The sequence below is a fragment of the Halomonas sp. C22 genome (genome assembly GCF_007655045.1).
Taxonomy (GTDB): domain Bacteria; phylum Pseudomonadota; class Gammaproteobacteria; order Pseudomonadales; family Halomonadaceae; genus Vreelandella; species Vreelandella hamiltonii.
In genome coordinates this window covers 340,883-454,470 of record NZ_VBVC01000002.1, presented here as the reverse complement: position 1 = coordinate 454,470, position 113,588 = coordinate 340,883, and the positions used below count along the sequence as shown (strand labels likewise).

The window sequence follows — 113,588 nt, the reverse complement described above, 5'->3', positions numbered from 1 at the left end:
CCAGGACGAACACCTGCGGGAAACCACGCTGGAGAAGCTTGCGGGCCTGCCGACGCCTTTTCGTGATGGGGGCAGCGTCACGGCGGGCAACGCTTCGGGCGTCAACGACGGAGCGGCGGCCATGCTGGTGGCCAGCGAAGCCGCGGTAAAACGCCATGGCCTGACCCCGATGGCCAAAATCATCGGCATGGCCACCGCCGGTGTCGAACCACGCATCATGGGTTACGGGCCGGTGCCCGCCGTGCAGAAGTTGCTCGAGCGCACGGGGATCGCCATGGACGATATCGATGTGTTCGAATTCAACGAGGCCTTTGCTGCCCAGGCCTTGGCCTGTATGCGCGACCTGGGGCTTGCCGACGATGACCCACGCGTCAACCCGAACGGCGGTGCCATCGCTTTGGGGCACCCGCTGGGGATGTCGGGTGCGCGGCTACTGCTGACGGCGGCCCACGAACTGCAAAACAGTGGCAAGCGCTATGCGCTGTGCACCATGTGTGTCGGCGTGGGGCAGGGCATTGCGACGCTGATCGAACGCGTTTAACGGAGGCAAGCATGGCTTTTCATACCCTCAATGGCCGCAGCGTCGCCTATCGCCTGATGGGGTCAGAAGTGAACCCGCTGATCGTGCTGGCGCACCCGCTGGGCATGAGCCAGGCCGTATGGGATGACGTGATCCCCGCGCTGCTGCCCCGCTACCGCGTGCTGACCTGGGATCTGCCTGGCCACGGTGCCAGCCAGGCGGTGAGCGGCCGCCAGGTGACACCGGCGGCGCTGGCCGACGAGGTGCTGGCCCTGACTGCGCTGGCGGGTGCTCAGCGTTTTCACTTCGTGGGCACCTCGATTGGGGGTGTGGTGGGCCAGCAGTTGATCGCCGCGCATGCCGAGCGATTATTGACGGCCACCCTGACCAATACTGGCGCAGTGATTGGTCATCCTGATTTATGGAATACGCGGGCCGAGCGCGTTCGTCAGGAAGGCCTGGCGGCGATGTCTCAAGAGATCGTGCCGCGCTGGTTCGCCCCGGCAGCGTTCGAGGCAAGCCCCGCACTTAAAGCAGGCTGGTGTACCCAGATGGGGCGTGGCGACGACGAGTCCTATGCCCAGCTTTGCGAGATGCTGGGGCGTGATACCTTCACCGGCAAGCTCTCGGGGCAAAAGGTCAAGGTACAGCTATTGGGCGGCAGTGAAGACATGGCCACCCCGCCTGCGACACTAAAAGCGCTGGCCACGGAACTCGAGGGTGCGCCTTTGGAGATTCTGGACGGCGTTGGCCACGTGCCCTCGGTAGAGGCCCCAGTGCTGTTCGCGCAAAAGCTTCTTGCTCTGCTGGCTACGGACCTGGGCGATGTGGCGAACCAGGGCGTGGCATACGCCACGGGGCTGGAAACCCGCAAACAGGTATTGGGAGAAGAGCATGTAGCGCGCTCTACCGCCAACGCCAATAGCCTCGATACGCCTTTCCAGCAAATGATTACCCGCTTTGCCTGGGGAGAGCTGTGGAGCAACGATGACTTGACCCGCCGCGAGCGCAGCATGATTACCACCGGCATTCTCGCTGCCCTCGGCCGTGAAGAGCTGTCGCTGCACTTGAAGACTGCCAAACGCATTGGGCTGACAGAAGCCGAGCTGCGCCAGGTGTTGATGCACGTGGCGATTTACGGTGGCGTGCCGGCAGCCAATCACGCTTTTGCCCTCGCTAAAGAGCTGGGCTGGGGCGAGTAGCCTAGTGACGATGAGAAACATCGATTCAAACAAGAGGTAAAGGCGATGACCCACGACAATAAACGCTTTGTGGCCCGCGACCGCAGCTGGCATCCACCCGCTTACGCGCCGGGTTACAAGACTTCCGTTGCCCGCTCCCCCCAGCAAGCGCTGGTGAGCATGCAGCAGCCTACCGTCTCCGAGCTGACCGGCCCCGATTTTAGTCACTTGCGTATGGGGCCCCACGATAACGACCTGCTGATGAACTTTAGCCACGGTCAGGGGCTGCCCCAGGGCGAACGGATCATGTTGTTTGGTCGCGTCGTCGATCAGTTTGGCAAGCCCGTGCCCCACACGTTGGTCGAAATGTGGCAGGCCAATGCCGGTGGTCGTTATCGCCATAAAAACGATAAGTATCTGGCACCGCTGGATCCTCATTTTGGAGGGGTAGGGCGCTGCTTGACCGATGAACAGGGTATTTATCGGTTCCGCACCATCAAACCCGGCCCCTACCCTTGGCCGAATGATATGAATAGCTGGCGGCCTGCGCATATCCATGTGTCGGTCACGGGGCCTGCGATCTCCACCCGGTTGATTACCCAGATGTACTTTGAGGGTGACCCACTGATTCCGCTGTGTCCCATCGTCCACACATTGAAAGATCCTGACGCCGTGGAAACCATGATTGGGCGGCTCGACATGGCCCACAGCAAACCCATGGACTGTCTCGCCTACCGCTTTGATATTGTGGTACGCGGCGAGCTGCAAACCTTCTTTGAAAATCAATAAGGTCAGGGGACGAAGGATGAAGCAACCTGTGATTCAACCCAATAGTCAGCCGACCAGTGCACTCATGCTGCGCGAAACCGCCTCGCAAACCGCTGGCCCCTACGTGCATATCGGCCTTGCCCTCGCGGCTGCCGGTAACCCGACGCGGGACGAAGAGATCTGGAACGAGATGGCCAGGCCTGACGCCCAGGGTGAACATATCGAGGTGGTGGGCACCGTCATTGACGGTAACGGCGATCTGGTGCGCGATGCGTTTTTAGAAGCGTGGCAGGCCGATGCGAACGGCGATTACCAGGCCGACTATGACCTGAGCAAGCCGTTCAACAGCTTTGGCCGCACGGCCACCACCTTTGATCGTGGCAGCGAGTGGTCGTTGACCACCATCAAACCCGGCGCGGTAAAGCACCCCAGCGGCCAGCGCATGGCGCCGCATATCAACCTGGCGATCTTTGCGCGGGGGGTGAATATCCACCTGCAGACCCGGCTCTATTTCGATGACGAAGGGGCCGCGAACGACCAGTGTCCGGTGCTATCGCGCATTGAATCACCGGCGCGCCGCCAAACGCTGATCGCCAAGCGCGAAGAGGTGGACGGCAAGGTGCGTTACCGGCTGGATATCCGCCTGCAGGGTGAGGGGGAGACAGTGTTTTTTGATTTTTAAATCACCTCGTTGACTGGTCTTTTAACGAAAAAGCGCTGCGGGTTGTTACGCAGCGCTTTTTTTGATGTTGATAACAACTCGGAAATATTTGAAAAGTCCAATTTTGTTTGCTCAAAGTGCTTTTTATATCCGTTTCTTTAAGGAGTATTCAGGGCGCCGGTTTTGTTCATGAAATGGCACCGTTGTGCCGCATTTGACATAGACGAATGTCGATTGGCTTCACGTGGGATAGTGGACTAATGTGTGGGTTGTGGCGAACTTGAATTCGCTATGCGAACCACAAATAGTCCAATAATAAGCCGGAGCCCCCATGAACAAACATTTTTCCAAATGCCTCCTTGTGGCTGCTATTACAGGCCTTGTTGCAAGCTCTGTTCAGGCCAGCACGTTACGTATGGCCCACTTCTGGCCCGGTGCTTCGGGAGTGAATGAAGATGTTCTGCAAGCATGGGCGGATACGATTGCCGAAGAGTCCAACGGCGAACTCACTATCCAGATGTTTCCTGCTGGCACTTTGGCCAAGCCCGATTCCATTTATGAAGCGGCAGCCAATGGTATCGCAGATATTGGGGCCACTGCCCAGGGGTACACTGCAGGGCGCTTTCCTCTCTCCCAAATTGTCGAGCTGCCAGGGATAGCCTCGACGGCTACTCAGGGGGCTTGCGTCTTGCAGACGCTTTACGATGAGGGGCATCTGGATGCCGAGTACGAAGATACGCGTCCCCTCTTCATGTTTACCACCGGCCCAGGCGGTATCCACACTATTGATACCGACGTGCAGACGCCCGCTGACCTGCAAGGGCTGCGCATTCGGCGTCCCACCGCCGTGGCGGGAGAAATGCTCGAAAACATGGGGGCGAGCCCGGTGGGGATGCCTGCCCCAGATATTTATACTTCCATGCAGCGCGGGGTCATTGATGGCCTGAGCTTCCCTTGGGAAGGTCTAAAAGGATTCCGCGTGAATGAGCTGGTCAGTTATCACACCGAAGTACCGTTTTATACGCTGATTTTTGTCGCCACCATGAACCAGAGGACCTATGACAGTCTCTCTGCAGAGCAGCAAGCCGTCATCGACAACAACTCAGGCATGAAGTGGGCCGAAAAGGCCGGTGAAGTGTTTGATCGCCTTGACGTAGAAGGTAAGCAGGAAGCCGTCGACGCTGGTCACACGATCCGCGAAATCGAGAATCCCCTTGAGCACCCGGATTGGCAAGCGCCGCTGCAAACGGGCATTGAAAGCTATTTGACTCAACTGGAAGAACGCGGTTTGAGCCAAGCCCGTGAGGTGTATGAAGCTGCTCTGGCGGCCAGCGAATCTTGTGGTGCCCAACAGGGATAAGGTCTCATGACGTCTACTCTTCACTTGCAGCACGTTCTCGACAGGGCCAGCCATTGGCTGGCCCTTGTTTGCCGCTTGGTTGCCGGTATCGCGCTGATTGGTTTGCTGGCAGTCACGATTGCCGACGTAAGTACTCGCTATCTTGCTCGTGTGACCGAAGGCGCGATTTCGTTGCGGGTCTCCGGAAGCGTCGAGTTAGTCAGCTATTTAATGCTGTTTGCGCTATTAGCGGCGATGGCCGCCAATGTCGAGAAAAGCCAGGTAGTGGTAGAAGCTTTTTCACACCGCTTGCCTCAAACCATCAAGAACCGCCTGCAAGGCCTCTATTTTCTTGGTTTCATGGCGCTCGGGTTGATCCTGTTCGTAGGTCTGCTGGACTCGGCTTCGGCGGCGGCCCGTCATGGCACCACCACGCAAGACCTGCGACTGCCCATGGGCCCCATTTATCAAATGGCTGCTGCGCTAAGTCTGTTGTTAGGGGTGCGCAGCTTCCTTCATGCTCTGCTAGGCATCGTTTATGGCCGGGGTGAGGAGGCGACTCATGGGGAGTGAAGCGATCGGTGCGATTGGCCTTGGTTGTTTGCTGGTCCTGATGATCTTGCGCGTGCCGGTCGCGTTGACCATGTTAGTGGTTGGCGTGGTCGGGTTTGCCAGCATCATTAGCTGGGATGCCGCGATTGCGCAGCTTAAAACGGTGCCGGTCGAAGTGCTCTCCAACTACAGTTTCAGCGCTGTACCGATGTTCATTCTGATGGGGGTTCTGGCTGCTCACTCCGGCATGGCCGGTAAGCTATTTGATTCGACGCGAACCATTTGCGGCGGTTGGAAGGGCGGATTGGCGATTTCGGCGATTGGTTCGTGCGGGATTTTTTCGGCGATTTCCGGGTCATCGCTGGCGACCGCCAGCACCATGACTCGGGTCGCGTTGCCAGAAATGGAGCGTTACGGCTATCACCGTGGTTTGGCGACAGGCGCGCTCGCTGCGGGCGGCACGCTGGGGATCATGATTCCGCCCAGTATTGCACTGCTGATCTACGCCATTCTGACCGAGCAGTCGGTGGGCGATATGTTTATGGCAGGCTTGATGGGCCTGGTCATGTACGCGTTGACGGTCTCGGTCGTAATGCGCTTGCGTCCCTCTCTAGCGGTCGCAGGGGAGCCCACGCCCTGGAAAGAGAAGCTGGTGTCTCTCACTGGCCTGGTACCCTTTTTTGGCGTTTTCCTGGTCATGATTCTAGGGATCTATTTTGGTGCCTTTACGCCCACCGAAGGGGCCAGTGTGGGGGCATTCGCGACCTTGATCTATGCGCTCGTAAAAGGCATGCGCAGCGCTCAGCTGTGGCGCAGCGTGCAGGAGACGCTGGCGCTATCTGCTGTCGTGTTCTTCATGCTGGTAGGGGCTGAAACGCTGGGTTACTTCATTTCGGTGTCGCGTATTTCATTTTCCATTACGGACATGCTTTACGGGCTGGATCTTTCCCCGCTCGTGGTAGTGCTCATCATTCTGGCGCTCTACTTCGTGTTGGGCATGTTTATGGATTCTATCGCCATGCTGGTGATCACGGTTCCGGTGGTGTACCCGATCATTCAGGCCATGGGCATCGACCCGGTTTGGTTCGGTATTCTGACCGTACTGACCGTGGAGCTGGGGCTGATGACCCCGCCCGTGGGAATGAACGTCTTTGTGATCAAAGCCATGGCTCCACATGTGCGCTTAGGAGAAATCTTCAAAGGCGTCGCGCCGTTTGTGGTCTCAGACTTGATACGTCTGGCGCTGTTAATCGCTTTCCCCATCTTGAGCACGGTATTTCTGCTGTAGGACTTTGCTGACAAGGAGCCAATACCATGATGACCATCCAGCTACTGCTCGCAGGCGAAGCAACGGCCGCAGAGCACGAAGCCACGTTTACCCGAACGAACCCTTTGAGTGGTGAGGTTGTCACCACGGCGGCGGCAGCAAGTGCAGGCGATGCGCAGAGGGCTGCTGACGTGGCGAGCCAGGCGTTTGATGCATGGTCGCAAACAGGCCCTGGCGAGCGTCGTGCCAAACTGCTGAAAGCAGCCGAGCTCATGGAGGCCCGTCAAGGTGACTTCATCGATCGCATGGTAGAAGAGACCGGTGCTACCGTGGGTTGGGCTGGGTTCAACGTCAAAGTGGCCGCCGATGTATTGCGCGAAGCAGCAGCGCTAACGACCCAGATTCAGGGCGATATCATCCCCTCTAACGTGCCGGACAGCATGGCCATGGGCGTGCGCACGCCCTGTGGTGTGGTGGTGGGCATCGCACCCTGGAATGCCCCGATCATCCTGGGTACACGCGCCCTCGCCACCCCCTTGGCCTGCGGCAATAGCGTGATCTTGAAAGCCTCGGAGCAGTGCCCCGCGACCCATCATCTTATCGGCGAAGTGCTTCAAGAAGCGGGGTTTGGCGACGGTATCGTCAATGTGATTACCAACGCGCCGGATAACGCGGCGGAGGTCGTGAGTGCGCTGATTGCCCACCCCGCCGTGCGGCGGATCAATTTCACTGGTTCGACCAGTGTGGGCAAAATCATCGCCGAGCAAGCGTCCAGATACTTGAAGCCAGTACTGCTGGAATTGGGCGGAAAGGCTCCGTTGCTGGTACTGGAGGATGCGGATATCGAGGCTGCCGTGGATGCCGCGATCTTTGGTGCGTTCTTCAATCAAGGCCAGATTTGCATGTCCACCGAGCGTGTGGTGGTCGATCACCGCATCGCGGATGCGTTTGTGGACAAGTTTGCCGCTCGTGCGCAGGCCTTGAAAGCAGGCAATCCGCGTGATGAACGCAATGCTCTGGGCACATTGATCAACGCGCAGTCCGGTGAGAAATTGAATGGCCTGCTGGATGATGCCGTGTCAAAAGGTGCTCGTGTCGCGGCAGGTGGTAAGGCCGAGGGCGTCGTGATGCAGGCTACCGTGGTCGATGGTGTCACCCGCGACATGCGGTTATATAGCGAAGAATCGTTTGGCCCTGTCGTGGCGGTGATGCGTGTCAGCGGCGACGAAGAGGCCATTCGCATCGCCAATGACAGTGAGTACGGCCTTTCATCGGCGGTATTCAGCCGAGACAGTGCCCGTGCCATGAAAGTGGCCAGCCGCTTGCAAACGGGTATCTGCCATATCAATGCCTCCACGGTACACGATGAGCCGCAGATGCCGTTTGGTGGCACGAAGTCCAGTGGTTACGGCCGTTTTGGCGGCAAGGCGGGTATCGAAGAGTTCACCGAGCTGCGCTGGATGACGATGCAGCTGGGGCCGCGTCACTACCCTATTTAGGCGTCTCGTCACTCGCTGTTTGGCGCAGCCGAAACTCGCGCGGTGACAGTGCCGTATTTCGCTTAAAAAAGCGCGTGAAGTAAGCCGGTTCAGAGAAGCCCAGGCTGTCAGACACTTGGCCAATCGTCATGTTGGTATAGGTGAGCTGGCGCTTGGCTTCTAACAGTATGCGTTCGTGAAGCAGCTGCAGCGCGCTGCGGCCAGCGATCTGTCGGCACAACATGTTCAGGTGCGCATTACTCACCCCGATCCGCTCTGCCAAATGCTCGATATTGGGTTGGCTGCGGTAGTGCGACTCGATCAGCGCCTGATAACGCTCCAGATGCTGCTGCCCTTTATCGCTTTGCCGAAGAGCGGGGCGCTTCGTCGTATTGGCAGGGGGGCATAGGCGTGAAAGCTCGACCGTCAACGCTTGAATGAGGGCTTCTAGCAGCCTGTGGCGGGAGGGTGCGGGGTGCTGGTACTCCTCGTCGATCTGATTGACCAGCGTGGTAATGCGTTGCGCCTGGTGTGAGGACGACAAAGGGTAGAAATCTGCTTTTCTGAGCGCGCTATGCTCACCCATGAGTGCGTGTAAATGGTCTGCCAAGGGTTTGGCCAGCGTGATGATGTGCCCCTGAACAGTGGGCGAAAAGTGAAAGCCGTGGATGGACATGGCGGGCACGATAATCACCGTGCCGCTTTGTAATGAGTGACTCGTGCCTTCCAGTTCCAGCGTAACGGACCCCTCGCGCACCCATAGAATATGAACAAGATCCACGTGTCGGTGAGGGCGTATGTGCCAGTCATGTAGCTGGCTACGCTCCGCGATGGACTCGCAGTGCAGCAGGTCCGGCGTGGGCCAGTGCTGTGTCTCACCATAAAGCTTGAAGACTGGTACCGGTGGAGTAGAAGAGGCCGTCATCCTGAATCCCTTGCTCGTTTCGTAAAGCGATATTTACTACTAAGGTTGGGTAATAATATTGTAAAAGTCCAATAATTGATATTTAAGATGCCTTATATTAGCTTTTGTTTCATTGAAAAATACAAGTCATAGGTATCAGGATAACGATAACGAAGAGGCATCCCCATGAAGACGCAAGTGGCCATCATTGGCGCAGGACCTTCTGGCTTACTGCTTGGGCAGCTATTACACCGTCAAGGCATTGACAACGTCATTGTGGAGCGCCGTAGCGGTGAGTACGTGCTGAGCCGTATCCGCGCCGGCGTGCTGGAACAAGGCATGGTAGACCTGTTGGAGGAAGCCGGGGTAGACCAGCGAATGAAGGCAGAGGGATACCCACACGACGGCTTCGAGCTGGCTTTCGATGGCCGCCGTGTGCGCATTGCGCTTGATGAATTGACAGGTGGCAAGAAGGTCATGGTTTACGGCCAGACGGAAGTGACCCGTGATCTGATGGAAGCCCGGGAAAAAGCTGGCGCAAGAACCATCTACGAAGCGGAAAACGTCCAACCCCATGACCTGGAAAGCGACCAGCCGTACATCACCTTTGAGAAAAATGGGGAAACGGTCCGGCTCGATTGTGACTACATTGCAGGTTGTGACGGTTACCATGGCGTCTCGCGGCAGTCGATACCTCAGGACCGCCTCAAAACGTTTGAAAAGGTATACCCATTTGGCTGGTTGGGCGTGTTGTCTGATACCCCCCCGGTATCTGAAGAGCTGATCTACGCTCGGCACCCGCGTGGCTTCAGCCTGTGCAGCATGCGCTCCGCCACTCGCAGCCGCTACTACCTGCAGGTCTCCTCGGACGAACAAGTGGAGAACTGGTCTGACGAGCGATTCTGGGAAGAGCTAAAACGTCGCTTACCCCAAGAGGTCGCTGACCAACTGGTAACGGGGCCATCCATCGAAAAGAGCATTGCGCCACTGCGCAGCTTCGTTGTCGAGCCCATGCAGTATGGGCGGCTCTTCCTCGTTGGTGATGCGGCGCATATTGTGCCCCCCACCGGGGCGAAAGGTCTCAATCTGGCCGCCAGCGATGTCCATACACTTTATCGGTTAATGATGAAGGTGTATCAGGAAGGCAGAACGGACTTGCTCGAACGTTATTCGCAGACGTGTTTGAAGCGTATCTGGAAAGCAGAACGCTTTTCGTGGTGGATGACTTCGATGCTGCACAATTTTTCGGATGAAGAAGACTTCAACAGCCGCATGCAGCTCGCTGAGTTGGAGTACGTGACAAGCTCTGACGCGGGCCTTGTTACCATTGCGGAAAATTACGTTGGACTACCCTATGAGTCGTTAGAGTAACGCAACGCCGTATATCCTCCTTGCCCAGGCGCTTGCCTGGGCTTTTTTAAGAGCAGCCACCATCACTGAAGTCTCTTGCCACTCCACATCCCGGTGAACTGCCCACGGCTTACCTAGGCTGCAAGACCGATCATGGTGGCGAGATTATTACGGCCTCGGCTCAGGCAAAGGTAGAGCCTTGAGCGTCTTTGCAGGTTCATGATCTCCCCAACCTTTAGCGCATGAAGATGCGGTTTCCTTGATATCGAATCCATTGAGCTGGTGCTGAGAGGTGTGCATGATGGATTGTGCTACGGCGCGATCAATGCACCAGTTCTTGCTGAATTTTATATTCAAGGATTACACATGCTTAGCCAGCGTGCGCTGTTATATCTAAATGAGGTGGTACGCCGTGGCTCACTGCGGAGGGCAGCCGCGCATATCAATGTGGATGCCTCTGCACTCAGCCGACAGTTGAAAGCCTTGGAGGAGGAGTTGGGTGTGCAGCTATGCGAGCGTCACGGTGGCGGCATGCGGGCTACCGAGGCAGGGCGGCTGCTCATTCAACACTATCATGCTCAGCGGTTGTCGGAAGAGGCCGTGCTATCTCAAGTGATGGCCATTCAGGAAATGGCTCGAGGTGAGGTGCGCATTGCCGTCGGTGAAGGGTTTATTGCTGACCTGATTGCGGCGCCCCTGGGGGCGTTCATGTCGCGTTTTTCGGGTATCAAGGTGGAAATTCGCATGGCGGGCGTCAATGAAGCCATGACCCTGGTGAAGGAGATGGAGGTCGACCTGGCGTTACTCTATGCGCCCCCCGTAGACCCGCAGATACATTGCCATGTGGAAACGCGGCAACCGCTGGACCTGATCGTGCCACCAGAGCACCCCCTTGGGCGCCTGTCACGGGCTGCCCACTTGAGCGATATCGAGCCTTGGCCGTTGGCCCTGATGGATAACCCGTTTGGTATGCGTCAGATGGTCAACATGGTAGCCCATCAGGAGCGCCGTTATCTGGATGCTCGCCTGCACACCAACTCAGTGTCGGTTCTCAAGAACTTCGTGCGTTCAGGCATCGGGGTGACCTTCATGCCTGAATTGACGGTTGCCGATGAAATAGCCAGAGGCGAGATCACTGCACTGCCCATGGCCTATCCGATCATGAGCGGTGCGCGGGCACAGATCGTGAGTCTGGAAGGCCGCCAGCTGACCGTCGCCGCGACTACCTGTGTCGAGCACCTGCGTCGGGGCATGCGTTTTTTCTCTGCCGATGCCCCTCGCTTGTGTTAACGGATGTGACGTCGCCAGCGGTTTTCGATGGTATCGAGCTCTGCCGGACCGTAACGGGCGTGCGGGTGACCTCCATAATGAGCCCATAGCTGGTCACCCAGATCGAAGTGCCACCATTCGCTGGGCAAATTGGTGAAGCCTTGTTGGCGCATGGCATGGTAAAGCAGCCGACGGTTGTCGCGTACGTGCCTTTGCTCTGTGGATGACGTGTCGAGGTGCTCGTAGTGGTCGGTATGTGACGCGGGCACTGCTTCGTCGAACAGCGTTCCCATGTCCAACGGGATGCCATCGTCATCGCAGAGCGTGACATCCACCGCGCCTCCGGTGAGGTGGGGGCTAGGCGCAGCAGGGTCACGACTGGGCAAGGAAACGAATTCACGTGTTCGGGTCAGTAGCTCTGCCTCTTCTGCCTGAGGGTGCTGATGCCGAATCGCTTCATGCAGCGTATCGAACAGGTATTGCTGAACACGCCAGGGTCGCCATCCATCGAGCACCAGTAGCTTGATGCCCTCAGGGAGAGAGCGCGCCACGGCTAGCAAGGCTCGATATACCCCTTCACGTACGAAGCACTCAGGAATGGCGCCGGGAATGCCCAAACGGGCGTAGGCGGGAAATACCACGATAGGGGAAGGTGCCAGGCTCATGGGAAGCAGCCGTTCGTGACACTCCTGAATAGCAATACGGCTGACGGTGCTCCAGTCGGGTGAGGGCTGACCGGGAATGGCCGTCAAGGCCGTCGAAGCAGTGGCTGAAGCAGTGGGCATCTCGGTTATCCAAGTAGTCTAGGCAGAAGTAACGTCAACGATGGGAAAAAAATCAGTAGCAGCAATACGGCAATGGCAGTGAGCACGAAGGGCCAGATGGTTTTAAACAGCGAGACGATTTCCAGTCGGCTCACAGCGGCTGCCACAAAGACGCAGGCACCCATGGGTGGGGTGATGAGCGCAATCGTGATGTTCAGCGTGATGATGACCCCAAGGTGCACCGGATCGATACCGGCCATCATGGCGACGGGGGCAAAAATGGGTGTCAGCAACATGAGTGCAGACACTTCTTCCATGAACATGCCCGTCATGAAGGTGATGGCGCTGAGCAGCAGCAAGATGATGACTGGGCTCTCCGCATAGGGGGCGAGCAGCATGACGAACTGCTGAGGCACCTGGGCGTAGGACAATAACCAACTGATCGTGGCCGAGGCGGCCATGATCAGGAAAATAGCCGAGGTCAAACGGGCGGTATCCTTGATGGCTTGCCAGCACTGAGTGATGTTCAGCCCGCCTAGCACGACACCGCACAGCGCCACGTAGAGCGCAGTGAGTGCTCCAGACTCCGTTGGAGTGACGACCCCCAGGACGATACCCGCCACAATGATCACCGGTGCGATGAGCGCTGGCAATGCGACGAGCGTGGCCAGACCAATCGCTTTGACGCTGGGCAGTTTGCCGCTTTTCGGCAGGCCCACTTTCCAGGCGTACCAGGCGTTCATGCCCATGAAGGCGGCGCCGAGCAGCAGGCCTGGAATAATGCCCGCCAGGAATAGATCACCGACAGAAGTATTCGTCAGTGACGCATACAGGATCATGAAAATACTCGGAGGGATGATCGGCCCAATGAGCGAACTACCGGCGGTGAGGCCTGCGGCAAAGGCGCGCGAATAGCCCTCTTTTTCCATGGCGGGCACCAACAGTGAACCGAGTGCCGAGGTATCCGCGACCGCGGAGCCATTGACGCCTGCAAAAAAGACGCTGGACACCACGTTGACATGCCCCATGCCTCCGCGTAGGTGGCCGACCAGCAAACGAGCCAGGCCCATCAACCGCTCGGTCAGGCCGCTGGCATTCATCAGGTTGCCGGCCAGGATGAAAAGGGGAATGGCCATGAGAGAAAAGGCATTGATACCGCCAAAGAATTGCTGCGGCATCATGCGTGGGATCATGGTCGGATCAACGAATAAAAAGCCTACCAACGCCGTCGTGAGCAGCGCGATGAACAGCGGTAGCCCGAGCAGCACGTGTACCAGAAAGACGCCCAACATGGCCAGAATCATGACGGTTCCCCTGCATCGGTTTGCTCTTGGGGAGTGGGCTCCAGAAGGCCTGGCAGCGGCGCGGGCCCATACCAAAAGACGTGCCAGGCCAACAGCGAAAACCCAATCGGCATGGACATGAGCGGCAGGGTGCGGCTTACGCCTAACCCTGACGTCGTAAACATGCTGACCGACTGCGCATAGCGATAGCTTACCCAGGCAGCCCCCACGGCCACGCCCAGGGTCAACAGCCATTGATAGAGGTTGAGCAAACGTGCCAGTGGTGCAGGCAGCAGGCGCTCCATCAATGCGACACGCATATGGCTGCCTTCGACCCACACGGCCCCGGCAGCGATGAGTACCGTACCAATGATGAGAAAGCGGGAAAGTTCGTCAGTCCAGATGGGGGCTCCACCGACGAAGTAGCGCATGATAACGCCATAGATGATGACCCCCAGGTTGGTGAGCAGCAGCAGGGCAGCCACCGTCAGGGAAAGCGGGCGGGTCACCGCCAGCATGCGAGTTCGAAGCGCGTGCATGAGAGTCTTGTCCGCAAGGTGAAGTCAGCGAGGACGGTTTGGCTATTGTCCCCGCTGAGTGGATGAGCGCAGTACGAGAGGTTAGTCGAGCAGCTCTTCATGCCCGGCATCTTCCAGAGCCAGTGCTATCCAGTGCTGGTCAATGCCGCGTTCGCTGAGCCATTCGAGGTAAGCGGGCTGACCAATTTCCCGAAAGGCCAGCAGCTCTTCCTCCGAGGGGCGAATGACTTCCATGCCTTGCTCTTCCAGGTAGGCAATGCGTTCTTCGACCTGGGCCTCATTATGCTCGCGAGCCTGCTGGTTGGCTTCCGCGACGGCTTCCAGGAAAGCGTTGCGCGTCTCTTCCTCCCAGCCCTCGATCATCTGACCGTTACCCACCAGAAACTGATTGGAGTACTGGATGTTGGCCAGCGTGAGGTAGGTTTGTACCTCATGCAGGCTGCCCAGAATGATGTACATGGGGGGATTCATTTGGCCATCGGCGACGCCCGTACGCAGCGCCATATACACTTCAGTCCACGGGATGGGGGTGCCGGATGCGCCAAAGGCTTCGTACAGGGCGACCTGGCTGGGGTCCATGGCTCTAAAGCGCAGACCTGCGAAGTCATCAGGGTGAGAGATAGGCGTCTTGTTGTTGGTAAAAGCTAAAAAGCCGCCCTCTTCAACGACCGCCAACATGTCGATGCCTGAACGCTCCTTGACGACTTTCTCGACTTCCTGCCAATAGCTGCCTTCATCGAAGAAGTCGCGTGCAGCATCGAAGTCATCGAATAGAAACGGGATGGCACTGACAAAAATTTCATCGGCAATCGGCGACACGCCTGCAAAGGACGCGATATTCAGCATGGGCGAGCTCATGGTCTGCTCCATGCGCTCCTGCTCTTCACCCAACATGCTATTGGGGTAAAGGCGAAGCTGGATCTCGCCATTGGTTTTCTCTTCGACCAGTGATTGCAGGTTGGTGGCAAACACATGCACCGCATTTTTATCGGGGTCCGGTGCGCCGTTGTAACCCAGGTTGATGGTGGTTTGCGCCATGGCCTGTGTGGCCATCATGGCGCTACCCACCAGGCAGGCAGTGGCTAGTGTTTTGATCGACTTGCGAGATGCATCAAACATCATGTTCGTCTCCTGTGTTCCCGTGCGAGATGACGACGGGAAAGTTGTTGTGACGCTGTTTTTTTAATAAGTCATGAGCCGAGTAAACTGCTGTGAGTTGTCAGTTAAACGAATAGGCTGGCAGTCACGGGCCTCTCAAGCAGCGTAGAGGTTGTCGTGTTGACTATGCAATCCTGAAAGTGTTGTTTTAATTGCAACGAAAGAGTGCCCTTTCCACGCCTGGAGACGATTCTGGTGACGCCTATGACCCTTCTCGATAAACGGGCCTTCTACCTGCTGGAAGTCAGTAGCTGTGGGGGGATTCGCGCGGCGGCCGAGCATCTTCAGCTGAACCCTTCCGTGGTGAGTCGGCAGGTGCGCTCGCTGGAGCAGGCGCTGGGCATGGCGCTGCTGGAGCGCCAGGGGCGTCATGTGATGCTTACCGAGGCTGGCCAGTTGGTCGTGGAAGGCTTTCTGGCCCAGCGGCGCTTGAATGCCGAGCTGACCGATACGCTGGCGCGGCTGCGCAATTTGCAGGCGGGCAAGGTCGTGGTGTCGGTGGGGGATGGGTTCGTGGACAGTTTCATCAATCACGTGATGCGGCGCGTTGCCGAGCACTACCCTGAGGTGCTGATCGAGATCAAGACCGGCATCTACTACCCGCGTGAACCCCATGACATGGTGGCGAACGATGAAGTGGACATCGCTATTACCTATGGCCCTATTTCGGACCCTCGGCTGGTGGTGCACTCGTTCGAGCGGGGGCCGCTGTGTGCGCTGGTGGCGCCGTTTCACCCTTTGGCCAGGCAGTCCAGCGTGAGCGTGGCAGAGCTGTTGCAGCAGAAGTTGATCTTCCTGCCGGAGGTGTCCGGGTCGCAGCAGTTCGTGAATGCCCTGTTTGCAGCAGCGGGGCAGCCAGCCACACCCGCGTATCGCTGCAATTTGCACTCGGTGGCCCGGCGCATGGCCAGTGCAGGGGTGGGGGTCGCGTTCATGACGGCGGCAGCGGCGCGCAGCGAGATCGAGGCGGGGTTGCTGCAGGCGGTGCCCATCGATCACCCCATGGCCGCCCGTAGCCAGGGCAATCTGGTACGTCGCGTCGGCAGAAGGCTGTCGCCCGCTGCCGACTATTTGTGGAAGCTGATGAAAGCGATGCAGTAAGGCTAGTTCGCCATCATGTAGACCCCTGGGCCGATGGGCCATCCCATCATCAACCAGAACATCAGAAACGCCGACCAGGCCAGTAAAAAGCCCATGGCCAAGGGCAGCATGGTGGCGATCAAGGTGCCTAGCCCCATGTCCGGTTTGTAACGCTGCATGTACACCAGTGCCACCGAAAAGTAGGGGCTCATGGGCGAGATGATGTTGGTGCTGGAGTCACCGATGCGGAACATCGCCAGCACGAAGGCCGGGTCGAAGTCGATCATCATCAGCATGGGCACAAACACCGGTGCCATCAACGCCCACTGGGCCGAGCCGCTGGTCATGAAGATGTTGAGGGTGGCGCTCATGACGATGAACGCGCCCACCAGCGGCAGCCCGGTGAAGCCCGTGTTCTGGAGAATGTTGGAGCCCTCGATGGCGATATACTGCCCCAGTGCCGACCAGCCGAAATAGGCGATGAACTGGGAAATGGCAAAGAACAGCACCAGGGTGGGGGCCAGGTCGCTGGCAGATTCGGCCATGCGCTGCGGGACGTCGCGACTGCTGGTGATCTTGCCCGTGGTGATGCCATACACCAGGCCAATCGTCACGAAGTAGAGAAACATCAGCGGAACGAGAGAGCTCAAAAACGGCGAGGGAATCAAACCGCCGTCATCGTTGCGCAGCGGTGAGGCCTCCGGCAGCACGGCCAGTAACACCAGCACGATGTACGCCAGCGTTGCCAGCCCCACGCGCTTGAGGCCTCGGCGTTCCGAAGCGGTCAGCTCAGGGGTTACCACGTCGGTCTTGAAGTCCTTGCTCATGGGCAGCGTGCGCTGCAGACGGGGCTCCACGACCTTGTCGATCAGCAAGGTGCCGACCATCGCCAGCACGAAGACCGAACAGGCAACGAAGTAGTAGTTGTCGACGGGCGAGACATACGCCTCTGGGTCGACCAGCCGCGCTGCTTCCGTGGTGATGCCCGCGAACAGCGCATCCCCGACGGTGATGAACAGGCTGGCATCGAAGCCAGCCCCGGCGGCGGCATAGGCCGCCGCGGCTCCGGCCACCGGGTGGCGGCCAACGGAGTAATAGACCATGGCCGCCAGGGGAATCAAAATCAGGTAGTTGGCATCTGATGCAATGCTGCCGCAAATGCCTGCCATGAAGACGCAAAACGTCAGCAGCGACGGGGGAGCCTTGGCCACGCTGACCTGCATGAGCGTCGACATCAAGCCCACCTTGTCGGCCAGGCCGATACCGAACATCACCACCAGAATCAGCCCCAGCGGCGGAAAGTTCACGAAGTTGCTGACCACGCTGGTCAGCATGAACTCGACCCCCTCGGCCGATAGCAGGCTGCGCACGACGACCTCGTCGCCGGTTTGGGGGTTGATGGCCGAGACGCCCAGTGCCGACAGCAGGGCCGAGACAACGACCACCAGGGCGGCGAGCACAGTAAACAGAATAAAGGGGTGCGGCAGCTTGTTGCCCACCCGTTCAATGGAAGTCAGAACACCTTGCATGAGTGAATCCTTGTTGAGACGTTGTTATTGCAATCGTGTTGGAGGTGTCGCTCAACGGCGCTGGAGCAGTGAACGGGCCAGCGCCACGAACATCCCGGCGGCCACCGGCAAGATGGCATCGTTGAAGTCGTAATGTTCGTTGTGGAGGTACGCGCTGTCGCCATTGCCCACGAAGAAGAAGCAGCCAGGCACCTCTTGCAGGTAGAAGGCAAAATCTTCGGCGCCCATGGTGGGCATGTAATCCAGCTGTTGGATGTCTGGGCTGACCCCCTGCTCGGTAGCGATGGCCAGCACCTGCCGTGACCATTCGGCGTCGTTGACCAGCGGCGGAATCTGGTGCTGATGCTCCATCGAGAAGTGGGCGCCGTGGGCGGCACACACCCCGGCCACCACTTGTTCCAGTTTGCCCACCAGGGCGTTGCGTGAGCTTTCACGGTCGCTGCGAATATTGACCAGCAGCTCTGCCGTGCCCGGAATGACATTGGCGGCATCGCCCGCATGAAAGGCGGCCACGGTGATCACGCCAGCTTCCAACGGTGATTTGTGGCGGCCCACCAGCCCTTGCAACTGCTGCACCAGCGACGCCCCCACATAAATGGGGTCGACTGCCAGATGCGGCATGGCAGCGTGGCCCGATACGCCCGACAAGGTGATCTTGAAGGTATCGTTACCGCCCATGGCCGGGCCGGGTTTGACGAACAGCTGCCTTGCGGGAAAGCCTGGGCGGTTGTGGTAGCCAAAAATGGCCTCTACCTGCGGGTGCTGGAGTACACCGGCCTTGACCATTTTATCCGCACCGTTGCCGCCCTCTTCACCCGGCTGAAACAGCAGCTTGATGTAGCCGCAAAGCTGGTCGCGCTGAGCGATGATGGCTTCTGCGGCCAGCAGCAGCGTGGCGGTGTGCCCGTCGTGGCCGCAGGCATGCATCAGCCCGTCGCGCTGGGAGCGGTGCTCGAACGCGTTGGCTTCCCTGATGGGCAGGGCATCCATATCGGCCCGAAAGGCGATCACGGGGCCGGGGCGGCCGGTGTCCAGCTCGGCCATGACGCCGGTGGTCGCCAAACCTTCGGTCACGTGATACCCCAGGTCGCGCAAGCGCTGGGCCACGAGGCGGGCGGTCTGCATTTCCTCGAACTTCAGCTCTGGGTGTTGGTGCAGCTGGTGCCGGATGGCAACTGCTGCTTCGATCTGTGCGTCATTGAAAAAGGGGGGGTAAGGCATTTCCTGTCCTCTGGTGCCGTTGTCTGTGTCGTTATGGGCTTCTATAACGCTAAGCGACTTGACGGGCAGGAACGAGTGCCTGGCAGGGTGAGTTTGTTGCCTTGAAAGCAACACTCGATGATAGCGAGCGGCTGGATGTCTGACTGTCAGTCAGCCGCTCATGTCATGAGGCTGCGGGAGTGGGTCGTTCAGAACGAGTAGTGGAACGAGGCTGTGACGCTGCGCTCGGCACCGAAATAGCAGAAATTCAGGTCGTAGCAGGAGGCCACGTACTCTTTATCCAGCAGGTTGGTGGCATTGAGCCGCGCTGACATGTTGTCGAGGCCCACGCGACTCAGGTCATAGCCCAAGGTGGCATCGACCAGGGTGTAGTTGGGCACTTTTTCGGTGTTGGCATCATCGGCCTGGATATCTGCGTGGTAGCGAAAGCCAAGACCTGTGTCCACACCCGCCAAGGCACCTGACTGGAAGGTATAGTTGCCCCACACGGCCAACTGGTGGCGGGGAACCTGATTACTGCGGTTGCCTTCATTGGCATCGTCGGTCTTGGCTAACGTGACATCGGTGTGGCTGTAAGCAGCCTGCACGGAGAGGGCGTCGGTGAACCGATGGTGCGCCTCTAGCTCGACGCCACGGGACTCGATTCTGCCGGTGGCGCGATGGAAGGTTTCATTGGGCAGTTTGGTGGCCACATTCTCTTGGGTGATATCAAAGAGGGCAATGCTGTACTGGTCGCGAGTGCCAGGAGGTTGATACTTCACCCCCAGCTCCACCTGCTCGCCTTCGGACGGGGCCAGCAGGTCGCCGTTCTGGTCGGTAGTGCTGTTGGGGCTGAACGATGTGGTATAGCTAAGATAAGGCGCGACCCCGCTGTCGAAGCGATACAGCAGCCCGGCGCGGCCACTCGACTGGGTATCATTCAGTGAACTGGTGTCACCGCTGTCCTGGTCGGTATTGGTGATGTCGACCCAGTCGTGGCGCAAGCCCAGGTTGGCGTGCCAGTGGCCGTAGGACATCTGATCTTGTAGATAAACGCCGGTTTGCTCCAGCGCACGGTGCTGGCGCACCTCTGGGTACATGGCGCTGGGGCCTGCGCCGTAGGTTGGGTTGAACGCATCGATGGTCGGGAAGGCGCCTGAGGTCCAGGTCACGTCGTTGTCGCGTTGCTGATAGTCCAGGCCGAACAAGAGCGTATGGTTCAAAGCTCCGGTGGACAGCCTGGCTTCCAGCTGGTTGTCGACGGTGAGGGCATCAAGCGACTCGTCGCCGCCAGAGTAGTAGCGCGCGAGTTCGGTGGCCGAGGCCCAGCCAAAGGCATATACCTGATCCAGCTCGACATCGGTTTCGGTGTAGCGCAGCCGTTGGCGGGCGCTGAGTGCATCGCTGAAACGGTGCTCGAATTCGTAACCGACCATGGTTTGATCGCGGCGGAATTTTTCAAAGGTATCCTCGCCTTCGAAGAAGGCATTGGAGATACGTCGTCCGTTGCGGTCTACCACCGTGCCTTCGTAAGGAAGCCCAGAGTGATAGCCTCCTTCAGGGTCTCGCTGCAAGTAGGCATGGAGGTTCAGGCTGGTATCGTCGCTGATATCCCAGCTCAACTGCGGAGCAATGGCATAACGCTGCTCTTCGACAGGGCCAAACTGCGTGTCGGAAGCCCCCGCCAACCCCGTCAGGCGGAAAGCGACACGCCGTTCGGCATCCAGTGGGCCAGTCACGTCAAATGCGGCGCTACGCTGAGCGTTATTGCCCACGCGCAGTCGTAGCTCGCCGCCTGGTTCGAATTCGGGTCGACGACTGGTCTGGGCCACCAATCCCCCAGGCGAGGCGCGTCCGTAAAGCACGGAGGCAGGTCCCTTGACGACTTCGATGGCCTCTAGAAACCAAGGGTCGATGGAGAGTGAGCTATAGGAGCCTCCATCACTCATCACCTTCAACCCATCCAGGAACGTGTTGTTGATACTGCCGTCGGCGAAACCACGCAGCACCAGGTAGTCGTAGCGGTTGGAAGCACCGATCTGGTTGGTGAAGACGCCAGAAGTGTAGTCGGCTGCTCGCTGAACGGTTTCTGCGCCACGGGCCTCCCAATCGTCACGCTCGACCCGCGAAACCGCTTGTGGCGTCTCGATGAAAGGTGTGTCTGTCTTCGTGGCAGCGCTGGCGGTCACGGTGAGGGTTTCCAGCGATGTATCGGCCTGAAGCTGCATGGAAAGTGTGACGGAGGCCATGGCGACGGCTAGGGAAAGGCGATTTAACGGGGGCATGGATAATTCTCGACGTGAATTATTTTGGTAATGAGAATTATTCCATTTAAGCGTCCTGTTGGGTTATGCAAGCTGAGCAATTCGTTATGCATAGCCAGCAGGCGGCGCTCAAGGTGAGGGTTTCGTCAGAGCGCTTGGTGAAACGCCAAAAGCGCGCCGAAACGCGGTCGTAAAGTTGCTGGTATGACGATAACCGCTCAAGTGTGCTGCCTGCTGGATGGTGTGCCCATCGAGCAACAGTTTGCGGGCTCGGTTCAGGCGCAATCGGCGCAGGTAGTCGGTGGGTGAACAGCCATAAGCCAGCTTGAAGTGACGCACTAATGTACTGGGGCTCATGGCCGCCCTGGCGGCTAATACCTCTAGCCGATGCTCGCGCTCGGGGGATTCCTCCAGCAGGCGCCGAACAGCCGCTAAGCGGCCAGGAGAAGCCGTGGCCTGAAGCGGCGCTTGGTGGGGGCGGGAGAGCCCCTGAGCCATTAGCTGTAGGGCCAGCCCTTGGAAGAATAGGCGTCGGGCACGGCCCGTCAAGGGCGACTGAACGCCATGCTCCAACGACAGGTGCAGGGCAGGCGGCAGAGACCAGGTGATGGACTGGGTGGGCAGCGGCTCGCCGCACCACTGCTGCAAAGCAGTGGCATCAAGGGAGAGCGAGAGGGTGCGAAGCCTTTGCCCTTCTGGCTGGTAGGCGTCGAGAAAATGTTGGTCGCTCAGGCAGACAGTATGGGCTTGTCCTGCGGTCAGCCAGTGCCGTTCATTGTCGGTTCCCAGGCGTACACGCCCTTCGATCACGACGATGACCAGACATGCCGCCGTGCCCAGAGAGTGCGAGGCATAGGGGTGCACGACCTCGATGTCAGAGAGCACCAGCTTGACGCCAGGAAACAGCAGGCTTTCCTCGACTCGCCCTTGGGCGACAGGCAGCTGGCTGGCTCGCTCCAGTGGGTATGCCAACGCAGGAAAGCGGTATTCGATACAGTAGCGCTGGCCGTAATCGAGAAAATCTGCAACGGTGATCCGATCAATGGCAGCCCGGGTCATCTCGCTGTCTCCTGTCGGGGGCGATGCTTACCTTGGTCGAGAGGGCCAATGACGACAGTCTGGTCGGCACGTGTCATGGTGGGCAACGGATGAGGGCCACGCCCACGAAGCGATGGGAACGCATCGCTCGTAATGGTTCACCGATATTAATATTAATGCCAATCATTAACAATAACGACTGTTTTGCTTGTGCGGTGGGCCGAGGATATTTTCTCGTGGCAGGTGGTGGCTCGTGAGAAACAATCGTTCACGATTTCGGAGTGTCCATCGCCATTTCGTTATGTAACGATGGCACAGACGAGAGTATGAACGATGGCGGGCATGACCGGCAGGAAGGTGGATCAGGCCCTGGAGTGACCTTTGGTATGGCACGGTGTGCCACCAAGTGAGGACCTATGCTGACCAAAGAGCGGGTGATGTTTCGTAATAACGTCAAGATCCTGGGAAGCGGCGACACCACGCTGATCCTGGCCCATGGGTTTGGCTGCGATCAGAACATGTGGCAGTACCTGGTACCCAGGTTGAAAGATACCTATACCCTGGTGCTGTTCGACTACGTCGGGTCGGGGGATTCGCTGAAATCCGACTTCAACGAGGTTCGCTACAGTACGCTGGATGGCTATGCCCGAGATGTCATCGAAGTGTGTGAAGCGCTGGAATTGACCAACACCGTCTTTATTGGCCACTCCGTCAGCAGCAATATCGGTTTGCTGGCCGCCGCGCAGGCGCCTGAACGCATTACCCGGCAAGTGATGGTGTGCCCTTCACCGTGCTTTTTGAACATGCCCCCCGACTATTTCGGTGGGTTCGAAAAGGCCGACCTGGATGCGCTGATCGACTTGATGGAGAGCAGCCATACCGGCTGGGCCGAGTATTTGGCGCCTATCGTGGTGGGGGAAGAGGGCACTGAAGACCTCGTCGGCGAGCTGTCGGAGAGTTTCTGCTCCACCGATCCGACCGTGGCCAAGACCTTTGCCGTGGCAACGTTCTTTTCCGATTATCGTTACCTGTTGCCCATCTCGGAACACCCGACGCTGATCCTGCAAAGCGAAGATGACAAGCTGGCCAGCGTGGCCGTGGGCGAGTTCGTGCATCAGCTGATGCCCAACAGCCAGCTTTGCGTCATGCCGACCAAAGGGCATTGTATTCACATGACCCACCCGGACGCCGTCGCCGAGCAGGTCATTCGCTGGCTGAACAAAGCTGCCTGAGCGATGGCCCAGGCGGCTTTGCCATCACTTGACGGGCTTGGAAGCCGCCAGCGTGTAGAGGAATTCCAGCCCTAACGTGGCGGCGGCCAGCGAGGTAATGTCGCCGTGATCATAGGCCGGATTGACTTCCACCAGGTCCATGCCCACCAGCTCCATGCCGACCATGCCGCGAACCACCTTGAGCATCAGGTCCGTGGAGAGACCACCGCACACGGGGGTGCCGGTGCCGGGCGCAAAGGCCGGGTCGAGGCCGTCGATATCCAGCGTCACGTAGGCGGGGTGATGACCTACCCGCGCGCGAATGCGCTCCAGCACTGCCGCCGGGCCGTGGTCGTTCACCCAGTCGGCGTCCAGCACCTCGTAAGGGTGGTTGTGGCGGTCATAGCTGGTACGAATACCAATCTGCAGTGAATGCTCCGGGACGACCAGGCCTTCCTTCAGTGCATGATGGAAGATGGTGCCGTGATCATAGCGTGTGCCTTGCTCGTAAGTATCGGTGTGAGCATCGAAATGAATCAGCGCCAGCGGGCCGTGTTCACGGGCATGGGCACGCAGCAGCGGCAGGCTGATGTAGTGGTCGCCGCCCAGCGTCAGCATCTTTTTACCCGCTTTCAGCCAGCGCATGGCGTGGCTTTCCAGGTTGTCGATCAGGCTTTCTGGTTCGCCATAGGCGTAGTCCAGGTTGCCGGCATCGCACACCCGCAGGCGCTCTTCCAACGCAAAATCCCACGGCCAGCGCTTGCCTTCCCAAATCAGGTTGGCCGTGCTTTGGCGAATCGCATTAGGCCCCATGCGCGTGCCCGAGCGGCCGGAGCAGGCCAGATCAAACGGCACACCGCTGACCACGACCTCGGCGTCGGTAGCGCTTGGGTCGGTGGCTTTGGGTACCCCCATGAAGGTGGAGATGACGTCACCAAACAGGCTCGGCATGATCTGCGATGGGTTCACCTAATGTGTTCTCCTATCAGCGTGCAGCGGGGGAAACGTGGTTCGCGAGGCGAGAAAGCGCGACGATAAGGAATTTTTGGCGATGAATGAAATGAATGTTTAGAATGAAATCATTCATCTTATGGATAGTGAGCCCTCATGCGTTCGTTACGCCATTTTGACCTGAATTTGCTGCTCGTCTTCGAGATGCTGATGCGCGAGCGCCATGTCACCCGTGCGGCGGAAAAGCTCCATTTGAGCCAGCCTGCCCTGAGTCATGCGCTCAAGCGCCTGCGTGAAGCGTTGGATGACCCGCTGCTGGTGCGTTCCGGGCAAGGGCTGCAGCCGACCCCCCGTGCCTTGGCACTGTTGCCGGTCGTGCAGCAATCCCTGGCCGCCCTGCAGGCGGGGCTGGCGCCCCCCGCGACCTTTGCAGCCGCCACCAGTACGCGGCGCTTCACCCTGGCCACCACGGATTATTTCGAGGAGGTCATGTACCCGGCGTTTTTGAGCCAGCTGCTGCGCAGTGCGCCCGGTCTCAGTTTTTCGATAGAGCTGATTACCCCCGACGTGCTGAACGAGGCGCTGGAGCAGCGCCAGGTGGATATGGTGGTGGGGCTGGATCGCCAATCGTCGCTGCCCAGTGGCGTGGTGCAAACCCCCTGGCTGCATGAGGAGCTGGTGTGCCTGGTGGCGCAGCACAACCCCCACGTGGGGGATGCGCTGGCGCTGGAGGCGTTTGCTCAGCTGGCGCACGTCGAGTTGGCCGACATCAGCGGCTTGCTGCCCAGCCCCATCGAGAACTGCCTGGCTCAGCACGGGTTGACGCGCCGTGTCATCTCCAAGAACTTGAACTACATTGCCGCTGCCCGCGTGGTCGCCCTCACCGATGCCATCATGACCCTGCCACGCCAGATGGCCGAGCGCTTCGTGGCCATGCTGCCGGTACGCATGGTGACGCCGCCCGCCGCGCTGCCCGCCCTCACCATGACGCTGATCCAGCATCAGCTTTACCTCAATGCCCCAGCCAACGTGTGGCTCACCGATCAACTGATGGCCTTTGCCAGCAGCGGCACCCGCTAGCAGTGCCCCAGGATGTCGTCGCTCTACAACCGGGTTGAATCGAAGGTTGAATGGCCACTGGCGGGCCTGGCGTTAGATCCTAAACTGCTAACGAGCAACGCCATGACGTTGCCATGACACGACGGCGTACCCGCTTCTGAGGTTGGCAATACACGGGGAGAGGCGTGCGCAGGGCGGGCTAACCAGGGAGAACGCGTGTGAAAATAGGCGCACCAAAAGAGAGTGCTAAAGGCGAGGCGCGGGTCGCGCTGACGCCGGACAGCGCACAGCAGCTCCACAAGCTGGGCCATGAGTGCCTGGTAGAAGCGGGTGCGGGGGCCGGGGCTGGGTTCAGTGATGAGGCGTACCGGGCGGCGGGCGTCACCGTGGTCGAACATGCCGAGGCGCTATGGCAAGAAGCCGACGTGGTCGTCAAGGTACGGGAGCCCTCCGAGCAAGAAGCGCAGCGGCTGCGCGAAGGCCAAACGCTGATCGCGTTCTTCTGGCCAGCCCAACACGCAGCGCTGCTGGAAACCTGCAAAGCCCAAGGCGCCACCGTGATCGCCATGGACATGGTGCCGCGTATTTCTCGGGCCCAGAAGATGGATGCGCTCTCTTCCATGGCCAACATTGCGGGCTATCGGGCGGTGATCGAGGCGGGCAACAATTTTGGCCGCTTCTTTACTGGCCAGGTGACCGCTGCGGGCAAGGTGCCCCCTGCCAAGGTGCTGGTGATCGGGGCGGGCGTGGCGGGGTTGGCGGCAATCGGTACCGCTACCAGCCTGGGCGCCGTGGTGCGTGCCTTCGATGTGCGCCCGGAAGTTTCCGAGCAGATCGAGTCCATGGGCGCCGAGTTTCTGTTCCTCGATTTCGAAGACGCCCAGGACGGCGCGGAAAGCGGTGGCTATGCTTCGCCCTCCAGCCCCGAGTTTCGGGAAAAGCAGCTGGCATGTTTCCGCGCGCAGGCGCCCGAGGTGGACATCGTCATCACCACGGCGCTGATTCCCGGAAAACCCGCGCCCAAACTGTGGTTGGACGACATGGTGGCGGCCATGAAACCCGGCTCGGTGATCGTCGATCTGGCCGCCGAAAAGGGCGGCAACTGCGACCTCACCCAGCCCGATGCGCGCGTAGTGAGCGATAACGGCGTAGTGGTGATTGGCTATACCGACTTCCCCTCACGCATGGCCACCCAGGCGTCGCTGCTGTATGCCACCAACATTCGCCATATGCTCAGTGACTTGACGCCGGAGAAGGATGGCGTGCTCCACCACAATATGGATGACGACGTGATTCGTGGGGCCACGGTGACCCATCAGGGGGAAATCACCTTTCCGCCACCCCCGCCCAAGGTCAAAGCCATTGGCGCGGCCAAGCCGAAGAAGAAAGAGAAGCAGCCCTCGCCGGAAGAGAAGAAGGCCACCGAACAGGCGGCCTTCAAAGCACAGACCAAACGCCAGGTCGGCCTGTTGGCGGCAGGCGGTGCCATGATGCTGCTGCTGGGGCAAGTCGCGCCAGCGTCGTTCATGCAGCATTTCATCGTCTTCGTGCTGGCCTGCTTCATTGGCTTCCAGGTGATCTGGAACGTGAGCCACTCGCTGCATACGCCTCTCATGGCGGTGACCAATGCCATTTCCGGGATCATCATCCTGGGGGCCATCCTGCAGATGGGGTCGGGGAGCGGGGTGGTGAGCGTACTGGCGGCGATTTCGGTACTGATCGCGTCTATCAATATCGTGGGTGGCTTCCAGGTGACACGCCGGATGCTGGCCATGTTCCAGAAATCCTGAGCGGCGGAGAAACGATATGCTAGGACAAGGGTTCGTATCTGCCGCGGCCATTGCGGCCAGCGTGCTGTTCATTCTTTCGTTGGGTGGGCTGAGCAACCAGGAAAAGGCCAAACGTGCCGTATGGTACGGCATCGTCGGGATGGCAGTGGCGGTGCTGTTCACCGCCTTCGGCCCCGGTATTGGCGGCTATGGGTGGCTGATCCCGATGATGGTGATCGGCGCCGGGATAGGGATTTACGTGGCGGGCAAGGTCGAGATGACCGAAATGCCTCAGCTGGTCGCGGCGCTGCACAGCTTTGTCGGGTTGGCGGCGGTGTTCGTGGCCTGGAGTGCCGACCTGGAGCGTCGCCGGGTGATGGCCGCGCGGGCTGCCGATGGCGTGATGCAGGAGTTTTCTGCGTTTGCTGCGCTGGTGGCCACCAAGGCACCGGACGAGCTGACCTTTCTACAGATCGAGGTCGTGTTCGCCATCTTCATCGGCGCGGTGACCTTTACCGGCTCCGTGGTGGCCTTTGGCAAACTGGCTGGCAAGGTGGATGGCAAACCTCGCCAACTGCCCGGTGGGCATAGGCTCAATGCCGGGGCGGCGGCGCTGTCGCTCTTGCTGGCGATCCTGTACCTCAATGGCGCGGGCTTCTGGACACTGCTCCTGCTGGCGGCACTGGCGTTCTTCATTGGCTACCATCTGATCATGGGCATCGGCGGGGCGGACATGCCCGTGGTGGTGTCGATGCTCAACAGCTACTCCGGCTGGGCGGCGGCGGCAGTGGGCTTCACCCTCTCCAATGACCTGTTGATCGTGACCGGGGCCCTGGTGGGCTCCTCCGGGGCCATTCTCTCCTACATCATGTGCAAGGCGATGAACCGCAACTTCATCAGCGTGATTCTGGGGGGCTTTGGGGGCACTCAGGGGCCTGCCGCCGAGATCGAAGGCGAGCAGGTGGCCATCGATGCCAGCGGCGTTGCCTCGGCCTTGAACGACGCCGACAGTGTCATCATCGTGCCCGGGTACGGTATGGCCGTGGCGCAGGCGCAGGCGGCGGTCAGCGACCTGGTACGCAAGCTGCGCGCTGCGGGTAAAACCGTGCGTTTTGCGATTCATCCGGTGGCTGGGCGTTTGCCGGGCCACATGAACGTGCTGCTGGCGGAAGCCAAGGTGCCCTACGATATCGTGCTGGAAATGGACGAAATCAACGACGACTTCGCCACCACCGACGTGGTCATCGTCATCGGCTCCAACGACATCGTGAACCCCGCCGCCGAAGAGGACCCCAATAGCCCCATCGCGGGCATGCCGGTACTCAAGGTGTGGGAAGCCAAGCAGGTGTTCGTCAGCAAGCGTGGCCAAGGCACCGGCTACTCGGGCATCGAGAACCCGCTGTTCTTCAAGGAGAACACGCGAATGTTCTACGGCGATGCACGGGATAGCGTGAATGCCCTGCTACCGCTGGTCGAAGGATGAGTGACGCTGGAAGATGAACTCGGGGAGCCCATGGGCTCCCCGATTTGTTGGCAGGTTGGTCAGCCGTCGGTCTCTTCGTCGGTGAGCTGCCGCCAGGCGCGACGGCCCAGGTGGTCGGCGTTGAAGCCGATGGTGATGGAACCATCGCCATTGGGAGATGCGCTGGGATCGTCGGGGTTACCCACGAACAGGCGCTCTACCTGGCCATCGTTGACTCCGACCAGCCGCTCGCCGGTACCTGCCTGAAGGCCTGTGATGGCATCGCCGTTGATGGTGGCGTCGCTGTCTGGCTGACCATCGCCTTTGAAGTCGAAGGTGGTCATGCCACCACTGCCGCCGGTATCGGCCAGCAAGGACATGAAGAAGCCTTCCCGGCCGCCGCCGCAGGGGTCGGATTCATCGGGGAGCAGCGTCGAGAAGCGAACACGGCGCGGCAGGCTGCTCGAAATCGAGGGTGCAGCAATCACGCGCTCGCCGGGAGGCAGTTCGATGCGCCAGCCGCGCTGGTTACTGGAAGGCGCAAGGTTGGTGCTCGCCCGCAGGTTGAAGCCATCTCGCGACGCATTGCCGCTAATGCGCTGGGTCAACAGGTCCGATGTGCCATAGGTCGTCGTGCGGCCGACACGGTCCTGAATGCCCAGAAACTGCTGCGTGGCATTGTTGCCAATGTCGCCCGAGCGGAAATAGCTGCCGGTGCCGAACATGACCATCAGCGTATCGGGGGAGCCGCTGCTCAGCGTCACCGCTGGGGCAGAGGTAATGGGCTGGCTGGCGCTGCCCTGGTAAAGCCGATTGACGCTGCTGCCTGCCGTAAGCGGGAAGCGCCACATATTGCCTGCCAGGTCGCCGGCGTAAGCAAAGCGTGCACCGTTGTAGCTGGGCCAGGCCGTGACGGTGGGCGTTGCCAAACCGTTGGGGGCCGCTTCGCTACCGGTGTTGGTTTTGAGATGCGCAATGAGGCGCCCGGTCGTGAGGTTGACCACAAACAGCGAGGCCTGATAGCCAACGCTGTTGTAGCCATTGCCGAAGATGGCCGCCCAGGTGCCGTCGGTGAGCTGGGTGATGGTGGGCTGGCTGACCCCTGTACCCAGTTCCGGATGGCGGAACTCCCAGAGCACGCTGTTGGCTCCCATGTTGGCGGGGTTGCTCACATCCAGTGCAAACACCGTACGGCCACCTGCACCCATGGTGCCGACGGCAACGGCTGAAGGCCCACCGGAAATGTTGACGTCGCGAACGGCTGGGGTGCCGTCGACGAAGTAGCGGTGGTTATAGTCGGTACGCGTCAGGGAGCGGATGGGCGGCGCTTCCCCTTGTGTCAACTCTGACGGCAGATACGCGAATAGCTCCTGTCCCGTGTTGGCATGAAAACCATGCAGCATGCCGTCGTTGGCGGCCACCATCAGCAGCGGCGGGCGGCTGCCAGCCCCTTGCAGAAGCACCGGATTGGCGTTGATGATATCGCCCAGCAACGACTGCCGAGTGCGTAACCCCTGCACGTTTTCGCCCTGCAGCCAGCGCACCTCGGCGCTGGTCAGGCCGCTGGTCTCTGCGCTGAGCAGGGCGCCTGCGCGGCTGCCGTTTTCCAGCCGTCGAGTCGTCAGCAAACGGCGGTTGCCTGCCTGCTGGGCAAGCTGCGTTTCGGCATTCCAGCGGCTGCTCCTGCTGCCATCTGCTTGAACGGCAAAAGCCGCCAGGCGGCCTGACCAGTCCTCGCTTCTAAACCCCGCCGTATAGAGCAGATTGCCGTCTTCCACGCCGAATTCGTCGCTGTTGACTGCCGCCGAGGTATTGGATTGAGACGCGGCGATGATGCTGCCCAGCACCTGCTGCATCACCTGATTCAACGAGGCTTCGTCGTTGGCAAAGTAGGCACGCTCGGTGCCTCCGGCGCGGGCCAGGTCGCCCAGCGGGTCGTCCGAGACATTGGGGAGGTTGGCGATGTCCGGCGGCAGGTTGAAGCCGACTACATAGGTGCGCACAGGGTTCGAGAGCTGTGCCCCCGTGTCGTCATAAAGCCGTTTGATGGCCGCTTCTGCGCTGGCCAATGCGCCACTGACGTTGTTGCCCAGCGAGTTGCCAAAGCGGTCCACTGAAGGTAAGCCATCGGTCAGCCAGATATTGGCATTGATCAAGCACTGCTGGGCGTCGGGATTATTGAGGTTGGGAATCGAGATGCCTGCACGGCGCCCCTGGTTGGTGCCAAACGCACTGCCGCTGCCACTGTTGTTCAAGAAGTAATCACGCGCGGTGTACATGGTGCCTTCGATAGGCGTCAGGCCGGTTGCCAGCAGTGGCCAACTGGGGTCGGTCATGGGGTTGCCGCTACCGTTCCACTCGTGGCGCTGGGTGCCCAGCTTGGTCTCGATCGCCTCCCAATGGACTGCGTTTACCGTGCCGTCGTTATTGAGCCCACCAATGGGCACGTGCAGGTAGCCTAGCCCTGGGGACGAGGTCGTCCGCCACTCCCACTGGTTGAGCTGCATGGAGGCCGTGTGTGCCCCCCAGTTGGGGATGCCCCGCTGACGCAGGCTGTCGACCAGCGGCAGGGTGAAATTCGAGTTCACCGGGTTGCTGTAGGAAACGCCGTCACCAATGGAGGGCGAGTTCGAACCGCCCGTGGTCAAGCCACGGTAGCGCTCGGACAATTGATCGGACGTGGCCGTCGGGTTGGAGATGCGCCGCCAGTACTCGGTCACATCATTGCGCGGTAGGCCGGTCGAGAAATTTTCCTCGAACATGTAGCCAGGCACGCCCACGTTGAAGAACGCATAGATATTGGTGCCAGGCAGTCTGGCCCGATAGCGCTTGGTCGTGGCATTCCATGCCCCGTCAAAGTTCGGGTCGTACCAGCTGGGGTTGGCATTGCTGGAGTAACGTGCCGCCAGGCCGCGCTCGGTGAGTCGCCATACGACGGTGCTGCCACTAAAGGCTGCGTCGCGCGTACGCGAGGCGGGGTTTTGCTGGTAGGCCATCAGCCCCAGGTTCAAGTCGCCACGGTAACGCTCGATCAGGTCGCGGCCTACGCGCTTCATGATGCTCGACTTGCTCAGCGGCGAGCGTGCGCCAGCGGGGCACGCGGAAGCATTGAACGTATTGGGTTGGCAGGCCGCCAGGTTTTCACGATCGCCAGGCTGGTTGCCCACGGCGACCCGGCCATCCAAGCCCTCCTGGCCACTTTCCGAGTTGTCCAGGATCAGCAGAACGTTGGGGGGAACGCGGCTCACCACGTTCAAAGGTGCCGGAGAAACACCGACCCGGTCATTGGGAATATCGAAATTTTCATCGATAGGGTCGTCGCCACCGCCACCAATGGGAGGCTCTGGTTCCGGTGGTGGGGTTGGCTCAGGTTCAGGTTCAGGCTCAGGCGTTGGTTCGGGCTCGGTGGGGGGCGTCGGCGTTGGGTCGGTGGGCGGAGGAAAGGTACCCGCACCAAAGGCAGGCTGCCCCAGTGCGCCGAAGGTAAGCGCCGTGGTGAGCATGAATACAGCAAAGGATCTTTGGGTCATGGAACTGCCACCTCCACCTGCTGCTGACGAACGAACAAGGATTCCAGCCAGACACTCGTGTCTTCACCACGACCAAACCCCTGTGCCTCGACGCGGTATAGAATTTCGATGATTTCACCACTCTCATTGCTGGAGCGTGAGCCGATGGGTGCGAGCATGCGTACGCGGTAGCGTGGGTTGCGGTTGAGTTCAGCCATGTTCATTGCATGGGTCGTCCATGCTGCCGAAGGATCGTTGCCGTTTTGCAAGCGTGTCTCGGCTTCTCGCAAGGCAGCCTCGGCTGCCTGAAAGGCAATGCTGTGGTCGCGTTGGCTGGAGGCCATGCGGTCCTGTGTCATGGCCCCTTGCATGGACGAAAGGCTCAGTATCGTCACGATGGCCAGGAAAATCAGGCTGAGCACCAGCGCCATGCCTTGCTGTGGGTGGCCTCGCGTCGACATGTCAGCGGTTCCTCAAGGCGATGGTGGTGGTGAACGCCTGATACAGTCGCCCTTCACCGCCGATAAAGGCGTTGGCGCCTCGGAAGTTGCCTACGGCCAGGGTGGTGTCGGCATTGCGCAGGTTGGGCCGGTCGCTTTGCACGATCAGGGTAATGCGTACCGCCCGTACGGCGGGCCATTGGGCATCGTCGATGTCATCCGCTGCGAGATAGTCATCGTCCACCAGAAACGCTGTCCGCATGGCCACCACATGGCTGGCCAAGATTTCATTGCGTGGCGTGGCTTGACTGATATCCAGCCGCATCAGCGCTGGAGTGTCATTGTTGTCCGGGTCAAGGCCCAGGTAGTAGATGGCACTGCCCAGCGCGCTCAGCGATACGTCTTGCCCTGACTGATAGCCGAGCCCGCTGGCAGCACCCCAAAGGCTGGTATTGGCCGCTACGTTACTCTGCCAACCCGAGGTGCTGGCTTTTCGCAGTACGCTAGTATCATTAGCATTATTGGAGGTGTTATAGAAAATATCGCAGTTCAACAGGCCCTGCAGCAGCACCAGCCGTTGATTGAACACGGCACCTGTTTGCGCGTTCAAGGTGATCTGTTGATTGCTGTCGACGCTGGCGATCTCCAAGGAGTCATCGGCAAAGCCAGTGCGGGCAATCAGGCCGCCTCGAAACGCCAGCACGTCCTGGTTGGCCAGCGGGCTATTCAAGCTGTCGGCAAAATCGGCGTTGGAGATATCCCGCCATGCCTGTAGCGGCAGGGGCGCGCTGCTGGCATCGGCAATGTTGCGTACGTGCACGGTGGTTTGCGGCAAGGCGCAGCCGCCGCTGTAGTCGGTTTGGCGCAATTCGCGTGACAGCGTATCCAGGGCAAATCGGCCTGTGTCCTGCATATCGGCCAGGGCCGTCTGGAAGCGAAAGCTCTGCTGCGACGAAATGAACAGCTGCGTCGCCCCCGCCATGACCAGAAGGCCAATGACCATGGCCACCAGCAGCTCGACCAGCGTAAAACCCGCCTGGGTTTGAGGGGGAGTGACATGGCTCACGCTAGAGCTCCGATACCAGTTGGATTTGCCGAACGTCGTCGGGGGCGGAGGTATCGTCCCAGCGCACCGTGACACTGACGCGACGATTGGCCACCTCGATGCCGCCTTCGCCACCGGGCAGTGCTGCGGCCAGGTCCTCTACCCACTGTGTCTGGTCACGGCCGGGAAGGCCGCTCCCTCCGGGGGCGCTGCCTAATCCCAGCGTGTAGGAGGGGGCTTGTTCGCGATTGGCACGCACTCTGTCCAGCATGTCTTGTGCCATGTTGGTGGCCTGGGTTTCGAAATAAGCGGCGCGGTTATGCACCAGGGATTGGGTTTGTAGCCCCAGTACACCCAACAGGCCGATCGACAGCACCAGCAGGGCAATCAACGATTCCAGCAGTGAAATACCGCTTTGGGCCTTGGGCATCAGGTCATACTCGACGTTGAGTTAGTCACAGACTTGCCGCTGGGTCAGCACCCGGGAGATTCCGCTAGGCTCCACACGCACGCAGCGGCCGATATCACCCAGCGTTAGCGAGACATTCTGAGAGGTAAAGTCGGCACCCACCAACCGCCCCAGGCTGTTGAACCTGAAATTCGCTGGCGCATCTTCGATCGTCAGGTCCGCCGCAGAGGGCTCCCAGCGGCGCAGGCTTTCACCGTTGGCGATCACTTCCCAACCCGTGCTCCACCCTCCGGCGGTAGGCTGCAGGCGAACTGTCTGATTACGTCGTACGGCCTCGCTGCGCGCAAAGCTCAGCGCTATCTTGTAATCGTTGGTCGTCGTGATGACCCGATTCTCCTGGATGATTCTGGCGAAGCTGGGAACCGCGATGGTGGCCAGCGTGGCAAACAGGGCAAGCGCGACCAGCAATTCCAGCAAGGTAAAGCCGGTGGAGAGACGTTTTGTCGTCAGCATGCAGTGCTACTCTGATAGTCGAAAGGCCGAGTACCACCTGACCAGATTCATCATATCGTTGTTTGATTTTACGTCATGAAAGTATAGCGTTAATAGGGGGACGGGCACGAACCCTGAACGTGGGTATCGGTCATCCTCGTCAACGCTCGTATAAGGGGTATCGACGTAAAGGCCAAAATATTCAATAGTCGAGAGCTATTGAATTGGTCAGAAAATGCAAATTGTGGCTATCGGTAAGGTGCTATAAAACTGTGACACATCAATAATGCATCCGAGGCGCCAGCAATCATCGCCTTCAGCGCAGATGCACTGTACTTGTTCCCTTGGTCATTCCAAGGCATAGAGCAATAAGGGAGAGAGCTATGAGCGGTAAATGTCCTGTCATGCATGGCGGCAACACATCGACTGGTACTTCCAACAAGGACTGGTGGCCGGAAGGGTTGAACCTGGATATCTTGCATCAGCAAGATCATAAATCAGACCCGATGGGCGCAGACTTCAACTACCGTGAAGAAGTGCGCAAGCTCGACTTCGACGCATTGAAAAAAGACGTTCATGCGCTGATGACCGATAGCCAGGAGTGGTGGCCAGCCGACTGGGGCCACTATGGTGGCTTGATGATTCGTATGGCGTGGCACTCCGCAGGCACCTACCGTATCGCCGATGGCCGTGGGGGCGGTGGCACTGGCAGCCAGCGCTTTGCGCCGCTCAACTCCTGGCCGGACAACGTCAGCCTGGACAAGGCGCGTCGTCTGCTGTGGCCGATCAAGAAAAAGTACGGCAACAAGATCAGCTGGGCCGACCTGATGATCCTGGCAGGTACCGTGGCCTATGAGTCCATGGGTCTGCCCTCCTACGGCTTCTCGTTTGGCCGTGCGGACATCTGGGAGCCGGAAAAAGACATCTATTGGGGCGACGAGAAAGAGTGGCTGGCGCCCTCCGACGAGCGCTACGGCGATGTCGACAAGCCCGAGACCATGGAAAACCCGCTGGCGGCCGTTCAGATGGGGCTTATCTATGTGAACCCGGAAGGCGTGAATGGCCAGCCCGACCCGCTGAAAACCGCCCGGCAAGTGCGCGAAACCTTTGCTCGCATGGCGATGAACGACGAAGAAACGGCCGCGCTGACGGCGGGTGGCCATACGGTGGGCAAGGCCCACGGTAATGGCGATGCCGGTGCGCTGAGTGCCGAGCCCGAAGCGTCCGACGTCGAAAATCAGGGCTTTGGCTGGAACAACCCGCACATGGACGGTAAAGCCAGCAAGGCGGTCACGTCGGGCATCGAAGGGGCGTGGACCACTCACCCGACGAAATTCGACATGGGTTACTTCGACCTGCTGTTCGGCTACGAGTGGGAGCTGAGAAAGAGCCCCGCCGGTGCCCATCAGTGGGAGCCGATCGATATCAAAGAAGAAGACAAGCCGGTCGACGCCACCGACCCCTCCATTCGCCATAACCCGATCATGACCGATGCGGACATGGCGATGAAGATGGACCCGACGTATCGCGCCATCTGTGAAAAATTCATGGCGGACCCGGAGTACTTCAAGCAGACCTTCGCAAAGGCCTGGTTCAAGCTGACCCACCGCGACCTGGGCCCGAAAGCGCGCTACATCGGCCCGGAAGTACCGGCGGAAGACCTGATCTGGCAAGACCCGGTGCCCGCAGGCAACACCGACTACTGTGAAGAAGTCGTCAAGCAGAAGATTGCGGCCAGCGGTTTGTCCATCGGCGAGATGGTCGCGACGGCTTGGGACAGTGCCCGTACCTACCGTGGTTCCGACATGCGCGGTGGCGCCAACGGCGCGCGTATTCGTCTGGCACCGCAAAAGGATTGGCAGGGTAACGAGCCCGAGCGTTTGGCCAAAGTGCTCAGCGTTTACGAGCAGATTTCAGCCGACACCGGTGCCAGCGTGGCGGATATCATCGTGCTGGCGGGTAGCGTCGGTATCGAGCAAGCTGCCAAGGCGGCGGGCTACGATATCCGTGTGCCCTTCCTGAAAGGCCGTGGCGACACCACTGACGAGCTGACCGATGCGGACTCCTTCGCACCGCTGGAGCCGCTGGCCGATGGCTTCCGCAACTGGCAGAAGAAAGAGTACATCGTGAAGCCGGAAGAGATGTTGCTCGACCGTGCGCAGCTGATGGGCCTGACAGGCCCGGAAATGACCGTGCTGCTGGGTGGCATGCGTGTGCTGGGCACCAACTACGGTGGCACCAAGCACGGCGTCTTCACGGACCGTGAAGGCCAGTTGACCAACGACTTCTTCGTCAACCTGACCGACATGGCCAACACCTGGAAGCCGGTGGGCAGCAACGCCTACGAAATTCGCGACCGCAAGACCGGTGCCGTGAAATGGACCGCCTCGCGGGTGGATCTGGTGTTTGGCTCCAACTCGCTGCTGCGCTCCTACGCCGAAGTGTATGCCCAGGACGATAACGCCGAGAAATTCGTCAAGGATTTCGTGGCCGCCTGGACGAAGGTGATGAATGCGGATCGCTTTGACGTCGCGTAATCACTATTAGTGCCAGCAAAAACCCCGCATCTCAAGATGCGGGGTTTTTGCTATCTGCAGCCCTCGAGTCTTTACGTGCCAAAGTCCTTTCTGAGGTGCTCTGAACATGCTACGGCCAACAGGCATATCAAGAAATCCTCTGCAGCGGATAATTGCGAAAAATCCTTTATAGGGGATAAAATGCGGTTTATCCGCTAAAGGGGATAGATCCAAGGAATCGTCCTGAGACATCGTCCTGAGACATAGCCATGAAAATTACCTCACCCGATATGCTGGCCAAGGCCTTGAAAGAAGCCCGCTCCCATAATGGCATGAGCCAGAAAGATGCCGCCGAACAGGTCGGCATCAAACAAGCCACCGTCTCCGCTTTCGAGAATCATCCGGAAAAAAGCCGCGTTGAAACGCTCTTCAAACTGATGGCTGCCCTCGGACTAGAGTTACATGTGGCAAAGAGAGAGAGTAAGCAAAGTGAACAGGTGTGGGATGAGGAGTGGTAACCAGTGGCTAACCTGACGGTAGCACTCAACGGTATCGAGGTAGGCCGACTCAGCCTCGGCCGTTCCGGCGCCATGGCTTTCCGCTATCTGCCTGAATGGCTAGACCGCCCCGGCGCACGCGCTATTTCATTATCCATGCCGTTATCTTCGGCAAGCTATCGTGGCGCGGTGGTTTACAACTTCTTCGATAACCTGCTGCCCGACTCCGAGGCGATTCGCGCCAGAATGCAGGCAAAATTTCAGCTGGCGACCGGACACCCCTTTGACCTTCTCGCCGCCGTAGGTCGTGATTGTATCGGCGCTATTCAGCTGTATCCCGAGACAGACACCATACCCAATGTTCGACAGATCACAGCAGAGCCGCTGGATGAGACGGATATCGCGACCTTGCTCAGCGGCTACCAAGAGTTACCGCTTGGCATGCATCGTGATGGAGACTTCAGAATCTCGCTCGCCGGGGCGCAGGAAAAAATGGCTCTGCTTTGGCACAGGGAATGCTGGCATCGGCCATCATTTGCCACGCCCACCAGCCACATCTTCAAGCTGCCCATTGGGTTTCTCAGTCACAGCAATATCGACCTTCGCGATAGCAACGAGAACGAATGGCTATGCCTGAAGATTCTCGAGGCCTTTGGAGTGCCGGTTGCTAACGCCGAGCTGGCGCGCTTCGAACAGCATACCGTGCTGGTGGTAGCGCGATTCGACCGACGCTGGTCGAGCGACGGCAGCTGGTTGATGCGTCTCCCGCAGGAAGACTTTTGCCAGGCACTGGGCATTGCACCGGCACTGAAGTATGAGAACGACGGTGGGCCAGGTATCCGGGCAGGCATGGAATTGCTGATGGGTTCCCAGCAAGCCACGAGCGACCGGGAGAACTTCTTCAAGGCTCAGATCATGTTCTGGCTGTTGGCCGCCATCGATGGGCATGCCAAGAATTTCAGTGTGTTCATCGAGCCACAAACTGCTTACCGAATGACGCCGCTCTATGACGTTATTTCCGCCTATCCCCTCATGGCAAAAGGAAGCCTGCCCGAAGCAAAGGCCAAGATGGCGATGTCGCTGAAAGGCAAGAACCGCCACTATCACTGGTCACGTTTCTTGCCACGCCACTTTCTCAGTACGGCCCAGCAGGTGGGGTTTTCTCGGCGGCGGACGCTGGAAATCATACAGAGCATACTCGCACAGGCTGACGCAGCCATGAGCCGGGTAGCGGCGCTGCTGCCGGATGATTTTCCTGACACCGTGAGTGCCCCCATCATGGAAGGACTGGGTCGACAGCTCAAGAGACTCGAAAAAGATATAGACCAATGACACCTGCTCCCTGTTCAGGTGCTATTCAGGCTTCGTCAAACCTTCACCCAACTGTCACGAGCATGACATGTTGCGCGCCGATGCTGCTGAGCAAGCCATATTGGCTGTTTCTCATATAAGCAAGCAAATGGGTACGCCAGCAGTGGGCCGCTCATCAGGGAGATGCATCATGACGAAGAAAACCGTGGCAGGCAGTGTCGATAGCGTAATGGCTCAAGGGGATGAGCCGCTCAGCAACCGTTCCAGCAATGCCTATTTTGGCGACATTCTGGAGCGGCGCTTGAGCCGCCGAGGCGTCCTCAAAGGGGGGCTGGCAACGGTGATCGCGGGCCTGATGGCGACCAAACTGCCGTTGACGCAAGCGCTGGCCGCTAATGCGGGCGCGGGTTCACCCACCATGGGATTCAACCCGGTAGGTATCAGCGCTGCCGATAACGTCGTGGTGCCTGAGGGCTATCGTGTGCAAAGCTTCATCCCCTGGGGGACGCCCATCACGGGTGACATGCCTGCGTTCAGCCTGGCGGCTTCCGGGGAAGAGCAGGCGCATCAGGTGGGCAGCCATCACGACGGCATGCACTTCTTTGCGCTGAACGGCAGCTCCACCGACGGTCTGCTGGTGCTCAACCATGAATACGTGGAACCACGCTTTTTGCATGCGGCGGCCAGTGGCCTGGCGCTGGACCGGGATGCCTTTCCTCAGCATGAAGATGGCAGCCGCGATGCCGATCAGGTGATCAAGGAGATGAATGCCCACGGCGTGAGTGTCGTGCGCGTTCGTGCCAATGAGCAAGGCGAGTGGGAAGTGGTGCAGGATGCCCTGAATCGCCGCATTACCGCCCAAACGCCCATGCAGCTCTCGGGCCCGGTGGCGGGCACGGAACACCTCGTTACCCAGTACAGCCCGGAAGGCCTGATGACGCGTGGCACCTTGAACAACTGTGCCCACGGGGTCACGCCCTGGAACACCTACCTGGCAGCCGAAGAGAACTGGGCGGGCTATTTTGCCAACACGGATACCGACATCGATCGTCGCCAGGCGCGCTACGGGATCGAAACCCGCGACACCGGTCGTTATCAGTGGCACCGTGCCGATCAGCAGAGCGATCAGTTCAGCCGCTTCGATGCCAGTAGCCGGGGAGCCAGCCCGGCAGACGACTTCCGTAACGAACCCCATGCGTTTGGCTGGATGGTCGAAATCGACCCGATGAACCCCGATTCCGTGCCGGTCAAGCGTACCCACCTGGGGCGCTTTGCCCATGAAGGCGTCATCTTTGCCCCTGCGGTGGAAGGGCAGCCCGTGGTGGCGTACTCCGGGGACGACTCCCGTTTCGAGTACATCTACAAGTTCGTTTCACGGCGCCCCTTCGACGCCGCGACGGCGGACGGCAGCCTGTTGGATGAAGGCACGCTTTATGTGGCCAAGTTCAACGATGATGGCAGCGGCGAGTGGTTGGCGCTGGCCCCCGGCCAGAACGGCCTGACGCCCGAGAATGGCTTTGCGGACCTGGCGGATATCCTGGTCAATACGCGCAGTGCCGCCGACCATGTGGGAGCCACCAAGATGGATCGCCCGGAGTGGGGCGCCGTCGACCCGCAAACCGGCGACGTCTACTTCACGCTGACCAACAATACGCGCCGCGCAGAGGGCGACGAGCACCCCGCCAACCCGCGCGCCAACAACAGCTTTGGCCATATCATCCGCTGGCAGGAAGAGGGCACTCACGCAGGCGAGCGCTTTGCCTGGGACCTGTTCGTGCTGGCAGGCGACCAGGACGATAGCCGCGACCTGGCGGGCAATGCACTGGTAGAAGACAACATATTTGCCAGCCCCGACGGCCTGTGGATCGATGCCGACCGCCGAGTATGGATACAGACCGACATCAGCGAATCCGAAATGAACACCGGTATCTACGAAGTCTTCGGTAACAACCAGATGCTGGTCGCCAACCCGGAAACCGGCGAGATCAAGCGCTTCCTGACCGGGCCTATGGGCCAGGAAATCACCGGCGTGGTGACCACTCCAGACCAGCGCACCATGTTCGTCAACGTCCAGCACCCCGGCGCCACCACCACCGAAGAAGCCTTTGCCGAAGGCCGCTTCACCAGCCACTGGCCGGAGGGCGGCAGCGCCATCCCGCGTTCCGCCACGCTGGTCATTACCCGCGAAGATGGCGGCATTATCGGCGCGTGAGTGCGGTTTTCAACGCCCTCACGACCAGGCATCCAGCAGGCGGCGATACGCCGCCTGCGCCTGGGTTGCGCTGATGGGCTGCAAACGCACTTCTGTACCCGGCAGGCACTGTGCCAGCCGGGCGCAGGCCATGGGCGTGAGGGCGCCCAAACGCGGGTAGCCCCCAATGGTTTGGCGGTCGTTCATCAGAATGATCGGCTGGCCATCGGGGGGGATCTGCACGGCCCCTAAAGGAATCCCTTCAGAGACGATGCCGCCCAGGCGGCTGTTCAGCGCTTTGCCGGTGAGCCGAATGCCCATGCGGTCGGCGCGCTGGTCGACCGTCCAGGGCTGGTTGAAGGCATCGAACAGGCTGCGCCCGGCAAAGTGGGCGGCCTGGGAGCCCAGGACCATATCGAGTCGTACCGTTTGCGGCGTGCTGGAAATCGCAGCCGTTGGCAGCTCAGCGTGGGCGGGCAGCGTGCGCACCGACGCCGAAATGCCTTTCCAGGTCAGCGTATCGCCCGCCTTGAGCGGCTGGCCATCTTCATGCAGCCCGCCTATCTGCTCTCGGGCGGTGCATGCTCGGCTGCCCAGCACAGCGGGTGCATCGAGCCCGCCAGGGAAGGCGAGGTACGCGCGCAGGCCTTGTTTTGGCTGACGAAAAACCAGCGTCTGGCCCGCCTGCATCAGGAAGCTGGCGTTGGGGGCAAGGGGCTGGCCGTCCAGTGTGGTGGCCAGGTCGGCCCCGGTCAGGGCGAGGCGTACGTCGCGGTTGGCCACCAGGGTCAGGTTGCCTCCCATGACGATTTCCAGGGCAGCGCTATGCAGGGGATTGCCCAACAGCCAGTTGGCCCAGCGGAAGGCGATCCAGTCGGCGGCACCGCCCTGGGTAACGCCCAAGTGGCCAACGCCGAAGCGGCCTGCATCCTGAATCATCGCCAGCGGCCCGGCTTGCTTGACGGTCAACATGGGCTGGCTCATGGGCGCTCCTCCAGCGGGGTGGTGTCGCCGCCAGCCGCTTCGAACTCGGCTCTTGAGATCGCTTTGAAGCGCACTTTATCGCCGGGGCGCAGCAGCGGTTCGCCGCGTTTGGCGTGTTCGAACAGCGGCACGGCGGTTCTACCCAGAATGTTCCAGCCGCCCGGGGAAAGCAGCGGGTAGATGGCCGTTTGTCGGTCGGCAATGCCGACGCTGCCCGCCGCGACGCGGCGGCGAGGCGTTTTCAATCGTGGCGTGGCAATGGCCTCGTCCACCAGACCCATGAAGCCGTAGCCAGGGGCAAAGCCCAGCGCAAACACGCAGTAATCGTGGCTGCAGTGGCGCTCGATCAAGGCATCGACGCTGAGCCCGGCGCGCGTTGCCACCATGGGCAATTCGGGGCCAACGCTTTCGTCGTACCACACGGGAATCTCGTGCAGCTGCCCCTGCTGAGTATCGGCAGGCGTGAGATCGTGCAGCGCGCTACGTACCAGCGTCGTGGCCTGGGTAAAGGTGAGCTTCTGGCAATCGTAGTGCACCAGCAGAGTGGTGTACGAGGGAATCAGGTCGATCAGCGCATGAGCAAAAGCGCGGCGTAGCGCCTCGTCGGCGGCCATGATCCAGGCCATATTGCGTTCATCGATGGCGTCGAACAGGCGCACCGTCAAGGCATCCATGGCGGCGGTTTCCAGGCGTAGTTTCACGCGGACTCCAGCGCCGTGAAGGCCTCGCGAATGGCGCGCACGGCAGCCACGGATTCGGGATTGTCGCCATGCACGCAGAGCGTGTCGCAGGGTAACTGCAAGGCGCTGCCATTTCGGGCGGTGAGGGCTTCTCCCTTGGCCAAGGCAACCGCCTGGGCGACGATGGTGGTCTGGTCGTGGTGCACGGCCCCTGCCAGGCGACGAGAGGCTAGATGGCCGTTGGCCTCATACGCGCGGTCAGCGAAGGTCTCGAACCACAGCGTGACGCCCATTTTTTCCGCTAGCTGACGGTGCGGCTCTGGGTCAGCGGTGGCCATCACCATCAGCGGCAGGCGGGCATCGAAGGCTTTCACGGCGCGCATGGCGCCTTCCAGCAGCGCCAGGTTGGCGGCCATGTCGTTGTACATGGCCCCGTGGGGTTTGACGTAGCTCAGCGCGGTGCCTTCTGCCTGGCAAATGCCCGCCAGCGCGCCGATCTGGTAGAGCATCATGTCTTCCACTTCATCCGGCGTGCAGGCCATGGAGCGGCGGCCAAACCCCATGAGATCCGGGTAGCCCGGGTGCGCACCGATCTTCACGTCGTGCTGGACCGCCAGGGCCACCGTCTTGCGCATCACATGGGGGTCGGAAGCGTGGTAGCCGCAGGCAATGTTGGCGCAGTCGACGTAGGGCATGACGTCTGCGTCCAAGCCAATCGACCAGTTGCCGAAACTTTCGCCCATGTCGCAGTTGAGAAGGGGAATGGCCATAGCACCTCCAGCAGATGGATTATGTTTTTGATTGTGCAAATCAATATATGGAGGCGCGATATCAAGTGCCAATCGTTTTTAGCGATACTTAATATCGGCCCTTCCTATCATGCTGTTATTTAGTGGAAAAATGGTTGACGCTAGGGCGCGATACGATTATCAACTAAATAAAGCACCTCAAAAAAACATAAAAGAAACGCTCAGGCAGGATTCGGCAACACGTCATCGCGACGCAGAACAATGGCCGCCCACGAGTGATTTCCCAGGAGTGCATCATGCGGTCGTCGCCAGCCCCGCGACAGCGCATCCGGGATTGCTCGGATATGCTGAACATACATTCTCCGTACAGCCCCCTGTGCTTGCCTTGCGGCGTGGCATTCTGTGGCTGTCTCGATATGGCTGGTTAGGCATCATGCTCGATTTCAAGGAACTGGACGCCTTCGTCTGGGCGGTCAAGCTGGGGTCCTTTCGCAAGGCGGCCTTGCGCTTGCACATCACTCAGCCGTCGGTTTCCGAACGTATCTCGCGGTTGGAAAACAGCGTTGGCGATATCCTGCTGGAGCGCTCGGCGCGCCCCATTCAGCCCACCATGCGCGGCCGCGAGTTCTACCTGCATGCAGAGCGCTTGCTGGCCCAGCGCGAAGAAGCCCTCAAACTCTTCGACAACGACGAAACGTTTTCGGCGCCGCTGAGGCTGGGCACCATCGAAACCATTGCCCACAGCTGGTTCCCTACGTTCATGCAGCAGCTCACGGCGCGTTACCCTGCGCTGATCATCGAGCTGACCGTGGATTACTCCCCGGCGCTCAACGAGCGGCTGCTTTCCAACGAACTCGATGTGCTGCTGGCCATGAACGGCTACCTGCCCACCGAACAAATCGAGTACGACACCCTCAGCCCCTATGAAATGGGCATGTTCGTGTCGCCCCGTCATGCGCGGATGCTGGGCGAGCACCCCGATGCCTGGGCAGGTAGCCTGCCGTTCATCTCGTTTGGCAAGCTGGCGCGCCCTTATGAAGAGCTGCTGCGCTACTTGAGCGACCAGGGCGTTCGTCAGCCGCGTATCCATAGTGTCAGTACGCTGATGACCATCGTGCGGCTCACCGTGGAAGGGCTGGGCATCGGTGCCCTGCCGGTGGCCACGGTGCTGGAGGAGTGGCGGCGGGGCGAGCTGTACCGGCTGGCGCTGCCCGCGCCGCTGCCTGCCATGCACTACGACGTCATCTGGCGCACGGCCAACCACTCCCGGTTTTGCCGCAGCGTGGGCCGTCTGGCCCAGGAGTGCGCACGGGGCTATGCCCATGACAAGCAGAGCGACATTCGTCATACCGCTTCTACCGGCCGCTGGGTGACCCCTGGCGTGCTTCCTTCCCACCCCGTTGCATCATCCCTATCAATATGAACAAAAGGATCATTCCCATGCGTACACGTTTTGCGACTCCGCTGTTGCTGGCCACTGCCTGTAGTCTTGCCGCCGCTGCCACGGCGCAAGCTGCCCAGTGGACCATGGCCACGCCCTACGGCGATGCCAGTTTCCATACTCAAAACACCAAGCAGTTCGCCGAAGACGTGGCCGAGGCCACGGGCGGTGAGCTGACCATCACGGTACACAGCGGCGGCTCGCTGGTATCGCATGGTGAGATCAAGCCTTCAGTGCGCCGTGGCACCATCGATGCCGGTGAGGTGTTCCTGTCGGTACTCTCCAACGATGACCCGATTTTCGAGGTCGACACCCTGCCAGGCGTCGCCGGTAGTTACGACGATGCCTACGCCCTGTGGGAAGCGACCAAACCGATGATCACGGAGCTGTTCGCTTACGAGGGATTGATTCCGCTCTACGCCGTGGCATGGCCCGCTCAAGGAATCTACACCGCCAAACCGCTGACGGACCCGGCACAGTTCGAAGGGCTGCGCGTGCGTGCCCCCAATATCAACACCCAGCGCTTCGTCAACAACCTGGGCGGCAGCCCCACCGAAACCGAAGAGTCGGACATCCCCACGGCGTTCAGCACCGGCCGTGTGGATGCCATGATTACCTCCAGTTCGACCGGTAACTCCATGGCCGCCTGGGACTATGTCTCGGACTATACCGATGCCAACCTGTGGCTACCGAAGAACATCGTGTTCATCAGCCAGCGCAGCTTTGATCGTCTGGACGAGGCCACCCAGGAGGCGCTGATGGAAGCGGCAGCCCGTGCCGAAGAGCGTGGCTGGCAGATGAGCCGCGATAACAACGAGGCCAGCCTGGCGGCGCTCGAAGCCAACGGAATTAGCGTTTCCGAGCCCAATGAGGCCGTGGCTGCGGCGTTGCAGGCAGCAGGCGATGCGCTGTTTGCCGACTGGTTGGCCCGTGCCGATGATGAAGCCGAACAAGCGCTGGAAACCTATCAAGCCCAGCGCGGCGAATAATCTGGCTCCACGTGGGGCGGTGTGACCGCCCCTTCTTCTCTGCGCACTGTGCGAGACTGCGAACATGACGTTTAAATTCGACAAACTCTACCGCCTGGGTGCCTGGGGAGCCGCCGCGTGCATGGTGGCGATTTGTGCGCTGATCGCCCTGCAGGTCACCTTCCGGCTGGTGGATGCACTGCTGGTGCTGGTGGGCCTGGGGCGGCTGGGCATCAGCATTACCGGGGTCTCGGAAATGGCCTCTTACCTGCTGGTCGGCGCCACGTTTCTGGGGCTGGCCTACACCTTCGTTCACCACGCACACATTCGTGTCACCCTGCTGATTTCGCGACTGCCGTCCGCCATTCGCGTCTGGTTTGAAGTCTTCGGTCTCATCGTCGCGCTGGCCATCAGCCTGCTGCTGGGGTACGGGCTGATCGAACTGGCCAGGGAAAGCCTGCAATACAACGATGTCTCGTCGGGGTTCATGGCCATTCCGCTGTGGATTCCGCAAACCGTGTTAGCCACGGGGGTGGGATTACTGTGTCTGGCGCTGTTGGAAGCGCTGATCACGGCGCTGCACATTGCCGCCCGCGACCCGTCCAGCTTCCGCGAAGCGACGGCCACCGATGACAGCGAGATGCCCTAGCTCGGCTACTCTGGAGAATTCCTGTGCTACTACTTAGCTTGGTGACGATGTTTACCCTGGTGCTGCTGTTGGGCAGTGGGGTGTGGATCGCGTTTGCGCTGATCGGAACGGCGTGGATCGCGTTGGAGTTTTTTAGCCCGTTTTCACCGGGGCCGATTCTGGCCTCCGATTTCTGGGGCGCCAGCTATGGCTGGGATTTGACGGCGCTGCCCATGTTCATCTGGATGGGCGAGATTCTGTTTCGCTCGGGGCTGGCCGACAACATGTTTCGTGGCCTGTCGCCCTGGTTGAACCGCCTGCCGGGCCGTCTGCTGCATACCAATATCATCGGCAGCGGCATGTTCGCGGCGGTGTGCGGTTCGTCGGCAGCCACCTGTGCCACGGTCGGTAAAATGACGCTGCCGGAGCTGGAACGTCGAGGCTACGACAGCAATATGGCCATTGGTACGTTGGCCAGTGCGTCCACCCTGGGCCTGCTCATTCCTCCCTCCATCGTGCTGATCGTGTATGGCGTGGTGACCGAGCAGTCGATCTCACGGCTGTTCATGGCCGGTATCGGGCCGGGCCTGATGATTCTGGCCCTGTTCATGGCATATCTGGTGCTCTGGGCGCTGCTCAAGGGCAACCGGGAACAGTTGACCGGTGCCGACGAGTCGAGCATGAGCCTGGCGGAAAAGCTGCGCAACACCTGGGCGCTCATGCCGATACTGCTGCTGATCGGCGGTATCATCGTGTCCATTTACGGTGGTTTGGCGTCGCCGACGGAAGCCGCCGCCGTGGGGGTCGTGCTGTCGATGGTGATTGCTTACTTCAATGGCCACTTCAACCGAGCCATTTTCACCAGCTCACTGTTTGCGGCGGTGCGAACGGCATGCATGATCGCCTTCATCATTGCCGGGGCCTCGTTCCTGACCTCGGCCATGGGCTTTACTCAGGTGCCCATGCAGCTGGCCCGTGCGATTGGGGAAATGGGGCTGTCGCCCACCATGCTGCTGATTGCGCTGACGGTACTGCTGCTGCTGATGGGCTGTTTCCTGGACGGCATTTCTCTGATTCTGCTGGTGACGGCGATCATCATGCCCGTCATCAGTGCGGCAGGCTTCGACCTGATCTGGTTCGGTATCTATCTGGTGATCGTGGTGGAGATGTCGCAAATCACGCCGCCCGTCGGGTTCAACCTGTTCGTGATCCAGGGGCTTACCGGCAAGGATATCCTGACCATCACCAAGGCAACGCTACCGTTCTTTCTGCTGATGCTGTTGGCAATCGCCTTGATGCATATCTTCCCTGAGATTGCGCTGTACCTGCCCCAGGCGATGAACCGCTAACGCGATAAAATCGCTCGCCCGTAAACGGCGATACCGCCCCGACCAGCGCGCTTGATGGCGTACATGCTCTGGTCGGCGGCGTCGATCATCTCTCTTTCATTGGCAAACTCGCCATCGTCGAGACACGCAATACCGATCGAGACGGAGATATAAAGCAGCTCCTGGCCAACCTCGGCCATGGGCTGCTCCTGCAGGCGTTGGGCAATCCGTTCGGCAAAATGCTGAGCCGTTTCGGCCGTTTCGTCGGGCAGGATGACCAGAAACTCCTCACCGCCATAGCGGCCCGCCAGGTCACCCGCCCGAGTCAGGGCCGACAGTGTACTGCCGAACTGGGCAAGCACCTGGTCGCCGGCCTGGTGGCCGTAGCGGTCATTCAGCACCTTGAAGTGATCCAGGTCGATGAACACGACCGAGAGCGTGCGCTGCCGGGAGCGGCAGCGTTCGAAGCATTCATGCAACTGCTCTTCCAGCCAGGCGCGATTGGCAAGCTGGGTCAGCGGGTCGATGCGGCTACGCTGTTCGAGCTGCGTGTAGTCCTTCAGGAGCGATTCACTGCTCCTCTGCTGCGCTTCCAACTGAGTGCTGAGCATCAGCGTGTGTTCGAACAAGCGCTGATGGGCACGTTCGATCAACGAGTAACTATCCACGGTCACGGCTAGCGGAATGTTGAGCGAGTGCGACAGCGGTGGCAACGTTTGCTGCAGATGGGTCAGCAGCGTATCAAGGGCCAATGGCTGAGGGAATGCCATCTGGCGCATCAGCAGCGCCAGCGCCTGGGCCGGGTCGGGGGAGAGCCAGGCATCGGCCACCAGCCCCGACAAACGGATGCACAGGTCAGCCAGGTTGTCGGTCTCCAGTGTGCCATGGCTTTCATACACGCTGCGGGCCAGCGTCTCGTGTGCGCCCCATTTCGCTAACAGCCATGCGCCGACCAGGGTGTGATCACAGCCAAACAGGCGCTGCTCGGCTTGCGTGACCTGCTGGTGCGACACGCCTTCATTGCCATAAAGGTGTTCCGCATCGACCGGGAAGGCTTTCTGCAGGGCAAGTATGCCAATATCCTGCAACAGCGCGGCCGTGAACACGCACCCGGCCTGTTCGGGGCAGTGTTGCTGGGCGAAGTAGCTGGCCGTGACGGCCGCCGTGAAGGCTCGCTGCCAATAAAGGCCCTGACTGGGCGTACCATTGTGCTGCTCAAACAGCTTGAAACTGAGCACCGTGGCCAGGGTGGCATCGGTGCCTAGCCGTTGTGTCGCTTCGAAACAGGTCAAGGGGGGCTGGCTGGCGCGCAGGTAGTGCACGCTGTTGGCCACGCTCAGCACTCTGGCCGTCAGGGCGGGGTCGTGTTCGATGGTCGTGGCGTAATCCGTCAGGGTGGCGTCGGCCATACTGGCCACCTCCAGCACACGCATGGCGACCATGGGCAGTGAAGGAAGGCCCTGACACTGCAGCAGCGCGCCTCCCAAGGCAGGGGGCATCTGATCGGCAAGCTGGCGGTAAAACGTTTCGCTGATGGCGGCTGAGCCCGTCATGTGATTTCCTCGTACGCCGAACAGCGGTGTGGGCGACTTATCGTATAGGGAAAGCTATTGTTTACCATAGTGTACGCCGCACCGATATGACGGTGGTACAGTCTCTATCCCTAAGACCCTGGTTTATGCTGTAAATGTCACTGTGTTTTTTTACCTGAATTCAGGTTAAAAAGAGTCAAAGCCGAGCTGCTTACAAATGACACAAGCGAGTGCCGTGATGCACACCAGACAAGAAGCAGCAGAGATGTTTCGCCAACTGGCAGAGGGGCTTGGGCATAGCCACCGGCCCTCCTTTTTCGATGCGCTGGTGGAGCAGTTGGCGCGACTGGTGGCGGTAGAGCATGCCCTGATCGCAGTGATCCGAGCGCCTAATATAGCGGAAACCTTGTCCGTATGGTCAAACGGTGCGCTGGCGAGCAATATCCGCTACTCGTTGACAGGGACGCCCTGCGAAACCGTCGTGGGCCACCAACCCTGCCTCTACCCCTGCAACGTGCAAGAGCGTTTTCCGCAAGATGAGCTATTGGTGCAATTGGGCGCCGAGAGCTACATGGGCTTGCCGCTGTTTGCTGCCGATGGTGCGGCCATTGGCATTCTGGCGGTATTGAGCAATCGGCCGCGGGCATTCGATGGGCTCGAGAACGAAATCCTGCGTATTGCGGCAGCTCAGGCGGGGGCCGAGCTGGGCCGTCGCCAGGCCGAAAGCGCCTTGCAGGCAAGCGAGCTGGCAGCCAAAGAGAGCGAAAGGCGTCTGGATACCCTGCTCAATCACCTGCCCGGCATGGCGTACCGGTGCCAAAACGATCGCGACTGGACCATGCTACTGGTGAGCCAAGGCGCCACGGCGCTGACCGGATACCACCCGGATGAGTTGGTGAAAAGTCGTGTCATCAGCTTTGGTGAGCTGGTGCACCCAGAAGACTTTCCACGCCTCTCGGCGGCCGCGCAGCGGGCGGTCGAAGAGCGCTGCCCTTTTCGCGTGACCTATCGGCTCCGGCATCGCGATGGGCGCGAACGCTGGGTCTGGGAGCAGGGCCAGGCCATCTATACGGAGAGCGGCGAGCCGCTCTGCTTTGAAGGCTTCATTACCGATGTGACCGATCAGCAAGTGTCGCAGCGGGTGCAGCAAGCCGTGGTCGAGGTAGCGTCGACGGTGACCTCGCGGATCGGGGACGACTACTTTTTACAGCTGATCACGACCCTGACGCGCCTGCTGGAGGCAGATGCAGGCTTGATTGCCCTGCTGGAGCCCCCTCTGCCTGGCGAAGGCTTGCCTGATGCAACCGATGCCATGCCGGTACGCACCGCCAGTCTGGTCAGCCTGGTCGTGGACGGCCAGGCTCAGGCGAGCGGGCACTTTGCCTTGCCTGGCACGCCCGCCGAGCGAGTGGTCATCGAACAGGAAAGTACCGAACTGCACAGTGCTGGCTACTGGCTGCCGGGCAACGCCCTGAGGGCCGAGGCCTGGATCGGGCGGCGGCTGGATAATGCCCAGGGCGATGCCATTGGGGTCATGATGGTGTTCTACCGACAGCCGCTGTCCACCAATGCCTTCGCCACATCGGTACTGCAAATACTCTCGACCGGTGCGGCGGCCGAGCTGGAGCGGCGCCGAGATCATCGCCGTATTCACCAGTTGGCCTACATCGATACCATCACCGAGCTGCCCAATCGCGCCCATTTCATGGAGCAGTTGGCGACGCTGGGCGCCCAGGCCCAGTGCGAGCGTAAGTCGCTGACGCTGGTGCTGCTGGACCTGCGTCGTTTCAAGGAGATCAATGACCTGCATGGCCATCAGGTGGGAGACGCGTTGCTGGCCACCGTCGCCAGGCGTCTCCAGCAGCTGCATGACCTGAGCGGCCACTGCGCGCGGCTCTCCAGCGATGAGTTCGCACTACTTCTGCCGCAGCATCAGGGAGTCGCACTGGAAGCCTTCATCAGGCAAGTGATCGAGGCCATCAGGCACCCGATTCATCTGGAGCACCGTGAGTTTCAGTTGGATGCCAGCATCGGTTTCGCGCGCTACCCCAGCGACGTGGCCGCCCCCGCCGAGCTGTTCAACGCCGCCAGCATTGCGCTGCACGATGCCAAGCAGCGCGATGCGGGCATATCTCCCTATACGCAGACCATGCGCCGCACGCTGGAGCGCCAGCAGTGGATAACCGAACGCCTGCACCGCGCCATCATCGAGCGTCGTCTGGAACTCTACTTTCAGCCGCAGGTAGACCTTGAGACCTATGCACTGACCGGTGCCGAAGTGCTCTGCCGCTGGCATGACCCGGAGTGGGGTTGGGTCAGCCCCGGCGAGTTCATCCCCCTTGCCGAACGGCGTGGGCTGATCCGCCTGCTGGGCGATTGGGTATTGGAAGCATCGGCGCGTCAGTGGTCGGACTGGCAGGTGGCGGGCACTCCGCTGCCTGGGCGGCTGTCGATCAACATGGCCGCCCAGCAGTTTGCCGACCCACGGCTGACCGAGCACGTCGCGCGGCTCACCCAAGGAGTGCCGCCGCAAGCGCTGGCCCTGGAGCTGACCGAAAGCGACTTCATGCGGGATCCGGATCAGGCGGTCATGATTACCCAGGCCATGCGTCAGGCGGGGTATGCGCTGTTGATCGATGACTTTGGCACCGGGTATTCGTCACTCTCCTACTTGCGCCGATTCGAGGCGGATGCCTTGAAAATCGATATCTCTTTCGTGCGCGACATGCTGGACAATCCCCATGATCGCGCCATCGTGCAGACCATCATCGCCATGGCCAACGCGCTGGGCATGAAAACCCTGGCCGAGGGTGTCGAGCAGCAGGCCCAGGCCGAGCTGCTGGCACAACTGGGCTGTCATCAGGCTCAGGGGTATTGGTTTGGGCGGCCTCTGCCAGCGGCTGAGTTTGCCGCCACCTGGCTAAGCCGCCAGGGCTAGCCGCGCGTCATCGTCCTGTCATCATCCATGGCATACCCTACGCGCGCCATACCGCGACGATAGGAGTTTGCCATGCGCCTGGCCCTGTTCGACCTTGATGACACCCTCCTGGATGGAGACTGCAGCGACCGCTGGAATTTATGGATGATAGAGCAAGGCTGGGTCAGCGATGCCGAAGGTTTCATGGCCCGCGCGGAAGCGATGCAGCAGGCTTACCATGCGGGCAAGTTGAAGCTGGAAGAGTTCCTGGCCATGACGCTGGCGCCGTTGCGTGGCCGCCGGGTCGACGACGTTCAAAAAGAAGTCGAGCGCTTCGTGGCTACTCACCTTCAGCCACGCATCTTCGAGCAGGCATGGCGCTGTCTCGATGCGCACCGACAGGCGGGCGATACGCTGGTCTTGATCTCGGCGTCGGCCTGCCATCTGGTCGCGCCCATAGCGGCCATGCTGGGGATCGACCACGTGCTGGCGGTGGAGCTGGAGCAGGACCGCTTGCCAGGCGGCGCCGTGTACACCGGGCGCAGCGTGGGGGTGCTTTCCTACCGTGGCGGCAAGGTCACGCGGCTACAGCAGTGGCTGGCGGAGCAGGGGCGTCCTGCGTGCCATACCACGTTCTATTCCGATTCCCGCAACGACCTGCCGCTGCTGCAATATGTCGATTGTGCGATTGCCGTCAACCCGGACCCGGTGCTGGCGGAGGTGGCTGGCGTCGAAGGCTGGCGACGCTTAGACTGGCGTTCAGGCACCCCACCGGGTGCGTCACCCCCTACGGCTCCTCCAGGAAAATCGGCGCATGCCTGATGCCTACTACCTACAGCTTACCGAACAGCTTCGCTACCTGATTGCACGATATGCTACTCAATGGGAGGGCAAGTTACCCGCTGAGCGCACCCTGGCCGAGCGTTTCTCGACTACCCGAGTGACGCTGCGCCAGGCCTTGGCGCAGTTGGAAGGAGAGGGCTTGATCCACCGCAGCAATCGACGCGGCTGGTTCATCTCTCCGGCGCGCCTGATGTACGACCCCACCCGAGACGCGGGCTTCAATGATTATGTTCGTGCCCAAGGCCGTCAGCCGCGTACCACCGTGCTCAAGCTGGAGTCGCGGACTCACCCTCCAGCAGCAAGAGCCCTGAGCCTCCCGGAGCATCAGGTGTTTCACCACATCCGCCGCCGCCGCTACGTCGATGACCGCGCCGTGTTGGCAGAGTCGTTGTGGGTCGTCCCTGAGCGTGCTCCCGAACTATTGGACATTTACACCCATCAGTCGTTATGGGGGCTGTTGCGCGAACGCTGGGGACACCACTTGGCGAATCGTTCGATACATATGGTCTCCGAAGCCTTGACCCCAGGCGATGCCGAAGAGTTGTTCGTGGCGCCCGGCACGGCGGGGCTCAATATTTGTCGTGCCATCTTCGATGATCGGCAGCGCCCCCTCGAATATGACGAAGAGCACTGGCTGCACGACTCACTGTGCATTCGGGTCGAGCTGTCGGGGCAGCAGTAAGAAGCGCCTGCGCATCCGCAACATGAAATTAAAGAATCGTTCAAACAAGCGTCACGGCTTTGTCATTTTGTTTATCCAGAATTCTGGTCTATACCAAAAATCTGGAGTCCTTCCATGTCAATGTCGCGCCGCGTGTTCCAACCTGCCGTGATGGCGAGTGCCTTCGCTTTTGCTACCACCGTCAGTGCCACCGAACTGACCGTCTATACCGCCGTAGAGTCCGATGATCTGCAAAAATATGCCGAGCGTTTCAACGCGGCACATCCCGACATCACCATCAATTGGGTACGTGATTCGACGGGGGTGATCACGGCACGCTTGCTGGCCGAGAAGAACAATCCACAAGCGGACGTGATCTGGGGCCTGGCGGCTACCAGCCTGCTGCTGCTTGAAGAAGAAGGCATGCTGGAGCGCTATGCGCCGGAAGGCGTCGACAACCTCGAGCCACGGTTCGTGGATCCGGCCTTCCGTGAGGGGCAAGATCCCGCCTGGGTTGGCATGGACGCCTGGGTCGCTGCGATTTGCTACAACACCATCGAAGGTGAGCGTCAGGGCGTGCCGATGCCTACTTCCTGGGAAGACCTGACCCAGCCTGAATTTGCAGGCCACGTCATCATGCCCAATCCCAACTCATCGGGTACCGGGTACCTGGATGTCGCCAGTTGGATCCAGCTCTGGGGCGAAGAGCAGGCTTGGGACTATATGGACCGTCTGCACACTAATATTTCCCGCTATACCCATTCTGGTTCGGCACCGTGCAGCCTGGCCGCCACGGGTGAAGCCGTAATCGGCGTCTCGTTCGCCTTTCGTGGAGCGCGTTTGAAGTCTCAAGGGGCGCCCATTGAGGTCGTATTTCCGGAAGAGGGGCTGGGTTGGGACATGGAAGCCGCTGCGGTCGTGGCTGGCACCGACAAGTTGGAAGCGGCACAAACGCTCATGGACTGGGCAGCTTCGCGGGAGGCCAATGAACTGTATAACGAAGGCTATGCCGTCGTGGCCTACCCAGGCGTGGCACAACCCATCGAGAACTACCCCGCCGACATTACCGAGCGCATGATCGATGCCGACTTCCAGTGGGCTGCCGTGAATCGTGAGCGCGTACTCGCCGAGTGGCAGCGTCGCTACGACGGCAAGACCGAACAGTAATCGTGAACAGGCCCCAACGTTCGTTGGGGCCGGGAGATGTTATGCAATCGACCCTGACATCGCCGCTCACGGCTGACTCGGCTGCAGCGGCGCCGCTCACACACTCCACCCATTTGGCCATCGAGGGAGTCACCAAGCACTTCGGCAGCTTTACCGCGCTGGACAACATTTCTCTGAGCATCCAGGAGGGTGAGTTCGTCTGCTTTCTTGGCCCGTCAGGCTGCGGAAAGACCACGCTGCTGCGCACGATTGCGGGGCTGACACGTCAGAGCGCAGGCGTACTCGTTCAGCGTGGCAAAGACATTTCCACCCTGCCGCCACAGGCACGGGATTTCGGCATCGTCTTTCAGTCTTATGCGCTGTTTCCCAACCTGACGGTCTTCGACAACATTGCGTATGGGCTGCGTAATCGCCGCGTCAAGCGTGAAGAGGTCTCGGCGCGGGTTGCCGAGCTGTTGGCGTTGGTGGATTTGACGGGCAGCGAAAGCAAATACCCGGCAGCGCTTTCCGGTGGCCAGCAGCAGCGTGTGGCCTTGGCCAGGGCCCTGGCCATGGAGCCCGCCTTGCTGTTGCTGGATGAGCCGCTGTCTGCGCTGGACGCCCGAGTGCGCGGGCATTTGCGCAGTCAGATTAAGGCGCTTCATGAGAGCCTTGGCGTTACCACCATCATGGTCACCCATGATCAGGAGGAAGCGCTGACCATGGCAGATCGTATCGTGGTGATGAATCATGGCGTGGTCGAGCAGGTCGGTACACCGGCCGAGATCTATCATCAGCCAGCCAGTGCCTTTGTGGCCTCCTTTATCGGCACCATGAATTTTATCGATGTGACCGCCTCGACAGGCCAGCAGGTTCTGTTGGGCGACACGTGTTGCGACTGTCAGTCGCACACTCATGCGCCGGGCCAGCCTGCCCGTCTCGCCATACGCCCTGAAGCAGTGGCGCTGACGCGCCAACCAGGGCCACTGCAAGGCGAAGTCGTCGGCATCGAGTTCATGGGGGCTTACCAACGCCTTGCTCTGCAAGTGGCATCTACCGGCCAAATCCTGTTGGCAGACGTTCCCAGTCGTGACCAGCGGGCGATTGCGCCCCGCATTGGCCAAACACTGGGCATTCATCTGCCAGCAGAAGCCTCCTTTATCTATCCGGCGGGGAGCGTTCATTCATGACGTCGCTCACCCATGGCCGGTTGGCCCGTCACATGTCCCGTGAGTCGATTGTTCGCCTGCTGGTACTGCTGCTGGGGGCGGCATTGATGGTGGTGGGGCTGCTGTTTCCTCTCTTTGCCATGCTGGTCAAAAGCGTGCAGGACCGCAGCGGCGACTTTATTGGACTGGCGAATTTCGTGCAGTACTTCCAGACCCCGGCGCTGGTCAATTCGATCGCCAATTCGCTCCGGGTAGCGCTGATGACCACACTGATCGTGGTCGGTCTGGCCTTTCTGTGCGCCTATGGCATTACCCGTACCTGCATGCCCGGTAAGCGGGTATTTCGTATGCTGGCGATTCTGCCCATTCTGGCGCCCTCGCTGTTACCTGCCATTAGCCTGGTCTACCTGTTTGGCAACCAGGGGTTTTTGCGCGATGTGCTGATGGGGCAGTCGATCTACGGCCCGATTGGCGTGGTCATGGGGATGAGCTTCTGGATATTCCCCCATGCGCTGATGCTGCTGACCACGGCATTGACCCATAGCGATGCGCGGCTATACGAGGCGGCAGAGTCACTGGGCACACCCAAGTGGCGGACTTTCCTGACCATCACGCTTCCCGGTGTGCGCTACGGGCTGATTTCCTGTGTGTTTGTGGTGTTTACACTGGCGATCACCGACTTTGGTGTTCCCAAGATCATCGGCGGGCAGTTCAGCGTGCTGGCGACGGATGTCTATCGTCAGGTCGTGGGGCAACAGAATTTCCAGATGGGAGCGGTGGTCAGCGTGATTCTGCTGCTGCCAGCGGTGCTCTCTTTCCTGGTAGACCGCTGGATTCAGCGGCGTCAGGTGGCCCAGCTTTCAGCGCGGGCCGTGCCTTGGCATCCTACTCCCAGCCCGCTGCGTGATGGGGTGTTTGCACTGCTGTGTTTCGCCGTGGCAGGCGTGATTCTGTTGGTGATTGGCACGGCGATCTATGCATCGCTGGTACAGTTCTGGCCCTACAACCAAGCGCTGACCCTCAAGCATTACGCCTTTCAGGGCCTGGGTGGCGGTGGTTGGGGTGCCTGGTGGAATTCGCTGAGGCTGGCGTTCAGCGTGGCGCTGATCGGCACCCTGGTGATTTTCTTCAATGCCTGGCTGATCGAAAAAAGTGACGGTTACCGTGCGCTACGCCAGGGGTTGCACCTGATGGCCATGCTGCCAATGGCCGTGCCGGGGATGGTGCTGGGGCTTGCCTATATCTTCTTCTTCAATCAGGCGGGCAATCCACTCAACTGGCTGTACGGCACCATGGCGATTCTCGTGCTCAATACGCTGGTGCATTTTTATACGGTCTGCCACCTCACTTCCGTGACGGCGCTAAAACAGCTCGACCCAGAGTTCGAGGCCGTGGGGGCATCGCTCAAGGTACCTTTCTGGACCACGTTCCGGCGGGTGACCCTACCGGTATCGCTACCTGCCGTGCTGGATATTTCGGTCTACCTCTTCGTCAATGCCATGACGACGGTATCCGCCGTAGTGTTCCTCTATAACAGCGATACGCGGTTGGCGTCGGTGGCCGTATTGCACCTGGACGAAGCCGGCTATTTCGCCAGTGCGGCTGCCATGGCAGTACTGATCTTTTTCACCTCTTTGGTCGTCAAGCTTTTACACGCGGCCCTCACCCACGTTCTTCTCAACAATGCACAGCGCTGGCGTCAGGCGGGCTAGACAGCCCGCCATGTGGATCGCTACTCTGTATGCATTATCTGGTATAGACCAAATATGATGTCTCAAACAGCTCCCTATTTACTAACCCCCGGGCCGCTCACTACCTCGCCCGAGACCAAAGCCGCCATGCTGAGTGACTGGGGCTCCTGGGATGATGATTTCAACCAGGTCACTGCCGACGTACGTGCTCTGCTGCTGAGCATGGCCAACGCCCCAGCGGAGGAATTTGCCTGCGTGCCCATGCAGGGTAGCGGCACCTTCGCGGTAGAGAGCGCGCTGGCTTGCGCCGTCGCACCTGAGGCCACAGCCCTGGTCCTGATGAACGGCGCTTACGGCAAGCGCGCAGCGCAGCTGTTGAGCATGATGGGCCGACGTTACATCACGCTGGATACAGGGGACTACCTGCCACCCCAGCCAGAAGATGTCGCGGCACTGCTGCATCAACATCCAGACATCAGCGCGGTCTTTCTGGTGCACTGCGAAACCAGTTCCGGGATTCTGAACCCGCTGGAAGCCATTGCAGACATAGTGCATGCCCATGGTAAAACACTGGTTGTGGATGCCATGAGTTCATTCGGGGGTGTGCCGATCAGCCTGGCCGATACCCCTATCGATGTACTGATCTCCTCTGCCAACAAGTGTATCGAGGGCGTGCCAGGGTTCGGCTTCGTGATCATTCGGCGCAGGCTGCTGGAAGCAGGCCAGGGGCGGGCTCACTCGCTCAGCCTGGACTTGCACGACCAGTGGGCCTACATGGAGCGCACCGGCCAGTGGCGTTTCACGCCACCGACGCATACCGTGGTTGCATTTCAGGCGGCGCTTCGCCAACACCAGCAGGAAGGGGGTGTGGCCGGGAGGCATGCGCGCTATGCCCAGAATCGTGACGCGCTGGTACAGGGCATGCGTGCGCTCGGTTTTCGCACGCTGCTGGAAGATCGCTGGCTGTCGCCGATCATCACCACGTTCATGAGCCCGGATGACCCTGCCTTTGTCTTCAACGCATTTTATGCAGCGCTCAAGGCCCGCGGCTTTTTGATTTATCCTGGCAAGCTGACAGAAGCCGAGAGCTTCCGAGTTGGTTGTATTGGCCAGCTCGACGTCACGATCATTGCTTCCCTGCTGCTGGCGATTCAAGAAGCGCTGAGCGAGATGGGCGTTTCTCTTTCCTCCCAAACATGGAGCCCATGATGCATTACCACTCTCCCCGCTGCCTGCAAGCGGTCATCTTCGACTGGGCTGGTACGCTGGTCGATTTTGGCTCGTTTGCCCCTACCCAGATTTTTGTCGAAGCGTTTGCCGAACTGGGGGTAGCCATCAGCCTGGAAGAGGCACGTGGCCCCATGGGCATGGGCAAATGGGATCATATTCATACCCTTTGTCAGCAGCCCGAGATAGCCGAACGCTTCGTCAAGGCAGTCGGCCATGCCCCCAGCGATGCCGATGTCACGGCCCTCTACGAACGCTTCATGCCCCTGCAGGTTGCCAAAATTGGCGATCATTCAGCGGTCATTCCCGGGGCGTTAGCGACCCTGGCGGCGCTGCGCGAGCAGGGGCTCAAGATCGGCTCGTGCTCTGGTTACCCTGCGGTCGTGATGGACAGAGTGGTTGCCCTGGCCGCCGAGAACGGATTGCAGGTCGACCATGTGGTAGCAACGGACGAAGTGCCCAATGGTCGGCCTTACCCCGCCCAGGCGCTGGCTAACGTCATTGCTCTGGGGGTGAGTGACGTGGCCGCCTGCCTCAAGGTGGATGACACCACGCCGGGCATTCTGGAAGGCCGCAGCGCGGGGATGTGGACGGTGGCGTTGACCTGTTCAGGCAACGCGCTGGGGCTCGATCATGCGCAGTACCAGGCGTTGAGCACGGCCGAGCGTGAGGCGGCCCATCAGCGAATAGCCACTCAGTTTGCGGCCGCCCAGCCCCACTACTGCATTCCCAGCATTGCGGAGCTACCGAGTGTCGTGGCCGATATTCAGCACCGTCTGCAGCAGAGGGAGCGGCCTTGAGCCCCACCGCGCTCGCGCTGGTACTGGTCTCGGTGTGCATGCATGCCGGGTGGAACGTGCTGGGCAAGCGCAACGCGCCCTCGCTTGGGTCGTTTACGCTGGCTTATGGCGCTGGGGGTGTGGCGCTGTTGCCGCTGCTGGTGCTGGGCCCCTCCTTGACGGCGCTGCCGGGTGCCTTCTGGGGCTGGCTGGTGCTGTCCGGGTTTTGCCAGATGCTCTATATGGGAGGGCTCGCCTGGGCCTACGCCCGGGGAGAGGTGAGCGTCCTCTATCCCATTGCCCGTGCCTTGCCGGTGGTGATGGTGCCACTGGTATCGATTGCCTGGCTGGGCAATCGTGGCCTTGGCCTCTGGGATGGCGTCGGCATGCTGCTGATCATGCTAGGGGCGCTGGGCTTGCCGCTCAGCCGACCCGAGGCTCGCCGTCTTGCTTCGTATCTGTCCCCCGCCATGGGCTTTGCGCTGCTGGCGGCGGTGGGCACCGTGGGGTACTCGCTGATCGACAAGCAAGCCCTGGGCGTCATGCAAGGCGCTGGCCATAGCAGCCTGACGGCAGGGGCGGTCTTCATGGTTCTACAAGCATTGATGACGCTGCTGTGGGCGCTCCCGTTGCTGGCCGTGTTGCCGGCAGAGCGCCGCCGATTGCCTGCGCTGCGACAGCAGGGGCTGACGATGCTGGTGGCCACGGGCTTGATGATGACCTGTACCTACGGGCTGGTGCTCATGGCCATGGCGCTGACCGACGAGGTCAGCTACGTGGTGGCGCTGCGCCAGCTCTCGATTCCGGTTGGCGTGCTGATGGGGGTGTTGTGGCTCAAGGAGCCTGCCTCCAGCGCCAAGACGCTGAGCACGCTGGTGATGCTGCTGGGGCTGTTGATCGTGGCGCTGTAATGCTTGCCGCTAGCGCAGCGCCTGCCAGACCAGGTTGAGGCCCACCACGAACATGGCCATGATCACCAGACGATAAAACAGCTTTTCATTGACGCGGCTTTGCAGCCAGAGGCCGTTGCGCACCCCGATCCAGGCAACCGGTACCAGCAGCAGTGACGCCCAGGCGCTGGTCATGTTGACCTCGCCAAGCCATACATAAGGGCCCAGCTTGATACTGTTGACCACGGCATAGGTCACCGTGCAGGTGGCAATGAACGTCTCCTTGGAGAGCTGGCGAGGCATGAGGTACATGTTCATGGGCGGTGCCCCCGCGTGGGCGATGAAACTGGTGAAGCCGCAAACGCTGGAGGCGGGCAGTGCCCAGCGGGTGGAAATGGGCTTCTTCGCCACGGGCTTGAGCAGCATGTAGGCCGCAAAGGCCACGGAGAGAATGCCCAGCACCAAGCGCACACCCTCTTCGCTGAGGCTGCCAAACAGCAGCGTGCCGACGGTCACCCCGATGAACAGGCCCGGCACGAAACGCCATACCTCCGCGCGGGAGTGCTTGCCCCACCATGCCTTGACGGCAAAGGCATCCATGACCAGCAGCAGCGGCAGCAGCAGACCCGCCGCCTGGGTAGGGCTGATCGCCAGGGCCATCAAGGGCACCGACAGCGTGCCGAACCCGCCTGCGAATCCGCCCTTGGACACCCCGGTCAAATAGACAGAAAAGATGATCAACAGCCAGGCGATGACGGAGTAATCAGGAAGCATGGGCGCCTCGAATGCTTGGGTCGGTTAAAGGTTAGCGGGCGAAGGACATCTTACCCGATAGACCGCTTGGCTGATCACAAAATGATCAGCGTCGCGAGCCCCAGAAACGAGAGGAATCCCACTACATCCGTCACGGTGGTCAGGATGACCGCGCCAGACAGCGCCGGGTCGATCTGCAGGCGCTTCAGCACCAGCGGGATCAGTACGCCCGAGAGGTTGGCGAGGCTCATGTTGATGAAGATGGCGAGGGTAATGACCAGCGTGATCAGGGTCTGGCCAAACCACAGGTAGGAAATGCCGCCCACCACCAGGGCCCATACCAGGCCGTTGCTCATGCCGACCCAAAGCTCCTTGTTATAGAGCCAGCGTTTGTTGTTACCGGCAATTTGCCCCAGGGCCAAACCGCGTATGACCACGGTCAGGGTCTGGCTTCCGGCAATCCCTCCCATGCTGGCCACGACCGGCATGAGAATGGCGAGTGCCACGATCTGATCCAGCACCGCCTCGAACTGGCCAATGACGAAGGCTGCCAGAAAAGCCGTCAGCAAATTGATGCCCAGCCAGATACCCCGGCTTTTCGCGCTGCGTACGATGGGGGTGAACACTTCTTCCTCATCGCTGACGCCGGACATGTGTTTCAGCGTCAGGTCTGCGTCATCCTGGGTGATTTCGAGTATGTCGGCGGCATTCAATTGGCCCACCAACTGCCCTTCGCTGTTGCACACGGGCACGAAGTGAAGCTCTTTCGAGCGCAGCAGGCTGGCAGCATCGCTGACCTTCATCTGGTCATGCAAGGTGTAAGGCGCGCTATCCATGAATTCGTCGACGGAGCACTCCTGAGACTGCTTGACCAGGTCGATCAGCGTCAGCGTACCGAGCAGGCGTTTATCCTTGTCGGTCACCATGACCTGCTGAGAGTCGACATCCAGCAGCCGATGGATACGAATGTAGCGCTGAACGGCTTCCAGGGAGACGCCTTGTTTTACATTGACCGTTTCCGGGTCCATGTAACGGCCCACCATGTCCTCTTCATAGGTGTAGAGGTTTTCGACCTGGGCGCGAATCTCCTGGTCCAGGCTGGCATAAACGGACGTTTTGATCTCTTCGTCCGCAACATCGAGAACCTCGGCGACTTCCTGAGCGTCCAGGCCTTTGACGATCTGCTCGACATCGCTGGCGGTCAGGTCTTCGATGTAGTCGGCGCGGATGTCTTCGTCGACTTCCGCCAGCACCTCACCAATGATGGTTTCGGGAATGTAGTCCCATAGCTGGTCTCGGGTTTTGGCAGGGAACGACTCGAGGGTGCGCGCGATGGCCAGAAAATCGAGTTCATTGAACAGTTCGTGCAGGGCTAGGGTGTCTTCGTCATCCAACAACTTTTGCAGGTACAGCAGTTGTTCTTCGGTATTGGTGTACTTCTCTTCGTCACGCATAGAGCCCATCCTCTGGGAAAACTTTTTGAAACAACTGCTTGGAAGCCCATGATGGCTCATTGACCATCTTATCGGCAGGTCAGGTTGAAAGCCACGAGGGGATTGCCCCTTGGGCAGGGTCGACCGCGATGGCCGCGACGGGCGTCGCCTCAATGCCGCGTGGCAAAGGCCACGCGGACGCCCTGCTGAAGGCGCTGTTGGTCAGAGACGGGGGGCGTGGGGTGGCCAATCATTTCATCGGCAGCCTCTGCCCAGGTCAGCGTGCCATGGGTAAAGCCCAGGGGCGCCAGGGCGCGGCTGACCCACTGGGTGCCGCTGAAGCGCTGAGTGTCGCCTTGGGCCGTGCTGAGCAGGCTGACGGAGTCGTCACGATGGAGCCGGACGATGTACCAGCCCATGTCGAGCCCGTGCAGTTCGACCTCGGGCCGCGGTTCGGCCAGTTGGGCCAGTTCGTCCAGGGTCAGGCGAAGGGGGAGTGGCGATGGCATGGTGTCACCTCATTGGCTTGCAGGCATGCCAGATGAGTCTAATGGATGTGACATATTTGTATAGCTTTTGTTGGGTTGGCCACCCCTCGCCAAAAAGCCCGAGCAGTTGCCCGCTCGGGCTTGGGCATGGCCCAACCGCACTCGGCCTGGTCAGCCGTTACGGAACAGGAAGCTGTAGGCATTGAGCGCGGGCACGCCGCCCAGGTGGGCATACAGCACTTTGGATCCCGCCGGAAACTCGCCGTTGCGCACCATATCGATCATGCCGTGCATGGATTTGCCTTCGTACACCGGGTCGGTGAGTACGCCTTCCAGGCGGGCGCAGAGTCGAATGGCCTCCAGCGTGCCGTCATTGGGCAGGCCGTATTCGGGGCCGCCGTAGCGAGTGTCCAGGATCACATCGTCATCGGCAATGCCGCCTTCCAGTTCGACCAGCTCGGCGGTATGGCGGGCAATGCGCAGAATCTGCGCCCGGGTTTGCTCGGGCTTGGCCGAGGCGTCGATGCCGATCACCCGCTGGGCGCGGCCATCGGCGGCAAAGCCCACCACCATCCCGGCCTGGGTGCTGCCGGTCACCGAGCACACCACGATGTAGTCGAAGGTGAAGCCCAGCTCTTTCTCCTGCTGGCGCACCTCTTCGGCAAAGCCGACGAAGCCCAAACCGCCGTAGGGGTGTTCGGAACAGCCCGCGGGAATGGGGAACGGCTTGCCGCCCTGCTGGCGCACATCCTCCATGGCCTGCTCCCAGCTAGGGCGAATGCCGATATCGAAACCGGCGGCGTCCAGGCGAACGTCGGCCCCCATGATGCGCGACATCTCGATATTGCCGACCCGGTCATAGACCGCATCGGAGTAGTTCACCCAGTTCTCCTGCACGAGGACGCACTTCATGCCCAGGTGCGCCGCCACGGCAGCCACCTGACGCGTCTGGTTGGACTGGATTCCGCCAATCGACACCAGCGTATCGCAGCCCTGCTCCAGCGCTTCGGGAATGAGGTACTCCAGCTTGCGGGTCTTGTTGCCGCCGAAGGCCAGGCCGCTGTTGCAGTCCTCGCGCTTGGCATACAGCTCGACCTCGCCGCCCAGATGGGCGCTCAGCCGTTTGAGAGGTGTGATCGGGGAGGGGCCGAACGTCAGTGGATAACGGGGGTAGCGTTCAAGGTTCATGGCAAGCTCCTGCATTGGCAGTCAACGCGATAGACAAGGATCGCTGGGTAACGGTGGTTGGAACGTTGGCGTGCTCCCTGAGGTTTATAGTAGGCGTTTGCCTATCCTGGCGGGTTGCGAAATGAGGGCTTTATAAACAACAATGGATTGTCTAGTTGAGTTTATGGCTTTGATTAATTCGTAAATCCGTTATTTGAGTAAATAATAATGTGTGCCAAGCGAGCGGGAGGGGCCTCGGAGCCCCATGCCATGGGCAGTGAGCTGGATCGTATCGACAAGCGTATTCTCAAGCTGCTTCAGGAGGATGCGACGCTTTCCAATGTGGCGCTGGCCGAGCAGGTGAACCTCAGCCCTGCGGCCTGTTTGCGGCGTGTCGAAAAGCTGAAGCGGGACGGGGTGATCAGCCGAATCGTGGCCCACCTGAACCCGGAGCCCCTGCAGGCAGGCATGGTGGTGTTGATTGGCGTGGTGCTGGACCGCTCGACGCCAGAATCCTTCGCGGCGTTCGAGGCGGCGGCTCAAAAAGTGTCGGGCTGCATGGAGTGCCACGTGGTCACGGGGGAGTTCGACTACTTCATGCTGGTGCGCACCAGGGACAGCCAAAGCTTCAACCGGCTACACGCCGAGCAGTTGCTCTACCTGCCCGGCGTGCGCCAGATTCGTTCGTTCATGGGGCTGCGGGAGGTGGTGTCGACCCACAAGGTACCTGTTTAGTCTCTGGGAAAGCGTGCTTCCAGCTCGGCAACCTGCTCCGGCGTCAGACCGCGCGGGTTCTCGCCCCGCAGCAGCAGGTACAGTTTGGCGGTCTCTTCCAGCTCTTCGGTGGCATACACCGCCGCTTCGAGGGTCTTGCCCGCCACCACCGGGCCGTGGTTGGCCAGCAGCACCGCGCTGTGCTTGCCTGCCAGGCCCCGCACCGCTTCGCCCAACTGGGGGTCGCCCGGGATGTGATAAGGCACCAGCGGCAGCTTGCCCACCCGCATTACGTAGTAGGCGGTGAGCGGTGGAATACAGTCGCAGGGGTCTACCCCCGGCAGGCACGACACCGCCACCGAGTGGGTGGAGTGCAGGTGCACGATGGCGCCAGACTGCGGGCGCTCGTCGTACATGGCCATGTGCAGGAACTGCTCCTTGGTGGGCGCATCGCCGCCGAGCAGCTGGCCCTGCGGGTCCAGGTGCGAGATACGGGCCGGGTCCAGCCGCCCCAGACAGGCGTTGGTGGGGGTCATCAGCCAGCCGCCATCGTCCAGCCGCACGCTGATGTTGCCGCTGGAGCCCATGGTCAGGCCGCGGTCGAACAAGGATTTACCGAGCGTGCTGATCTGCTCGCGCAGGGCGTTCTGATGTCGGTGGCGAAGGGGCGTGCTCATGCCAGCACCTCGAAGGCCCGGGTGAAGAAGTCCACGCCGCCAAAGTTGCCGGACTTCAGCGCCAGCGAGAGCGGCGCCTCGCGGCCTGGCCACGGGGTCTGGGTCCAGGGTACGCCGGGGTCGATCTGCTCACCGATGCGCAGCGTGGTAATGCCCAGCGCCGAAACCACCGCGCCGGAGGTTTCGCCCCCCGCCACCAGCAAGCGACCCACGCCTTCATTGACCAGCGTGACCGCCAGGTGGCTCAGTGCGGTTTCCACCAGGTGCCCGGCCTGGGCAACGCCCAACGCCGCCTGGGCCGCTTTCACCTTGTCCGGGTCGGCCGAAGCGTAGATCAGGGTGGGGGCCTGCAACGGCAAGCGCTCCAGGGCGAAGGCCAGCGCCTGCTCCCACTGCTTGTCGCCTTCGCTCAGCGATAAAGGGTCCAGCGCAAAGCCACCGTCCGGGTGCTTGGCCAGGAAGTCGGCCACTTGCGCCAGGGTGGCCCGTGAGCAGCTACCCGACAGTACCAGCGCCCCGCCCGCCGCAGGCGCTAAACGCCCCGGTTCGGTGATCGTCTCCAGCCAGCCTTGGGCTCGGTACTGCGCGGGCAGCGCCTGGCCCAGGCCTGAACCGCCAGTGACCAGCGCCATCGAGACGGTGGCTTCGGCCAGCACGTCCAAATCCTGCTCATCCAGGGTGTCACAGATCACATGGCGTACGCCCTGTTCGGCCAGGGACGACAAATGCGCCCCGGTGGCCTCGGCACCGTTCGCCAGCACTTGGCGGCTGGCCAGCCCCACGGCGTAAGGCGTTTGGCGGGAGAGCACGCGGACCAGATCGGCATCCTGCATGGGCGTGAGCGGGTGGTGCTGCATGCCGCTGTCGTTGAGCAAACGGTCACCGACGAACAGGTGCCCCTGGTACACCGTACGGCCATTGACCGGAAACGCAGGCACCATCACGGTTTGAGCGGCACTCAGCGCCTCCAGCAGGGCATCGGCCACGGGGCCGATGTTGCCCTCGTCGGTGGAGTCGAAGGTGGAGCAGTACTTGAAGAACAGCTGTCGGGCGCCTTGGGCGCGCAGCCAATCGAGGGCGGCCAGGGAGTCGGCCACGGCCTCTTCCACCGGGCAGGAGCGCGACTTGAGCGCGACCACCACGGCATCGATGTCGCGAAGGTCCACCGTTTCTTGCGGCACGCCGATCACCTGCAGGCAGCGCATGCCGCCGCGCACCAGGTTATTGGCCAGATCGGTGGCGCCGGTGAAGTCATCGGCGATGGCACCAAGGAGAAGAGTCATGGGTCGCTTCCGTGGTCAGAGGTTAAGAAGTCGCTTTATTCAGGCGCGCTCGCTTGATGAGCGGCATGACAATGGTGATGGTCAGCAGCAGCGCTGCCACGGCCAGTAACGAAGCGCTGATGGGTCGCGTGAAGAAAATCGACAGATCCCCCTGCGACATGGAAAGCGCACGGCGAAGCTCGCTCTCGGCGATGGGCCCCAGTACCAAGCCAAGAATGATGGAGACCAGCGGGAATTTGAGTTTCTCCAGCAGGAACCCCAGCACACCGAAGCCAAGCATCAGCCACACATCGAACATCGAGTTGCGCACCGAGTAGGTGCCCACGATGCAGCACATGATGATGATGGGCCCAAGGGCGGAATACGGAACGTTCAGCAGCTTGGTAAACAGGGTGATGAAGGGCTTGGAGAACAGCAGGATCATGAAGTTGACGATGAACAGGCCCGCAAACACGGCATAGATCAGGCTACTGTGCGTCATCATGAACATGGGCCCCGGCTGCAGGCCGTGCATGATGAACGCCCCCAGAATCACGGCCGTCGTGCCACTGCCGGGAATGCCCAGAGCAAACAGCGGCACCAAGGCGCCCATGGCGGCGGCATTGTTGGCCGACTCAGGCGCCGCAATGCCCTCGGGTGCCCCTTTGCCAAACTTTTCAGGATGTTTGGACCAGCGCACCGTCTCGCTATAGCTGACCATGGCGGCGGTGCTGGCACCGATGCCCGGCAGAATGCCGATGATGACGCCAATCAAGGAAGAGCGCGTCAGCGTCGGGCCGATCTTGCGCAGGATGGGCAGGTCGAAGATCTTGACCTTCACCTTCTTGAGCGGCTGATGGGTATCTTGATCCAGCGCGCGCTTCATGACCTCCGAGACGGCAAACAGGCCCACGATCATGGGAATCAGCCCGACACCTTCCATCAGGTTCAGGTTGTCGAAGGTGTAGCGGCTGGTGCCAGTGAGCGGGTCGATCCCGATGGTGGCGATGAATAGCCCCAAGGTCGCGCCGATCAGGCCATATATCAAGCGCCCGCCGAGTGACGCCACCACCGTCAGCCCTAAAACCGCCAGAGCAAAATACTCCGGGGACGAAAAGCGCAGCGCCATGGTGGCCAGCATCGGTGTGAAAATGATCAAGGCAATGGTGCCGACCAGCCCGCCAATGGCCGAACTGAGCACGCCGATGCCCAGCGCTTTGCCAGCCTGGCCTTGCTGCGTCATGGGGTAGCCATCGAACGCGGTCATGACTGCTTCCGGGGTGCCCGGCGCACGGTAGAGAATGGCCGTGATCAGCCCCGAGAAAACCGTGGCTCCATAAATGGCCGTCAGCACCATGAAGGCCGTGGTGGAGTCCATGCCGTACGTGATGGGCAACAGAATCACGACCAGAATCACACCGCTGATGCCCGGCAGGGCGCCACCGATGAAGCCGATGAACACGGCAGAAGTCAGCAGCAGCAGGTTCAGGGGCTGCATCACGACGGCTAACCCGCCAAGAAAATTCTCAAGCATGGGTAGCTCCTTGACAGAAAACAGTGATGACAAGGGAGAGCATCAGGCGTAACGCGCTCATAGCGGTATCCCCAGCAGCATGACGAAGACGCCTTGCATCAGCAGCGCGGCGATGACCACCGTGGCCGCGATGACCCGCCAGGAGCGTGCGCCCAGCAACAGCGTACATACCAGCGTGAACGCCACGCTGGCCGCCAGAAAACCGATCAGGCCAATCAGCCAGGTGTAGACGAGCGTGGCAGCGATCAGCCACCAATGGCGCGTCGATGCCAGCGTAAAGCGCCACGGCGGTGGGGTTTCGTCAACGGGGTCGTCGTCATAGCGCTTGCCTTGCTTGGCATCCCGCCAGGTGATCAGCAAAAGCGCCGCGCCTAATCCGATGAGCGCCAGCAAGAGGGTCAGCGGCCAGACACGCGGGCCGATGAAGGTCGACACTTGCTCAGAACTGGGAAACTGCAAGGTAGGCACGAGGCTGGCAAGGCCGAGCACTACGATGGCTATCGCAAAGAAAGAAATCCTGGCGTACATGATCAACCCCGAAGGGAGCATGGCGCGAACAACCCGCAACGCATTGCTCGTGCCGATGAATATCGAAAGGCAAGCAGCGGTGGCTGCCTGCCTTGCCCTGGTACGAGTGGCTTACTGCTCGTTGCTGAGCAGCCGCGAGTAAAGCTCGTAGTTGTGCTCGAGGCGCTCGCGGTAAGCGTCGCCTGCCATCCAGCCGTCGCGGTAGGTCAGGTTCACGCGCTCGGCATAGGCCTGGTAGTCTTCCGAATCGAAAATGCCCTTCAGCACTTCTTCCAGCCGTTGAACGAGCGGGGCCGGGGTATCGGCATGGACGAACACGGCCCGGTCGTTGCCATCGGTCAGGTCCCAGTCATGCTCCACGGTAGTGGGGACATCGGGAAAATCTGCCAGGCGCTCATCGCTGAACACGAGAATCGGCATCATTTGACCCGCTTCGATGTAGCTCAGCAGTGGGCTCAGCGAGGTCGTGGTGGCATCGATATTGTTGCCCAGGACATTGGCCGTGGCGTTGCCGGTGCTGTCGTAGGGAATGAAGCTCATGTCCAGGCCAGACGCGTCACGCAAGGAGAGAAAAGCCACGTGGTCGGGGCTCGCCGTGTGCGTGCCGCCCACGGTGACCTTGCCGGGGTTGGCTTGGGCATACTCCAGGAACGACTCGAAATCCGGGTAACGCTGCGGATTGACGAACAGCGCCATGACGTCCGACTGCATGCGGGCCACGGGGGTGATCTGATCCAGGCCCACCGGGTTCTGCCCAGCCGCCAACGAGGTCACGTAAGTGGTCGAGGCAAAGTCCAGCGTATGGCCATCCGGGGCGCCATTGGCCGTGCGCTGGTGGGCCAGTGCGCCAGAAGCCGAGGGCAGGTTGACCACCGTGATGCGCGCGCCTCCCAGGGCCTCTTCGAACATGGGGCGAACCACGCGGGCGAAGTTATCCACGCCGCCTCCGGCACCCGCGGCCACCAGGAACTGGATCGGCTTGGTCGGGTAGTCGGCGGCTTCATCGGCCTGGGCGACCATGGCGGTGCTGATCAGGGCAACGCCCAGGGTCGTCATTTTCAGTGCGTGCGGTGTGAGCAAGAGCTTGGTAAGCATGGTGTTTCTCCTGACGGATTATTGTTGCTTTATTGTTTTGCGCTAGGTGCGCAATGGGCCCGTGGCACCAGCGACCCTCAGGCCAGCGTGCTGGCGTGTTCGGCGTTATCGACAGCGTATTGTTGTTTGAACAGCTCATCCTGCTGGCATCGCAGCTGCCTGAGTGTAGAGTCCGGCAGGGCGACATCGGCCAGCGTGATGGGCTGCTGGGGTGCGATATCACGAATGACCTCGGCACCGGGTAGTAGGTAAAAGGGCACCTTGGCGCTGGGTGAGAGCGGCTCGGCGGGATGAATTTCAGGGCGAAGGCCTTCGATGTGGCGATGATGCCCGCGCATCTCCAGGCGCTGACCAGCCGCGATGGGCTGGGTAGCCCGTGCGGTCAGGTCGAAGCTCGGTGTAGTGGCGTGGCCGCCGCCGGAGGTCTGTTGATTGAGCACTACATCGAGCAGCGAGATGGGTGCTTCCAGCCCCAGCAGGTGGCGCGGCAGGTAGATCATGGCGCTACGCTCGCTGCGGCTCAGCACATGCCCCTTGTCGCGCAGCAGTGTCCAGACATGCGGGTCTTCACAGCGCACCACCACGAATACCCCACCGGCAAAGCTCAGCTCATCCGGGCGGCGCAGGCAGTTGAACACCTCAAGGCGCTTCAGCCCTTGCAGCATACCCCCTTCCGCCTGCAGGTCGAGCAACGTAGGGACTTCGGCGGTACGCAAGACCATGGCGTGAAACTCAGGCCGATCCGGGCACAGCCCGGTGGCGTTGGCCACGTTGACCATTTCGCACAGGTCCGGCACGGAAATTTGCGGAATGTCGGCCAGCAGGCGGCTGCGTGCCTCGACCACCTCGCGTTCGCCCCCTGGAGGCAATTCCCACAGGTCGCTCAGGCCCGCGGCAGGGTAGCGCACGCCATTGCACTCGACCGTGGCGTTGGCCTCATCCCAGATGAAGTCGTACTCGCTGCTCTTGCCCGCCGCAATGATCTCGAAACCCAGTGTCTTGGCCCAGGTGAGCAGGCCAATCAGCAGGCTAGGCTGGTCGCCATCCATGGGGGTAAACAAGCGGCCCTGCTGATAGGCCAGGCGGGTCAGGTAAGGGCCCACCACGGACTCGGTCTCCTTGGTGGCAATGCCGACGTGTTTGCCGGCCAGCAAGGCGGCTTCGGCGTAGCGTGCGCCAACGTCCGGAATGCCCGTGGACTCGACCAGGATATCGAACGGCAGCGCCTTGATGGTTTCAAACGAAGCGGTCGCGATAAAAAAGCCGCTTTCCCAGGCTTGTTCGGCGTCGCTGGCAGAATGGCATACCATTATTTGAGCTTCTGGAACCCCTGCATGGCGAAGCGCCTCGACCGCTTTATCGGCATGGATATCGATGGCGATACGCGCCGATAGGCCACGCATCTGGCGTGCCTGACGTAATACGCCACGACCAAAATCCCCTGCGCCTGCGATGCAGGCTTCTACCACCTTGTCGGTATTGAAATGTTGTAAGTAGTTCATGAGGTGTGGGTCTTCCTGTGTCGGGACGCTCAGCCGAGGCCATCGCTTGGCTTGGAGTGGCGTTGTGTGGCGGCAAGGCCAGGGTTGTCATTTGCATGAAATGTAGTGGTATACCATTTTGAGGGTCAAATGCTGGAAGGTTATACTTTGGTATCTGTTGGTCTGTTTTTGGCTCTATATGGCTGAAAATAATGATTTTTAATTTTCGCCTAAATAGCCTTTAGCTATTTGAAAGCCAAGTTATGGTATGCCATTCTTGTGGCTCGCACATCACATGAAGACAGCCATGGAAGACATCACCCCGCCGAGCCAGCCGGGCCTGGTCGAAAAAGTCGCTCATTACCTGCGTGAACACATCGTGATGGATCATTTTCAGCCAGGGCAGCGGCTGCCTGAACGCACCCTGGCAGACGAGCTCCAGGTATCGCGCACGCCCATGCGCGAGGCGTTCAAGATCCTCGCTGCCGAAGGGTTGGTGGTGCTGTCGCCCAATCGTGGGGCCGTAGTGGCCGAGGTGAGCCCCGCAGACATGCAGGAGAAGCTGTATGTCTTGAGCGTGCTGGAGCAGGCGGCGGCAGAACTCACCTGTTCCCACGCCAGCGATGACGAGCTGGCAGAGCTTCAGGCGCTGCATTTCGAGATGAAAGCGGCCTTTCTACGCCGCGACCGACAGAACTACTTCCGCCTGAACCAGGCCATCCATCGCCGTATCGTCGAGCTGGCCCGCAACCCGACGTTGACGGACATGCACGCCACCCTGAGTCGGCAGCTTTACCGCGTCCGCTACCTCTCCAACGACAAGAACGAAAAGTGGGCCAAAGCCATGGAGGAGCACGAAGCCATCATGGCCGCGCTGGAATCGCGCGACGCAGAGCGAGTAGGCCAAGAGCTGCGCCGCCACCTGGCCAAGACATGGGTGAAATATACCAGCGAAGCCAGTGACGCATGAGCCTGGGCATCAAACCGCCGGGCTAAATAGCACTGTAGAAGGAGGAGCCAGCGTCACCTCATAGACACGACTGATGTGCGCGGTAGTAAGTACCTGTGCTGGAGGCCCGCTAGCCACCCGCTGCCCGCGATGCATCAGCCATACGTGGTCCGCGAAGGTGCTGGCCAGGTTCAGGTCGTGTAGGACGCAGGCGATGGCCATCTGGTGTTGGCTGGCCCAGCGGCGTAGCTGGCGCATGAGGCGTTGCTGTTGGCCAATGTCCAGTGCGCTGGTGGGTTCGTCCAGCAGCAGCAGGCCGCCGTCGGTGGCGTCGGGCAAGCGGCGTGACAGCAGTTGGCAGGCACCTCGGGCAATCATCACGCGCTGGCGTTCGCCGCCGGATAGCGAGAGGACGCTGCGGCGAGCCAGGTGAGTCAGGTCCAGCTCGTCCAGCAGTTGCGCTACCAGTGCCTTCGATGGCTGGCTGCCCAGGCTCACCAGCTCTTCGGTATGCCAGTCAAAGCCGGGGGGCTCCTGCTGGGCGACCAGCGCGCGACGGTTGGCCAGTGCCGCGATGGGCCACGCAGGCAGGGGGTGGCCATCGAGCAACAGCTGCCCGGTTTCGCAGGGACGAAAACCCGAGAGCAGGCTGAGGAGCGTACTTTTGCCTGCGCCGTTGGGGCCGACGATGGCCAGCAGTTCTCCCGGCAGCAGCGTGCCGCTGAGCGGTGTAAGGGCGGGGGCACGCAGCAGGCCTGCGTCGCAAAGCGTCAGCATGGTCGGTTCCGGCGCATCAGCAAATAGAGAAAGTAGGGGCCGCCCAGCAGGCTGGTGAGCAGCCCTACGGGCATTTCGGCCGGTGCCCCCAGCGTGCGTGCCAGGGCGTCGGCCGCGACCAGCAGAATTGCACCGCCCAGCATGGAAGCCGGCAACAGCAGGCGATGCCCTGGGCCTAGCCATAGGCGCAAGCAGTGGGGAACCAGCAAGCCAAGAAAACCGATGACCCCGCTCAAGGCCACGCATAGGCCGACCCCAATCGAGGTGGCGATCACGACCCGGCGCTTCAGGTGCGCGATTTCCAGACCGGCGGCGTGGGCGGTGGCTTCGCCCAGCTGGAGCAGGTCGAGCTGCGTCGCGCTGCGCAGCAGTAACCAAAGTGCGAAGGCCACCACTCCCAGGGCAACGGCGGTAGTACGCCATAGCGCATTGGTCAGTGTGCCCATGCCCCACAGGCTAAGCTGGCGCAGTTGCTCGTCGCTGGCCAGAAAGGCCAACACTCCGCCGCCAGCGCCTGCCAGGGTATTGATGGCCAGTCCCGCCAGCAGCAGCGACATCACCGCCGCACTGCCGCCGCCTTGACGGCTGGCGATACCAAAAATCAGCAGACAAACGCACAGCGCCCCCAGAAACCCTGCGGCAAACTGGCCATATAAACTGCTGGCGGCGCTGCCCTGTACCAGCACAATCCAGAGCGCCACGAACAGACCGGCTCCGCTGGCCAAGCCCAGCAGCGTGGGGTCGGCCAGCGGGTTGCGAAATAGCCCCTGCATGGCGGCCCCGCTGCCTGCCAGCATGGCCCCCACGGCCATGCCCAGCAGGAGCCTGGGCAGGCGAAGTTGCCACCATACTTGCAGGCTCAAAGGGTCTGCCGTGCCGCTCAGCGCTGCCCACGGGGAGATGCCGAGCACGCCGGTGCTGGCGCTGATGGCCAGCGTGGCTACCAATGCCAACGCCAGGCCGCTCAGAACCCGGGTGGAGCGGGTCATGGTCGGTCGGCCCAGGCGCACGGAGATATAAGCGGGTTGTCGTGGGTTCATCGGCGGGCCTGTGCAGCATGGTGACTGAGCAGGGCTTCCACCTGTTGGCGTAGCGTCAGCAGGGCCTCGGGCGTGCGTGGGCCAAACCCCAACAGTGCCTGATCATCCACCACGATCAGGCGCTGGTCGCTCCCTGCCGGGGTCATGGCCATGCCGGGCAGACTCCAGAGTGCCGCTTCACCGCCGAGTGCCTCCAGGCCGCGTGTGGACATGACGACGACCTCAGGAGAGCGCTGCACCAGGGCTTCTGCCGACACGTTGTGGTAGCCCGTCATTTCCGCAAAAGCATTGTGCAATCCCACTGCTTCCAGAGCGGTATGAGCGGCTGTCTCGCGTCCGGCAGCCCTCGGGGTCAGGCCGCTGTGTTGCAGGATGAACATGGCTTGAATGTCGGGCAGTGGGGGCAGGGCGGCCAATCGCTCAAGGTCGCTGGTCAGCAACTCCGCCAGCGCTGAGCCGGCCTGCGGTTCGCCGATGTATTCACTGATATGGCGCACCTTGTGGGCAATGGCCTCCAGTGAGGCCGGGGCACTGACGACCTCTACCGCCACGCCCACCGCAGCCAGCTGCTCCAATACTTCGCGGGGGCCCGCCTGCTCGGCGGCCAGAATGCGTGTAGGCGAGACGGAGAGCACGCTCTCGGCCGAGAGCTGACGCAAATAGCCCACGGAGGGCAAGGCCGCCATCTCGGGAGGGTAGACCACCGTATCGTCTCGGGCGACGACGTGCTGCTCGGCGCCCAGGGCGCTCAGGGTTTCGGCGATATCGCCTCCCAGCACCAGCCAGCGCTCGCTGGCCAGTGCGGAGGCGCTCAGCGCCAACCCCAGCAGAGCGACTCCCAGGGCTCGAAACGGCCTGAGTGCAAAGGCATGGCCTACGAGTCTCATGCCACGGCCTCACGCTGGCTCAAGGTGTTCAAGAGTTGCCGCCACTCCCGCCGTTCGCTGCGCCCTTCCTGGCGCTCTGCGTAGAGCTGCAGCACCAGCGAGCCCTGCGCATCGAAGGCCTCGACACTGGTCACACCGCCATCGCGGTTGGGTTTGTTGACCACCCATAGCTGCTCGATGGCCGTGTCGTTGAGGTGCAGCGTGAACTGTTCGCCAAACAGGTTCATCCAGCCTCTGGCGCGCACGGCTGCGGGCAGCGTGCCCGTTCGGATCTGCACGCAGCCGGGGCTGGCCACAAACAGCATCAGCGGCAGCGCTTGCCGGTGCGCCTCCTGGAACAGAGCCTCCAAGGCATGCACGGGGAGCGGATTGGTGTAGTGGCCTTCCATGAGCTGGTTGGCTTCCAGCCGCTCCAGGTGATGGCGCTGTAACAGGGCAAAGAACTGGTGTACGTCGCTCATGGCCGCCCACTCCTGGGCCAGGGTGGGGGCGCTGGGGAGCGGCCGCTTTATGCGCGGCATGCTGTGAGTAAAGGCCGGTGTATCCAGTGTGCCCAGAGCGGCCAGCGCCTCCCAGGCCTCGGTGCGCGGTTCGTCCAGTGCGAAGCACTTGTGAATGGCGCAGCCGTGCTGATCGAATACCTGCAGGCTCCAGCGGTGCGTGATGGTGCCTGTGTCGGTAGGCATGGGGTCGTGTATCAGGCAGGCCCAATGCCAGTGGCTGTACAGCAGGCGCAAATCCAGCCCGCCGGGGTCGAGCATCAAGCCGGTGTGGGAGCCTCCCGCCAAGCTTGGGTAGGTGCCGTGCTGCTCCAGTACGGCCAGTCGCGAGCGGGTCAGTGCCTTCACGTGGCCCAACTGATGCCACCAGGCTGCCAGCGCCCTGGGGGCGAGTGGCAGTGTCCATACTTCCCTGCCCAGCCGGGCGGCCTGAAGCTCGCCCTCACTGATGCCAAGCCGTTCGGCGATTTCGATGGCCGGTAGGCGGGGTTGGGCAGCCCGTGCGCTGCTGAAGGCTTCCAGAATCGCGGTTTGTTGTGGGTGTGTCATGTGTCGGTCTCCTGATTACCACTGCCAGTTCAGTGTGGCGAACAGGCTGCGGCCATCGCCCAGACTGCCATCCGGGCGGTACCACTCCTTATCGCCCACGTTGGCCAGGCGCAGCGATGTGTCGAGGGCAGGGGTGACTTGCCAGGCCAGATGCAGATCGTGCAGGCCATATCCTGGCAGCCGTTCGTCGCTGCTCTGTTTGTCGAAGTCGCGGGCGAACCGGCCCTGCCAGCCCACGCGCAACGCGCGGTTGTAAAGGGCCAGCTCGCTGCCCAGGGTCATTTCCAGAGGCGTCTGGCTGCCCAGCGCTTCACCGCTGTCGCGGTCCTTGCCCGAGACCTCGGAAAGGCCTGCAAAGCTGGTGAGTAGCGGGAAGGCGCTGGGCTGCCAGGCAAGGCGAGCGTCGTATCCCCATAGCTGGGCACGCTGCACGTTCACCGCCTGGGTGGTGCCCGCCATGATATCGACCTGGGTATCGATGAAGTCGTCTGCCCGCGTATCGAAATAGCTGGCGCGCGCTTGCCAGTCACCCTGGTGCCATACCATACCGCTCTCCCAGGTATGGCTGGTTTCCGGGGCCAGCTCCGGGTTGGGGATCCAGAAGTTGTCCGGAGTACAGAAGAACGGGCCTGCACAAAAGCCCGCAAAGTGCCGCTCACTGGCGTACAGCTCGGACAGGCTTGGCGCGCGGAAGGCTTCGGCATAACCCGAGAACAGCATCACGCCTTGCTGCGGTCGCCAGGCCACTCGGAAACGTGGCGATACTCGGTCGTGGACGCTGGCATCGCTGGCTTGGCCTGAGGCGTCGTAGCGGTCATAGCGCGCGCCCACACCCAAATCCCACTGCCCGGCGCCGCCCTCTGCCAGATAACGCCCCGCCGTGAGGGTGGTATCCAGATAGGCCGCTTGCGTGTCGATGTCGGCATGCGGGAAGCCGTTGGCACTGCCTTCCGGACGCTGGCGTGCCTGCTCCAGTTCGGCCCCGAAGACCAGCGTTTGTGATAACCAGCCATGCTCCAGGCGGTGATAGCCGTCGCTTTGCAGGCCCAAGCGCTCCAGTGTGCGGCTTGCCTGAGGCTCGCTAATCTCCTGCTGGCTGAAACTGAGGCGTGAAGTAATGTCGGTCGCCGGGCTGGGCTGCCAGCGATGACCCAGCTGCAGGTTATGGCTTTCCACCTCGCGATCACGCAGCGGATTGCTGGTGGTGACATCGCGCTGCTGAGGGTTGGCGGGCTGGGTAGTGTCCTCATCGTAATACTGCCAGCCGATGAACAGCCGGTGCTCGTCGCTGGGCTCCCAGCCACCTTTGACGAGCAGGCTGTTGAGGTTGGCATCCTCTTCGGCCTTGTCACCCCCCGCCCGACGTATATCTCCCGACTCGCTGCGCCCTACGGAGAACAGCCCGTCTACCTGCCCTCTCGATGTGTCCTGGCGGCCAAAGGCGCTCAGGTTGCCGCGCAGTTCACCGCTGGCGGTCGCCCCGCCCAGTGATAGCCGAGCCCCGCTGTTTTCCCCAGCGGCCAGTAAGTCGCTGGCTTCCACCGTGGTGAAGCTCACCACACCCCCCATGGCATTGCTGCCGTACAAGCTGGAGAGCGCCCCCCGCGCCACCTGCACCTCCTGAACAAGGGCAGGATCAAGGAAGAAGTTGCCTACGTGGCCGGTGGTAATGTCCTGGCGCACGCCATCCAGCCGCACCAGAACGCCATTGCGACCAAAGCCGCGCATGCTCAGGGTCTGGCCGTTGCGACGCCCCTGGCCTGCCACATGCAAGCCAGGCTGACGGCTGAGAATGTCCTCCACGCGGCTGGCGGTGGCTAATTCCGTATCCGTGCGGTCGATGATGTCGATGATCAGCGGGGCGGAGGAGAGGTCTGTCGGTGCCCGTGTGCCGGTGACCGTCACCGGATGAAGCGCCGAGTCGTCAGCCTGTGCGTTGAGCAGTGGCAGCAGGGTGAGGCAAATGCCCAGAGAGTAGGATGGTTTCATGAGCCAGCAATATCCAACGTAGCGTGATGGAGTGACTCGCTGGCTGGGTACGCAGGCTACCTGGCTGGCTGAAGTAAAAGGAAAATCAAGCGGTCAGGATCAATTTGCCGCTTTTCGTACGACGAAGCACGTAGCGCCGCTGTTCGTGATGAATCACCAGTTGGCCATCCTGATCGAGCAGTGCTTGGCTGGTGACCTCACGGGGTGAGCCAGATGAGCCTTCTGTCGGGGCATCTTTTTTATCAGGCTGCATGAGAGGATATTCCCTGTGTTAATGATAACTATTGCTATTAAGTTAACAGGCTTTGGCAATGTGCTCAAGAGGGAGAAGATCGAAAGACTGGCAACACCCGGTGCATGCTAATGGGAAGGGGAAGGGGAAGGGGAAGGGGAAGGGGTAAAAGCATCGCCGAGCAGTCTCGCCTGCTCGGCGATGGGGTACATAAAGCCGAGGGTGTGAACGGTCACGCCACTTGTTGAGCACGCTCCGTTGGCGTCGATAGCAGGAAACCACGCAGTATCTTTTCCATGCGCCTGCGCGCATCTGCATGTTCCAGGTCGAGAAAGTGGCCAGCGCCAGGCACTTCCTCAAACAGGCAGTTTGGCATGTAATGGCTGGCCGCCTGGATATCTTCGGGGGATGTGTACTCATCCAGCGTACCATTGACGAACAGAGTGGGTACTTCGATATTACTGAGTACTTCTTTATAGTCGGTATCGTTCATGGACAAGATCTGCTCGATATGAAAGCACGTTTGTGACAGTTCTTGTTCATCCAATCTGGATAAGTGTCTATAGTTGATATGCTTGAGCAGACGAGGCAAATATTTGCCCACTTCGTCATTTAACAAGTGTGCGGCTGCCTGGATTTCACCTGTCTGGATATAGTGCCTTGCGCCATGTATATAGCGCAGCATGTCATCATTCAACTGCGTGGAAAACGATGCAAGTACCGCTTTTTTGATGGAGCTGGGGGACTGGGCAAGTGCCATCATGGCGGCATATCCCCCCCAGGAAACCGACAGCAATGACGTGGGCTCGTAGCGTTCGATCAATGCCATGAGAATGGCGACTTCGTCTTCCTTGGTAATGATGTCCGTATTTGGGTTGTGCGGTTTGGATTGCCCGGAGAAGGGGAGATCGAACAGAATGACGTTCATGTCTCCACTTAAGTATTTGACACAGTTGGTAAAAGAGGCCGTGGTCGCGAGTGCCCCGTTGACCATGATGACGCTTTCCGCATGGCTGGGGTGTTGGTACGTTTCCACGTGAATGCGGTACTTGCCTATCGGTATGACGCTTTTATCGGCTTTCATGATGTTTCCTCACTGCGGCTTGTACATCGGATGATGTGAGCTCGTGCGTGCTGGTATCAGTGCTGAAAAAAGTCAGCGCATTTGCTGTCACGGAGATCGCAAGTAAGGTTGTTATTGTTGGAGAGTTGTTGTTTCTATCTGATCTTCATCCAATGGGACTGTAATGTATGTAAGAGAAAGACGATAAAGCTTGTAGGAAATACGCTACTTCAATGTAAGTTTTATCTTATATGTAATATTGAAAATGAACTTTGTGTGGTTGTGTAATGCGATGGCGTTAAAGAGTAATGGGAGGTGTTGATAAGCAATGAACGTTTGGTGAAGCAATGCAACGCCGTTTTGCGGCATGATCAACGAGCGGCCCCATTTCCTGACAGAGAAGAGGGCCACTCATGCTTGTTCACCGTCAGCGCGTGGCTGCACTCAAGTCGCTGTCGCCTTCGTAGGTCAGGTTGGTTTCCCAGCTTTCACTGCTGACGGCAATGGCGGCGTGAATGCCTGCGCTATCACCTGCCTTGAAGGCCTTGTAAATCGCTTTGTGGTCTTTCAAGGCAGTTTCAGGAAGAGAGCGCATGGATGTTTCCAATGCTGCTTCGATCAGTTGCAGCAGCGTTTCTCCCACTCGAATCGTCATGGGATTATGGGTGCTGTGCAAGATGGCGCGATGGAAGGCAATGTCGTGTCGTGACGTTTGCTCGCCTGTCCGGATGGCTTCTTCCATGGCGTCGATACTGGCCTGAATGCGCTGATGATCCTCTGACGTGGCGCGTTCCATGGCTTGCAGGGTATACGCGGGTTCAAACATCAGACGAAACTCCAGCACATCCCGGGTCATACCGCGTGCCAGGATCATGCCAAACGCCATGGGGTCCACCAAGGGGGCACCTGGCTCTCGTCGAATCACGGTACCTTGACCTCGCTTGACTTCGACAATGCCGATGGCCTGCAGCATCTTGATCGCTTCGCGAACGCTCGATTTTCCAATACCCAGGCTTTGAGTGAGCTCCGTTTCTGAAGGGAGGTAATCTCCCGGTTTGAGGTCGCCACGTATCAAAGCGCTTTTGATGCGCTCGAGCAGCTGCAGTGCGACGGAGCTGCGCTCCATCGAATCACCGAAGGACATCGGATTCGCAGGGTGGGTTTCAGGCTGGCGTTTCAAACTCATTTGGGCCTCGCGTGGCTCATCGGTATTCGTTGCATTCTATCAATGACTCAAGCCTAGCGGCTTGGAGTGCTTTATTTCATATGCTTAAAAGATCATATGAATATATTGTTTTTCTTTCTGCGGCCTTGCCTATGCCTTCCTGTAAGCCATAGCATGATATCAGACATCTGATGTCTGGTGTTTTGATGAGGGCAGTACTTCCAAGTGAGAGTTTGTGTGGCGAGAGGGGCCTGCTTGCCACTGATTGGCCTGATGCTGATCGCGCTGATCATCATCACCTACGTGCCGTGGCTAAGTACGTGGCTACCCTCACTCATCTATTAAGTAACCGCTGAATGCGTTCATCGACAAGGACAACGAATCATGAGCAAAACGATCGAGCAAGCCGTTGCAGAGCAGGGCCTGACGTTACCGGCGATTCCAACGCCACGTGGTCTCTTCTTGCCCTGGTCTCGGCTGAATAATCAGGTGTTTCTGGCAGGCCAGATTTGTGAGCGCGATGGCGAGGTACTCTATCCTGGCAAGGTGGGGGGCGAGTTCGACCTCGAAACCGGCAAGCTGGCCGCCCAGGCGTGTGCTTTAAACCTCCTGGCGGAATTGAGCGATGCCGTTGATGGCGATTTTTCCCGCGTGGTGCGCTGCGTGCGCATGAATGGCTTCGTCAACGTGGCGCCGGGTTTCCACGACGTGCCGCTGGTCATCAATGGCGCATCAGAGCTGTTTGTCGCGCTGTTCGGCGAGGCAGGCCGCCATGCCCGCACCGCCATCGGGGTGGCGACGCTGCCCGGCAATGCTGCGGTGGAAGTCGAAGCGATCTTTGAAGTGCGCTAAGTACCCCCTCGGAGGAGAACGCATGCAGGATTCAGTGATTTTTTTACCGTTACGTGAGCAGCGCGCGCGCCTGCGGGCTGGCACTCTCACCGCCACCGAGCTGGCCGAGGCTGCGATAGCGGCTTACCACCAGCGCGGCCAGCACGACCATGCCTATCTTACCTGGAACGGAGAGCAGGCGCTGGCGATGGCAAAGGCGGCCGATGTCGTGCTGGCACAGGGGGGCGATGCGGGGGCGCTCATGGGGATGGCGGTATCGATCAAGGATATCTACGCCGTGAAAGGGCTGCCGACGTATGCAGGCTCGGCCCAGCAACTTCCCAAGCGCTGGGAGCATTCAGGCCCGGTGGTGAGTGCGTTGCTGAAGCAGCTGCCTTCCGTCATGGGTAAAACCCATACCGTCGAGTTTGCTTTTGGCGGGTTGGGCACCAACGCCCATTGGGGAGCCCCGCGCAACCCCTGGGACGCGATGGCTCACCGCACGCCCGGCGGCTCCAGTTCCGGGGCGGGGGTGTCGCTGGTGGGAGGCACCGCCAGCCTGGCGTTCGGTACGGATACCGCAGGCTCTGTACGTATCCCTGCTGCCATGACCGGCGTCGTTGGGCTGAAGACCACTGCCGGGCGCTGGTCCACGGAGCAGATCGTACCGCTCTCCAGCACGCTGGATACCCCAGGGCTGCTGGCGCGCCGAGTGGATGATATCGCTTTTGCGTTCGATGCCCTCGACCCGCTCCTGAGCGGCAGCGATAGCGGTGTTCCAGCGACCCCCTGTCTGGCGGGCCTGACCTTTGGCGTGCCGGAAACGTTTTTCTGGGACGACTGCAGCCCCGGTATTGCGGAAACGGTGCGCGCTGCAATCAAGCGATTGGAAGCTGCCGGTGCTCGGATCGTGACGCTGGAGCTGCCCGGTATCGATGAGGCGTATGAATTGTTCAAGCTGGGCGGAGTGGCAGCCGCAGAGCTGGCAGCGTTCCTGAAGAGTGAGTTGCCCGAGATGATCGACTCCCTCGACCCCAATGTCGCGGCTCGGGTGGCGGCAGCCGATACGATGCCTGCCTGGGAGTATGTGCGTCGTCGCACGATCCTGGATTCGCTCTATCAATCTGCCGCTGCGCGTATGGCGGATGTCGATGCGGTGCTGACCCCTACCGTGGCGATTACCCCGCCTACCCTGGAGAGTCTGCAGCCCGAAGGCGCATACCCCAAGGCCAATATGCACGCCTTGCGCAATACGGTCATTGCCAACTTTCTGGGGCTCTGTGCCTTGACGCTGCCGGTAGGAAAAGACGCCGAAGGCATGCCGGTGGGCCTGCAAGTGCTGGCCGGGCCATGGCAGGACGCGAAACTGCTGGCCATCGGGCAGGCCATTGAAAACGAGCTGGGCACAGGTCTGGACATTCTTGGCCAGCCGCCCGCAGTGTGACGGCCGGAGCTAGGCTTTGTACGAAAAGTCGGCGAGCGATGGCCAGACAAGGCAAAAATCGGCGAAAAGACGGAGTTTACAAGGTGTAAATGAGTACTTTGATCGGACTCGCGCACGAGCCGATTTTTAACGCCGTATGGGCGAGCGTAGGCAGTTTTCGTACAAAGCCTAAGTGCTCCCGCCTACCTGCAGCGTGAACCCTACATCGTGTTGGCGGCGGTAGACGTTTTTACCGCTTAGCCTGCGGATCAGCTCTTTGGCGGCCAGCCGCCCCATCTCTTCTCTGGGCGACAGAATGGTGGTGAGCGGTGGGGTAACGTGTTGGCCAAGGGGCAGGCCGTTGAAGCCGGCAATGGCGATGTCGCCCGGCACATCGAGCCCCTGGCGCTGCGCAGCCAGCAGCGCACCAGCGGCCAGGTCGTCGTTGGCGAAATGGATGGCCTGGGTGCGCGGGTAATGCGCCAGTACCTGGGCCAGGCTGTCTGCGCCCGCTTGCAGGCTGCCCAGCGTGTCCAGCTCCACCAGCGAGGCGTCCAGGCCGTGGGCCGTCAACACCGCCTTGTGCCCTTCGTAGCGCATGCCCGCTCGGTAATCCTGAGACAAGCGTGCGCCGACATAGACAATATGGCGATAGCCTCTGTCGATCAGGTGGGTAGCCATGCAGCGCCCCGCCGCCACGTGGTCGAGCCCGACGTTCAAGTCCATGCCCTTGCCCAGCTCCATCACCTCCATGATGGGATGATCCCAGTTGTTCAGCAGGGTCTGGCAGGCGTGGTTATGTCGCAGCCCTGCGGTAATCAGGGCCGAGCATGACCAGCCCAGAAAAGTGCGCACTAACTGATATTCGCGGTCCAGGTCGTAGTCGGTGTTGCCCAGCAGTATCTGATACCCCTCGGCCTCCAGAGTCTCTTGCAGTCCCTTGATCACTTCCACGAACACGGTGTTGATCAGGGAAGGCACGATGACGGCGATCAGCCTGGAGCGTGAGGAAGCGAGACTGCCCGCCACCAGGTTGGGCACATAGCCCAACTGCTCCACGGCATCGAGCACGCGCTCTCGGGTCTGGTCGCTGACTTTCTCGGGCGTGTTCAACGCCCTTGATGCGGTGATCGGCGAAACACTGGCCAATTCAGCCACCTGGCTGAGGGTGATCTGGTCCGTGCGGCGGCGTGCTCTCGCTGGGCTGGAAGCATCTTTAGACATTGGTCGCACGTCCCTATCGTTCAGCTTGTGATGAGAGAAAGAATAATCTAAAACGAATGTTAGCGCTATCATGACAGCGCTAACATATGCCGCCGTGAGCATGCCCTTGCGACCACGGCGCGCGGTATTCAGAACGATGCTGCAGTCAAAACAATATTTAAAATAACAACAGTGAGGTAGCCGCCGGTGAGTCACGATACACAGCAATCCCCGTCAGTCGGTGTGATCGGGTTAGGTGCCATGGGAATGGGCACCGCTACGGCGCTGCTGGAGCGCGGCTTCAAGGTCATCGGGTGCGATATTTCAGCGGCTGCCCGCGAAGCCTTCATCGCGGCCGGTGGGCACAGCGTGGCCACGCCGCAAGCACTGTCGGGGTGCGAGGTGGTGCTGGTCATCGTGGTCAATGGCCAGCAGGTGGAAGACGTGCTGTTTGGCGAGCAGGGCGTAGTGCCCCACCTTGCGCCCGGGAGTGTGATCGTGCAATGCGCCACGGTAGCGCCCAGCCAGGCCAGGCAACTGGGTGAGCGCTTGGCTGCAGCGGGCATGGCGATGCTGGATGCCCCTATCAGTGGCGGTGCCGCCAAGGCCAGAAGCGGTGATTTATCAGTGATGGCCTCCGGCCAGCCGGATGTGTTCAAGAAGGCCCAGCTGATACTGGATGCCATGGCCGCCAAAGTGTATCGCCTGGGTGACGCGCCTGGGGTGGGTTCCAGCATGAAGCTGGTCAATCAGCTGCTGGCCGGGGTGCATATCGCCACTGCCGCCGAAGCCATGGCGCTGGGCATCCGCATGGGCCTCGACCCCGAGGTGATCTATGAGGTGATCACCCACTCGGCGGGCAACTCCTGGATGTTCGAGAACCGCGTACCGCACATCTTGAGCGGCGACTACACGCCGCTGTCTGCCGTCGATATCTTCGTCAAGGACCTCAATATCGTCCACCAGACGGGCCGTGAGCTGTCACTGGCCACGCCGGTGGCCGCCAGCGCATTGCAGCAATTTACCGCGGCCAGCGGCGCAGGCTTCGGGCGCGAAGATGACTCGGCGGTGATCAAGGTCTATCAACGCCTGTCAGGCATCGCCTTGCCAGACGCCGCCAACGATGCCGAGGGGGCAGCGTCATGAACCACCCACGGGTCGTGCTGGGCGCCATCGCCGACGACTTCACTGGCGCCACCGATTTGGCTAATAACCTGGTGCGCGGCGGCATGCGCTGCCTGCAGGTGATCGGCGTGCCGCAAGAAGCGGTGGACCTTCGTGACATCGATGCGGTTGTGGTCGCGCTCAAGTCGCGCTCCTGCCCGGTGGAAGAGGCCGTGGCCGACTCCCTGGCCGCCCTCGATTGGCTGCGCGACCAGGGTGCTCGCCAGCTGTTCTTCAAGTACTGCTCCACCTTCGACTCCACCGACGAGGGCAACATCGGCCCCGTGGCCGATGCCCTGCTGGAGGCATTGGGCGCCGCTCAAACCGTGATGGTGCCGGCCTTTCCGGTCAATGGCCGCACGGTGTACCAGGGGCACCTGTTCGTCGGCGACCGTTTGCTCAACGACAGCGGCATGCAGCACCACCCGCTCACCCCCATGAAGGATGCCGATCTGGTCCGCGTGCTCTCCCGCCAAACACCTCACGCCGTGCGGCTGACCAGCCGTCAGGTGCTGGCAAAGGGCGCTGAGTCAACCCGCTCTCATCTGTCGACGCTCGCCGAGCAAGGCGTACGCCATGTGATCTGCGACACCCTGGATGAGCAGGATTTGGACGTGCTGGCCGAAGCCACCGTCTCGATGGCGCTGGTCACCGGCGGCTCCGGCCTGGGCCAGGCGCTGCCCGCGCAGTACCGAGCCCAGGGCTGGCTGGAGACGATCCCCGAACCGGGGCGTTTAGCGCCTGCGGCGGGCGGGGCGCTGGTACTGTCGGGTAGCTGCTCACGGGCCACGCTGGCGCAAGTGGCGGATTTCATTGCCAAGCATCCCGACGGCGGTTTCGCGCTTGACCCGCTGGCGCTGGTAGAGGGCGAGCAGCAACGCCAGCAGGCGCTTGCGTTTGCGCGGCAACGGCTATCCGACAACGCGCCGGTCTTGATTTACGCCTCCGCCGATCCAGAAAAAGTGAAAAACGCGCAAGCCTCGCTCGGCGTGGAGCGAGCAGGGCACCTTGTTGAAGAGGCATTAGGCCAGTTGGCGGTAACGCTGGTGCAGGAAGGTGTGGGCCGGTTATTGGTAGCGGGCGGCGAAACCTCCGGTGCCGTGGTCTCCGCGTTAGGCGTGACGACCCTGCGCATCGGTGAGCAGATCGACCCCGGCGTGCCTTGGACTCAAGCCTCGCTGCCAGGCCGCGAGGCGCCGCTCTCGCTGGCGCTGAAGTCCGGCAACTTTGGCGGCGTGGACTTCTTCACCCGGGCCCTCGAGGTGCTGGCATGAGCACGCCCCTTTGCCACCGACATCAGAACGCCCTGCGCGAGCAGATCAGCACGCTCGGTAAATCCTTGTTCGACCGCGGCCTGACCATGGGCTCCAGCGGCAACATCAGCGTGCGGCTGGACGATGGCGGCTGGCTGATGACCCCCACCAACGCCTGTCTGGGGCGGCTGGACCCGGCACGTATCTCGCACCTGGACCCGCAGGGCCAGCTGCTCAGCGGCGATGCGCCCACCAAGGAGCAGTTCCTGCACATGGCCATGTACGACGAGCGCCCGCAGTCTGGCGCCATCGTGCACCTGCACTCCACCCACTCGGTGGCGGTGTCGTGCCTGCCGGGAGTAGACCCCTGCGACTGTATTCCACCGCTCACCGCCTACTACGTGATGCGGGTGGGCAAGCTGCCGCTGGTGCCTTATCACATCCCGGGCGACCCCCAGTTGGGCGAGGCGGTACGGGGCCTGGCAGGCAAGCACAGCGCGGTGCTGCTGGCCAACCACGGCCCAGTGGTGGCGGGCAAGACCCTCGAAGCGGCGGTGTATGCCACCGAAGAGCTGGAAGAGACCGCCAAGCTGTACCTGCTGCTGCGAGGCGAGAACCCGCGCGGGCTGACCCCAGAGCAGGTCGCCGAGCTGGAAGCGCGCTTTCCCAGGGATTAATGACCCACTTGAACCCCTTTCACCAGGTACTGGATAACAACAAGAGCACGCCATGATTCGATTAGCCGCCAACCTCAGCATGCTGTTCAACGAACACGCCTTTCTCGACCGCTTTGCTGCTGCCGCCGAGTCGGGTTTCAAAGGGGTCGAGTATCTATTCCCCTATGCGTTTGCCGCGCGTGATGTGCAGCACGCGCTCAAGGATGCCCAGTTGGAGCAGGTGCTGTTCAATATGCCGCCGGGCGATTGGGACGCCGGTGAGCGCGGCCTGGCCAGCCTGCCGGGCCGGGAAGCCGAGTTTCGCGATTCGGTCACGGCGGCGCTGAGCTACGCCGAGGCGCTCGGCTGCCCGCGGGTTCATGCCATGGCGGGGCTGTTACCGGACAACGCCGATGCCGCGACCCAGGCAGAGCACCACGCCACGTATATCCGCAATCTGCGTTTTGCGGCGAACGAGGCGGCCAAAGTGGGCCGCGACATTCTCATCGAGCCGATCAATACGCGTGACATGCCGGGCTTTTTTCTCTCCCGCCAGGCCCAGGCCATGGCGGTACTGGAAGAGGTCGGTGCCAAGAATCTCAAGCTGCAGTTCGACCTTTACCACTGCCAGATCATGGAAGGCGACCTGATTCGCCATCTCGAACGCCAGTTCAGCGCCATTGGCCATGTCCAGATTGCCGGGGTGCCTGATCGTCACGAGCCCAATGTGGGCGAGGTGCACTACCCCGCCATTTTCGAACGCTTGAGCGCGCTGGGGTATCGCGGCTGGGTTGGCTGTGAATACCGCCCACAAGCCGCCACCCGAGCGGGGCTGTGGTGGGGAGCACCCTGGGGGTTGACCCCACGCTGAGCCCCCGGCCACCAACAATAACAACGCCATATCAGGAATCACATCATGCATATTGCCATCACCGGCGCAGCGGGTTTTCTAGGTCAGCGTCTTGCCCATCAACTGATCCAGCGGGGCGAGCTTCGCCAGCAGCCGATCACCCAGCTCACGCTGATCGATCAAGTGGAAGCCCCCGCGCCCGATGCAGGTAGCATCACCGTATCCTCGCGCGCCGTGGACATTACCCAGCCCAAGGCCCTCGACGACGTGCTGGATCAGCGCCCTGACGTGATCTACCACCTGGCGGCCGTGGTGAGCTCCGCCGCCGAAGCCGATCTGGAGCTGGGCATGCGGGTCAACTTCGATGCCACCCGTGCCTTGCTGGAAGGCTGCCGCCTGCGCGGCCTGCACACAACGCGCTTGATCATGGCCAGCTCCGTGGCGGCCTACGGCGGGGCGCTGCCGGACGTGCTCGATGACATGACGGCCTTGCACCCGCAGAACTCCTACGGTGCCCAAAAGGCCATGTGCGAGCTGCTCATCAATGACTACAGCCGTCGTGGCGAGATCGATGGCCTGGTGCTGCGCCTGCCCACCATCGTGATCCGCCCTGGCCGCCCCAATGCAGCAGCCTCCAGCTTTGCCTCCAGCATCTTGCGGGAGCCGCTCAATGGCGAAACGGCCATTTGCCCGGTGCCCACCACCCTTGAGATGTTCGTGATGTCGCCGGGCAAGGTGGTCGACGCGCTGGTGCATGGGGCCCAGGTGCCCAGCACAGCGCTGGCACCGTTCCGTGCTTTCATGCTGCCCGGCATCACGGTGAGCGTGGCCGAGATGCTCGATGCCCTGCGCAGCGCCGCAGGCGAAGACGCGCTCTCGCTCGTTCAGCATGCGCCCGACCCGCGCATCGAAGCGATTGTGGCCAGTTGGCCCGCACGCTTCGAAACCGCCAAGGCGCGCCAGCTCGGCTTTGTCGGTGACGACGACTTCACCCAGATCATCGAACGCTTCATGGCCGAGCAGCACCATGAACGCGCCTGATGTGGCTACTTTTCCATCTGCCTGGCAAGGCAGGTAACCCATAGGAAGGCCCTGCGCCTTCTTGAAACACCCACCCTCACAACAACACCAAGAGGGATACATCATGACCAAGCGCTTCACCCGACATGCTCTCGTGACCGCCATGAGTGCCGTGGCCACCGCCAGCATCGCCCTGCACGCCCAGGCCGCCACCGATATCAGCCTGGGGCATACGCTCTCTTCTACCTCCCACTACTCGGTGGGCGCCAAGGCGTTCAAGGAGACACTCGAACGTTTATCCGACGGTGCCTTTACCGTCACCGAACACGCCTCCGGCTCCCTCGGCGGTGAGCGTGAAATGATCGAAGGCCTGCAGATCGGCACCGTGGATGTGGTGATCACCTCCAGCGGCCCGCTGGGTAACTTCGTACCCGAAACCTACGTGCTGGACCTGCCGTTCCTGTTCGAAAACTACGACCAGGCCCGCTGCGTGCTGGATAGCGAGATCGGTGACGAGCTGCTCGAGAAGATGAGCGACCATGACCTGGTGGGCATGGCCTGGTCGGAGAACGGTTTCCGCCATCTCACCAATAGCCAGCGTGAAGTCGCCAGCCCCGAGGATGCCAACGGCTTGCGGGTACGCACCATGGAAAACGCGGTGCACCAGGAAGCCTTCCGGCAGTTGGGCGCACGGCCCACTCCCATGGCCTTCCCTGAACTCTTCACGGCGCTGCAGCAGGGTACCGTCGACGGCCAGGAAAACCCGATCACCGTCATCGTGGCCACCAATTTCTGGGAAGTGCAGGACTACCTCTCCCTGACCGGACACGTCTACTCCCCGGCCATCGTGCTGGGGTCGCCGATCCTGCTGGATGGCTTGAGCGATAAAGAGCGTGACTGGTTCATGCAGGCGGCAGCGGCATCGGTGGACGCCACCCGTGAAGAGGTCTCGCGCCTGGAGCGTGAAGGGGTAGCGCTGCTGGAAGCCAATGGCATGCAGGTGAAAACCGATATCGACCCGGCACCTTTCCAGGCAGCCGTAGAGCCCGCCTACGAGATCTTCACGTCGCAGTACGGTAGCGAGATGCTCGATCGAATCCGTGAGAAAGCGGGCAGTTGCTGAGCAGTTTATCGACGCGCTTTCTCCTGGAAAATTCTCCTAGAGCTTTCTCAACGTCGGCCTCTGGCAGTGCCAGAGGCCATTCAAGCAGGGTGATCCTTTATGCTATCGGTCTTGCTCCGTATCGAGCATCAGTTAACCCGGCTGGCCCTGATGGTGGCGGTGCTGATGCTGGTGGTCTCGGTCACGCTGAGCTTCTATCAGGTGTTGACCCGGTTCGTGTTCAATGCGCCTTCCACCTGGACGGAAGTGGCATCCCGCGCCTCCATGATCTGGTGCGTGTTCATGGCCGCAGCGGCCACCTTCAGAGGTGGCTACATGATGGCGGTAGAAGTGATCTATAAATGGCTGCCGCGCCGAGGGCTGCTGTTGCTCGAAGTGGCCATCGTCGCCTGCTGCCTGCTGGTGCTGGGGGTGATGTGCTATTACGGCATCCTCATGACCCTGCGGGTCAGCAACCAGGTGATGTCGGGCATGAACATCTCCATGTCCTGGGCCTACGCCGCGATCCCGACCGGCGCGACCTTTGCCATGATCTCGGTGATGGCCAGGCTGGCCGCACAGCTCAGTGGGCGTGAGCCCGTAGGGCCGGAAAACAGTGAGGTGCTGCCGGAAGTTGCCATGCTGCAACCCGCCGAACAGCCGAACGCTGAACAGACCAACAAAGGGACGCCCCTATGAACATGGTGATTGGCCTGTCGCTGATTATTCTCTTCACCTTCGGCGTGCCCATTGCGATCTCCATCGTGCTGGCCTCGATCATCGGCATCGAGTTCTTCACCCGGCTGCCGCTGTTGCTGGTGCCGCAGCAGATGTTCATCGGGATCGACAAATTCCCGCTGATGGCCATTCCGTTTTTTATCCTGGCGGGTAACTTGATGGCCGCCGGGGGCATTTCCCAGCGGCTGGTGGACCTGGCCAAATCCATCGTCGGGCGGGTGCAGGGCGGTCTGGCCATGTCCTGCGTACTGACCTGCATGATGTTTGCGGCGGTGTCGGGCTCCAGCGTGGCCACCACCTTTGCCATTGGGGCCATCCTGATTCCGGCGATGGTCAAGCATGGCTATCCCAAGCCGCTGGCCGCTTCCATTCAAGCGTCATCGGCGGAGCTGGGTGTGCTGATTCCCCCCTCCATTCCGCTGATTCTGTACGGCGTGAGTACCGATACCTCTATCGGGCAGCTGTTCCTGGCGGGGATTGGGCCAGGCATCCTGATCGGCGTGGCGTTGATCATCTTCCTCTACCTGTTCTGTAAGGTGCGTGGCTACGGCAAGGACGATTACAAGGACAGCACGGGTTTCATGACGTCATTGAAGCGTGCCTGGGTGGCGCTGCTGATGCCGGTGGTCGTGATTGGTGGTATCTACGGCGGGGTGTTTACACCCACGGAAGCCTCGGCGGTGGCGGTGTTTTTCGCCCTTATCGTGGGTGCGTTCTACTACCGTGAATTAAAGTTGGCGGACCTGGGGCCTATCCTGCGCCAAAGCGTGATCTCCACGGCGGCCGTCATGTTGATTATTGCCGCTGCCGCGCTCTTCAGCTTTTTACTGAGCCGTACCGGGTTGCCTGCGCAAATTGCCACGCTGGTAACCAACACCATTGAAAGCCCGATGATGTTCTTGCTGGTGGTCAACGCGCTGCTGCTGATCGTCGGCATGTTCATCGAAACCTCGGCGGCCATCCTGGTGCTGGCGCCCATCCTGACCCCCATCGCCATGCAGTTTGGTATCCACCCCGTGCACTTTGGCCTGGTCATGGTGGTCAACCTGGCGCTGGGCATGATCACCCCGCCGTTGGGCGTCAACCTGTTTGCCGCCTGTGCCGTGGCCAGGATCTCCATCGATCAGATGCTGCCGTGGCTGGTGCGTTTCGTGCTGGTGGTGCTGGCATGTCTGATGGCGATTACCTACATGCCATGGATTTCCATGGGACTGGTCAATCTCTTCTATGGTTAAAGGACCTGTGAGGTTAAAAGCGTGCGGGGATAGAAAACGTTCGGGATCAAAGATCCGTCTGTATTAACCGTAATGACCACAATGACAATAAAAGGAGCCCCCTGATGTCGCATACCATCGGCCTGCTGTCGCAGCAGGCGCTGATTGGAGGAGAGTGGGTCGATACCGCGCAGACCCTGCAAGTCGATGCCCCGGCCACGGGGGAGCCGTTGACCCGCATCGCCCGGTGCCAGGCCGAAGAGGTAGATGCCGCCGTGCAGGCGGCCCGCAAGGCCTTCGCAGGGGAGCTTGGGGAGTGGGCACGCTGGTCGGCGCGCCAGCGCGGTGAGTGGCTGCTGCGCTTTGCCGACGTGATCGAATCACAGCATGAGCAGCTGGCGGCGCTGGAGTGTGCGGATACCGGCAAGCCCATGACGCAGGCCAAGGGAGACATTGCCGCCTGTGCCCGCTATTTCCGCTTTTATGGCGGTGCCGCCGACAAGCTGCACGGTGAGACGATCCCCTTCGAGACGGACTTTGCCGTGATGACGCTGCGCGAGCCCTACGGTGTCTGCGCCCAGATCATCCCCTGGAACTACCCCGCCCAGATCTTTGGGCGCTGTGTCGCAGCGGCGCTGGCGGCGGGCAACACGGTGGTGCTCAAACCTGCCGAAGATGCCTGCCTGAGCGTCATGCGCCTGGCGGCGCTCGCGGTGAATCATGGGCTGCCCGAAGGCGCTCTGAACGTGGTGCCGGGGTTGGGCGTGGAAGCGGGTGCTGCGCTGGCTTCGCACCCCTGGATCGACCACCTCTCGTTTACCGGATCGCCTGAAACCGGTACCCGCGTGGCGCAGTTCGCCGCCCAGCACCATGTCCCGATTACCCTGGAACTGGGTGGCAAGTCGCCGCAGCTGGTGTTTGCCGATGCCGACCTGGACGCCGCGCTGCCCGCCGTGGTGCGGGGCATCGTGCAGAATGCCGGACAGACGTGCTCGGCGGGTAGCCGGCTGCTGGTGCAGCGGGAGATCGCCGATACGGTCGTTACGGCCCTTGCCCAGCGTTTTGCCGAGCTGCGCTGCGATGCGGGGGAAGCCGATGCCGACTGCGGCCCGCTGATCAACGAGCGTCAAAAACTCAAGCTGGAAGCCCGCCTGGCCGCCGCCGAAGCCGATGGCATCCAGGTGGCGGGGCAGGGGCAGTTGGCGCCGAGTGCGCCTGCCGGCGGGCACTTTGTGCTGCCACGGGTGCTGACGAACATTCCGGAGGGCCACGACGTACTGCGTGAAGAGCTGTTTGGGCCGGTGCTGGTGGTACAGGTATTCGATGACGAGGCGCAGGCCCTGGCGCTGGCCAACGCCACCGATTTTGGCCTGTGCGCCGGGGTCTGGACCCGTGACGGAGGGCGCCAGCTGCGCCTGGCCAAGGGCATTCGCAGCGGCCAGGTCTTCATCAACAACTACGGCGCGGCAGGCGGTGTCGAGCTGCCGTTTGGCGGGGTCGGGCGCTCGGGCCACGGGCGTGAAAAAGGCTTCGAAGGGCTGCGCAGCTATACCCGCATCAAGACCGTGGCCATCAAACATTGAGCGCTATCAACCATTGAGAGCTATCAACCAGGAGAGCACCATGACGACCGTTTATCGGGTAGGGCTTGTCGGCGTTGGCTTGATGGGCCACGGCATTGCCAGCAGCTTGCTGCGCGCGGGGCATTCGCTGTGTTTTCTGGAGCACGCGGGCAACCAGCCTGTGGAGGACTTGGTGGCGGCAGGGGCCGTGCCGCTGGCCAGTGGGCGGGAGGTTGCCCAGCAGGCCGATATCGTCATTCTGTGCGTGACCGGCTCACCGCAGGTGGAGGCCGTCCTGTTCGAACCCGACGGAGTGCTGGAAGGGCTGCGCCCCGGCAGCGTGGTGGTGGACTGCTCCACCGCCCTGCCCAGCTCGACGGCCCAGGTGGCGGCCCGTGTCGCGGCGGCAGGCGGGCGTTTCATGGACGCCGCCATGACGCGCACGCCCAAGGAGGCGGCCGAAGGGCGTCTCAACCTGATCGTCGGCGCGCCCACGCCGCTGTTCGAGGAGCTGCGGCCGTTGCTGGCAGCCTTCGCCGAAAACATCGCTCATGCCGGTGACGTCGGGGCGGGTCACACGCTGAAGCTGCTGCACAACTTCGTCTCGCTGGGCTTCTCGGCGGTGCTGGCGGAAGCCACGGCGGCATCGCGCAAGGCGGGCATCAGCGCCGATGCCCTGCTGGAGGTGCTGGGCGCGGGCGGCGGTGGCGGCGTGGTGCTGGAGCGTCTGCGCCCTTACATCGCCCACGACGACCCCTCCGGCTTTCGGTTTTCGGTCGCCAACGCCAGCAAGGACCTGGGCTACTACCACACCATGACCCACGAGCTGGGCGTGACTGGCGACATGGCTGGCGCCGTGCACGCGCTGTACCGCTCGGTGCCGGACCAGCAGCTGTCGATTCCTGAAGTCATCGGCGTGCTGGAGCAGCGCTGACCTACCTAATGCCGCCTATGGCCAGTCTCACCGCTTGCCATAGGCGGCCAGAAACACATCCACTGCCCCGGTGATCTGCCGCTTCAGCTCGTCCTCCGAGGGCGGCAGGCGAACCCCCATGCGGACCTCCTTGATCAGCATACCCTGCCACATGCTGCATAGCTGGTCGGCGGCCTGGGCGGGGGCTGGCAGCGAAAGGTGCCCTGCGCTGGCCAGGCCCTCCAGCTTTTCCTGAAGCCATTGGCTCATGGCCCAGGGGCCTGCTTCGAAAAAGGCCTGCAGCAGCCTGGGGTGCTGCTCGCCCTGATTGCTCATGACCCGCTCCACGGCCAACACGTGGGGCTCCATCAGAAACCGCACCATGCTGATGCCCACCTGAATCAACGACTGGCGCACGCCATCATGGGTGTCCGGCAATTGCTCCAGCCCTTGGCGAATCGACGCGGTTTCCCGACGAATGACGCTGCCGAACAGTGCTTCTTTCGTATCGAAGTGCCCGTATACGGTCACTTTGGAGACCCCGGCTTCCTTGGCCACGGCTTCCATGGTGACGGCATCCGGGCCGTTGCGCAGAAACAGGCAGGCGGCGGCATCCAGCATGGCATCGCGTTTGGCCAGGTCCTTGGGGCGGCCCGCGCTGCGTTTCTGGCCAGCCGGAGAGGGGGGAGAAGCACTGGTCATGCCATTCATCCATGGGTTGAGAAAAGTAAAAAATAATTATTGAACGTTAACGTACACATATTATAGTGAACGCCAACGTTCAATAATATACCCGTCGAGGCCAGCATGGGCACGCACAACTTGGGTACGCACCACCTGGGCAGGCACACTAAAACAAGGCGATATTGGTTGGGCAGCGTGCTGGCGGCTCTGCTGACCGTGGGCGCCACTGCCGCCGTGGTCGTCGTGCTCACCAGTCAACACACCAGCGCCCAGCAGCTGCGCCAGCAAGGGGCCGACAACGCCTTGCTCCAGGTGGCTACCCAGCCCCTGCAGCTGGCCACTGAAATGCGCCGCGAGGTGAAGCTGACCGGGCGAGTAGTGGCGCGCCAGTCGGTGTCACTGGCCTTCGAACCTGCCGGGCGGGTCATCGACATCCGCGTCGATCGCGGTGATCGGGTGGAACAGGGCGAGGTGCTGGCTCGCCTGGACACCCGCCGCCTGGAAAGCCGCCTGGCCGAAGTGGCGGCGCGCAGCGAAGAGGCGCGTGCCGCGCTGGCGCTGGCCCAGCGCCAGGAAGAGCGCGAGTCGCAGTTGAATCAGAGCAACTTTGCCAGCCGCACGGCCTTGGACCAGGCGAGAACCGAGCGTCTCAGTCAGCAGGCGCGGCTGGCGGCTCTGGCCGCCGAACAGGAGAGCCTGTCGGCGGATCTGGCGGACAGCACGCTGACGGCGCCGTTTGCGGGGCAAATCGTGGCTCGGCAGGTGGACGTGGGCAGCCTGGTCAGTAGCGGCACGGCGGCCTTCGATCTCGTCGATACCCGCCAGCTAGAGGCTCACATTGGCCTGCCCGCCCGGTTGGCGGGCTCCCTGGCGGCGGGGGATACGGTGACGATAACGGTGCACGGGCAAGCCTTCGCAGGTGACGTGCGCGCCCGGCTGGCCCAGGTGGACAACGACAGCCGAACACAAACGCTGGTCGTGGCACTGGCGAACCCCGAGAACGTGGTGCCCGGCGATTTGGCGACGTTGACCTACACGCTGGCCGAGCCTGCCGAAGGGTACTGGGTGCCGCTGTCGGCCCTGCGTGCCAGCGACCGAGGCCTGTGGAACGTACTGATTGCCGAACCGCTGGAAGACGAGCGTTACCGCGTCGCCACCGCCAGCGTCGAGCTGCTGCATACCGAAGGCGACCGCGCTTTCGTGCGTGGCACGCTGCTGCCGGGCATGCAGCTGATCACCCAGGGGGCTCACCGTATCGTGCCCGGTCAGCAGGTGACGTTAGCCAGAGGCATTGCCCATGCCGCGCATTGAGTGGCTGTTCAACCGGCGCTTGCTGGCGCTGACGCTGGGCCTGCTGGTGGTGGCGGGCCTCTCGGCGATCAATACCCTGCCCCGCGCAGAAGACCCCCACCTGGTGGCGCGCATGGCGACCGTACTGGCGCCGTTTCCGGGCGCCACGCCCGAGCAGATCGAAGCGCTGGTGGCGCGCCCCATCGAAGACGAGCTGCGCACCATTGCCGAGATCAAGGTACTGGAGTCGACCTCGCGGCCGGGCATCGCGGTGATCAGCCTGGAGCTGGAGGATAGCGTCACCCAGGTGGTGCCGATATGGAGCCGGGTGCGCGACAAGCTCAGCGATATCGCCCCCTCCCTGCCCAGCGGTGTGCAAACCCCCGAGCTGCTGGATGATCGTGGCTACGCCTTCAGCCTCGTGGCCGCGCTGCGCTGGACACAGGACACGCCCGCCAACGCCCAACTGATGGAGCGTTACGCCGAGCGGCTGGAAGACCAGTTTCGTCGCGTGGCAGGCACCGAATATACCCATCGGTTTGGCGTGGCGGGCGAACAGGTCGACGTGCTGGTCGACCCGCTGGAGCTGAATGCGCTGGGGCTTTCGGTGGGCCAACTGGCATCGGCCATCGACGCCAGCGACGGGCGCCGCACGGCGGGTCAGGTCATCACCCAGCAAAACCGCCTCACCGTGGGCATGAGCGGCGAGTTCGATGCGCTGGACCGCCTGCGTGACGTCAGCATCACGACCCGCCAGGGGCAGAGTGTCCGGCTGGGCGAAATCGCCGAGTTGCGCCGTGGTGTCCAGGACCCGCCCGCTGCCGTGGCACTGTTGAACGGTGAGCGAGCCGTCTTCGTTGGCGCACGCATGGCACCCGGCCAGCGTATCGATGCCTGGGTCGAGCGCGCTCAACAGCAGCTGGCCGAATTTGCCGAGGAGCTGCCCGTCGGGCTGGCGGTAGAGGAGGTATTCGAGCAGGCCAGCTACACCCAGCAACGGCTCGGTGATGTGGCGCTGAGCCTGCTGATGGGACTGGTTCTGGTGGTGGCCATTCTCTTTCTCAGCATGGGCTGGCGCTCGGCGCTGACCGTCGGGCTGGCCATCCCGGCCACGGCGTTGCTGACCCTGGCGTTTTTCCGCCCGCTGGGCATGGAAATCCATCAGATGAGCATCACCGGTATTATCGTGGCGCTGGGGCTGATGGTGGATAACGCCATTGTCATGACCAACGCCCTGCGCGAGCGCTTCCTGAAGGGCGACTCGGTGCTGGCGGCCACCCGCGATACGCTGCGTCATCTTGCCGTGCCGCTGTTGGCCAGTACGCTGACCACCATTCTGGCCTTCATGCCCATCGTGCTCATGCCCGGCCCTGCCGGGGAGTTCGTGGGGCCGCTGGCCATGGCCGTCATGGTCGCGCTGGTCAGTTCGTATCTGGTGTCGCTGCTGCTGGTGCCGGCGCTCTCGCCGCTGCTGCTGGCCAAAGTGGCCGATAGCGCCCGTGTGCCCCGTGACAATGCCATCAAACGCGCCTTTCGCGGGACGGTCGCCAGCGCGCTGCGCCACCCGGTCGCCGCCATGGTGATGACCCTGTGTGTGCCGCTTGGCGGGATGGCGCTGATGCCGACCCTCGACGTGGCGTTTTTCCCGCCCGCCGACCGCGACCAGTTCCATATCGAGGTGAGGCTACCGGCGGCCAGCAGCATGGCCAATGCCCAGGCGCTGGCCCAGGACGTGGAGCGCCAGGTTCGCGAGGTTCCCGGCGTCGTACGAGTATCGGCCTTCATCGGCGAAAGCGCGCCAATGATGTACTACAACGTGCTGACCCAGGAGGACAATAACCCGGCGTTCGTGCACCTGATCGTGGATACCACGTCGCTGGACGTGACCAACCGCGAAGTGCCGGGCCTGCAGCAGGCGCTCGACCAGCACTTTCCCCAAGCCCAGATCGTGGTACGAAAATATGAACAAGGCCCGCCGTTCAAGGCGCCCATCGAGCTGCGGGTGTATGGAGATGACCTGGAGGTGCTGTCGCAGCTGGGACAGGAGCTGGCCGGGTTGATGCACCAGTTGCCTCAGGTGACCCACGTTCGTGTCGGGATGCAGCGCGACTTGCCCAGGCTGACGCTGCAAGTAGATCAGGCGGCCCTGGGGGATGTGGGGCTGACGTATCAAAACCTGGCCGATCAGGTCAGCGCGGCGCTCTCCGGCCAGCCCGCAGGTCAGATGCTGGAAGACACGCAGCAGCTTCCCGTGCGGGTACGCTACGCGGCGGAGTGGCGCAGCGATGCCCAGCAGCTGGCGGCGCTGCGTCTGGTCAGCGACCAGGCCAGTGAAGGGCTGCCCCTGGCAGCCGTTGCCGATACCGCCCTGATGCCTGCCTGGAGCGTGATTACCCGGCGAAATGCCGAACGCGTCCAGCTGGTGCAAGGCTTCCTCGTGGCCGATGCGCTGCCAGCGGTGTCCATGGCACAGCTGGATGCCAAACTTCAGGCCGCCCAGGCGGATGGTACGTTGGTGCTGCCCCCCGGGTACCGTATCGAGACCGGCGGCGAAGCAGCCGAGCGTGACGAGGCGGTGGGCCAGCTGCTGGCCTCGGTGGTCTTGCTGGTGATCGCCATGGTGGCTACCGTGGTGCTGGCCTTCAACTCGTTCCGTCGCGCGGCCATCGTGTTCATTGCCGGGGCCCAGGCCACCGGCATGGGAATCGTGGCCCTGTTGCTGAGCGGCCACGCGTTTGGCTTCGTGATCATCGTGGGCATCATGGGGTTGGTGGGGGTGGCCATCAACGCGGCCATCATCCTGATAGCTGCCCTGGATGACGACCCGGCCGCTCGCCAGGGTGATCTGTCGGCCATGCTGGCGGTGATCAGCGGCCCGACCAGTCGGCACATCGCATCGACCACCATCACCACCTTTGCCGGGTTGATCCCGCTCATGTTGGCGGCTGGGGGGCTATGGCCCCCCTTCGCGCAAACCGTCGGGTTTGGGCTGTTGCTCGCCACCCTGGTGTCGTTCTTCTTCACGCCCGCGCTGTATCGCTTGTGGGTGGCGAGGGGGACTGTTGCTCGCGGTTAGAAAATGGCCCGCACCGCCAGGTAGAGCACCGACGGTGCCAGCAGGGCACCCAGCCCGGTGTAGAAGGTCGCCGTCATGGCGCCGTAGGGCACCAGCCGCGGGTTGGTGGCGGCAAGGCCCGCCGCGACCCCGCTGGTGGTGCCCATCAGGCCACCGAAGATCATCGCCGAACGGGGGTTGTCGAGCCCAATGTGCCGGGCCATGGCGGGCGTCATGATCATCACCAGGATGGACTTCACCAGACCTGCGGCAATCGACAGCGCAATGATGTCCGAGGACGCCCCGATCGAAGCCCCGGCAATGGGGCCGACGATATAAGTCACCGTGCCTGCGCCGATGGTGGTCAGGGACACCGGGTCCCGGTAACCGAAGGCGAAGGCCACGGCGACCCCGGCCACGAACGAGAGCACCACGCCAAGAAACAGCGCCACGACGCCGCTCATGCCCGCCGTGCGAATCTCCTGAAAGCGAACGCCATAGGCGGTGGCGATGATGGCCAGGTCGCGCAGCATGCCGCCGCCCATCAGGCCCAGCCCCGCGAACAGGCTGATGTCGGCCAGCCCCTTGCTGCCGCCCGTGGTGATCCCGCCCACATAGGCAAGCGCCAGGCCGACCATGATGGCAATGGCAGAGCCATGCACGCGGCCTTTGGTGAGCTTGTCGCTCAGCACGTAGGAGAGATACATGGCACCGCCCACCAGGGCAAAGGCCGCCACCAGATGCTGTCGTTCCAGTTGCGTAAACAGTGATTCGATCATCGTCAAAGCCTCGGGTTAGCGCGCTTGGCTGGGCGCTGGGCGGGAGTGAGGTTGGGCATCGGCAGCTGGGCTTGTGGCTTCGTCGCCGTCATCGACGGCTGGCTCGCGCCGCCCAAACAGGGGGATGACCAAAAAGCTGGCCATGACGGCCACGAAGCCCGCCAGAATGGCGATCATGCCGCCATCCAGCGCCGCCGCGACATCCTGACTGGCGGCCATGGCCACCACGATGGGAATGTACATACCGTTCCAGAACGTGATCCCGCTCTCGGTACTGGCCGGCATTTTCTTCTTGTCCATGAGATAGCCGCCCAGAAAAATCAGCAGCAACATGGCGATACCCACACCGCCAACATTGGATGTAACGCCGAGCATCATGCCCAGCACGTCACCGGCCCAAAGGCCCACCAGCATGCACCCTGCCAGCAGGGCAACACCGTAAATCACCATGGTCATTTTCCTCTATTGTCATTGTTGTTAGGTAGTGCGTGTTCGATGGGCCGCCGTGTCTGGTTTCCTCGGTCGCAGCGGCGCCACCTTTCCCGTCAGTGGGGAATTCGTGCGTGTTCTGTGGCTAGGTTCTATGGCTAAGTTCCAGGACTAAGTTCCAGGACTAAGTTCCAGGACTAAGTGCTATGACTAAGACAGGGCCGCGTGGCTTGCGTGGCGCTCGAAGGTGTCGGCGTAACGCTCGCGCAGCTGGTTTTTCTGCACTTTGCCCATGACGTTTCTGGGCAGCGCTTCCACGAACACGATGTGCTTGGGTTGCTTGTACTTGGCCAGCTCGTTTGCCAAGGCGGCGCGAATCGGCTGTTCATCCACCTGGTCAGGGGATGCCGGGACCACCACGGCGACCACGCCTTCGCCCAGGTCGGCATGGGGGACACCAACCACCGCCGACTCCAGCACCCCGGGAAGGTCATCGATAATGGCTTCGATTTCCTTCGGGTAAACGTTGTAACCGCCTGAAATGACCAGGTCCTTGTCGCGGCCGACAATGTTCAGGTAGCCGTGCTCATCGATTTTTCCCAGGTCACCGGTAATGAAGAAACCGTCTGACCGAAACTCGGCGGCCGTCTTTTCGGGCATCCGCCAGTACCCCTTGAAGACGTTCGGGCCGCGCAGCTCCACCATGCCGGTCTCGCCATCTGCCAGGGGGGTGCCCGACTCACGGTCGGTAATACGCACTTCCACGCCGGGCAGCGGCATGCCCACGGTTCCCGGCCGACGCTGGCCGTCATAAGGGTTGGAGGTGTTCATGTTGCTTTCGGTCATGCCGTAGCGCTCGAGAATCGCATGGCCGGTGCGGGCTTCGAAGGCTTCATGGGTGTCGGCCAGCAAGGGTGCAGAACCGGAGATGAACAGCCGCATGTGGGCGGTGGCCTGCCGATCGAGCCGGGGTGACTGCAGCAGGCGGGTGTAGAACGTGGGCACACCCATCAACACCGTTGCCTTCGACATGCGCGTAATCAGGTCTTCCACCTCCAGCTTGGGCAAGAAGGTCATGGAGGCGCCATTCACCAGCGTGATGTTACAGGCCACGAACAGGCCGTGGGTATGGAAGATGGGCAGGGCATGCAGCAAGTGGTCGTGCTCGCTGTAGTGCCACGCTTCGGTCAGTGCCTGGCAATTGGACGCCAGGTTGCGGTGGGTCAACATGGCGCCCTTGGAGCGTCCCGTGGTGCCGGAGGTGTAAAGAATGGCGGCCAGATCGTCCGGCCCGACCTGGCAGACGTCGCTGGTTTCCTCCACCTGTGCCAGGTCGTGCATCAAGCTGCCGTCAGCCTGGGTGCCCAGGCTGACGATATGCGTGACGCCGCTGGCCTCGCCGTGCTGGGTGGCACTGTCGAGGTCGTCGGGACGGCAGACATAAATATGCGGCTCGGCATCGGACAGAAAGTAAGCGATCTCCTTGCCCGTGTACGCCGTATTGAGCGGCAGGTACACCGCCCCCACTTGCAGGCTGGCCAGATAGAGCATCAGCATCTCGGGGCTTTTGTCGATCTGCACGGCAATGCGGTCGCCGGGCTGAAGACCCCAGGCGCGTAATCGGCTGGCTAGGCGGCGGCTGGTCGAGAGCACATCCCGATAGCGATACTGGCGGCCATCGTCGGTATCCATCAATACCTTGTCAGGCTGGCGTTCGAAGTGGGGGTAGAACAGGCTGAAAAGATTATGGTTCATGGTGGGTCCTTGTTGTTGTAGTGAAGTCAGGGTCATGCCTAGGCCTCGACGGTCATGTAGTGCTGTGCCTGGCTTGCCAGGCGGCGAATGTCGCTGGTGCATACCACGCTCTGCTGTTGGCTGAAGGCTTCGTGGTTCTGCTCGATGCGATTGAGCTGGTAGAGGTAATTGACCATCACCCCATGGGCCTGCTGCCACCCTTTGGGGGACGTGTCGGCGGGCCAGTTGAGGCGGTGCAGGCTGGCGCCATTCCCCAGGTGGAAGCGGGCCACCGGGTTGAGCGGCTGGCCGCTCTTGTGTTTGACCTCGGTGAGGTAGTAAGCCACCAGGCGCAGCAGCGCTTTCTGGTTCGCGGAAGGCGTATCGTGCTGTGCTAGCGTGCCTTCTTCCAACTGCTGTTCCAGCGCTTCGGGCAGCGTGACCGCCCCCGAGCGGCGCTGGGTGGCCAGCCACTCCGCAAAGCCGGGCACCGGGGAAAGGGTGACGAAGTTCTTCAACTGGGGCAGTTCACGGCTCAGCTCCTGCACGACCTGCTTGATCAGGAAGTTGCCGAAGGAAACGCCCTTGAGCCCCGCCTGACAGTTGCTGATGCTGTAGAACACGGCGGTGTCGGCGTCGGCCAGCGGCAGCTCTTCTTCGTTCTCCAGAATGGCCTGGACGTTGTCGGGAATGCCCTTGCACAGCGCGACTTCCACGAAAATCAGCGGCTCATCGCCCGTGGCAGGGTGGAAAAAGGCGTAGCAGCGGCGGTCTTCCGGGTCCAGGCGGCGGCGCAGCGCGGTCCAGTCGCTGATCTCATGCACCGCCTCGTAACGGATCAGTTTTTCCAGCACGGCCGCCGGGGTGTTCCAGTCGATGCTCTCCAGCACCAGAAAGCCGCGGTTGAACCACGAATTGAAAAGATGCGAAAAGTCGGCATCCAAGGCCGCAAAGGAGGGCGAGGCGCTGAGCCGTTTCAGCAGGTTGGCGCGCATCTTGACCAGCTCGTAGGTGCCTCCCGGGCAGAGGTTGAGGCGGCGCAGCAGGTCTTGCCGCCGGGGCTCGCAGGCGCTGAAAAGCCGTGCCAGGGCTTCGTTGTCCTGGCGCTCGCGGTACACTTGGTAGGCTGTGTGTATCTGTTCGGGGTCAGCCGAGTAGGCATTGGCCAGCAGCGAGAAAAACGCGTCCTGTTCCTGCTCGGTCAATTGGCTATAGTGGCTAAGGGCTGCTTGAGCGGTCAGTATTTGCGTGGCTTCGCCACCTGGCAGCATCAGCTTTTCACAAGCGTCGAACAGCCCCTTGAGGTGCACCTCGGGCGAGTAGGAGGTCACCGAGCGGTATTTGGTGCGGGTGCGTTCACTGATGTTCGTGAGCAAGCCCTGTAGAAACGTCATGTTCATCTGCATACATCTGGCTCCGCGCATGATTGTTATGAGATTGTGGCTGCAAGGATGTTTCGATGCGATGTGTTATATATAACAAATAGACTTTTAAAATATTTCAGTCAAGGGAAACAGAGGCGACTTATGGCTAAGGTGTCACAGGCACATCGACTGCGCGATCTACTGGAAGACGCCATCGTGGAAGGGCGCTTTCTTCCGGGCGACCGCCTGGACCCTGATGCGCTCGCGCTGGAGTATCAATGTTCCAGAACGCCCATTCGGGAAGCCATTCAGCAGCTGGCCATGTCGGGCATGGTGCAGGTGGTCGCCAAGCGCGGCACTTTCGTCACCGAGCTGAGCATTTCAGAGCTGGTAGAGCGGTTCGAGGTGATGGCTCAGTTGGAGGGGCTATGCGGCCGGTTGGCGGCGCGGCGCATTACTGCCGACGAGCTGGCGCTGCTGCAGGACGTTCACCGAGCCTGCCAGGCCAAGGTGGAGGCGGGCGACAGCAATGGTTACTACTACGAGAACAGCCTGTTTCACCAGCGCATCTACGAAGCCAGCCATAACCAGTTCCTGGCGCAGGAGGCCGCGCGGCTGCATGCCGCCCTGCAGCCTTATCGCAGAATGCAGCTACAGGTGCGCATGCGTCTGGAAAGCTCGTTTGCCGAGCACGACGCCATTGTGGCGGCGATAGCGGCAGGGGAGGCCCAGCAGGCGGAAACCCTGCTGCGCGACCATGTGATGATTCAGGGGGAGCGCTTCAATGACCTGGTGGCGTCGGTGCAGCAGCTCAAAAGGGCGTAGCCTGCCAGGCGCCTGATCGGCGCCCGGCAGGGAGCGCAGGTGCCAGCCTTACCGCGAGGCCGCCAGCGGTGTGGCCACGGTGGTATCCACCGCATCCGCCAGCATCTCGGCGGTGATGGCCGAGAGTGTCCAGCCCAGGTGGCCGTGGCCCGTGTTGTAGAACACCGTCGGCAAGCGGCCCGGGCCCACTTTGGGCAGCATGTTCGGCATCATCGGGCGCAGGCCAGCCCAGGGTACGACCCGCTGGGTGCTGACACCGGGAAAGCACTGCTCCACCCAGCGCACCAGCGGCTGAATGCGGTCGTTGCGAATGTCGCGATTGGCACCGTTGAACTCTGCGGTGCCCGCCACGCGGAAGCGGTCGTTGCCCAGGCGGCTGGTCACCAGCTTGGTTTCGTCATCCAGCAGGCTCACGGTGGGGGCGGCCTGTTGCGAGGCTTCGTCGTCCAGCTGCACGGTGATCGAGTAGCCCTTCACCGGGTAGATATTGACGCGATCACCCAGCTTGGCGGCCACCGCCCGGCTGCCGACCCCGGCACACACCACCACGCTGTCGAAGCTTTGCTGCACCGCCTCGCCATCGACCACCGCCTTGACCCAGGCGCTGTTCTCATCGGCGCCCAGGTCGGTCACCTGATGGCCGTAGTTCAGGCGCACGCCGCGTTTCGCAGCGGCTTTCGCCAGCCCATTGGTGTACTTGTGAATATCCCCCGTGGCGTCACTTTCGGTAAAGAAACCGCCGTAGTAGCTGCCGGCCAGTGTGGGTTCGATGGCGCGCATTTCATCAGGGGTCACCGCGCGGCGTTCGAGCCCGCCCTGGTGCAGTAGCTGCGATACCCTGGCGGCATGCTCATAGCCTGCCTTGTCGCGGTAGATATGCAGGATGCCTTTCTGCTTCACGTCGAAATCGATCTGCTCGTCACGGGCCCACTGGAACAGGTGTTCTCGGGCGGCGATGGCCAGGCGGGTCGTTTCGGTGGTGTTGTCGGCATAGCGAGGAATGGCGGCGATGAATTCCGCAAACCAGCTCAGCTTGTGCCAGCTCGGGCGCGGGTTCACCAGCAGCGGGGCGTCGTTCTTGAGCATCCAGCGCAGGCCCTTGATGACCGTGGGCCAGTGGTTCCACACCTCTGCGTTGGAGGCAGACAGCTGCCCACCGTTGGCAAACGAGGTTTCCATGGCGGCGTAGCGATGCTTTTCGAAGACGGTGACGTCGAAACCGCGCTTTACGAGGGCGTAGGCACTGGTGATGCCAGTGATCCCACCGCCAATGATGGCAATGCGTTGCATGAGTCTCTCCACAGATTGTATGAGCGTCGGGCGATACCCCCGGCAGCCTATTGGCCGGGCGTACCCCTTCCGTCATGGAACCTGAGAGATTCACGCCGCTGGAATGGCGCTTGCTCCTTCGGTGGGCTGAGTGACGCAGTCATCAACCGCTCTTCGGAACGTCATGGATGGCCGTCGCGGTCCGTTGGCCTGAGAGTTTCCGGGGTCGTTGCTCCTTCGGCGCTGGTGGCAGGCACCAGTCTCTCCCGCGATGGCATACTGACGTTGTAACGCGACGGTGCTAAAAAGGGAATAGGCGAAAGGTGGAAACATGAGCAGCAGCTGCTTTGCCAGCCACCGCGTTTTCGCTGACAATAGCGAATCCCTTCGAGCAATGGAAAAAGCGCATGCAGGCAAACGGATTTTTTGAGGGCATTGGCGAGGCGATTGGCGATGCGATCCGCATCGTGGTCGAGTTCTTGCTGGGTATCTTCACCAACTTTTTCGGTGCCTTCGACGATTTCATCGGCGGGCTGACGCGCTCGCTGGGCATCAACGACTCGTTTTTGAGCCTGGCGATTCTGCTGATTGGCCTGCTGGTACTGTGGGGCGGGCTGCGTGCGTTTTTGCGTGGCTCCATTATTGGCGGCATTTTCCGCACGCTGATCGGCCTGTTCATCCTGTCGTGGCTGATGATGTAGCGCCGCGGCGGGAGGGCAAACGCTAAGATGTCGGCTCGTCCGGCTGACTTCGGTAACGTTGGCTTGAGCGAATCTCATCTATCCATGACGCATTGTCATTTGCTTCTTTGGTGCATTTTGTCATCATTTGCACTCTTTTTGTGCAAAGGCGAGTGCGATGAAAACGTATCTTGGCAAGATGCGCGGAGAACGAACGCCGCGCCCCCGGGTAGGCTGGCGAGATGCCTGCTGGTCGTGGCTGGGTGCCTTTACTGGCATGGCGCTGATTTGCTGGCTAAGCGCCGAGTGGCTCTCCCAGCAGCTGTTGATCGTGGGCTCGTTCGGGGCAACCTCGGTGCTGATTTACGCCGCCCCGGAAAGCCCTTTTGCCCAGCCCAGCCATGTGCTGTTTGGCAGCGTGCTCTCTGCCTGTGTGGGCGTGGGCTGCTACCAACTGTTGGGGGCCACGCCGCTTTCCATGGCGTTGGCGGTGTCGCTCTCCATTTTGGTCATGCAGCTTACCCATACCGTTCACCCGCCAGGGGCTGCCGCTGCGCTGATTGCCGTGGCAGGCGGTGCCAGCGTGCATCAGTTGGGCTGGTGGTATCCGCTGATCCCCATTGGCGCAGGCTGCATCGTCATGCTGGTGGTAGCGATTCTGGTCAATAACCTGGCGCGCCACCGCCGCTATCCGCGCTACTGGTAGCGCTGTAGCTGCGCTTCCAGGGCAAAAATATGTGCATCCTCGGTGCCCAACTCGCGCAGCGCTTGGGCCAGGTTCAGCAAGTAAGCGCTGTTGGGGCCGCTGGGGCCATAGGCCTGGGCTATTTGCTGGGCGATATCGGCCAGCGGGGCATCGCCTAAAAACGCCGGGTTGTCTTCGCTGGCCAGATAAATCAGCCCCTCGCTAGGCGCTTGGTCGGCGTCAGGGTTACCCGTTTCATCCAAAAACGTCAGCGTGACTTTTTCCCGCAGGTAGCCGTTTTTCTCCCGCACATCCAACGGTGCGAGCACCTCTGGGGTGATGCGGTAGGCCATGCCGTGACACACCGTGCCTTCGGCCCGAATCAACGTCGCCACTCGCCCCGGCGCGTCCGGCGTGCCGCGGTGGTCGTGGGAGCCCTGCCAGAAGCGCCGCGCCCAGCCGGTAATCGCTGCAGGCCGGCGCTCTAAATAGTCAAAATCGGCTTTCCAGATCAGCGAACCGTAGCCAAAAAGCCAGATATCCGCATGGCCGTCGAAGAAGTTTCTTTGCTGGTTTAACGTCGTGGTATCAAGCAACATAAGCGATCTACATTTGTGACCAAAGTGGCTGCACGCGCATGGCGTTAACGGTGGTTCATCATCCGGGTTATACGATTGATTTACCAGCTAGACGTAGTGCTCTATGACGCGGGCGTGGATGTGCATCACGACGACCGTCTAGGCTACCTCTCACTGAGCAGCGGCGGCCTCTACGCCCGCGACCGCTATGTGCTCGACCTGCGCCGCCACGCGGCCATTCCCGTGGCGGCGGCAGACGTACTGGCGGCTCATTAACGCTCCGATTGAAAAGGATGAACCCGATGCGCGCTATTTTTCTGGTCGATAACGGCTCTCTGCGGCCTCAGGCAACCCACAGCCTGCGCCGGGTGGCGGCAGCGCTGAGCGAACAGGTGGGCGACACCGTTCAAGCGGCTTCGCTGCTGCACTCCAACAAGATTCCTGCTGAAGAGGTCGATGGTATTCCGGCCATTACCCTGGGCCCCGCCGCCGAGCGCAGCGCCGAAGCGGGGGCCACCGAGATCATCGTGCTGCCGTACTTCTTTGGCCCCAGCCAGGCGCTGACCGGCTACTTGCCCGAGCGGATGGCGGCCCTGCAGGCCCGTTTTCCCCAGGTGAAAGTACGCGTTGCCCAGCCGCTGGTGGACGAGCGGGGCGGTAACGACCTGCGCCTGGCCGCGCTGCTGGCCGATCACGTGCGCGCGCAGTTGCCCGATCGGCAGGCGGCCAGGGTGGCGCTGGTAGACCACGGCAGCCCGCTGCCGGAAGTCACTGCCGTACGCAACCGCTTGGCGGGGCAGCTCAGCGCGCTGCTGGCCGATGACGTGCACTGCGTGGCGGCAGCCTCCATGGAGCGCCGAGAAGGCGATGCATACCGCTTCAACGAGCCGCTGCTGGAGCATCTGCTGGATACGCCCGAGTTCAGCGCCAGCGGCGACGTGGTGCTGGCCATGCTGTTTCTCTCGCCTGGCCGCCATGCCGGGGAAGGTGGCGACATCGCCGAGATTTGTGCCGCCGCCGAACAGCGCCACCCAGGCCTGCGGGTGCGGCCGACGGCGCTGGTGGGCGAGCATCCTGCGATTGTCGATATCCTGGCCACGCGACTTCGCCAAGCACTTGATGGCGAACGCTTTCTACTGGAAATGCCCGCCCAGCCGCCAAACGCCTGACGACCGGAAACGCGCCGAGGAGATGTAACGCCGCCCAAAGGCGCGTAGAATCGCGTGCTTTTGCACGCGTGCCGCTCTTCCACCAGGGCTATTTCGCCAACCAGGGTTTCTATCTTGATCGCAACCGCCAATATCACCATGCAGTTCGGGGCCAAGCCCCTGTTCGAAAACGTCTCCGTCAAGTTCAATAACGGCAATCGCTACGGCTTGATTGGCGCCAACGGCTGCGGCAAGTCTACCTTCATGAAAATCCTCGGCGGCGAACTGGAGCCCTCCTCAGGGCAGGTGATGCTGGACAGCAGCACGCGGCTGGGCAAGCTGCGTCAGGACCAGTTTGCCTATGAGAACGAGCGGGTGATCGACACCGTCATCATGGGCAACGCGGAGCTGTGGAAAGTAGCCGCCGAGCGGGAGCGGATCTACTCGCTGGCCGAGATGAGCGAAGAAGACGGCATGGCCGTGGCCGACCTGGAAGTGCAGTATGCCGAGCTGGATGGCTACACCGCCGAGTCCCGCGCGGGCGAGCTGCTGCTGGGGCTGGGCATTCCGCTGGAGCAGCACACCGGCCCCATGAGCGAAGTCGCCCCCGGCTGGAAACTGCGCGTGCTGCTGGCCCAGGCACTGTTCTCCGACCCGGACGTACTGCTGCTCGACGAGCCCACCAACCACCTGGACATCAACACCATCCGCTGGCTGGAAGATATTCTGAAAGCGCGCAGCAGCACCATGGTGATCATTTCCCACGACCGCCACTTCCTGAACAGCGTCTGCACCCACATGGCCGACCTGGATTACGGCGAGATCACCCTGTTCCCCGGTAACTACGACGACTACATGACGGCGGCCACCGCTGCGCGTGAGCGTCAGTATGCCGACAACGCCAAGAAAAAAGCGCAAATTGCCGAGCTTCAGCAGTTCGTCAGCCGCTTCTCGGCGAACGCTTCCAAGGCCAAGCAGGCCACCTCCCGGGCGCGCCAGATCGACAAGATCAAGCTGGAAGACATCAAACCCTCCAGCCGCGTCAGTCCGTTCATTCGTTTCGACCAGAACAAGAAGATTCACCGCAACGCGGTAAACGTCGATGCCATTACCAAAGGCTACGACGGCGAGCCGCTGTTCAAGCGTTTTTCCATGACCGTGGAAGCGGGTGAGCGGATTGCCATTATCGGCCCCAACGGCATTGGTAAAACCACCCTGCTGAAAACCCTGGCCGGTGACCTGCGCCCCGATGCTGGCGAAGTGAAGTGGACCGACGCCGCCGAGCTGGGCATCTTCGCCCAGGACCATGCCGACGACTTCGCCAATGACGCCACCCTGTTCGAGTGGATGAGCCAGTGGACCAAAGGGGGCGAGCAGGTGGTGCGCGGCGCGCTGGGCCGCATGCTGTTTTCCAGCGACGATATCGGCAAATCGGTGAAGGTGATTTCCGGCGGCGAGCAGGGGCGGATGCTGTTCGGTAAGTTAACGCTCACCAATCCCAACGTGCTGCTGATGGACGAGCCCACCAACCACCTGGACATGGAGTCCATCGAAGCGCTCAACCTGGCGCTGGAGAACTACCCCGGCACGCTGCTGTTCGTCAGCCACGACCGCGAGTTCGTCTCCAGCCTGGCCACGCGCATCATCGACATGCAGCCGGAGGGCATCGTCGACTTCAGCGGCAGCTACGACGACTACCTGCGCAGCCAGGGCGTGATCTGAGTCAGCCGATGATCTGCGCGTAAGTGGATTCGCTGGCCGGTTCTCGGTCAGCGTCCAGCATGTCGCCGCTGAAGGTCTCGTTCATCTCCTTGGCGAGCTCTACATACACGTGCATCTGCTGATTGCGACGTTTATGCAGCGGCGGCTTCACCAGCAGGCTCACACCACGGATCGGCTCGTGGGTTTCGCCCCTCAGCAGGTCGGGCATTTCCCCCGGCGGAAAGGCATTGGCCACGGTGACGGGGTTGGAGGGCTGCTGGCCGTCGATCAGAAAGACTTTCTTGATGGCATCGTAATGGGCGCCTTTTTCCCTCAGCCACTCGGTCAGTCGGGCATCGGTCGAGGCATCCGGCTGATTGAAGATGACGAACAGCGAATGCTGTTTTACCTTGCCGGTTCGTTTGGTGGACGGCGGCGGCGGAGGCTCTTCAGCGGGCGGGGGCGTGGTGTCCTTGGCCACGGCGGGGGTGGGCTCTACGGCCTTTTCCCTGGCACGCCGCCGCTTGGGCATGACGACGTAGATGAAGATCAACGCGGCCACCACGCCCAGTAACAAGGAGGCGAAAGCCAGCAGTACGGGAAGAGAAGTCATATCCATGGAGTGAATCCCTGTTGTCCGTTAACGCCTAGGCGCTATTCAACCGCCAGATGGAAGCATTGAGCGCCAGGGCCAGCGCGACCCATAGCCAGTAAGGCACCATCAGCCAAGCAGCGAGGGCATTGACCTGGGCAAATAGTGCGATGGTGAGCGTAATCAACCCCAACAGCAGCACGATATCCGCCAGCGCCGCCGCAATACGCTTGCGCCCAAAGAAAAGCCAGGACCACGCCGCATTGGCCAGCAATTGCGCGCCATAGACGGCCAGGCTGGCACTGCGCAGAGGCGCATCTTCGGTCATGTAGACCCGCCATGCCGCGATGGCCATCAGCAGGTAAAGAATACCCCAGGCAATGGGAAAAGCGAGGTCGGGCGGTGTCCAGCGGGGCTTGCGCAGTGCCCGGTACCAGCCGTCAGGGCGAAAGCGTGCCCCCGTCATGGCGGCGGCTCCCACCAGCAGTAGCGAGACGAGCAGCGCCATCAAAGAACCGAACATGAGCGACCTCTCCAGCAGTAGGGGTATCGCGTTAAAACGATAGAATCAACAGATTAACAGCGTTTCACGCGTTCAAGGCATAAAAAAAGCACCACCTGAGTGATGCTTTTCATGCTTAAGGGTTCCCCCCGGTGGGGAAACCCCGAACACGCGTTGGCCTGAAATGCTTAGCCGATACGGTCGTAACCGTTATCCAGGAAAGGATAATCGGTGTAGCCCTTTTCGTCGCCGCCGTAGAAGGTTTCGTGGTTCGGCTCGGTCAGCGGAGCGTTGATGCGGAAACGCTCCGGCAGGTCCGGGTTGGCGATGTAAGGGCGGCCAAAGGCCACGGCATCGGTGGTGTTTTCCTTGATGCGCGCTTCGGCACGTTCGGCGTCGTAGTTGCCGCAATAGATCAGGCTGCCGCTGAAGCGCTCGCGCATCTGCTCGCGGAAACCATCGGGGAAGTTGATATCGCCACCGGCCCAGTTGGGCTCGTTCAGGTGCAAGTAGGCCAGGCCGCGCTTGGAAAGCTCTTTGGCCATGTAGAACGCCATGGCTTCCGGCTCGTCGTCGGTCAAGCCAAACAGCTCGATGAACGGCGTCATGCGGATGCCGACACGCTCAGCACCAAACACCTCCACCACGGCATCGACCACTTCCAGCGGGAAGCGGGCACGGTTTTCCAGCGAGCCGCCGTACTGGTCGGTACGCTGGTTGGTGCCGGTGGCCAGGAACTGGTTCAGCAGGTAAGCATTGGCAGCGTGTACTTCGACCATGTCGAACCCTGCCCGCTTGGCGCGAATGGCCGCCTGACGGTAATCCTCCACGATACCGGGAATCTCGTCGGTCTCCAGCGCGCGGGGCGTGCTGGTGGGGTGCTGGCCCGCGGTGCCGTCTTCGAACTCGACGAAACACTGGGCGCCTTCCCCTTTCAGGGCGCTGGGGGCAACCGGCTGCTGGCCATCGGGCTGCACCATCTCATGGGAAACGCGGCCCACGTGCCATAGCTGCAGGGCAATCCGGCCACCCTTGGCATGCACGGCATTCACCACCCCTTTCCAGCCCGCTTCCTGCTCATCGGTCCAGATGCCGGGCGTATAGACATAGCCACGAGCCGTAGGGGAGATATTGGTGGCTTCGCTGATGATCAAGCCCGCGCCTGCACGCTGGCCGTAATAAGCTTCCTGCATCTTGCCCGGCACGCTATCCGGCGTGCGCGAACGGGTCAGCGGCGCCATGATGACGCGGTTAGGAAGATTCAGGCTACCCAGCGTGGTGGGGGACAGCAGCGTTTCGTACGCCATGAGGCAAACTCCTTGTAACGCGGTGAGAGTGACAGTGGCAAAAGAATAGACCAGTTTACTACCTGGTGCCAATGATTGAGCCAGTGCCAACGATTAACCTATGAACGTATTAGTG

Annotated in this window: 102 protein-coding genes and 2 riboswitches (1 of these 104 cut by a window edge); of the genes, 54 read left to right on the top strand and 48 right to left on the bottom strand. The window is 61.2% G+C overall.

Annotated features, from left to right (window positions below; genetic code table 11):
- The 8 genes from pcaF to FEU76_RS05315 form a co-directional block, all read left to right on the top strand.
- Positions 1–541, top strand: partial view of a 3-oxoadipyl-CoA thiolase gene (pcaF, locus tag FEU76_RS05350; protein WP_081194442.1) — the final stretch only. It extends 662 nt beyond the left edge of the window; the window shows 541 of its 1,203 coding nt (coding positions 663–1,203); its start codon lies off the left edge, out of view; the stop codon is at positions 539–541.
- Between the two features lie 11 nt (positions 542–552).
- Positions 553–1,722 (top strand): alpha/beta fold hydrolase, encoded by a 1,170-nt coding sequence (locus FEU76_RS05345; protein ID WP_144981025.1) that lies wholly within the window; start codon positions 553–555, stop codon positions 1,720–1,722.
- Between the two features lie 45 nt (positions 1,723–1,767).
- Complete coding sequence (gene pcaH / locus FEU76_RS05340) at positions 1,768–2,490, top strand: protocatechuate 3,4-dioxygenase subunit beta (protein ID WP_144981023.1); 723 nt, start codon at positions 1,768–1,770, stop codon at positions 2,488–2,490.
- Between the two features lie 16 nt (positions 2,491–2,506).
- A complete protein-coding gene (gene pcaG / locus FEU76_RS05335; protein WP_200885439.1) occupies positions 2,507–3,151 on the top strand; it encodes a protocatechuate 3,4-dioxygenase subunit alpha in 645 nt (214 codons plus the stop codon).
- 310 nt (positions 3,152–3,461) lie between these two features.
- The gene (locus tag FEU76_RS05330) at positions 3,462–4,490 is read left to right on the top strand and encodes a TRAP transporter substrate-binding protein (protein WP_144981020.1); all 1,029 of its coding nucleotides are present in this window, start codon (positions 3,462–3,464) and stop codon (positions 4,488–4,490) included.
- Positions 4,491–4,496: 6 nt separating this feature from the next.
- Positions 4,497–5,042, top strand: coding sequence for a TRAP transporter small permease (locus FEU76_RS05325; RefSeq protein ID WP_227407223.1), 546 nt, complete (start codon positions 4,497–4,499; stop codon positions 5,040–5,042).
- Positions 5,032–6,309 (top strand): TRAP transporter large permease, encoded by a 1,278-nt coding sequence (locus FEU76_RS05320; protein WP_144981017.1) that lies wholly within the window; start codon positions 5,032–5,034, stop codon positions 6,307–6,309. The genes FEU76_RS05325 and FEU76_RS05320 overlap by 11 nt, the downstream gene beginning before the upstream one ends.
- Positions 6,310–6,335: 26 nt before the next feature.
- Positions 6,336–7,787 (top strand): aldehyde dehydrogenase, encoded by a 1,452-nt coding sequence (locus FEU76_RS05315; RefSeq protein ID WP_144981014.1) that lies wholly within the window; start codon positions 6,336–6,338, stop codon positions 7,785–7,787.
- Here FEU76_RS05315 and FEU76_RS05310 read toward each other — a convergent pair.
- Positions 7,780–8,691 (bottom strand): helix-turn-helix domain-containing protein, encoded by a 912-nt coding sequence (locus tag FEU76_RS05310; protein ID WP_039174921.1) that lies wholly within the window; start codon positions 8,689–8,691, stop codon positions 7,780–7,782. The two genes, FEU76_RS05315 and FEU76_RS05310, sit on opposite strands and share 8 nt — an antisense overlap.
- A gap of 165 nt (positions 8,692–8,856) precedes the next feature.
- On the opposite strand from FEU76_RS05310, the gene pobA reads away from it, so the two are divergent.
- Entirely contained in the window at positions 8,857–10,041 is a 1,185-nt protein-coding gene (gene pobA / locus FEU76_RS05305) for a 4-hydroxybenzoate 3-monooxygenase (RefSeq protein WP_144981011.1), read from the top strand.
- 345 nt (positions 10,042–10,386) lie between these two features.
- Entirely contained in the window at positions 10,387–11,310 is a 924-nt protein-coding gene (locus FEU76_RS05300) for a LysR family transcriptional regulator (protein ID WP_144981008.1), read from the top strand.
- On the opposite strand, the gene FEU76_RS05295 is transcribed toward FEU76_RS05300, so the two are convergent.
- The 4 genes from FEU76_RS05295 to dctP all read right to left on the bottom strand — a co-directional run bounded on the left by FEU76_RS05295 (position 11,307) and on the right by dctP (position 14,997).
- On the bottom strand, positions 11,307–12,074 hold the full coding sequence (locus FEU76_RS05295; protein WP_186299096.1) for a M15 family metallopeptidase: 768 nt from the start codon (positions 12,072–12,074) through the stop codon (positions 11,307–11,309). The two genes, FEU76_RS05300 and FEU76_RS05295, sit on opposite strands and share 4 nt — an antisense overlap.
- A gap of 5 nt (positions 12,075–12,079) precedes the next feature.
- Positions 12,080–13,357: a TRAP transporter large permease gene (locus FEU76_RS05290; protein ID WP_039174927.1), complete on the bottom strand. Its 1,278-nt coding sequence runs from the start codon at positions 13,355–13,357 to the stop codon at positions 12,080–12,082.
- Positions 13,354–13,875: a TRAP transporter small permease gene (locus tag FEU76_RS05285; protein WP_081135974.1), complete on the bottom strand. Its 522-nt coding sequence runs from the start codon at positions 13,873–13,875 to the stop codon at positions 13,354–13,356. The genes FEU76_RS05290 and FEU76_RS05285 overlap by 4 nt, the downstream gene beginning before the upstream one ends.
- Positions 13,876–13,956: 81 nt before the next feature.
- On the bottom strand, positions 13,957–14,997 hold the full coding sequence (gene dctP, locus FEU76_RS05280) for a TRAP transporter substrate-binding protein DctP (RefSeq protein WP_039174931.1): 1,041 nt from the start codon (positions 14,995–14,997) through the stop codon (positions 13,957–13,959).
- 240 nt (positions 14,998–15,237) lie between these two features.
- On the opposite strand from dctP, the gene FEU76_RS05275 reads away from it, so the two are divergent.
- Complete coding sequence (locus FEU76_RS05275; RefSeq protein WP_039174933.1) at positions 15,238–16,134, top strand: LysR family transcriptional regulator; 897 nt, start codon at positions 15,238–15,240, stop codon at positions 16,132–16,134.
- A gap of 2 nt (positions 16,135–16,136) precedes the next feature.
- Here FEU76_RS05275 and FEU76_RS05270 read toward each other — a convergent pair whose 3' ends face one another.
- The 4 genes from FEU76_RS05270 to FEU76_RS05255 all read right to left on the bottom strand — a co-directional run bounded on the left by FEU76_RS05270 (position 16,137) and on the right by FEU76_RS05255 (position 22,165).
- On the bottom strand, positions 16,137–17,642 hold the full coding sequence (locus tag FEU76_RS05270) for an AbgT family transporter (protein WP_144981006.1): 1,506 nt from the start codon (positions 17,640–17,642) through the stop codon (positions 16,137–16,139).
- Between the two features lie 51 nt (positions 17,643–17,693).
- Positions 17,694–18,863, bottom strand: coding sequence for a M20 metallopeptidase family protein (locus FEU76_RS05265; RefSeq protein WP_144981003.1), 1,170 nt, complete (start codon positions 18,861–18,863; stop codon positions 17,694–17,696).
- Between the two features lie 188 nt (positions 18,864–19,051).
- Complete coding sequence (locus FEU76_RS05260; RefSeq protein WP_144981000.1) at positions 19,052–21,127, bottom strand: TonB-dependent siderophore receptor; 2,076 nt, start codon at positions 21,125–21,127, stop codon at positions 19,052–19,054.
- Between the two features lie 108 nt (positions 21,128–21,235).
- Entirely contained in the window at positions 21,236–22,165 is a 930-nt protein-coding gene (locus FEU76_RS05255) for a helix-turn-helix domain-containing protein (protein ID WP_144980997.1), read from the bottom strand.
- Between the two features lie 395 nt (positions 22,166–22,560).
- On the opposite strand from FEU76_RS05255, the gene FEU76_RS05250 reads away from it, so the two are divergent.
- Positions 22,561–23,376, top strand: coding sequence for an alpha/beta fold hydrolase (locus FEU76_RS05250; RefSeq protein WP_039174943.1), 816 nt, complete (start codon positions 22,561–22,563; stop codon positions 23,374–23,376).
- Positions 23,377–23,400: 24 nt separating this feature from the next.
- Here the strand turns inward: FEU76_RS05250 and speB are convergent, their stop codons facing one another.
- Positions 23,401–24,306, bottom strand: coding sequence for an agmatinase (speB, locus tag FEU76_RS05245; RefSeq protein WP_050980309.1), 906 nt, complete (start codon positions 24,304–24,306; stop codon positions 23,401–23,403).
- A gap of 156 nt (positions 24,307–24,462) precedes the next feature.
- Here speB and FEU76_RS05240 point away from each other — a divergent pair, with 156 nt between their 5' ends.
- The 3 genes from FEU76_RS05240 (at position 24,463) to FEU76_RS05230 (ending at position 28,617) form a co-directional block, all read left to right on the top strand.
- The gene (locus tag FEU76_RS05240) at positions 24,463–25,386 is read left to right on the top strand and encodes a LysR family transcriptional regulator (RefSeq protein WP_144980995.1); all 924 of its coding nucleotides are present in this window, start codon (positions 24,463–24,465) and stop codon (positions 25,384–25,386) included.
- A gap of 197 nt (positions 25,387–25,583) precedes the next feature.
- Complete coding sequence (locus FEU76_RS05235) at positions 25,584–27,155, top strand: Re/Si-specific NAD(P)(+) transhydrogenase subunit alpha (protein WP_039174944.1); 1,572 nt, start codon at positions 25,584–25,586, stop codon at positions 27,153–27,155.
- Positions 27,156–27,171: 16 nt separating this feature from the next.
- Positions 27,172–28,617 carry an NAD(P)(+) transhydrogenase (Re/Si-specific) subunit beta gene (locus FEU76_RS05230; RefSeq protein ID WP_039174945.1) on the top strand — a complete coding sequence of 482 codons (1,446 nt, stop codon included), beginning with the start codon at positions 27,172–27,174 and terminating at the stop codon, positions 28,615–28,617.
- Positions 28,618–28,676: 59 nt separating this feature from the next.
- Here the strand turns inward: FEU76_RS05230 and FEU76_RS05225 are convergent, their stop codons facing one another.
- The 5 genes from FEU76_RS05225 to FEU76_RS05200 are packed head-to-tail and all read right to left on the bottom strand — an operon-like array spanning position 28,677 to position 34,512.
- Positions 28,677–32,126, bottom strand: coding sequence for a pilus assembly protein (locus FEU76_RS05225; protein WP_260851356.1), 3,450 nt, complete (start codon positions 32,124–32,126; stop codon positions 28,677–28,679).
- A complete protein-coding gene (locus tag FEU76_RS05215) occupies positions 32,123–32,566 on the bottom strand; it encodes a pilus assembly PilX family protein (RefSeq protein ID WP_144980986.1) in 444 nt (147 codons plus the stop codon). The genes FEU76_RS05225 and FEU76_RS05215 overlap by 4 nt, the downstream gene beginning before the upstream one ends.
- 1 nt (position 32,567) lies before the next feature.
- A complete protein-coding gene (locus FEU76_RS05210; RefSeq protein WP_144980983.1) occupies positions 32,568–33,611 on the bottom strand; it encodes a PilW family protein in 1,044 nt (347 codons plus the stop codon).
- A 1-nt stretch (position 33,612) separates the two neighbouring features.
- On the bottom strand, positions 33,613–34,020 hold the full coding sequence (pilV, locus tag FEU76_RS05205; RefSeq protein ID WP_144980980.1) for a type IV pilus modification protein PilV: 408 nt from the start codon (positions 34,018–34,020) through the stop codon (positions 33,613–33,615).
- A gap of 21 nt (positions 34,021–34,041) precedes the next feature.
- Entirely contained in the window at positions 34,042–34,512 is a 471-nt protein-coding gene (locus FEU76_RS05200) for a GspH/FimT family protein (RefSeq protein ID WP_144980977.1), read from the bottom strand.
- Between the two features lie 362 nt (positions 34,513–34,874).
- Here FEU76_RS05200 and katG point away from each other — a divergent pair, with 362 nt between their 5' ends.
- The 4 genes from katG (at position 34,875) to FEU76_RS05180 (ending at position 41,027) form a co-directional block, all read left to right on the top strand.
- A complete protein-coding gene (gene katG / locus FEU76_RS05195) occupies positions 34,875–37,028 on the top strand; it encodes a catalase/peroxidase HPI (RefSeq protein WP_144980974.1) in 2,154 nt (717 codons plus the stop codon).
- A gap of 248 nt (positions 37,029–37,276) precedes the next feature.
- Positions 37,277–37,525 (top strand): helix-turn-helix domain-containing protein, encoded by a 249-nt coding sequence (locus FEU76_RS05190; RefSeq protein WP_016915307.1) that lies wholly within the window; start codon positions 37,277–37,279, stop codon positions 37,523–37,525.
- Positions 37,526–37,528: 3 nt separating this feature from the next.
- Entirely contained in the window at positions 37,529–38,836 is a 1,308-nt protein-coding gene (locus FEU76_RS05185; protein ID WP_144980971.1) for a type II toxin-antitoxin system HipA family toxin, read from the top strand.
- Positions 38,837–39,005: 169 nt separating this feature from the next.
- Complete coding sequence (locus FEU76_RS05180) at positions 39,006–41,027, top strand: PhoX family protein (protein ID WP_144980968.1); 2,022 nt, start codon at positions 39,006–39,008, stop codon at positions 41,025–41,027.
- An 18-nt stretch (positions 41,028–41,045) separates the two neighbouring features.
- Here FEU76_RS05180 and FEU76_RS05175 read toward each other — a convergent pair whose 3' ends face one another.
- The 3 genes from FEU76_RS05175 to FEU76_RS05165 are packed head-to-tail and all read right to left on the bottom strand — an operon-like array spanning position 41,046 to position 43,440.
- On the bottom strand, positions 41,046–41,990 hold the full coding sequence (locus tag FEU76_RS05175) for a 5-oxoprolinase subunit C family protein (RefSeq protein ID WP_144980965.1): 945 nt from the start codon (positions 41,988–41,990) through the stop codon (positions 41,046–41,048).
- Positions 41,987–42,691 (bottom strand): 5-oxoprolinase subunit PxpB, encoded by a 705-nt coding sequence (pxpB, locus tag FEU76_RS05170; RefSeq protein ID WP_039174987.1) that lies wholly within the window; start codon positions 42,689–42,691, stop codon positions 41,987–41,989. The genes FEU76_RS05175 and pxpB overlap by 4 nt, the downstream gene beginning before the upstream one ends.
- Positions 42,688–43,440: a 5-oxoprolinase subunit PxpA gene (locus FEU76_RS05165; RefSeq protein ID WP_144980963.1), complete on the bottom strand. Its 753-nt coding sequence runs from the start codon at positions 43,438–43,440 to the stop codon at positions 42,688–42,690. Before FEU76_RS05165 ends, pxpB begins: the two co-directional genes overlap by 4 nt.
- 412 nt (positions 43,441–43,852) lie before the next feature.
- On the opposite strand from FEU76_RS05165, the gene FEU76_RS05160 reads away from it, so the two are divergent.
- From FEU76_RS05160 to FEU76_RS05145, 4 genes are all read left to right on the top strand, one after another.
- Positions 43,853–44,842 (top strand): LysR family transcriptional regulator, encoded by a 990-nt coding sequence (locus tag FEU76_RS05160; RefSeq protein ID WP_144980960.1) that lies wholly within the window; start codon positions 43,853–43,855, stop codon positions 44,840–44,842.
- Between the two features lie 17 nt (positions 44,843–44,859).
- On the top strand, positions 44,860–45,849 hold the full coding sequence (locus tag FEU76_RS05155) for a TRAP transporter substrate-binding protein (RefSeq protein ID WP_039174994.1): 990 nt from the start codon (positions 44,860–44,862) through the stop codon (positions 45,847–45,849).
- Positions 45,850–45,913: 64 nt separating this feature from the next.
- Positions 45,914–46,477, top strand: a complete 564-nt coding sequence (locus FEU76_RS05150; RefSeq protein WP_144980957.1) for a TRAP transporter small permease — start codon at positions 45,914–45,916, stop codon at positions 46,475–46,477.
- A 23-nt stretch (positions 46,478–46,500) separates the two neighbouring features.
- Positions 46,501–47,805, top strand: a complete 1,305-nt coding sequence (locus FEU76_RS05145; protein WP_039174998.1) for a TRAP transporter large permease — start codon at positions 46,501–46,503, stop codon at positions 47,803–47,805.
- On the opposite strand, the gene FEU76_RS05140 is transcribed toward FEU76_RS05145, so the two are convergent.
- A complete protein-coding gene (locus tag FEU76_RS05140) occupies positions 47,802–49,337 on the bottom strand; it encodes a sensor domain-containing diguanylate cyclase (protein ID WP_039175000.1) in 1,536 nt (511 codons plus the stop codon). The genes FEU76_RS05145 and FEU76_RS05140 overlap by 4 nt on opposite strands.
- A gap of 217 nt (positions 49,338–49,554) precedes the next feature.
- Between FEU76_RS05140 and FEU76_RS05135 the strand changes: the two genes are divergently transcribed.
- From FEU76_RS05135 to FEU76_RS05095, 9 genes are all read left to right on the top strand, one after another.
- Positions 49,555–52,254, top strand: a complete 2,700-nt coding sequence (locus FEU76_RS05135; RefSeq protein WP_186299095.1) for a bifunctional diguanylate cyclase/phosphodiesterase — start codon at positions 49,555–49,557, stop codon at positions 52,252–52,254.
- Between the two features lie 72 nt (positions 52,255–52,326).
- Positions 52,327–53,055, top strand: coding sequence for an HAD family hydrolase (locus FEU76_RS05130; RefSeq protein ID WP_144980954.1), 729 nt, complete (start codon positions 52,327–52,329; stop codon positions 53,053–53,055).
- A complete protein-coding gene (locus tag FEU76_RS05125) occupies positions 53,048–53,758 on the top strand; it encodes a UTRA domain-containing protein (protein ID WP_144980951.1) in 711 nt (236 codons plus the stop codon). The genes FEU76_RS05130 and FEU76_RS05125 overlap by 8 nt, the downstream gene beginning before the upstream one ends.
- 114 nt (positions 53,759–53,872) lie before the next feature.
- Positions 53,873–54,904 (top strand): putative 2-aminoethylphosphonate ABC transporter substrate-binding protein, encoded by a 1,032-nt coding sequence (locus FEU76_RS05120; protein WP_144980949.1) that lies wholly within the window; start codon positions 53,873–53,875, stop codon positions 54,902–54,904.
- 41 nt (positions 54,905–54,945) lie between these two features.
- A complete protein-coding gene (locus FEU76_RS05115; protein WP_144980945.1) occupies positions 54,946–56,073 on the top strand; it encodes a putative 2-aminoethylphosphonate ABC transporter ATP-binding protein in 1,128 nt (375 codons plus the stop codon).
- Positions 56,070–57,764 carry a putative 2-aminoethylphosphonate ABC transporter permease subunit gene (locus FEU76_RS05110; protein ID WP_144980942.1) on the top strand — a complete coding sequence of 565 codons (1,695 nt, stop codon included), beginning with the start codon at positions 56,070–56,072 and terminating at the stop codon, positions 57,762–57,764. Before FEU76_RS05115 ends, FEU76_RS05110 begins: the two co-directional genes overlap by 4 nt.
- A gap of 57 nt (positions 57,765–57,821) precedes the next feature.
- Entirely contained in the window at positions 57,822–58,952 is a 1,131-nt protein-coding gene (locus FEU76_RS05105) for a 2-aminoethylphosphonate--pyruvate transaminase (protein ID WP_222114790.1), read from the top strand.
- Positions 58,952–59,770 (top strand): phosphonoacetaldehyde hydrolase, encoded by an 819-nt coding sequence (phnX, locus tag FEU76_RS05100; RefSeq protein ID WP_144980936.1) that lies wholly within the window; start codon positions 58,952–58,954, stop codon positions 59,768–59,770. The genes FEU76_RS05105 and phnX overlap by 1 nt, the downstream gene beginning before the upstream one ends.
- Entirely contained in the window at positions 59,767–60,660 is an 894-nt protein-coding gene (locus tag FEU76_RS05095; RefSeq protein WP_144980933.1) for an EamA family transporter, read from the top strand. Before phnX ends, FEU76_RS05095 begins: the two co-directional genes overlap by 4 nt.
- 9 nt (positions 60,661–60,669) lie before the next feature.
- Here the strand turns inward: FEU76_RS05095 and FEU76_RS05090 are convergent, their stop codons facing one another.
- The 4 genes from FEU76_RS05090 to FEU76_RS05075 all read right to left on the bottom strand — a co-directional run bounded on the left by FEU76_RS05090 (position 60,670) and on the right by FEU76_RS05075 (position 64,501).
- Positions 60,670–61,413, bottom strand: coding sequence for a sulfite exporter TauE/SafE family protein (locus tag FEU76_RS05090; protein ID WP_081136022.1), 744 nt, complete (start codon positions 61,411–61,413; stop codon positions 60,670–60,672).
- A 74-nt stretch (positions 61,414–61,487) separates the two neighbouring features.
- A complete protein-coding gene (gene mgtE / locus FEU76_RS05085) occupies positions 61,488–62,846 on the bottom strand; it encodes a magnesium transporter (protein WP_039175018.1) in 1,359 nt (452 codons plus the stop codon).
- Positions 62,847–62,995: 149 nt separating this feature from the next.
- Complete coding sequence (locus FEU76_RS05080; RefSeq protein ID WP_039175020.1) at positions 62,996–63,334, bottom strand: DUF6482 family protein; 339 nt, start codon at positions 63,332–63,334, stop codon at positions 62,996–62,998.
- A gap of 150 nt (positions 63,335–63,484) precedes the next feature.
- Complete coding sequence (locus tag FEU76_RS05075; protein WP_144980930.1) at positions 63,485–64,501, bottom strand: 1-aminocyclopropane-1-carboxylate deaminase; 1,017 nt, start codon at positions 64,499–64,501, stop codon at positions 63,485–63,487.
- Positions 64,502–64,708: 207 nt separating this feature from the next.
- Between FEU76_RS05075 and FEU76_RS05070 the strand changes: the two genes are divergently transcribed.
- Complete coding sequence (locus FEU76_RS05070; protein WP_039175023.1) at positions 64,709–65,215, top strand: Lrp/AsnC family transcriptional regulator; 507 nt, start codon at positions 64,709–64,711, stop codon at positions 65,213–65,215.
- On the opposite strand, the gene otnC (FEU76_RS05065) is transcribed toward FEU76_RS05070, so the two are convergent.
- The 6 genes from otnC (FEU76_RS05065) to FEU76_RS05040 form a co-directional block, all read right to left on the bottom strand.
- On the bottom strand, positions 65,212–65,871 hold the full coding sequence (otnC, locus tag FEU76_RS05065; protein ID WP_144980927.1) for a 3-oxo-tetronate 4-phosphate decarboxylase: 660 nt from the start codon (positions 65,869–65,871) through the stop codon (positions 65,212–65,214). The genes FEU76_RS05070 and otnC (FEU76_RS05065) overlap by 4 nt on opposite strands.
- Positions 65,868–67,154 (bottom strand): 3-oxo-tetronate kinase, encoded by a 1,287-nt coding sequence (gene otnK / locus FEU76_RS05060; protein WP_144980924.1) that lies wholly within the window; start codon positions 67,152–67,154, stop codon positions 65,868–65,870. The genes otnC (FEU76_RS05065) and otnK (FEU76_RS05060) overlap by 4 nt, the downstream gene beginning before the upstream one ends.
- 22 nt (positions 67,155–67,176) lie before the next feature.
- Positions 67,177–68,667: a tripartite tricarboxylate transporter permease gene (locus FEU76_RS05055; RefSeq protein ID WP_016915250.1), complete on the bottom strand. Its 1,491-nt coding sequence runs from the start codon at positions 68,665–68,667 to the stop codon at positions 67,177–67,179.
- 57 nt (positions 68,668–68,724) lie between these two features.
- Positions 68,725–69,195, bottom strand: coding sequence for a tripartite tricarboxylate transporter TctB family protein (locus FEU76_RS05050; protein WP_039175301.1), 471 nt, complete (start codon positions 69,193–69,195; stop codon positions 68,725–68,727).
- Positions 69,196–69,306: 111 nt separating this feature from the next.
- The gene (locus FEU76_RS05045) at positions 69,307–70,290 is read right to left on the bottom strand and encodes a Bug family tripartite tricarboxylate transporter substrate binding protein (protein ID WP_144980921.1); all 984 of its coding nucleotides are present in this window, start codon (positions 70,288–70,290) and stop codon (positions 69,307–69,309) included.
- Positions 70,291–70,367: 77 nt separating this feature from the next.
- A complete protein-coding gene (locus FEU76_RS05040; RefSeq protein ID WP_144980918.1) occupies positions 70,368–71,792 on the bottom strand; it encodes a flagellar biosynthesis protein FlgA in 1,425 nt (474 codons plus the stop codon).
- Between the two features lie 286 nt (positions 71,793–72,078).
- Here FEU76_RS05040 and FEU76_RS05035 point away from each other — a divergent pair, with 286 nt between their 5' ends.
- Entirely contained in the window at positions 72,079–72,741 is a 663-nt protein-coding gene (locus tag FEU76_RS05035; protein WP_144980915.1) for a GntR family transcriptional regulator, read from the top strand.
- A gap of 9 nt (positions 72,742–72,750) precedes the next feature.
- Here the strand turns inward: FEU76_RS05035 and FEU76_RS05030 are convergent, their stop codons facing one another.
- The 8 genes from FEU76_RS05030 to FEU76_RS04995 all read right to left on the bottom strand — a co-directional run bounded on the left by FEU76_RS05030 (position 72,751) and on the right by FEU76_RS04995 (position 80,943).
- On the bottom strand, positions 72,751–73,497 hold the full coding sequence (locus FEU76_RS05030; protein ID WP_144980912.1) for an ATP-binding cassette domain-containing protein: 747 nt from the start codon (positions 73,495–73,497) through the stop codon (positions 72,751–72,753).
- Positions 73,491–74,537, bottom strand: coding sequence for a FecCD family ABC transporter permease (locus tag FEU76_RS05025; RefSeq protein WP_260851355.1), 1,047 nt, complete (start codon positions 74,535–74,537; stop codon positions 73,491–73,493). The genes FEU76_RS05030 and FEU76_RS05025 overlap by 7 nt, the downstream gene beginning before the upstream one ends.
- Positions 74,534–75,424, bottom strand: a complete 891-nt coding sequence (locus tag FEU76_RS05020; RefSeq protein WP_144980909.1) for a heme/hemin ABC transporter substrate-binding protein — start codon at positions 75,422–75,424, stop codon at positions 74,534–74,536. Before FEU76_RS05020 ends, FEU76_RS05025 begins: the two co-directional genes overlap by 4 nt.
- Entirely contained in the window at positions 75,421–76,473 is a 1,053-nt protein-coding gene (locus FEU76_RS05015; protein ID WP_144980907.1) for a ChuX/HutX family heme-like substrate-binding protein, read from the bottom strand. The genes FEU76_RS05020 and FEU76_RS05015 overlap by 4 nt, the downstream gene beginning before the upstream one ends.
- 15 nt (positions 76,474–76,488) lie before the next feature.
- Complete coding sequence (locus FEU76_RS05010; RefSeq protein ID WP_144980904.1) at positions 76,489–78,462, bottom strand: TonB-dependent receptor domain-containing protein; 1,974 nt, start codon at positions 78,460–78,462, stop codon at positions 76,489–76,491.
- Positions 78,463–78,547: 85 nt separating this feature from the next.
- Complete coding sequence (gene hemP, locus FEU76_RS05005; RefSeq protein ID WP_016915235.1) at positions 78,548–78,715, bottom strand: hemin uptake protein HemP; 168 nt, start codon at positions 78,713–78,715, stop codon at positions 78,548–78,550.
- A gap of 211 nt (positions 78,716–78,926) precedes the next feature.
- Positions 78,927–79,778, bottom strand: a complete 852-nt coding sequence (locus tag FEU76_RS05000) for an alpha/beta fold hydrolase (RefSeq protein ID WP_039175046.1) — start codon at positions 79,776–79,778, stop codon at positions 78,927–78,929.
- A 406-nt stretch (positions 79,779–80,184) separates the two neighbouring features.
- The gene (locus FEU76_RS04995; RefSeq protein WP_039175047.1) at positions 80,185–80,943 is read right to left on the bottom strand and encodes a FadR/GntR family transcriptional regulator; all 759 of its coding nucleotides are present in this window, start codon (positions 80,941–80,943) and stop codon (positions 80,185–80,187) included.
- Between the two features lie 363 nt (positions 80,944–81,306).
- Between FEU76_RS04995 and FEU76_RS04990 the strand changes: the two genes are divergently transcribed.
- Together FEU76_RS04990 and FEU76_RS04985 are read left to right on the top strand one after the other, a co-directional pair.
- The gene (locus FEU76_RS04990) at positions 81,307–81,774 is read left to right on the top strand and encodes a RidA family protein (RefSeq protein ID WP_039175056.1); all 468 of its coding nucleotides are present in this window, start codon (positions 81,307–81,309) and stop codon (positions 81,772–81,774) included.
- Between the two features lie 22 nt (positions 81,775–81,796).
- On the top strand, positions 81,797–83,197 hold the full coding sequence (locus FEU76_RS04985) for an amidase (protein WP_144980901.1): 1,401 nt from the start codon (positions 81,797–81,799) through the stop codon (positions 83,195–83,197).
- A 168-nt stretch (positions 83,198–83,365) separates the two neighbouring features.
- Here FEU76_RS04985 and FEU76_RS04980 read toward each other — a convergent pair whose 3' ends face one another.
- Positions 83,366–84,400: a LacI family DNA-binding transcriptional regulator gene (locus tag FEU76_RS04980; RefSeq protein ID WP_039175059.1), complete on the bottom strand. Its 1,035-nt coding sequence runs from the start codon at positions 84,398–84,400 to the stop codon at positions 83,366–83,368.
- 186 nt (positions 84,401–84,586) lie between these two features.
- Between FEU76_RS04980 and ltnD the strand changes: the two genes are divergently transcribed.
- The 10 genes from ltnD (at position 84,587) to FEU76_RS04930 (ending at position 94,872) form a co-directional block, all read left to right on the top strand.
- Positions 84,587–85,525, top strand: a complete 939-nt coding sequence (gene ltnD, locus FEU76_RS04975) for an L-threonate dehydrogenase (protein WP_039175060.1) — start codon at positions 84,587–84,589, stop codon at positions 85,523–85,525.
- Positions 85,522–86,817: a 3-oxo-tetronate kinase gene (gene otnK / locus FEU76_RS04970; protein ID WP_144980898.1), complete on the top strand. Its 1,296-nt coding sequence runs from the start codon at positions 85,522–85,524 to the stop codon at positions 86,815–86,817. Before ltnD ends, otnK (FEU76_RS04970) begins: the two co-directional genes overlap by 4 nt.
- On the top strand, positions 86,814–87,473 hold the full coding sequence (gene otnC, locus FEU76_RS04965; protein ID WP_144980895.1) for a 3-oxo-tetronate 4-phosphate decarboxylase: 660 nt from the start codon (positions 86,814–86,816) through the stop codon (positions 87,471–87,473). The genes otnK (FEU76_RS04970) and otnC (FEU76_RS04965) overlap by 4 nt, the downstream gene beginning before the upstream one ends.
- 52 nt (positions 87,474–87,525) lie before the next feature.
- Positions 87,526–88,323 carry a 2-oxo-tetronate isomerase gene (otnI, locus tag FEU76_RS04960; protein WP_096921969.1) on the top strand — a complete coding sequence of 266 codons (798 nt, stop codon included), beginning with the start codon at positions 87,526–87,528 and terminating at the stop codon, positions 88,321–88,323.
- Between the two features lie 45 nt (positions 88,324–88,368).
- Complete coding sequence (denD, locus tag FEU76_RS04955) at positions 88,369–89,343, top strand: D-erythronate dehydrogenase (protein ID WP_144980892.1); 975 nt, start codon at positions 88,369–88,371, stop codon at positions 89,341–89,343.
- 103 nt (positions 89,344–89,446) lie between these two features.
- Positions 89,447–90,445, top strand: coding sequence for a TRAP transporter substrate-binding protein (locus FEU76_RS04950; RefSeq protein WP_186299094.1), 999 nt, complete (start codon positions 89,447–89,449; stop codon positions 90,443–90,445).
- A gap of 99 nt (positions 90,446–90,544) precedes the next feature.
- On the top strand, positions 90,545–91,123 hold the full coding sequence (locus FEU76_RS04945; RefSeq protein WP_144980889.1) for a TRAP transporter small permease: 579 nt from the start codon (positions 90,545–90,547) through the stop codon (positions 91,121–91,123).
- The gene (locus FEU76_RS04940; RefSeq protein ID WP_039175070.1) at positions 91,120–92,397 is read left to right on the top strand and encodes a TRAP transporter large permease; all 1,278 of its coding nucleotides are present in this window, start codon (positions 91,120–91,122) and stop codon (positions 92,395–92,397) included. Before FEU76_RS04945 ends, FEU76_RS04940 begins: the two co-directional genes overlap by 4 nt.
- 104 nt (positions 92,398–92,501) lie before the next feature.
- Positions 92,502–93,959 carry an aldehyde dehydrogenase family protein gene (locus FEU76_RS04935; protein ID WP_144980886.1) on the top strand — a complete coding sequence of 486 codons (1,458 nt, stop codon included), beginning with the start codon at positions 92,502–92,504 and terminating at the stop codon, positions 93,957–93,959.
- 40 nt (positions 93,960–93,999) lie between these two features.
- Entirely contained in the window at positions 94,000–94,872 is an 873-nt protein-coding gene (locus FEU76_RS04930) for an NAD(P)-dependent oxidoreductase (protein ID WP_144980883.1), read from the top strand.
- Between the two features lie 27 nt (positions 94,873–94,899).
- On the opposite strand, the gene FEU76_RS04925 is transcribed toward FEU76_RS04930, so the two are convergent.
- Positions 94,900–95,553 (bottom strand): TetR/AcrR family transcriptional regulator, encoded by a 654-nt coding sequence (locus FEU76_RS04925; RefSeq protein ID WP_039175073.1) that lies wholly within the window; start codon positions 95,551–95,553, stop codon positions 94,900–94,902.
- A gap of 105 nt (positions 95,554–95,658) precedes the next feature.
- On the opposite strand from FEU76_RS04925, the gene FEU76_RS04920 reads away from it, so the two are divergent.
- Positions 95,659–96,846, top strand: a complete 1,188-nt coding sequence (locus FEU76_RS04920) for an efflux RND transporter periplasmic adaptor subunit (protein WP_260851354.1) — start codon at positions 95,659–95,661, stop codon at positions 96,844–96,846.
- On the top strand, positions 96,833–99,901 hold the full coding sequence (locus FEU76_RS04915) for an efflux RND transporter permease subunit (RefSeq protein ID WP_144980880.1): 3,069 nt from the start codon (positions 96,833–96,835) through the stop codon (positions 99,899–99,901). Before FEU76_RS04920 ends, FEU76_RS04915 begins: the two co-directional genes overlap by 14 nt.
- Here FEU76_RS04915 and madM read toward each other — a convergent pair.
- The 4 genes from madM to FEU76_RS04895 form a co-directional block, all read right to left on the bottom strand.
- Positions 99,898–100,659: a malonate transporter subunit MadM gene (gene madM / locus FEU76_RS04910; protein WP_039175076.1), complete on the bottom strand. Its 762-nt coding sequence runs from the start codon at positions 100,657–100,659 to the stop codon at positions 99,898–99,900. The genes FEU76_RS04915 and madM overlap by 4 nt on opposite strands.
- A gap of 15 nt (positions 100,660–100,674) precedes the next feature.
- A complete protein-coding gene (madL, locus tag FEU76_RS04905) occupies positions 100,675–101,109 on the bottom strand; it encodes a malonate transporter subunit MadL (protein ID WP_039175078.1) in 435 nt (144 codons plus the stop codon).
- Between the two features lie 189 nt (positions 101,110–101,298).
- Positions 101,299–102,843 (bottom strand): malonate--CoA ligase, encoded by a 1,545-nt coding sequence (locus tag FEU76_RS04900; RefSeq protein ID WP_144980877.1) that lies wholly within the window; start codon positions 102,841–102,843, stop codon positions 101,299–101,301.
- Between the two features lie 38 nt (positions 102,844–102,881).
- Positions 102,882–104,228 carry a malonyl-CoA decarboxylase gene (locus FEU76_RS04895; protein ID WP_313955435.1) on the bottom strand — a complete coding sequence of 449 codons (1,347 nt, stop codon included), beginning with the start codon at positions 104,226–104,228 and terminating at the stop codon, positions 102,882–102,884.
- Positions 104,229–104,348: 120 nt separating this feature from the next.
- Between FEU76_RS04895 and FEU76_RS04890 the strand changes: the two genes are divergently transcribed.
- Positions 104,349–105,011 carry a GntR family transcriptional regulator gene (locus FEU76_RS04890; protein WP_096921976.1) on the top strand — a complete coding sequence of 221 codons (663 nt, stop codon included), beginning with the start codon at positions 104,349–104,351 and terminating at the stop codon, positions 105,009–105,011.
- Between the two features lie 48 nt (positions 105,012–105,059).
- On the opposite strand, the gene FEU76_RS04885 is transcribed toward FEU76_RS04890, so the two are convergent.
- Entirely contained in the window at positions 105,060–106,301 is a 1,242-nt protein-coding gene (locus FEU76_RS04885; RefSeq protein WP_039175082.1) for a D-amino acid dehydrogenase, read from the bottom strand.
- A gap of 59 nt (positions 106,302–106,360) precedes the next feature.
- Positions 106,361–106,468, bottom strand: a riboswitch (glycine riboswitch).
- A riboswitch (glycine riboswitch) is annotated at positions 106,469–106,559 on the bottom strand. It abuts the riboswitch before it with no gap.
- 128 nt (positions 106,560–106,687) lie between these two features.
- Between FEU76_RS04885 and FEU76_RS04880 the strand changes: the two genes are divergently transcribed.
- On the top strand, positions 106,688–106,981 hold the full coding sequence (locus FEU76_RS04880) for a hypothetical protein (RefSeq protein WP_016915216.1): 294 nt from the start codon (positions 106,688–106,690) through the stop codon (positions 106,979–106,981).
- 157 nt (positions 106,982–107,138) lie between these two features.
- Complete coding sequence (locus tag FEU76_RS04875; protein WP_054645337.1) at positions 107,139–107,666, top strand: HPP family protein; 528 nt, start codon at positions 107,139–107,141, stop codon at positions 107,664–107,666.
- On the opposite strand, the gene FEU76_RS04870 is transcribed toward FEU76_RS04875, so the two are convergent.
- Positions 107,657–108,244, bottom strand: coding sequence for a gamma-glutamylcyclotransferase (locus FEU76_RS04870; RefSeq protein WP_144980874.1), 588 nt, complete (start codon positions 108,242–108,244; stop codon positions 107,657–107,659). The two genes, FEU76_RS04875 and FEU76_RS04870, sit on opposite strands and share 10 nt — an antisense overlap.
- A gap of 75 nt (positions 108,245–108,319) precedes the next feature.
- Between FEU76_RS04870 and FEU76_RS04865 the strand changes: the two genes are divergently transcribed.
- The 3 genes from FEU76_RS04865 to FEU76_RS04855 all read left to right on the top strand — a co-directional run bounded on the left by FEU76_RS04865 (position 108,320) and on the right by FEU76_RS04855 (position 111,093).
- Positions 108,320–108,499, top strand: coding sequence for a hypothetical protein (locus FEU76_RS04865; RefSeq protein WP_186299093.1), 180 nt, complete (start codon positions 108,320–108,322; stop codon positions 108,497–108,499).
- A gap of 26 nt (positions 108,500–108,525) precedes the next feature.
- A complete protein-coding gene (locus FEU76_RS04860) occupies positions 108,526–109,392 on the top strand; it encodes a sirohydrochlorin chelatase (protein ID WP_096921980.1) in 867 nt (288 codons plus the stop codon).
- 114 nt (positions 109,393–109,506) lie between these two features.
- Positions 109,507–111,093 (top strand): ABC-F family ATPase, encoded by a 1,587-nt coding sequence (locus tag FEU76_RS04855; protein ID WP_039175087.1) that lies wholly within the window; start codon positions 109,507–109,509, stop codon positions 111,091–111,093.
- A 1-nt stretch (position 111,094) separates the two neighbouring features.
- Here the strand turns inward: FEU76_RS04855 and FEU76_RS04850 are convergent, their stop codons facing one another.
- From FEU76_RS04850 to FEU76_RS04840, 3 genes are all read right to left on the bottom strand, one after another.
- The gene (locus FEU76_RS04850; RefSeq protein ID WP_096921981.1) at positions 111,095–111,691 is read right to left on the bottom strand and encodes a cell division protein ZipA C-terminal FtsZ-binding domain-containing protein; all 597 of its coding nucleotides are present in this window, start codon (positions 111,689–111,691) and stop codon (positions 111,095–111,097) included.
- 28 nt (positions 111,692–111,719) lie between these two features.
- A complete protein-coding gene (locus FEU76_RS04845; protein WP_144980872.1) occupies positions 111,720–112,187 on the bottom strand; it encodes a TspO/MBR family protein in 468 nt (155 codons plus the stop codon).
- Between the two features lie 167 nt (positions 112,188–112,354).
- Positions 112,355–113,473 (bottom strand): alkene reductase, encoded by a 1,119-nt coding sequence (locus FEU76_RS04840; protein ID WP_144980869.1) that lies wholly within the window; start codon positions 113,471–113,473, stop codon positions 112,355–112,357.
- Between the last annotated feature and the right edge of the window lie 115 nt (positions 113,474–113,588).

What these genes read in the sequence shown, in the direction of transcription:
- FEU76_RS05215 (WP_144980986.1), bottom strand. Translation starts at nt 32,566, where the DNA reads ATGTCGACGCGAGGCCACCCACAGCAAGGCATGGCGCTGGTGCTCAGC.
- FEU76_RS05075 (WP_144980930.1), bottom strand. Translation starts at nt 64,501, where the DNA reads ATGAACCTTGAACGCTACCCCCGTTATCCACTGACGTTCGGCCCCTCC.
- FEU76_RS05250 (WP_039174943.1), top strand. Translation starts at nt 22,561, where the DNA reads ATGCTGACCAAAGAGCGGGTGATGTTTCGTAATAACGTCAAGATCCTG.
- FEU76_RS05320 (WP_144981017.1), top strand. Translation starts at nt 5,032, where the DNA reads ATGGGGAGTGAAGCGATCGGTGCGATTGGCCTTGGTTGTTTGCTGGTC.
- FEU76_RS04840 (WP_144980869.1), bottom strand. Translation starts at nt 113,473, where the DNA reads ATGGCGTACGAAACGCTGCTGTCCCCCACCACGCTGGGTAGCCTGAAT.
- FEU76_RS05040 (WP_144980918.1), bottom strand. Translation starts at nt 71,792, where the DNA reads ATGAACTACTTACAACATTTCAATACCGACAAGGTGGTAGAAGCCTGC.
- FEU76_RS05150 (WP_144980957.1), top strand. Translation starts at nt 45,914, where the DNA reads ATGACGTTTAAATTCGACAAACTCTACCGCCTGGGTGCCTGGGGAGCC.
- FEU76_RS05045 (WP_144980921.1), bottom strand. Translation starts at nt 70,290, where the DNA reads ATGCTTACCAAGCTCTTGCTCACACCGCACGCACTGAAAATGACGACC.
- FEU76_RS05135 (WP_186299095.1), top strand. Translation starts at nt 49,555, where the DNA reads ATGCACACCAGACAAGAAGCAGCAGAGATGTTTCGCCAACTGGCAGAG.
- FEU76_RS04945 (WP_144980889.1), top strand. Translation starts at nt 90,545, where the DNA reads ATGCTATCGGTCTTGCTCCGTATCGAGCATCAGTTAACCCGGCTGGCC.
- FEU76_RS05240 (WP_144980995.1), top strand. Translation starts at nt 24,463, where the DNA reads ATGCGTTCGTTACGCCATTTTGACCTGAATTTGCTGCTCGTCTTCGAG.
- FEU76_RS04925 (WP_039175073.1), bottom strand. Translation starts at nt 95,553, where the DNA reads ATGACCAGTGCTTCTCCCCCCTCTCCGGCTGGCCAGAAACGCAGCGCG.
- phnX (WP_144980936.1), top strand. Translation starts at nt 58,952, where the DNA reads ATGCATTACCACTCTCCCCGCTGCCTGCAAGCGGTCATCTTCGACTGG.
- FEU76_RS05090 (WP_081136022.1), bottom strand. Translation starts at nt 61,413, where the DNA reads ATGCTTCCTGATTACTCCGTCATCGCCTGGCTGTTGATCATCTTTTCT.
- katG (WP_144980974.1), top strand. Translation starts at nt 34,875, where the DNA reads ATGAGCGGTAAATGTCCTGTCATGCATGGCGGCAACACATCGACTGGT.
- FEU76_RS05260 (WP_144981000.1), bottom strand. Translation starts at nt 21,127, where the DNA reads ATGCCCCCGTTAAATCGCCTTTCCCTAGCCGTCGCCATGGCCTCCGTC.
- FEU76_RS04870 (WP_144980874.1), bottom strand. Translation starts at nt 108,244, where the DNA reads ATGTTGCTTGATACCACGACGTTAAACCAGCAAAGAAACTTCTTCGAC.
- FEU76_RS05330 (WP_144981020.1), top strand. Translation starts at nt 3,462, where the DNA reads ATGAACAAACATTTTTCCAAATGCCTCCTTGTGGCTGCTATTACAGGC.
- otnK (WP_144980898.1), top strand. Translation starts at nt 85,522, where the DNA reads ATGAACCACCCACGGGTCGTGCTGGGCGCCATCGCCGACGACTTCACT.
- FEU76_RS05200 (WP_144980977.1), bottom strand. Translation starts at nt 34,512, where the DNA reads ATGCTGACGACAAAACGTCTCTCCACCGGCTTTACCTTGCTGGAATTG.
- FEU76_RS05325 (WP_227407223.1), top strand. Translation starts at nt 4,497, where the DNA reads ATGACGTCTACTCTTCACTTGCAGCACGTTCTCGACAGGGCCAGCCAT.
- FEU76_RS05105 (WP_222114790.1), top strand. Translation starts at nt 57,822, where the DNA reads ATGTCTCAAACAGCTCCCTATTTACTAACCCCCGGGCCGCTCACTACC.
- pcaG (WP_200885439.1), top strand. Translation starts at nt 2,507, where the DNA reads ATGAAGCAACCTGTGATTCAACCCAATAGTCAGCCGACCAGTGCACTC.
- dctP (WP_039174931.1), bottom strand. Translation starts at nt 14,997, where the DNA reads ATGATGTTTGATGCATCTCGCAAGTCGATCAAAACACTAGCCACTGCC.
- FEU76_RS04950 (WP_186299094.1), top strand. Translation starts at nt 89,447, where the DNA reads ATGACCAAGCGCTTCACCCGACATGCTCTCGTGACCGCCATGAGTGCC.
- FEU76_RS04930 (WP_144980883.1), top strand. Translation starts at nt 94,000, where the DNA reads ATGACGACCGTTTATCGGGTAGGGCTTGTCGGCGTTGGCTTGATGGGC.
- FEU76_RS05015 (WP_144980907.1), bottom strand. Translation starts at nt 76,473, where the DNA reads ATGACACACCCACAACAAACCGCGATTCTGGAAGCCTTCAGCAGCGCA.
- FEU76_RS05160 (WP_144980960.1), top strand. Translation starts at nt 43,853, where the DNA reads ATGCTCGATTTCAAGGAACTGGACGCCTTCGTCTGGGCGGTCAAGCTG.
- mgtE (WP_039175018.1), bottom strand. Translation starts at nt 62,846, where the DNA reads ATGCGTGACGAAGAGAAGTACACCAATACCGAAGAACAACTGCTGTAC.
- FEU76_RS04915 (WP_144980880.1), top strand. Translation starts at nt 96,833, where the DNA reads ATGCCGCGCATTGAGTGGCTGTTCAACCGGCGCTTGCTGGCGCTGACG.
- FEU76_RS04875 (WP_054645337.1), top strand. Translation starts at nt 107,139, where the DNA reads ATGAAAACGTATCTTGGCAAGATGCGCGGAGAACGAACGCCGCGCCCC.
- FEU76_RS04980 (WP_039175059.1), bottom strand. Translation starts at nt 84,400, where the DNA reads ATGTCTAAAGATGCTTCCAGCCCAGCGAGAGCACGCCGCCGCACGGAC.
- denD (WP_144980892.1), top strand. Translation starts at nt 88,369, where the DNA reads ATGCATATTGCCATCACCGGCGCAGCGGGTTTTCTAGGTCAGCGTCTT.
- FEU76_RS05050 (WP_039175301.1), bottom strand. Translation starts at nt 69,195, where the DNA reads ATGTACGCCAGGATTTCTTTCTTTGCGATAGCCATCGTAGTGCTCGGC.
- FEU76_RS04940 (WP_039175070.1), top strand. Translation starts at nt 91,120, where the DNA reads ATGAACATGGTGATTGGCCTGTCGCTGATTATTCTCTTCACCTTCGGC.
- FEU76_RS04920 (WP_260851354.1), top strand. Translation starts at nt 95,659, where the DNA reads ATGGGCACGCACAACTTGGGTACGCACCACCTGGGCAGGCACACTAAA.
- FEU76_RS05165 (WP_144980963.1), bottom strand. Translation starts at nt 43,440, where the DNA reads ATGGCCATTCCCCTTCTCAACTGCGACATGGGCGAAAGTTTCGGCAAC.
- FEU76_RS05265 (WP_144981003.1), bottom strand. Translation starts at nt 18,863, where the DNA reads ATGCCTTACCCCCCCTTTTTCAATGACGCACAGATCGAAGCAGCAGTT.
- FEU76_RS05025 (WP_260851355.1), bottom strand. Translation starts at nt 74,537, where the DNA reads ATGAACCCACGACAACCCGCTTATATCTCCGTGCGCCTGGGCCGACCG.
- FEU76_RS04985 (WP_144980901.1), top strand. Translation starts at nt 81,797, where the DNA reads ATGCAGGATTCAGTGATTTTTTTACCGTTACGTGAGCAGCGCGCGCGC.
- FEU76_RS04885 (WP_039175082.1), bottom strand. Translation starts at nt 106,301, where the DNA reads ATGCAACGCATTGCCATCATTGGCGGTGGGATCACTGGCATCACCAGT.
- FEU76_RS04900 (WP_144980877.1), bottom strand. Translation starts at nt 102,843, where the DNA reads ATGAACCATAATCTTTTCAGCCTGTTCTACCCCCACTTCGAACGCCAG.
- FEU76_RS04845 (WP_144980872.1), bottom strand. Translation starts at nt 112,187, where the DNA reads ATGTTCGGTTCTTTGATGGCGCTGCTCGTCTCGCTACTGCTGGTGGGA.
- FEU76_RS05290 (WP_039174927.1), bottom strand. Translation starts at nt 13,357, where the DNA reads ATGATTCTGGCCATGTTGGGCGTCTTTCTGGTACACGTGCTGCTCGGG.
- pcaH (WP_144981023.1), top strand. Translation starts at nt 1,768, where the DNA reads ATGACCCACGACAATAAACGCTTTGTGGCCCGCGACCGCAGCTGGCAT.
- FEU76_RS05180 (WP_144980968.1), top strand. Translation starts at nt 39,006, where the DNA reads ATGACGAAGAAAACCGTGGCAGGCAGTGTCGATAGCGTAATGGCTCAA.
- FEU76_RS05030 (WP_144980912.1), bottom strand. Translation starts at nt 73,497, where the DNA reads ATGCTGACGCTTTGCGACGCAGGCCTGCTGCGTGCCCCCGCCCTTACA.
- speB (WP_050980309.1), bottom strand. Translation starts at nt 24,306, where the DNA reads ATGCCGAGCCTGTTTGGTGACGTCATCTCCACCTTCATGGGGGTACCC.
- FEU76_RS05255 (WP_144980997.1), bottom strand. Translation starts at nt 22,165, where the DNA reads ATGACCCGGGCTGCCATTGATCGGATCACCGTTGCAGATTTTCTCGAT.
- hemP (WP_016915235.1), bottom strand. Translation starts at nt 78,715, where the DNA reads ATGCAGCCTGATAAAAAAGATGCCCCGACAGAAGGCTCATCTGGCTCA.
- FEU76_RS04935 (WP_144980886.1), top strand. Translation starts at nt 92,502, where the DNA reads ATGTCGCATACCATCGGCCTGCTGTCGCAGCAGGCGCTGATTGGAGGA.
- FEU76_RS05345 (WP_144981025.1), top strand. Translation starts at nt 553, where the DNA reads ATGGCTTTTCATACCCTCAATGGCCGCAGCGTCGCCTATCGCCTGATG.
- FEU76_RS05010 (WP_144980904.1), bottom strand. Translation starts at nt 78,462, where the DNA reads ATGAAACCATCCTACTCTCTGGGCATTTGCCTCACCCTGCTGCCACTG.
- FEU76_RS05140 (WP_039175000.1), bottom strand. Translation starts at nt 49,337, where the DNA reads ATGACGGGCTCAGCCGCCATCAGCGAAACGTTTTACCGCCAGCTTGCC.
- FEU76_RS05035 (WP_144980915.1), top strand. Translation starts at nt 72,079, where the DNA reads ATGGAAGACATCACCCCGCCGAGCCAGCCGGGCCTGGTCGAAAAAGTC.
- FEU76_RS05275 (WP_039174933.1), top strand. Translation starts at nt 15,238, where the DNA reads ATGACCCTTCTCGATAAACGGGCCTTCTACCTGCTGGAAGTCAGTAGC.
- FEU76_RS04860 (WP_096921980.1), top strand. Translation starts at nt 108,526, where the DNA reads ATGCGCGCTATTTTTCTGGTCGATAACGGCTCTCTGCGGCCTCAGGCA.
- FEU76_RS05110 (WP_144980942.1), top strand. Translation starts at nt 56,070, where the DNA reads ATGACGTCGCTCACCCATGGCCGGTTGGCCCGTCACATGTCCCGTGAG.
- FEU76_RS05070 (WP_039175023.1), top strand. Translation starts at nt 64,709, where the DNA reads ATGTGTGCCAAGCGAGCGGGAGGGGCCTCGGAGCCCCATGCCATGGGC.
- FEU76_RS04990 (WP_039175056.1), top strand. Translation starts at nt 81,307, where the DNA reads ATGAGCAAAACGATCGAGCAAGCCGTTGCAGAGCAGGGCCTGACGTTA.
- FEU76_RS05175 (WP_144980965.1), bottom strand. Translation starts at nt 41,990, where the DNA reads ATGAGCCAGCCCATGTTGACCGTCAAGCAAGCCGGGCCGCTGGCGATG.
- madL (WP_039175078.1), bottom strand. Translation starts at nt 101,109, where the DNA reads ATGGTGATTTACGGTGTTGCCCTGCTGGCAGGGTGCATGCTGGTGGGC.
- FEU76_RS05125 (WP_144980951.1), top strand. Translation starts at nt 53,048, where the DNA reads ATGCCTGATGCCTACTACCTACAGCTTACCGAACAGCTTCGCTACCTG.
- FEU76_RS04895 (WP_313955435.1), bottom strand. Translation starts at nt 104,228, where the DNA reads ATGCAGATGAACATGACGTTTCTACAGGGCTTGCTCACGAACATCAGT.
- FEU76_RS04890 (WP_096921976.1), top strand. Translation starts at nt 104,349, where the DNA reads ATGGCTAAGGTGTCACAGGCACATCGACTGCGCGATCTACTGGAAGAC.
- FEU76_RS05310 (WP_039174921.1), bottom strand. Translation starts at nt 8,691, where the DNA reads ATGACGGCCTCTTCTACTCCACCGGTACCAGTCTTCAAGCTTTATGGT.
- FEU76_RS05225 (WP_260851356.1), bottom strand. Translation starts at nt 32,126, where the DNA reads ATGACCCAAAGATCCTTTGCTGTATTCATGCTCACCACGGCGCTTACC.
- FEU76_RS05020 (WP_144980909.1), bottom strand. Translation starts at nt 75,424, where the DNA reads ATGAGACTCGTAGGCCATGCCTTTGCACTCAGGCCGTTTCGAGCCCTG.
- FEU76_RS05115 (WP_144980945.1), top strand. Translation starts at nt 54,946, where the DNA reads ATGCAATCGACCCTGACATCGCCGCTCACGGCTGACTCGGCTGCAGCG.
- otnC (WP_144980895.1), top strand. Translation starts at nt 86,814, where the DNA reads ATGAGCACGCCCCTTTGCCACCGACATCAGAACGCCCTGCGCGAGCAG.
- FEU76_RS05270 (WP_144981006.1), bottom strand. Translation starts at nt 17,642, where the DNA reads ATGCAAGGTGTTCTGACTTCCATTGAACGGGTGGGCAACAAGCTGCCG.
- FEU76_RS05230 (WP_039174945.1), top strand. Translation starts at nt 27,172, where the DNA reads ATGCTAGGACAAGGGTTCGTATCTGCCGCGGCCATTGCGGCCAGCGTG.
- FEU76_RS05295 (WP_186299096.1), bottom strand. Translation starts at nt 12,074, where the DNA reads ATGCCCACTGCTTCAGCCACTGCTTCGACGGCCTTGACGGCCATTCCC.
- FEU76_RS05130 (WP_144980954.1), top strand. Translation starts at nt 52,327, where the DNA reads ATGCGCCTGGCCCTGTTCGACCTTGATGACACCCTCCTGGATGGAGAC.
- FEU76_RS05080 (WP_039175020.1), bottom strand. Translation starts at nt 63,334, where the DNA reads ATGCCATCGCCACTCCCCCTTCGCCTGACCCTGGACGAACTGGCCCAA.
- otnK (WP_144980924.1), bottom strand. Translation starts at nt 67,154, where the DNA reads ATGACTCTTCTCCTTGGTGCCATCGCCGATGACTTCACCGGCGCCACC.
- otnI (WP_096921969.1), top strand. Translation starts at nt 87,526, where the DNA reads ATGATTCGATTAGCCGCCAACCTCAGCATGCTGTTCAACGAACACGCC.
- FEU76_RS05055 (WP_016915250.1), bottom strand. Translation starts at nt 68,667, where the DNA reads ATGCTTGAGAATTTTCTTGGCGGGTTAGCCGTCGTGATGCAGCCCCTG.
- FEU76_RS05000 (WP_039175046.1), bottom strand. Translation starts at nt 79,778, where the DNA reads ATGAAAGCCGATAAAAGCGTCATACCGATAGGCAAGTACCGCATTCAC.
- pobA (WP_144981011.1), top strand. Translation starts at nt 8,857, where the DNA reads ATGAAGACGCAAGTGGCCATCATTGGCGCAGGACCTTCTGGCTTACTG.
- otnC (WP_144980927.1), bottom strand. Translation starts at nt 65,871, where the DNA reads ATGAGCACGCCCCTTCGCCACCGACATCAGAACGCCCTGCGCGAGCAG.
- FEU76_RS05315 (WP_144981014.1), top strand. Translation starts at nt 6,336, where the DNA reads ATGATGACCATCCAGCTACTGCTCGCAGGCGAAGCAACGGCCGCAGAG.
- FEU76_RS05120 (WP_144980949.1), top strand. Translation starts at nt 53,873, where the DNA reads ATGTCAATGTCGCGCCGCGTGTTCCAACCTGCCGTGATGGCGAGTGCC.
- FEU76_RS04995 (WP_039175047.1), bottom strand. Translation starts at nt 80,943, where the DNA reads ATGAGTTTGAAACGCCAGCCTGAAACCCACCCTGCGAATCCGATGTCC.
- FEU76_RS04850 (WP_096921981.1), bottom strand. Translation starts at nt 111,691, where the DNA reads ATGGATATGACTTCTCTTCCCGTACTGCTGGCTTTCGCCTCCTTGTTA.
- FEU76_RS04880 (WP_016915216.1), top strand. Translation starts at nt 106,688, where the DNA reads ATGCAGGCAAACGGATTTTTTGAGGGCATTGGCGAGGCGATTGGCGAT.
- FEU76_RS05155 (WP_039174994.1), top strand. Translation starts at nt 44,860, where the DNA reads ATGCGTACACGTTTTGCGACTCCGCTGTTGCTGGCCACTGCCTGTAGT.
- pilV (WP_144980980.1), bottom strand. Translation starts at nt 34,020, where the DNA reads ATGCCCAAGGCCCAAAGCGGTATTTCACTGCTGGAATCGTTGATTGCC.
- FEU76_RS05285 (WP_081135974.1), bottom strand. Translation starts at nt 13,875, where the DNA reads ATGCACGCGCTTCGAACTCGCATGCTGGCGGTGACCCGCCCGCTTTCC.
- FEU76_RS05190 (WP_016915307.1), top strand. Translation starts at nt 37,277, where the DNA reads ATGAAAATTACCTCACCCGATATGCTGGCCAAGGCCTTGAAAGAAGCC.
- FEU76_RS05300 (WP_144981008.1), top strand. Translation starts at nt 10,387, where the DNA reads ATGCTTAGCCAGCGTGCGCTGTTATATCTAAATGAGGTGGTACGCCGT.
- madM (WP_039175076.1), bottom strand. Translation starts at nt 100,659, where the DNA reads ATGATCGAATCACTGTTTACGCAACTGGAACGACAGCATCTGGTGGCG.